Origin of the sequence: Streptomyces sp. NPDC057697 (assembly GCF_042799335.1) — a bacterium.
In the GTDB taxonomy this organism is placed as follows: Bacteria; Actinomycetota; Actinomycetes; order Streptomycetales; family Streptomycetaceae; genus Streptomyces.
This window is the reverse complement of sequence record NZ_JBHVJA010000019.1, coordinates 1-93,792: the sequence shown is the minus strand read 5'-3', so window position 1 is coordinate 93,792 and position 93,792 is coordinate 1. Positions and strand designations below refer to the sequence as shown.

Annotated in this window: 89 protein-coding genes; 39 read left to right on the top strand and 50 right to left on the bottom strand. The window is 71.2% G+C overall.

The window, feature by feature from the left end; all coding sequences use genetic code 11:
• Nucleotides 1–131: 131 nt before the first annotated feature.
• The 3 genes from ACFVFH_RS33235 to ACFVFH_RS33225 all read right to left on the bottom strand — a co-directional run bounded on the left by ACFVFH_RS33235 (nucleotide 132) and on the right by ACFVFH_RS33225 (nucleotide 3,152).
• Nucleotides 132–1,253 carry an LLM class flavin-dependent oxidoreductase gene (locus ACFVFH_RS33235; RefSeq protein ID WP_383775858.1) on the bottom strand — a complete coding sequence of 374 codons (1,122 nt, stop codon included), beginning with the start codon at nucleotides 1,251–1,253 and terminating at the stop codon, nucleotides 132–134.
• Nucleotides 1,254–1,376: 123 nt separating this feature from the next.
• Entirely contained in the window at nucleotides 1,377–2,174 is a 798-nt protein-coding gene (locus tag ACFVFH_RS33230) for an SDR family NAD(P)-dependent oxidoreductase (protein WP_383775856.1), read from the bottom strand.
• 33 nt (nucleotides 2,175–2,207) lie between these two features.
• Nucleotides 2,208–3,152: an LLM class F420-dependent oxidoreductase gene (locus ACFVFH_RS33225; protein WP_383775854.1), complete on the bottom strand. Its 945-nt coding sequence runs from the start codon at nucleotides 3,150–3,152 to the stop codon at nucleotides 2,208–2,210.
• A gap of 144 nt (nucleotides 3,153–3,296) precedes the next feature.
• On the opposite strand from ACFVFH_RS33225, the gene ACFVFH_RS33220 reads away from it, so the two are divergent.
• On the top strand, nucleotides 3,297–4,001 hold the full coding sequence (locus ACFVFH_RS33220; protein WP_383775852.1) for a VOC family protein: 705 nt from the start codon (nucleotides 3,297–3,299) through the stop codon (nucleotides 3,999–4,001).
• 197 nt (nucleotides 4,002–4,198) lie between these two features.
• On the opposite strand, the gene ACFVFH_RS33215 is transcribed toward ACFVFH_RS33220, so the two are convergent.
• Nucleotides 4,199–4,567, bottom strand: coding sequence for a VOC family protein (locus ACFVFH_RS33215; protein ID WP_383775849.1), 369 nt, complete (start codon nucleotides 4,565–4,567; stop codon nucleotides 4,199–4,201).
• Between the two features lie 257 nt (nucleotides 4,568–4,824).
• On the opposite strand from ACFVFH_RS33215, the gene ACFVFH_RS33210 reads away from it, so the two are divergent.
• Nucleotides 4,825–5,631 (top strand): hypothetical protein, encoded by an 807-nt coding sequence (locus ACFVFH_RS33210; protein WP_383775847.1) that lies wholly within the window; start codon nucleotides 4,825–4,827, stop codon nucleotides 5,629–5,631.
• A 523-nt stretch (nucleotides 5,632–6,154) separates the two neighbouring features.
• Here ACFVFH_RS33210 and ACFVFH_RS33205 read toward each other — a convergent pair.
• From ACFVFH_RS33205 to ACFVFH_RS33195, 3 genes are read right to left on the bottom strand one after another with little or no spacing between them, the layout of a single operon-like run.
• Nucleotides 6,155–7,006, bottom strand: a complete 852-nt coding sequence (locus ACFVFH_RS33205) for a helix-turn-helix domain-containing protein (protein ID WP_383775844.1) — start codon at nucleotides 7,004–7,006, stop codon at nucleotides 6,155–6,157.
• A 4-nt stretch (nucleotides 7,007–7,010) separates the two neighbouring features.
• Nucleotides 7,011–7,511, bottom strand: coding sequence for a DUF6879 family protein (locus tag ACFVFH_RS33200; protein ID WP_383775842.1), 501 nt, complete (start codon nucleotides 7,509–7,511; stop codon nucleotides 7,011–7,013).
• Nucleotides 7,465–7,728: a hypothetical protein gene (locus tag ACFVFH_RS33195; protein WP_383775840.1), complete on the bottom strand. Its 264-nt coding sequence runs from the start codon at nucleotides 7,726–7,728 to the stop codon at nucleotides 7,465–7,467. Before ACFVFH_RS33195 ends, ACFVFH_RS33200 begins: the two co-directional genes overlap by 47 nt.
• A gap of 241 nt (nucleotides 7,729–7,969) precedes the next feature.
• On the opposite strand from ACFVFH_RS33195, the gene ACFVFH_RS33190 reads away from it, so the two are divergent.
• Both ACFVFH_RS33190 and ACFVFH_RS33185 read left to right on the top strand, forming a co-directional pair.
• Entirely contained in the window at nucleotides 7,970–9,433 is a 1,464-nt protein-coding gene (locus ACFVFH_RS33190) for an ASCH domain-containing protein (protein ID WP_383775838.1), read from the top strand.
• On the top strand, nucleotides 9,426–9,845 hold the full coding sequence (locus tag ACFVFH_RS33185; protein WP_383775836.1) for a low molecular weight phosphatase family protein: 420 nt from the start codon (nucleotides 9,426–9,428) through the stop codon (nucleotides 9,843–9,845). Before ACFVFH_RS33190 ends, ACFVFH_RS33185 begins: the two co-directional genes overlap by 8 nt.
• 192 nt (nucleotides 9,846–10,037) lie before the next feature.
• On the opposite strand, the gene ACFVFH_RS33180 is transcribed toward ACFVFH_RS33185, so the two are convergent.
• From ACFVFH_RS33180 to ACFVFH_RS33165, 4 genes are all read right to left on the bottom strand, one after another.
• Nucleotides 10,038–10,481 (bottom strand): hypothetical protein, encoded by a 444-nt coding sequence (locus tag ACFVFH_RS33180; RefSeq protein ID WP_383775834.1) that lies wholly within the window; start codon nucleotides 10,479–10,481, stop codon nucleotides 10,038–10,040.
• Nucleotides 10,482–10,565: 84 nt separating this feature from the next.
• Nucleotides 10,566–11,435: an oxaloacetate decarboxylase gene (locus tag ACFVFH_RS33175; protein ID WP_383775831.1), complete on the bottom strand. Its 870-nt coding sequence runs from the start codon at nucleotides 11,433–11,435 to the stop codon at nucleotides 10,566–10,568.
• A 622-nt stretch (nucleotides 11,436–12,057) separates the two neighbouring features.
• Nucleotides 12,058–13,923 (bottom strand): AMP-dependent synthetase/ligase, encoded by a 1,866-nt coding sequence (locus tag ACFVFH_RS33170; RefSeq protein WP_383775913.1) that lies wholly within the window; start codon nucleotides 13,921–13,923, stop codon nucleotides 12,058–12,060.
• A 453-nt stretch (nucleotides 13,924–14,376) separates the two neighbouring features.
• The gene (locus ACFVFH_RS33165) at nucleotides 14,377–15,645 is read right to left on the bottom strand and encodes an acetyl-CoA C-acetyltransferase (protein WP_383775829.1); all 1,269 of its coding nucleotides are present in this window, start codon (nucleotides 15,643–15,645) and stop codon (nucleotides 14,377–14,379) included.
• Between the two features lie 71 nt (nucleotides 15,646–15,716).
• Here ACFVFH_RS33165 and ACFVFH_RS33160 point away from each other — a divergent pair, with 71 nt between their 5' ends.
• Both ACFVFH_RS33160 and ACFVFH_RS33155 read left to right on the top strand, forming a co-directional pair.
• On the top strand, nucleotides 15,717–17,036 hold the full coding sequence (locus ACFVFH_RS33160; RefSeq protein ID WP_383775825.1) for a 3-oxoacyl-ACP reductase: 1,320 nt from the start codon (nucleotides 15,717–15,719) through the stop codon (nucleotides 17,034–17,036).
• Nucleotides 17,037–17,041: 5 nt separating this feature from the next.
• Nucleotides 17,042–17,926 (top strand): MaoC family dehydratase, encoded by an 885-nt coding sequence (locus ACFVFH_RS33155; RefSeq protein ID WP_383775822.1) that lies wholly within the window; start codon nucleotides 17,042–17,044, stop codon nucleotides 17,924–17,926.
• Here ACFVFH_RS33155 and ACFVFH_RS33150 read toward each other — a convergent pair.
• The 6 genes from ACFVFH_RS33150 to ACFVFH_RS33125 all read right to left on the bottom strand — a co-directional run bounded on the left by ACFVFH_RS33150 (nucleotide 17,856) and on the right by ACFVFH_RS33125 (nucleotide 23,262).
• Nucleotides 17,856–18,509, bottom strand: a complete 654-nt coding sequence (locus ACFVFH_RS33150; protein ID WP_383775909.1) for a TetR/AcrR family transcriptional regulator — start codon at nucleotides 18,507–18,509, stop codon at nucleotides 17,856–17,858. The two genes, ACFVFH_RS33155 and ACFVFH_RS33150, sit on opposite strands and share 71 nt — an antisense overlap.
• A 169-nt stretch (nucleotides 18,510–18,678) precedes the next feature.
• The gene (locus ACFVFH_RS33145) at nucleotides 18,679–20,025 is read right to left on the bottom strand and encodes a dicarboxylate/amino acid:cation symporter (RefSeq protein WP_383775820.1); all 1,347 of its coding nucleotides are present in this window, start codon (nucleotides 20,023–20,025) and stop codon (nucleotides 18,679–18,681) included.
• 443 nt (nucleotides 20,026–20,468) lie between these two features.
• Complete coding sequence (locus tag ACFVFH_RS33140) at nucleotides 20,469–20,723, bottom strand: DUF4229 domain-containing protein (protein ID WP_383775906.1); 255 nt, start codon at nucleotides 20,721–20,723, stop codon at nucleotides 20,469–20,471.
• A 174-nt stretch (nucleotides 20,724–20,897) separates the two neighbouring features.
• Nucleotides 20,898–21,425 (bottom strand): GNAT family N-acetyltransferase, encoded by a 528-nt coding sequence (locus tag ACFVFH_RS33135; RefSeq protein WP_383775817.1) that lies wholly within the window; start codon nucleotides 21,423–21,425, stop codon nucleotides 20,898–20,900.
• Between the two features lie 113 nt (nucleotides 21,426–21,538).
• Nucleotides 21,539–22,702, bottom strand: coding sequence for an aminofutalosine synthase MqnE (gene mqnE / locus ACFVFH_RS33130; protein ID WP_383775814.1), 1,164 nt, complete (start codon nucleotides 22,700–22,702; stop codon nucleotides 21,539–21,541).
• 104 nt (nucleotides 22,703–22,806) lie between these two features.
• Nucleotides 22,807–23,262 carry an Lrp/AsnC family transcriptional regulator gene (locus ACFVFH_RS33125; protein WP_342282446.1) on the bottom strand — a complete coding sequence of 152 codons (456 nt, stop codon included), beginning with the start codon at nucleotides 23,260–23,262 and terminating at the stop codon, nucleotides 22,807–22,809.
• A gap of 132 nt (nucleotides 23,263–23,394) precedes the next feature.
• Between ACFVFH_RS33125 and ACFVFH_RS33120 the strand changes: the two genes are divergently transcribed.
• Nucleotides 23,395–23,529, top strand: a complete 135-nt coding sequence (locus ACFVFH_RS33120) for a hypothetical protein (RefSeq protein WP_358941099.1) — start codon at nucleotides 23,395–23,397, stop codon at nucleotides 23,527–23,529.
• A gap of 8 nt (nucleotides 23,530–23,537) precedes the next feature.
• Here ACFVFH_RS33120 and ACFVFH_RS33115 read toward each other — a convergent pair whose 3' ends face one another.
• Nucleotides 23,538–24,212, bottom strand: a complete 675-nt coding sequence (locus ACFVFH_RS33115; RefSeq protein ID WP_383775811.1) for a UbiX family flavin prenyltransferase — start codon at nucleotides 24,210–24,212, stop codon at nucleotides 23,538–23,540.
• Between the two features lie 138 nt (nucleotides 24,213–24,350).
• Between ACFVFH_RS33115 and ACFVFH_RS33110 the strand changes: the two genes are divergently transcribed.
• Nucleotides 24,351–24,974, top strand: coding sequence for a rhomboid family intramembrane serine protease (locus ACFVFH_RS33110; RefSeq protein WP_383775809.1), 624 nt, complete (start codon nucleotides 24,351–24,353; stop codon nucleotides 24,972–24,974).
• Between the two features lie 53 nt (nucleotides 24,975–25,027).
• On the opposite strand, the gene ACFVFH_RS33105 is transcribed toward ACFVFH_RS33110, so the two are convergent.
• The 3 genes from ACFVFH_RS33105 to ACFVFH_RS33095 all read right to left on the bottom strand — a co-directional run bounded on the left by ACFVFH_RS33105 (nucleotide 25,028) and on the right by ACFVFH_RS33095 (nucleotide 28,476).
• A complete protein-coding gene (locus ACFVFH_RS33105) occupies nucleotides 25,028–25,711 on the bottom strand; it encodes a DUF4232 domain-containing protein (protein WP_383775806.1) in 684 nt (227 codons plus the stop codon).
• A 393-nt stretch (nucleotides 25,712–26,104) separates the two neighbouring features.
• Nucleotides 26,105–27,022, bottom strand: coding sequence for a menaquinone biosynthesis prenyltransferase MqnP (mqnP, locus tag ACFVFH_RS33100; RefSeq protein WP_383775804.1), 918 nt, complete (start codon nucleotides 27,020–27,022; stop codon nucleotides 26,105–26,107).
• Nucleotides 27,019–28,476 (bottom strand): menaquinone biosynthesis decarboxylase, encoded by a 1,458-nt coding sequence (locus ACFVFH_RS33095; RefSeq protein ID WP_383775801.1) that lies wholly within the window; start codon nucleotides 28,474–28,476, stop codon nucleotides 27,019–27,021. The genes mqnP and ACFVFH_RS33095 overlap by 4 nt, the downstream gene beginning before the upstream one ends.
• Nucleotides 28,477–28,710: 234 nt before the next feature.
• Between ACFVFH_RS33095 and ACFVFH_RS33090 the strand changes: the two genes are divergently transcribed.
• The 4 genes from ACFVFH_RS33090 to ACFVFH_RS33075 all read left to right on the top strand — a co-directional run bounded on the left by ACFVFH_RS33090 (nucleotide 28,711) and on the right by ACFVFH_RS33075 (nucleotide 33,402).
• The gene (locus tag ACFVFH_RS33090; RefSeq protein ID WP_383775798.1) at nucleotides 28,711–29,106 is read left to right on the top strand and encodes a PLD nuclease N-terminal domain-containing protein; all 396 of its coding nucleotides are present in this window, start codon (nucleotides 28,711–28,713) and stop codon (nucleotides 29,104–29,106) included.
• Between the two features lie 22 nt (nucleotides 29,107–29,128).
• Nucleotides 29,129–29,572: a nucleoside deaminase gene (locus ACFVFH_RS33085; RefSeq protein WP_383775796.1), complete on the top strand. Its 444-nt coding sequence runs from the start codon at nucleotides 29,129–29,131 to the stop codon at nucleotides 29,570–29,572.
• Nucleotides 29,573–29,756: 184 nt separating this feature from the next.
• A complete protein-coding gene (locus ACFVFH_RS33080) occupies nucleotides 29,757–31,844 on the top strand; it encodes a hypothetical protein (RefSeq protein ID WP_383775794.1) in 2,088 nt (695 codons plus the stop codon).
• Nucleotides 31,837–33,402, top strand: a complete 1,566-nt coding sequence (locus ACFVFH_RS33075) for an ABC transporter substrate-binding protein (RefSeq protein WP_383775791.1) — start codon at nucleotides 31,837–31,839, stop codon at nucleotides 33,400–33,402. Before ACFVFH_RS33080 ends, ACFVFH_RS33075 begins: the two co-directional genes overlap by 8 nt.
• Nucleotides 33,403–33,412: 10 nt before the next feature.
• On the opposite strand, the gene ACFVFH_RS33070 is transcribed toward ACFVFH_RS33075, so the two are convergent.
• From ACFVFH_RS33070 to ACFVFH_RS33045, 6 genes are all read right to left on the bottom strand, one after another.
• On the bottom strand, nucleotides 33,413–33,940 hold the full coding sequence (locus ACFVFH_RS33070; protein WP_383775788.1) for a hypothetical protein: 528 nt from the start codon (nucleotides 33,938–33,940) through the stop codon (nucleotides 33,413–33,415).
• A gap of 50 nt (nucleotides 33,941–33,990) precedes the next feature.
• Nucleotides 33,991–35,079 (bottom strand): c-type cytochrome biogenesis protein CcsB, encoded by a 1,089-nt coding sequence (gene ccsB, locus ACFVFH_RS33065; RefSeq protein WP_383775785.1) that lies wholly within the window; start codon nucleotides 35,077–35,079, stop codon nucleotides 33,991–33,993.
• Nucleotides 35,076–36,884, bottom strand: a complete 1,809-nt coding sequence (locus ACFVFH_RS33060) for a cytochrome c biogenesis protein ResB (RefSeq protein ID WP_383775782.1) — start codon at nucleotides 36,882–36,884, stop codon at nucleotides 35,076–35,078. The genes ccsB and ACFVFH_RS33060 overlap by 4 nt, the downstream gene beginning before the upstream one ends.
• A 5-nt stretch (nucleotides 36,885–36,889) precedes the next feature.
• Nucleotides 36,890–37,654, bottom strand: a complete 765-nt coding sequence (locus ACFVFH_RS33055; protein WP_383775779.1) for a cytochrome c biogenesis CcdA family protein — start codon at nucleotides 37,652–37,654, stop codon at nucleotides 36,890–36,892.
• A gap of 4 nt (nucleotides 37,655–37,658) precedes the next feature.
• Nucleotides 37,659–38,270: a TlpA family protein disulfide reductase gene (locus ACFVFH_RS33050; RefSeq protein ID WP_383775776.1), complete on the bottom strand. Its 612-nt coding sequence runs from the start codon at nucleotides 38,268–38,270 to the stop codon at nucleotides 37,659–37,661.
• Nucleotides 38,271–38,337: 67 nt separating this feature from the next.
• Nucleotides 38,338–39,588 (bottom strand): hypothetical protein, encoded by a 1,251-nt coding sequence (locus ACFVFH_RS33045; RefSeq protein WP_383775774.1) that lies wholly within the window; start codon nucleotides 39,586–39,588, stop codon nucleotides 38,338–38,340.
• A gap of 245 nt (nucleotides 39,589–39,833) precedes the next feature.
• Here ACFVFH_RS33045 and ACFVFH_RS33040 point away from each other — a divergent pair, with 245 nt between their 5' ends.
• A complete protein-coding gene (locus ACFVFH_RS33040) occupies nucleotides 39,834–39,977 on the top strand; it encodes a hypothetical protein (RefSeq protein ID WP_383775772.1) in 144 nt (47 codons plus the stop codon).
• 280 nt (nucleotides 39,978–40,257) lie between these two features.
• On the opposite strand, the gene ACFVFH_RS33035 is transcribed toward ACFVFH_RS33040, so the two are convergent.
• Together ACFVFH_RS33035 and hemL are read right to left on the bottom strand one after the other, a co-directional pair.
• On the bottom strand, nucleotides 40,258–40,905 hold the full coding sequence (locus ACFVFH_RS33035; protein WP_383775903.1) for a histidine phosphatase family protein: 648 nt from the start codon (nucleotides 40,903–40,905) through the stop codon (nucleotides 40,258–40,260).
• 89 nt (nucleotides 40,906–40,994) lie between these two features.
• Nucleotides 40,995–42,311 carry a glutamate-1-semialdehyde 2,1-aminomutase gene (gene hemL, locus ACFVFH_RS33030; protein WP_383775769.1) on the bottom strand — a complete coding sequence of 439 codons (1,317 nt, stop codon included), beginning with the start codon at nucleotides 42,309–42,311 and terminating at the stop codon, nucleotides 40,995–40,997.
• Between the two features lie 129 nt (nucleotides 42,312–42,440).
• On the opposite strand from hemL, the gene ACFVFH_RS33025 reads away from it, so the two are divergent.
• Nucleotides 42,441–43,031 carry a hypothetical protein gene (locus ACFVFH_RS33025; RefSeq protein WP_383775766.1) on the top strand — a complete coding sequence of 197 codons (591 nt, stop codon included), beginning with the start codon at nucleotides 42,441–42,443 and terminating at the stop codon, nucleotides 43,029–43,031.
• A gap of 431 nt (nucleotides 43,032–43,462) precedes the next feature.
• Here ACFVFH_RS33025 and ACFVFH_RS33020 read toward each other — a convergent pair whose 3' ends face one another.
• Nucleotides 43,463–44,020, bottom strand: a complete 558-nt coding sequence (locus tag ACFVFH_RS33020; protein WP_383775764.1) for an NAD(P)H-dependent oxidoreductase — start codon at nucleotides 44,018–44,020, stop codon at nucleotides 43,463–43,465.
• Nucleotides 44,021–44,142: 122 nt separating this feature from the next.
• Between ACFVFH_RS33020 and ACFVFH_RS33015 the strand changes: the two genes are divergently transcribed.
• The 8 genes from ACFVFH_RS33015 (at nucleotide 44,143) to ACFVFH_RS32980 (ending at nucleotide 52,306) form a co-directional block, all read left to right on the top strand.
• Nucleotides 44,143–44,796 (top strand): TetR/AcrR family transcriptional regulator, encoded by a 654-nt coding sequence (locus ACFVFH_RS33015; RefSeq protein WP_383775761.1) that lies wholly within the window; start codon nucleotides 44,143–44,145, stop codon nucleotides 44,794–44,796.
• A gap of 344 nt (nucleotides 44,797–45,140) precedes the next feature.
• Nucleotides 45,141–46,214: an Acg family FMN-binding oxidoreductase gene (locus tag ACFVFH_RS33010; RefSeq protein WP_383775758.1), complete on the top strand. Its 1,074-nt coding sequence runs from the start codon at nucleotides 45,141–45,143 to the stop codon at nucleotides 46,212–46,214.
• A gap of 104 nt (nucleotides 46,215–46,318) precedes the next feature.
• Nucleotides 46,319–47,209: a universal stress protein gene (locus tag ACFVFH_RS33005; RefSeq protein ID WP_383775756.1), complete on the top strand. Its 891-nt coding sequence runs from the start codon at nucleotides 46,319–46,321 to the stop codon at nucleotides 47,207–47,209.
• Between the two features lie 141 nt (nucleotides 47,210–47,350).
• On the top strand, nucleotides 47,351–48,487 hold the full coding sequence (locus tag ACFVFH_RS33000) for a hypothetical protein (RefSeq protein ID WP_383775753.1): 1,137 nt from the start codon (nucleotides 47,351–47,353) through the stop codon (nucleotides 48,485–48,487).
• A 159-nt stretch (nucleotides 48,488–48,646) separates the two neighbouring features.
• Nucleotides 48,647–49,480: a DUF6597 domain-containing transcriptional factor gene (locus tag ACFVFH_RS32995; RefSeq protein ID WP_383775750.1), complete on the top strand. Its 834-nt coding sequence runs from the start codon at nucleotides 48,647–48,649 to the stop codon at nucleotides 49,478–49,480.
• A gap of 47 nt (nucleotides 49,481–49,527) precedes the next feature.
• Nucleotides 49,528–50,133: a GNAT family N-acetyltransferase gene (locus ACFVFH_RS32990; protein WP_383775747.1), complete on the top strand. Its 606-nt coding sequence runs from the start codon at nucleotides 49,528–49,530 to the stop codon at nucleotides 50,131–50,133.
• A gap of 462 nt (nucleotides 50,134–50,595) precedes the next feature.
• The gene (locus tag ACFVFH_RS32985; protein ID WP_383775744.1) at nucleotides 50,596–51,444 is read left to right on the top strand and encodes an NAD(P)H-binding protein; all 849 of its coding nucleotides are present in this window, start codon (nucleotides 50,596–50,598) and stop codon (nucleotides 51,442–51,444) included.
• A 79-nt stretch (nucleotides 51,445–51,523) separates the two neighbouring features.
• Nucleotides 51,524–52,306, top strand: a complete 783-nt coding sequence (locus ACFVFH_RS32980) for a Mut7-C RNAse domain-containing protein (RefSeq protein ID WP_383775741.1) — start codon at nucleotides 51,524–51,526, stop codon at nucleotides 52,304–52,306.
• Nucleotides 52,307–52,392: 86 nt separating this feature from the next.
• On the opposite strand, the gene ACFVFH_RS32975 is transcribed toward ACFVFH_RS32980, so the two are convergent.
• Nucleotides 52,393–52,896 (bottom strand): MarR family winged helix-turn-helix transcriptional regulator, encoded by a 504-nt coding sequence (locus ACFVFH_RS32975; protein WP_383775900.1) that lies wholly within the window; start codon nucleotides 52,894–52,896, stop codon nucleotides 52,393–52,395.
• 186 nt (nucleotides 52,897–53,082) lie between these two features.
• Complete coding sequence (locus ACFVFH_RS32970; RefSeq protein WP_383775739.1) at nucleotides 53,083–53,655, bottom strand: TetR family transcriptional regulator; 573 nt, start codon at nucleotides 53,653–53,655, stop codon at nucleotides 53,083–53,085.
• 215 nt (nucleotides 53,656–53,870) lie between these two features.
• On the opposite strand from ACFVFH_RS32970, the gene ACFVFH_RS32965 reads away from it, so the two are divergent.
• From ACFVFH_RS32965 to ACFVFH_RS32955, 3 genes are all read left to right on the top strand, one after another.
• Complete coding sequence (locus ACFVFH_RS32965; RefSeq protein WP_383775737.1) at nucleotides 53,871–55,334, top strand: FAD-dependent monooxygenase; 1,464 nt, start codon at nucleotides 53,871–53,873, stop codon at nucleotides 55,332–55,334.
• A gap of 182 nt (nucleotides 55,335–55,516) precedes the next feature.
• Nucleotides 55,517–55,852 (top strand): YnfA family protein, encoded by a 336-nt coding sequence (locus ACFVFH_RS32960; RefSeq protein WP_383775734.1) that lies wholly within the window; start codon nucleotides 55,517–55,519, stop codon nucleotides 55,850–55,852.
• A 54-nt stretch (nucleotides 55,853–55,906) separates the two neighbouring features.
• The gene (locus tag ACFVFH_RS32955) at nucleotides 55,907–56,665 is read left to right on the top strand and encodes an SDR family NAD(P)-dependent oxidoreductase (RefSeq protein WP_383775732.1); all 759 of its coding nucleotides are present in this window, start codon (nucleotides 55,907–55,909) and stop codon (nucleotides 56,663–56,665) included.
• Between the two features lie 259 nt (nucleotides 56,666–56,924).
• Here the strand turns inward: ACFVFH_RS32955 and ACFVFH_RS32950 are convergent, their stop codons facing one another.
• On the bottom strand, nucleotides 56,925–58,118 hold the full coding sequence (locus tag ACFVFH_RS32950; RefSeq protein WP_383775730.1) for an RtcB family protein: 1,194 nt from the start codon (nucleotides 58,116–58,118) through the stop codon (nucleotides 56,925–56,927).
• Between the two features lie 170 nt (nucleotides 58,119–58,288).
• On the opposite strand from ACFVFH_RS32950, the gene ACFVFH_RS32945 reads away from it, so the two are divergent.
• The 3 genes from ACFVFH_RS32945 (at nucleotide 58,289) to ACFVFH_RS32935 (ending at nucleotide 62,226) form a co-directional block, all read left to right on the top strand.
• A complete protein-coding gene (locus ACFVFH_RS32945; protein ID WP_383775728.1) occupies nucleotides 58,289–59,248 on the top strand; it encodes a DUF3558 domain-containing protein in 960 nt (319 codons plus the stop codon).
• 284 nt (nucleotides 59,249–59,532) lie between these two features.
• Nucleotides 59,533–60,468 carry a DUF3558 family protein gene (locus ACFVFH_RS32940; protein WP_383775725.1) on the top strand — a complete coding sequence of 312 codons (936 nt, stop codon included), beginning with the start codon at nucleotides 59,533–59,535 and terminating at the stop codon, nucleotides 60,466–60,468.
• A 288-nt stretch (nucleotides 60,469–60,756) separates the two neighbouring features.
• On the top strand, nucleotides 60,757–62,226 hold the full coding sequence (locus ACFVFH_RS32935) for a DUF2637 domain-containing protein (protein ID WP_383775722.1): 1,470 nt from the start codon (nucleotides 60,757–60,759) through the stop codon (nucleotides 62,224–62,226).
• Between the two features lie 226 nt (nucleotides 62,227–62,452).
• On the opposite strand, the gene lysS is transcribed toward ACFVFH_RS32935, so the two are convergent.
• Entirely contained in the window at nucleotides 62,453–64,219 is a 1,767-nt protein-coding gene (gene lysS / locus ACFVFH_RS32930; protein ID WP_383775719.1) for a lysine--tRNA ligase, read from the bottom strand.
• Nucleotides 64,220–64,378: 159 nt separating this feature from the next.
• Between lysS and argS the strand changes: the two genes are divergently transcribed.
• A complete protein-coding gene (gene argS, locus ACFVFH_RS32925) occupies nucleotides 64,379–66,151 on the top strand; it encodes an arginine--tRNA ligase (RefSeq protein ID WP_383775898.1) in 1,773 nt (590 codons plus the stop codon).
• A 91-nt stretch (nucleotides 66,152–66,242) separates the two neighbouring features.
• Here argS and ACFVFH_RS32920 read toward each other — a convergent pair whose 3' ends face one another.
• Nucleotides 66,243–67,772, bottom strand: coding sequence for a helix-turn-helix domain-containing protein (locus ACFVFH_RS32920; protein ID WP_383775717.1), 1,530 nt, complete (start codon nucleotides 67,770–67,772; stop codon nucleotides 66,243–66,245).
• 343 nt (nucleotides 67,773–68,115) lie between these two features.
• Between ACFVFH_RS32920 and ACFVFH_RS32915 the strand changes: the two genes are divergently transcribed.
• Nucleotides 68,116–68,844, top strand: a complete 729-nt coding sequence (locus tag ACFVFH_RS32915) for a DUF4232 domain-containing protein (RefSeq protein WP_383775714.1) — start codon at nucleotides 68,116–68,118, stop codon at nucleotides 68,842–68,844.
• Between the two features lie 85 nt (nucleotides 68,845–68,929).
• Here ACFVFH_RS32915 and ACFVFH_RS32910 read toward each other — a convergent pair whose 3' ends face one another.
• A complete protein-coding gene (locus tag ACFVFH_RS32910) occupies nucleotides 68,930–70,975 on the bottom strand; it encodes a DUF4157 domain-containing protein (RefSeq protein WP_383775712.1) in 2,046 nt (681 codons plus the stop codon).
• 876 nt (nucleotides 70,976–71,851) lie between these two features.
• On the opposite strand from ACFVFH_RS32910, the gene ACFVFH_RS32905 reads away from it, so the two are divergent.
• From ACFVFH_RS32905 to ACFVFH_RS32880, 6 genes are all read left to right on the top strand, one after another.
• Nucleotides 71,852–72,637, top strand: coding sequence for a Scr1 family TA system antitoxin-like transcriptional regulator (locus ACFVFH_RS32905; RefSeq protein ID WP_383775896.1), 786 nt, complete (start codon nucleotides 71,852–71,854; stop codon nucleotides 72,635–72,637).
• The gene (locus ACFVFH_RS32900) at nucleotides 72,634–72,945 is read left to right on the top strand and encodes a DUF397 domain-containing protein (protein WP_383775709.1); all 312 of its coding nucleotides are present in this window, start codon (nucleotides 72,634–72,636) and stop codon (nucleotides 72,943–72,945) included. The genes ACFVFH_RS32905 and ACFVFH_RS32900 overlap by 4 nt, the downstream gene beginning before the upstream one ends.
• A 29-nt stretch (nucleotides 72,946–72,974) precedes the next feature.
• The gene (locus ACFVFH_RS32895) at nucleotides 72,975–73,637 is read left to right on the top strand and encodes a 1,4-alpha-glucan branching protein (protein ID WP_383775706.1); all 663 of its coding nucleotides are present in this window, start codon (nucleotides 72,975–72,977) and stop codon (nucleotides 73,635–73,637) included.
• A 129-nt stretch (nucleotides 73,638–73,766) separates the two neighbouring features.
• Nucleotides 73,767–74,558: a DUF4253 domain-containing protein gene (locus ACFVFH_RS32890; protein WP_383775704.1), complete on the top strand. Its 792-nt coding sequence runs from the start codon at nucleotides 73,767–73,769 to the stop codon at nucleotides 74,556–74,558.
• Between the two features lie 159 nt (nucleotides 74,559–74,717).
• A complete protein-coding gene (locus ACFVFH_RS32885) occupies nucleotides 74,718–74,867 on the top strand; it encodes a hypothetical protein (RefSeq protein WP_383775702.1) in 150 nt (49 codons plus the stop codon).
• Between the two features lie 233 nt (nucleotides 74,868–75,100).
• The gene (locus ACFVFH_RS32880; protein WP_383775699.1) at nucleotides 75,101–76,378 is read left to right on the top strand and encodes a choice-of-anchor A family protein; all 1,278 of its coding nucleotides are present in this window, start codon (nucleotides 75,101–75,103) and stop codon (nucleotides 76,376–76,378) included.
• Between the two features lie 124 nt (nucleotides 76,379–76,502).
• Here the strand turns inward: ACFVFH_RS32880 and hemB are convergent, their stop codons facing one another.
• The 6 genes from hemB to ACFVFH_RS32850 all read right to left on the bottom strand — a co-directional run bounded on the left by hemB (nucleotide 76,503) and on the right by ACFVFH_RS32850 (nucleotide 83,099).
• On the bottom strand, nucleotides 76,503–77,501 hold the full coding sequence (gene hemB, locus ACFVFH_RS32875) for a porphobilinogen synthase (protein WP_383775696.1): 999 nt from the start codon (nucleotides 77,499–77,501) through the stop codon (nucleotides 76,503–76,505).
• Nucleotides 77,502–77,640: 139 nt separating this feature from the next.
• Nucleotides 77,641–79,311 carry a uroporphyrinogen-III synthase gene (locus ACFVFH_RS32870; RefSeq protein ID WP_383775693.1) on the bottom strand — a complete coding sequence of 557 codons (1,671 nt, stop codon included), beginning with the start codon at nucleotides 79,309–79,311 and terminating at the stop codon, nucleotides 77,641–77,643.
• The gene (hemC, locus tag ACFVFH_RS32865; RefSeq protein ID WP_383775690.1) at nucleotides 79,308–80,294 is read right to left on the bottom strand and encodes a hydroxymethylbilane synthase; all 987 of its coding nucleotides are present in this window, start codon (nucleotides 80,292–80,294) and stop codon (nucleotides 79,308–79,310) included. The genes ACFVFH_RS32870 and hemC overlap by 4 nt, the downstream gene beginning before the upstream one ends.
• Nucleotides 80,291–81,784, bottom strand: a complete 1,494-nt coding sequence (locus tag ACFVFH_RS32860) for a glutamyl-tRNA reductase (protein WP_383775687.1) — start codon at nucleotides 81,782–81,784, stop codon at nucleotides 80,291–80,293. The genes hemC and ACFVFH_RS32860 overlap by 4 nt, the downstream gene beginning before the upstream one ends.
• On the bottom strand, nucleotides 81,781–82,548 hold the full coding sequence (locus tag ACFVFH_RS32855) for a redox-sensing transcriptional repressor Rex (protein WP_383775684.1): 768 nt from the start codon (nucleotides 82,546–82,548) through the stop codon (nucleotides 81,781–81,783). Before ACFVFH_RS32855 ends, ACFVFH_RS32860 begins: the two co-directional genes overlap by 4 nt.
• 272 nt (nucleotides 82,549–82,820) lie before the next feature.
• Nucleotides 82,821–83,099 carry a glutaredoxin family protein gene (locus ACFVFH_RS32850; protein WP_383775681.1) on the bottom strand — a complete coding sequence of 93 codons (279 nt, stop codon included), beginning with the start codon at nucleotides 83,097–83,099 and terminating at the stop codon, nucleotides 82,821–82,823.
• A 146-nt stretch (nucleotides 83,100–83,245) separates the two neighbouring features.
• On the opposite strand from ACFVFH_RS32850, the gene ACFVFH_RS32845 reads away from it, so the two are divergent.
• The 3 genes from ACFVFH_RS32845 (at nucleotide 83,246) to ACFVFH_RS32835 (ending at nucleotide 86,728) form a co-directional block, all read left to right on the top strand.
• Nucleotides 83,246–84,199 carry an HAD family hydrolase gene (locus ACFVFH_RS32845; protein WP_383775678.1) on the top strand — a complete coding sequence of 318 codons (954 nt, stop codon included), beginning with the start codon at nucleotides 83,246–83,248 and terminating at the stop codon, nucleotides 84,197–84,199.
• 339 nt (nucleotides 84,200–84,538) lie between these two features.
• Nucleotides 84,539–85,315 (top strand): ECF subfamily RNA polymerase sigma factor, BldN family, encoded by a 777-nt coding sequence (locus ACFVFH_RS32840; protein WP_383775675.1) that lies wholly within the window; start codon nucleotides 84,539–84,541, stop codon nucleotides 85,313–85,315.
• A gap of 225 nt (nucleotides 85,316–85,540) precedes the next feature.
• On the top strand, nucleotides 85,541–86,728 hold the full coding sequence (locus ACFVFH_RS32835; RefSeq protein ID WP_383775672.1) for a DUF5667 domain-containing protein: 1,188 nt from the start codon (nucleotides 85,541–85,543) through the stop codon (nucleotides 86,726–86,728).
• Nucleotides 86,729–86,793: 65 nt separating this feature from the next.
• Here the strand turns inward: ACFVFH_RS32835 and ACFVFH_RS32830 are convergent, their stop codons facing one another.
• The 8 genes from ACFVFH_RS32830 to ACFVFH_RS32795 form a co-directional block, all read right to left on the bottom strand.
• Nucleotides 86,794–87,843 carry a lysophospholipid acyltransferase family protein gene (locus ACFVFH_RS32830; protein WP_383775669.1) on the bottom strand — a complete coding sequence of 350 codons (1,050 nt, stop codon included), beginning with the start codon at nucleotides 87,841–87,843 and terminating at the stop codon, nucleotides 86,794–86,796.
• Between the two features lie 15 nt (nucleotides 87,844–87,858).
• Entirely contained in the window at nucleotides 87,859–88,953 is a 1,095-nt protein-coding gene (locus ACFVFH_RS32825) for an NAD-dependent epimerase/dehydratase family protein (RefSeq protein ID WP_383775666.1), read from the bottom strand.
• 202 nt (nucleotides 88,954–89,155) lie between these two features.
• On the bottom strand, nucleotides 89,156–89,254 hold the full coding sequence (locus tag ACFVFH_RS32820; RefSeq protein WP_003948845.1) for a 30S ribosomal protein bS22: 99 nt from the start codon (nucleotides 89,252–89,254) through the stop codon (nucleotides 89,156–89,158).
• A 110-nt stretch (nucleotides 89,255–89,364) separates the two neighbouring features.
• On the bottom strand, nucleotides 89,365–89,577 hold the full coding sequence (locus ACFVFH_RS32815; RefSeq protein WP_014046653.1) for a helix-turn-helix domain-containing protein: 213 nt from the start codon (nucleotides 89,575–89,577) through the stop codon (nucleotides 89,365–89,367).
• A 128-nt stretch (nucleotides 89,578–89,705) separates the two neighbouring features.
• Nucleotides 89,706–90,521, bottom strand: coding sequence for a phosphatase (locus tag ACFVFH_RS32810; protein ID WP_383775663.1), 816 nt, complete (start codon nucleotides 90,519–90,521; stop codon nucleotides 89,706–89,708).
• Between the two features lie 122 nt (nucleotides 90,522–90,643).
• Nucleotides 90,644–91,816 (bottom strand): acetoin utilization protein AcuC, encoded by a 1,173-nt coding sequence (locus tag ACFVFH_RS32805; RefSeq protein WP_383775660.1) that lies wholly within the window; start codon nucleotides 91,814–91,816, stop codon nucleotides 90,644–90,646.
• Nucleotides 91,785–92,990 (bottom strand): MFS transporter, encoded by a 1,206-nt coding sequence (locus ACFVFH_RS32800; RefSeq protein ID WP_383775657.1) that lies wholly within the window; start codon nucleotides 92,988–92,990, stop codon nucleotides 91,785–91,787. Before ACFVFH_RS32800 ends, ACFVFH_RS32805 begins: the two co-directional genes overlap by 32 nt.
• 42 nt (nucleotides 92,991–93,032) lie before the next feature.
• The gene (locus ACFVFH_RS32795; RefSeq protein WP_383775654.1) at nucleotides 93,033–93,677 is read right to left on the bottom strand and encodes an HAD family hydrolase; all 645 of its coding nucleotides are present in this window, start codon (nucleotides 93,675–93,677) and stop codon (nucleotides 93,033–93,035) included.
• Nucleotides 93,678–93,792: the final 115 nt, after the last annotated feature.

The window sequence follows — 93,792 nt, the reverse complement described above, 5'->3', positions numbered from 1 at the left end:
ACGGAGGAGCAGGGCCCGGAGGAGCAGGGCCCGGAGGAGCAGGGCCCGGAGGAGCAGGGCCCGGAGGAGCAGGGCCCGGAGGAGCAGGGCCCGGAGGAGCAGGGCCCGGAGGGCAGAGCCCCCCGGGACCACTACGCGGCGTCGCGGAACCGTGAGGTCCGGTGGACCGGGTCCGTGTCGATCTCCGGGATCACGTGCTCACCGATCAGCTTGATCGAGTTCAGCGTGTCCTCCCGGCTGACGCCGATCGGCAGCCCGAAGCTCAGCTGGTCCGCGCCCGCCTGCTCCCACCGCTTGCACTGGCGCAGCACCTCGTCCGGGTCGCCGCAGATCATCAGCTCCTCGGCGATCAGCAGCTCGATGATCTCCTCGGTGTACTCCGGGAGCAGTTCGGGCCACTGCGGGATGCCCTCCGGCCGGGGGAAGGTGTCGTGGTAGCGGAAGAGCAGCGACTGGAGGTAGTTCAGCCCGCCGCCCACCGCGATCTCGACGGCCTTGGCGTGCGTCTCGGCGCAGATGGCCGTGGAGGTGACCATCACGTTGTCGTTGACGAAGTCCCCCACGGGCTCCGCCTCCTTGACGGCCGTCTTGTAGGACTCGACGACCCACTCCATGTCGGAGACCTTCTGCACGCTGAAGCCCAGCACGCCGAGCCCCTTCTTCCCCGCCATCGCGTACGAGGACGGCGACCCGGCCGCGTACCACATCGCCGGGTGCGACTTCCCGTACGGCTTGGGCAGGATCTTGCGCGGCGGCAGCGACCAGTGCTTGCCCTGGAAGCCGACGTACTCGTCCTGGAGCCACATCTTGGGGAACTCGGCGATGGTCTCTTCCCAGAGTTCCTTGGTGTGGTTCATGTCGGTGATGCCCGGCATGAACCCGAGGATCTCGTGGCTGCCGGCCCCGCGCCCCGAGCCGAACTCGAAGCGGCCCTCGGAGAGGTGGTCGAGCATGGCGACCTTCTCGGCCACCTTCACCGGGTGGTTGACCGGGGCGAGCGGGTTGAAGATGCCGGATCCGAGGTGGATGCGGTCGGTGGCGTGGGCGAGGTAGCCCAGGTACACGTCGTTGGCCGAGATGTGCGAGTACTCCTCCAGGAAGTGGTGCTCGGAGGCCCAGGCGTACTTGAAGCCGGACTTGTCCGCCTGGATGACGTACTCGGTCTCCTCGATCAGCGCCTTGTGCTCTGCCCCGGGGTCGGCCTTGGCCCGCGCGGCGGGCACGTACCCCTGTACAAAGAGCCCGAATTCCAAGGGGGTTCACCGTCCTCAATCGTTTCTGACACTCCGTCAGATCGTGATGCGTCCGACTGTTCCACCGGCATCCGCACCCGTCAATACCTGACACATCGTCAGGTCCGTTCGGGGCGGCCCGGCTCAGAACAGGCTGACGCCCGCCAGCCAGCCCCCGTCGATGACGAACGGCTGTCCGGTGATGTACGAGGAGTCCTCCGAGGTCAGGAAGAGCGCCAGCGCCGCCACCTCCTCCGGCTGCCCGATCCGGCCCAGCGGCACGAGCTTGCGGTACAGCTCGGCCACCGCCGCCTTGGACTCCTCCGGGTCCGCGGCCGGGTCCAGCGCCGCCGGATTGGTCATCGCGGTGTCCACGGCACCGGGGCAGACGGCGTTGACCCGGATCCCCTTCGCGGCCAGCTCCATCGCCGCCACCCGGGTCAGCCCCAGCACGGCGTGCTTGGTCGCGGCGTACGCGCCCACGAACGCCATGCCCGTGAGCCCCGTGTACGAGGCGGTGTTGACGATGGTCCCGCCGCCCGCGGCCTCGATCTCGGGCGCGACGCACTTGATCCCGAGGAACGCGCCCACCTGGTTGACCTGCACCACCTGCTGGAACTCCGCCAGCGGCGTGGACACCAGTTCGTTGAAGCGGAGGATGCCCGCGTTGTTGACCAGCCCGTCGATCGTCCCGAAGGCGTCCTTCGCGGCGGCCACCGCGGCCTGCCAGTCCTCCTCCCGGCTCACGTCCAGATGGACGAACCGGGCGGCGTCCTTGCCCAGTTCGCCCCGCAGCTCCTCGGCCAGCGCCTCGCCCGGCTCGTCGAGCACATCGGCGATCACCACCCGCGCGCCCTCCGCGGCGAAGAGCCGCGCCTCCTGCTCGCCCTGCCCGCGCGCCGCACCGCTGATGAGCACGGTCCGCCCGTCCAGCTTGCCCATGATCTGACTCCTGCCTGTCGAGATGGGATGCGACTACCTGTCGAGATAGGGGGCGACCTCCGCGGCGAACGCCGCCATCTGGTCGGTCAGTTCGCTACGGCTCCGGCTGCGGAACCGCACCTGGATCTGGTGGACGCCCATGGCCGCGTACGCGCGCAGCGACTCCGCGAGGGCCTCCGGCTTCCCGGCGAGGGTGCGCCGCCCCACGGACCAGTCCGGGTCGCCGACGTACAGCGGCTCGGTGATCGCGCCGATGACGATCGGGGCCTCGACCCCGGCCGCCTCCCGCAGCTCCCTCAGCCGGGCGATCTGCGCGGGCAGCCGCTCCCGGGGATCGCCCTGCGGCAGCCAGCCGTCCCCCCGCACGGCCGCCCGGCGCACGGCGGCCGGCGAGGAGCCGCCCACCCAGACCGGCACCCGCTCCTGGGCCGGGCGGGGCAGCTGCCCGAGACCGGAGAAGGAGAACCGCTCCCCCGCGAACTCGGGGTACTCCTCCGGGCCGAGCGCCGCCTTCAGCGCGTCGACGGTCTCGTCGAGCACCCCGCCCCGCCCGTCGAAGTCCACCCCGAGCGCCTCGAACTCCTCCGGCACGTGCCCGGCCCCGACCCCGAGGATCAGCCGGCCGCCGCAGAGGTGGTCGAGGGTGGCGTACTGCTTGGCGGTGACCAGCGGATGCCGCAGCCCGACGACGGCGACATGGCTCATCAACAGCACCCGCTCGGTGATCCCGGCGAGAAAGGCGAGGGTGGCGACCGGGTCGTACCAGACGGTGCTCATGACGTCGGCGAGCCTGCGCGGGATCGCGACGTGGTCGCAGCTCGCCAGATAGGCGAAGCCGGTGCGGTCGGCGGTCCGGGCGATCGCGGCGAGATCGGCCGCTCCGGCCGCCGCCTCCCACCCCTCGGCATAGATGGTGCTCTGCGACTGGATCGGCAGCTGCATCCCGTACGACAGCGGCCCGGCGGTCGATATCGGCACCGTACGGCCTCCTCCCGAGCTGATCTGACACACCGTCACATGACGGGCGCGGTGGCCATCGTCGTACCTGACGCTGCATCAGACAAGAGGCGGGGAGGGGCTGTCGGCGGCGGGGATGTCGGACCCGAGCGATACGTTGGGCGGATGACCGGTACAGAGAGCGGAGCGGCGCACATCAGACCGCAGCAGTTCCACGCGTCCACCGGTGTGGCGGACTGGCGTGTCGTGGGCGAGGGGGCGTGTGCGTACTTCCGCACCGGCTCGTTCGCGGCCGGCGCGCGGTTCGTGCAGGCGATCGGCGAGATGCCCGGGAGCGGGGACGGCCTCCCCCACCCGGACGTCGACGTGCGGCCGGAGGGCGTGACGGTACGGCTGATCGCGGTCACGGACGACTACTACGGGCTGGCCGAACTCCACGTCGACCTGGCCCGGCGGATCTCGGCCGTGGCCCGCGCGCTGGACATACCGGCCGACCCGTCCGCCGTCCAGACCGTACAGATCACCGTCGACGCCCTCGCCGGTCCTGCCGTGGTGGCGTTCTGGCGCGCCCTGCTCGGCTACCGGGACCGCGCGAACAGCGGCGAGGACCTGATCGACCCGCACCGCCGCGGGGCCCCCTTCTACTTCCAGCCCATGGACGAGCCGCGCCCGCAGCGCAACCGGCTCCACGTCGACGTGTGGGTGCCGTACGACGAGGCCGAGGCCCGGATAGCCGCGGCGCTCGCGGCCGGCGGCCGCCTGGTGAACGACGCCGACGCACCGTCGAACTGGGTCCTCGCCGACCCCGAGGGCAACGAGGCATGCGTCGGCGTGGCCGGCCCGCCCGAACCGGCCCCCGACCTCCCCTGACGACTCTTGACCTCTCTTGGCCGTTCGGGCGGCTCCCCGGCCGCGTGGGGGGATGTTCCGGCCCCCTGGGGCAGACGGTGGCCGCCGCTCCCTCCCCACCGGGAAACGTCCGGGACGTCCGGGACGTCCGGGACGTCTGCGCCGTCTGCGCCGTCCGCGCCGTCCGCGCCGTCCGCGCCGTCCGCGCCGTCCGATCCTCAGCCGTGGCTGGTGTCGATGACGCAGAAGCGGTTGCCCTCGGGGTCGGCGAGCACGACGAAGTCGGGGTCGTCCGGATACAGGTCCCAGTCGACGTGCCGGGCCCCCAGGGAAACCAGCCGCTCGACCTCGGCGGCCTGGTCGGCCGCGTCCGCGGCGTACAGGTCCAGATGGACGCGCGGTTGTTCCTGGACCGGTGAGTCGCTGAGCCCGAGGGCCACCTGCACCCCCGGTCCGTCCGCCGGGACCAGCACCACCCAGTCGTCCGCCGCCTCCTCGCGCGGGACGTACCCCAGCGCCTGCGACCAGAACGCCGCCGCACGCCGCACGTCCGAAACACCCAGCACCGCAGAGCCGACTCTCAGCATGTGCCGATTCTGCTGGATCGACGGCCGACCTCGCGGGAGCGATGCCGGTGCACCGCCGCACCCCGCGGTCCGGCCTGCCGGACCGGCAGGTGAAATGGGATGTCTGTCCAGGTCGTTAGGATTCCAGGGCCCGCACCTGCGGTCCGTGGAGCAAACACCTTCACGAGCAGTGGTGCGGGGCTGTGGATTCATACGCGAGAGCCCATAAGACGGTCCGCAGGTCGCGGGCCGTCCGTGACCAGTGGAGTTCGAACAGCATGAGACCTGGACGTCTGCGCCCCCACGTGTACATAGGAACCCTCCTCTCGGTCGGCCTCCTGGCCGGCTGCTCCTCGTCGGACGGCTCGGCCGAACCGACGCCTTCGAAGTCGTCTTCCGACCGGCCCGCGCAGGGGAGCGCCGACCCGAAGGAGTCGACCCCGGCCTTCGCCACCCCGGCCGAGTGCGACGGCCTCCAGCTCAAGGGCGGTACGACCCTCGCCGGCTCGGCCCTGTCGAAGTGCCTGGTGGCCGCCCTGAAGGCGTACGAATCGGGGACGGAGTCCGTGCAGTCGGGGGACGAGTCGGGGACCTCGCGGTTCCTCTTCGGGGACGAGTCCGCGCTGGCCGGCTCGATGACGGGCCCGGAGGGGGAGAAGGCGTACGTCTTCAAGGGCGAGGACGAGTGGATCAAGACACCGGGGCTCGGCAAGTGGGTCAAGGGGGACAAGAACAGCAGTGACCCGCAGGAGCAGATCGTGGCCGCCACGGGGAAGCTCTACCGCGCGCTCGCCGATCCGCAGGTGACGGCCCAGATGATCGCGTCGGCCCCGGAGTGGACCGTCGAGCAGGAGCGGCCCGTGATCTCCCTGGAGAACGGCGAGGACGTCACGGCGTGGCGGATCGTGAACAAGAAGCCGTACACGTTCCTGGGCGCGGCCGTGCGGGAGCACATTCTCTGGTTCGGGGACGACTTCACGCCCTACGGCGGTCAGGCCGAGTCCCAGGCGGGCGGTGCGATGAGCACGACCACGCAGCACTTCTACGACCTGGGCAAGCCGGTGAAGATCGAGGCACCCGAGTAGGCCCGCAGGTCCGCGAACCTGTCGCGCACCGCGTCCTGGGCCCCGGCGCCCGGGGCGCGGAGCGCTCCGCGCCGGCGCCCAGGACCAGCCCCGGCCCCGGCCGGGCCCTGCGCTCCACCACCACGGCGACGACCGGGGGCCCTGAACGTCCTGCCGTCCCCGTTCCACACGCTCCCGGCCGAGCGGGAGGCATACGGCACCGAGGGCCCCGAAGCACGTCACCGCGACGGCCGGACCCGAGCCCCCGAGCACACGCACACCACGGACCCGCGCCGAGGGTTCAGATGGCCGGGCGGCCGCCCGCGTCGTGGTCCGCGTCGCCCTCCGGGTCGTCACCGCCGGTCGCGGTGGAAGAGGCCCGACGCCGCCGCGAGGCAGACGGCCGACCTGTCGTCTTCCGCCTCCCGGTTGCCCTGCCTGTGCGGTCTGACTCCCCCTCGGCCGTCGAGAGGGAGTCTCGCCACGCTCGGGCGCAGGCGGCCATCAGCACCGACGAAGTCCGGCGTCGATCAGGTGCCGCTCATCAGGCACCTTGAAGGCGGCTGCGAGCCGCGTCGATCTCGTCCCGGGCGGCAGCGCCATATACGGCCTGGTCCCGCAGAGCGGCGAATACGCGGCCGAAGTACGAGATGTTCTCGGGCCTGGACGTCTGGAACGCCCCCGACCAAAACTCTTGCTTGAGCAAGCTCTCGTCGAAGAGGTAGAAGCCCTCCCCCGGGTAGAGCGAACGCGCCCGGCCTTCCGGGATGATCCCGATGGACACATACGGCAGCCGGGAGACATCCAGGAGGTGGTCGAGCTGCCCGTTCATCACCTCGGCGCCGCCCGTGTTGTTGGTCAGCGCCGAGGCTTCCAGGAGGAACGAGAAGATCGGCGCCCCGGTACCGAGAAACCTCTTCCGAGCCATGCGGTTCCGCGCCGCTTCCTCGACATCGTCCAATGGCAGGCCGTGAAGCCTGGCATGGATGGTGAACTGCGCCTCCGCGTACTCGACCGTCTGTAGAAAGCCGGGAACGAACAGCGACTCGTAGACGCGGAGAACCCTGGTCCTTGCATACAGGTCCATGGCTCGCAACTGGAGACGTTTCATCCCCGGTCGGTGCCACCGTTTGTAGTCGGTCCACATCAACTCGATCTCGCGACGCACCGCGACGAGTTCGGGAATCTTCCCTTCGGCGGCGCAAGCCGTTGCCCACCTTCGGATGTCGTCCTCGGTCGGGACCTGTGTCCCATGCTCGATCTTCGACACCTTGGTCTTGTGCCAACCGCAGCGCCGCGCGAGCTCGACGGCCGAAATATTGTTGTCCCGGCGTAGTTCCTTGAGCTCGGTGCCGAAAGCGCGTCGCGTGGACTCGGAGGGTTCTTGGTCCGACATGTCTCTAGGGCTTGTACTCACCGTTGGGAACACCGAGCGACCACGCCCGCTCGAATGCTTCGTTGCAGAATCCGACCACGTGCGGATCGGTCGGGAGCTGAATGTCCGTCTGTTGGTTGTCTCCCTCGATGGGATTGAACACCACCAGGTCATCACGGATCAGGCAGTCGTTACCCGGCAGGGGCAGCACCGATGCGAGAGGGCGGGGAAGCCACCGAAGACGCTCCGCCGGGTCAGCCGGCTCGACCGCCATCCACTGACATTCCGAGAGCGGTTCGGCGACAACCCTCACACGCCGGTAAGGAAATCCGGAATCGGCCTTCCTTGTCAGGAACTCACGATGCCCGAGCATCGCCTCCTCGACCATCTCGCGGTCGCCTGAACGCCATGCGTCGAACAGTGAACGGTCTACCTCGTAGAAGTCGCGCAGCTCAAGCTTTCGGATTTCCTGGGCAGGGTCACCGAACAGTAGCTCGATTCGACGCGATGCCGAGATCAATTCCATAGCGCTCCCTGACGTACTTCCGCACGAACACATCCATAGTCCGCCCGGACATCTCCCCGAATGTCTCGTCGTCGGCCAGCGCGACGAGCTGATCCCGAACCTTCGGCCCACGCTTCTTGAGCTGCACGATCCATGAATCACGGTCGGTCTCGTAGAACGTCTCGCACTCGATTCCGCCTTGCGATTCGGGATCTGTGCAGAAAAACGTAGCGGTCACATCGTCGTCACTTCAGCTGTGTTGCCGCATTTCTCTCCCCCATGCTCGGGCCAACGCCACCCGCCGACCCTCGCCCTGCGACCACCCCGAGGTCAAGCGCCCAGCAGCACGAAGTCTTCCTCCGGGCGAACTCCCAGCAACTATGAGCAACTTCGTTGAATGCCATCGGCCCATGCTCGTACGGTCCGTCCCACGCCCCAGCCGTCCTCGCGGCGGTCCGTGAGCAGAGCGGAGGTACGAATTGAACGCCGTCGACCTTCTCAGGTCACCGAACACCGTACTGGCCAACGCTGTTGACGATGCCCTGGACGTGCTTCGCCCGCGTCTCCTCGAGACCGGAGCGGAACGAATCGAATTCACCGTGGGGACGCAGCTCAACGGCCGCCCCCACATCGGCACCCACTTGGTGCAGTCCCTGTCGTTCCTGGTTGCCGAGCGGGCCAGGGACGAGTTCGGGGTCGAGACGGTCGTCGACTTCGTCGCGCTGGACAACGCCCCCGCCGAGACGATCACCCGAGACGGCCGAAAGCATCAGCTGTCCTATCACCACCAACGCGGCGCCCATGGCATCCGCGCCCTCGTCGCCGAGCACTACTTCCCACTCCTGAAGGCAATGACCCGCCGCACCGGCGTGGAGTACCGGGTCGGCACCTACACCGAGCAGCAGGCCGGTCCGGAGTTCCGGGCCGAGTTCCTGCGGACGCTGGAGCACTTGGACGAAATCCGGTTCTGGTTGGCCCCGGCCAGGGGAATCGCTCACATCCGGCTGCCGTGCCCGGTGTGCGGATGGGCGGAGAAGCACGCCGATCACACGCGGCTGCTGGAGTTGGACGGCTCGGGCGCCCTGTTCGAGGCGAGGTGCCACGCGCACGGCCGGTACGAGACGGACGTGACGCCCTTGGGCGGCGGCTACCTGGACCTGGCGACCCTGTGCCGCAATGTCGTCAAGGAACGGTCCTGCCGCCCTGAGGACGGCACGTTGCACGTCATGGTGAAGGGCGGTGACTGGGCGTTCGGCTGCCAGTTGGTGGACGGCGCACACGCGGCCATCGGCACGTCTGCTGCCCCGGTGCCGCTTCGGATCTTCACCCCTCAGATTCTCGGCAGCGACGGCGGGAAGCTCTCCAAGAGCCTCCTGAACACGACTGCCGACGCCGGAGACGTGTCGGGAGGCACCACCGCGGAGTGGCTGCTGAATCCGGCTGTGTGGCCCGGCACGCAAGCGGACTACGTGGAAGCGCTCACCGGTGTCGGGGAGCTGATGCTCAGCGATCCGAGGCACTTCTACCGGTCCTACACCACGACCGCATTGGAAACTCTGATGACCAGCCGCCGACCTGCCAGGAACCAGTCCCAGGCGCATGGCCGTCCCCGCAGCATCCAGATCTACAAGCAGTACTTCGACCTGATCGCCGACGGCTCCAAGACCGTCGAAGTCCGGGTGGCCTACGACTCGATGAAACGGATCAAGGCCGGAGACCTGCTCAACTTCACCTGTCGCGGTGAAGAGTGCCTGACCCGAGTCAAGCGCATCGGCCGGTACCGGACGTTCAAGGAGATGTTCGGCACCGAGGACGTGAAGGCAGTCAACCCGAACGCCACCGCGGCCGAACAGTTGCGGGCGATTCAGGCGATCTTCCCGCCTCACAAGGAAGCCCTCGGCGTCCTCACGTTCGAGATCGAGCGGGTGGACGCCGATGAATAGGCCCCGGCGGGTGCTGGTGGTCTGCAAGGGCAACCACTGCCGGTCCCCGATCGCGGCCGTGATCATCGCCGAGCGATCCGGGGGGACACTGGAGGTGCGCTCGGCCGGCACCCGCGACTGGCATGTCGGCGAGCCCGCCCATCCCCTGGCGGTGAAGGCCGCTGCCGCCTTCGGCTACGACCTCACCGAGCACCGGGGTCAACTCCTGGACGAGGAACTTCTCTCCTGGGCTGACGACCTGATGGCAGTGGACGACGAAACCGCCCTGGCCGTCGAAGCGCTGGCCGGTCCGGGCCGCCCGGTCTCCGTCCTCGGCGAAGGCATCACCGACCCCTGGGGAGGCGGCCCGGAGGACTTCGTCGGAACCGTCCTGAAGATCCAGGAAGTCACCGGGCGGCCCTCTACGGCCTGAACGCCACCCCAAGCACCCCGCCCGTCTCTTGTTCCTCGTGAAAAAGCGGTCCGCTGTTCCACCGTGAAAAAGCGGTCCGCGCCACGAGTCCTCAAAGAACACTGGTGTCCTGCTGGCACCGGGCTGGTTCACCTCAGCTACGAGACCATGCCGGTTGGAGACCGGCATGGCGGAGTTCGCTCCGGTGCGGGATCAAACGGCCGGGCGGCCGCCCGCGTCGTGATCCGCGTCGCCCTCCGGGTCGTCGCCGCCGGTCGCGGCGGACTCCGGGGGCGCGGGGGCGGGCGCCGCGTCCTCGTCCTCGTCGTTCTCGTCAGCCTGTTCGTCGGGGGCCGCCTGGACGCCCACGGCCTGCGAGGACGAGACGTTCTGGTCGATCGCGCCCCCGCCGCCGTCGTGGTCGCTGCCCGCGGTCCCCTTGCTGAGGGGGCCCAGCACGTTCAGCGTGCGGTCCACCTCCAGCCAGGAGTCGGCGTTGGAGTTGTCGATGGTGATCAGGGAGGGCCCGTGGTGGGTCTCCATGCCGCCGTCCGGGGCGTCGGCCCAGGCGGCGCCGGTGGTCAACTGGCCCTGGCAGAAGGCGCCGAGGGCGATCAGCAGGGCGGCCCGTGCCGTGGCCGGGATGGTGCGTGTCATGGGGTGTCCTTCCTTCTCCCGGCCGTACGACCCCCGCCCGATGCGCGGGACAGGGGCCGTACGGGTCCGGGTGGCGGGTACGCGTCAGACGGTCACGGTCACCGGCTCGGGGGCCGGGTGATGCCTGCTGATGTTCTTCTCCAGCAGCTCCGTCGAACGCTGCACCCCGATGCCCTCGGCCGGGACGAACTCGGGGAGCCGCCCGTCGGACTGCTTGAGGTCCGTCAGCGCGCTGTCGATCGCCGCGTGCGCCGCGAAGAGACAAGGGGTGCTGTAGATCGCCACCTGGCAGTCCAGATCGGTCAGTTCGGAGAGCGAGAGCCGGGGCGACTTGCCACCCGCGATCTGGTTGAAGAGCAGCGGCTTGTCACCGACCACCCTCCGGATGCGCTTGATCCACTCGACGCTGCGCACCCCGTCGACCAGGACGACATCGGCGTCCGTCTCGGCCAGCGCCTCCGCCCGGCGCAGGATGTCGGCCTCCTCCGTGGCGTCCGTACGGGCGACGACCACCAGGTCCTGCCTGCTCTCCAGCACCAGGTTGAGCTTCTCCAGGTACTCCTCCAGCGGCAGCACCTGCTTGCCGTCCGCGTGACCGCACCTGCGGGGTCGCTTCTGGTCCTCCAGGATGACGCCGGAGGCGCCGATCCGCTCCAGCCGCTGCACCACATGGCAGGCCACCTCGGGATCGACGTAGCCGTCGTCGATGTCGACCAGCAGGTGGTGCGTGGGGAAGGCCAGCCGCAGCCGCTCCACGAACGCCACCATGTCCGGCCAGGCGATGAACCCGATGTCGGGAAGCCCGTAGTGGGAGGCGGCGAAGCCGAATCCGGACACGAAGAATCCGTCGTAGTGGCGGGCCACGACGGAGGCCGAATACATGTCGTAGATACCGATGAGAGGGGTCGTTCCCGGGGACCGGACTTCTTCTCTCAGTGCAGTTCCGTAGCGCACAGCGTCTCTCCTTGACCAATGGATGAACGGGTGAACGGGTGAACGGGTGTCGAGCGATGTCGTCCCAGGCTCTGCGTGCTCGTCGGCGCCGGGGCCCGGAGCCAACGAAGGCACGGACACGGGAACACGACGCACAGCACTCGCCCGCGAAGGGGCGGTGGCGTTCCTGCCGCACGGGACGTGAAAACTGCCCTCTTGTGAAGACGCGTACATCTATACCGACGTGACCGTGTCTTTACCTAGGGACGCGCCGCTTTTTACCTTGTGTGCGAGGCTTTCCGGGAGTGCGCCGGGGGCCTGCCGGAGGCGCGAAGAATTCGGTGACTGTTGCCTTTCGGATCATCCTAAACAGCAACTCGGGAAGGCCCGAATGCCTTGCGCATGCACCGTGTTGACGATTTACGGGGTCGCCGAAGCGGCGGCGGCGAGGGGGCCGGGCCCGGGGCCGGACCGGCACGGACGCCGTTGTCCGTGCTTCCGTACGCACGGAATGCGTGCACATCTCACTCGCGATGCGCGGCGCCCCTTTCGATCATGCGTTCCCGCTCGACGGGAGGGCCGGGACGTACACATTCCCGGCCCGGGAGCTCCGCGCGAGCGCCCTCACGCGGAGCTCCCCCGCTCACCTCCGGTACAACGCCTCGATCTCCTCCGCGAAGTCCCGTGCGATCACGTCCCGCTTCAGCTTCAGCGAGGGCGTCAGATGGCCGCTCTCCTCGGTGAAGTCCACGGGCAGCACGGCGAATTCACGGATCGACTCCGCGCGGGAGACCAGCCGGTTGGCCTCGTCGACGGCGCGTCGCAGCGCCGTGCGCAATTCGTCGTCGTCGACGAGTTCCCGGATCGGCACATGCTGCTTCTTCTTCATCTGCCGCCAGTGGGCGAGCCCGTCCGGCTCCAGGGTGATCAGCGCGGTGACGAACGGGCGGTCGTCGCCGACCACCATGCACTGGCCGACCAGGGGGTGGGCGCGCAGCCAGTCCTCCAGCGGCGCCGGGGCGACGTTCTTGCCGCCGGAGGTGATGATGATGTCCTTCTTGCGGCCGGTGATCGTGAGGTAGCCGTCCTCGTCGAGCGCGCCCAGGTCTCCGGTGGCGAACCAGCCGCCCTCCTGCGCGGGTACGGCCCGGCCCTGTCCGGCGTCCCAGTACCCCTGGAACACCTGCCCGCCGCCGAGCAGCACCTCGCCGTCGTCCGCGATCCGTACGGCGGAGCCGGGCAGCGGCCAGCCGACGGTGCCCAGGCGCGGCTTGAGCGGCGGGGTGACGGTGGCGGCCGCGGTGGTCTCGGTGAGGCCGTACCCCTCGAAGATCTCGATGCCCGCGCCCGCGTAGAACGCCGCGAGCCGGTGGCCCAGCGGCGAGCCGCCGCAGATCGCGTACCGGACGTGTCCGCCGAGCGCGGCCCGGATGCGGCGGTAGACCAGCGGGTCGTACAGGGCGCGGGCCGCCCGCAGGCCCATCCCCGGGCCGGGGCCGGTGCCGTGCTCGGCGGCCTCCACGGCCTCCCCGTACCGCTGGGCGATCCGCGCGGCGCGGTCGAACGACGCGGCGCGGCCCATCTTCTCGGCGGTGGCGCGGCCGGTGTTGTACACCTTCTCCAGCACGTACGGGATGGCCAGCAGGAACGACGGCCGGAACCCGGCGAGATCGGCGAGCAGGTCGTCGGTCCGGATCGACGGGGCGTGGCCGAGGCGGACCCGGGCGCGCAGACAGCCGATCGCGACCATCCGCCCGAAGACGTGGGAGAGCGGGAGGAAGAGCAGGGTGGAGGCGGGGTACTTGCTGACCGACTTGAAGACCGGGTGCAACAGCTCGATCGCGTTGTCGACCTCGGCGAAGAAGTTGCCGTGGCTGAGCACACACCCCTTGGGGCGGCCGGTGGTGCCCGAGGTGTAGATGAGGGTGGCGGGGGTCTCCGGTTCCAGTGCGGCACGGCGGGCGGCGACGGTGTCGTCGGGGACGTCCCGGCCGAGGGTCTTCAGCCGGCCGAGCGCGCCTGTGTCGAACTGCCACAGATGGGCGAGGCCGCCGAGCTGCTTGCGCTCCTGGCTGATCAGCCGGCTCTGCTCCGCGCTCTCGACGGCGCACGCGACGGCGCCGGAGTCCTGGAGGATCCAGCGGGTCTGGAGGGCGGAGGAGGTGGGGTAGACGGGGACGGTCACCAGCCCGGCGGCCCAGGCCGCGAAGTCGAGCAGGGTCCACTCGTAGGAGGTCCGGGCCATGATCGCGATCCGGTCCCCAAGGCCGAGGCCCTCCGCGACGAGCCCCTTGGCGACGGCGAGCACCTCGTCGGCGAACTCCGCCGCTGTCACGTCCTGCCAGCTCCCGTCCGGCCGCTTGCGGCTGAGCACGGCGTCGGCGGGCGCCTCTCGGGCGTTGTCGAACGGGATCTCGGCGAGCGAGCCCCGGCGGACGGGCGGCGCGGCGGGCGGTACGGAGACCTGCCGCACCGAGCCGTCCTCGGCCCTGACCTTGGTCGGCTCCACGAGGACGGGGGCGGCGGGGGCAGTGGGGTCGGGGGCGGTGGAACCGGGGGTAGTGGAACTGGGGGCGGTGGAACCGGGGGTGGTGGATGGCGTGGACACGTGCGGCTCCTCAACAAGGGGTCGGGCGGTTGCGCCGGGTCCGTCCGGCGGTGTCCGGGGCGGTGCGTCGGGCCGGTGGTGCGGTGCGTCGGGCCGGTGGGTGCGGGGCGTCGGGCCGGTGGGTGTGGTGCGGGGGCGTGAGAGGTGCCCCGGGGCGCGGGGGCCCCGCAGCGCCGGAAGGGCACAGGGCCCTCAGGGATGCCAGGACCCTCAGGGACGCCGGCGACCTCGGAGGTGCCAGGGCCCTCAGGGACGCTGGGGACCTCGGAGGTGCCAGGGCCCTCAGGGACGCTGGGGACCTCGGAGGTGCCAGGGCCCTCAGGGACGCCGGGGATCTCACAAGTGCCAGGGGCCTCAGGGGCGTTCGAGGATGGCCGTGACGCCCTGGCCGCCCGCCGCGCAGATCGAGATCAGCCCCCGGGACGGCCCGTCCCGCTCCGCCAGGAGCTTGGCGAGGGTGGCGACGATCCGGGCCCCCGTCGCGGCGAACGGATGGCCCGTGGCGAGCGAGGAACCCGCGACGTTGAGCCTGTCCCGGTCCACGGGCGCGAGACCCTGCTTCTCCCAGGCCGCGAGGGTGGCCAGTACCTGGGAGGCGAAGGCCTCGTGGATCTCGAACAGGTCGAAGTCCTCGATGGTGAGCCCGGCGCGCTCCAGCATGCGCGGCACGGCGTACGCGGGCGCCATCAGGAGCCCGTCGTCGCCGTTCACGTAGTCCACGGCCGCCGTCTCGTACAGGGACAGGAAGGCGAGCGGCTCCAAGTCGTGCGCGCGGGCCCACTCCTCGCTCGCCAGCAGGACGGTCGCGGCGCCGTCGGTGAGCGGGGTGGAGTTGCCCGCGGTCATCGTCGCGTCGGGGTGGTCGGTGCCGAACACCGGCTTCAGCGTGGCGAGTTTGCCGACCGTGGAGCCGGGGCGGAGGTTCTGGTCGCGGGCCAGCCCCCGGAACGGGACGACGAGGTCGTCCAGGAAGCCCCGCTCGTACGCCGCCGCGAGGCGCTGGTGGCTGGTGGCCGCCAGCAGGTCCTGGGCCTCGCGGGTGATGCCCCAGCGGCGGGCGGTGACCGCGGCGTGCTCGCCCATCGAGAGACCGGTGCGGGGCTCCGCGTTGCGCGGGACGTCCGGGACGAGGTGCCGGGGGCGTACGCGGGCGAGCGCCTTGATCCTGGCGCCCGTCGACTTCGCCCGCCGGGCATCGAGCAGCAGCCTGCGCAGCTCGTCGTTGACGCCGAGGGGCGCGTCGCTCGTGGTGTCGGTGCCGCCCGCCACCGCCGAGTCGATCGCCCCGAGCATGATCTTGTTCGCCGCGGCGACCACGGCCTGGAGGCCGGTGCCGCAGGCCTGCTGGACGTCGTACGCCGGAGTGCGCGGGTCGAGCGCCGAGCCGAGCACGGTCTCGCGGGCCAGGTTGAAGTCGCGGCTGTGCTTGAGCACGGCGCCGGCCGCGAACTCGCCGATCCGCTCCCCCCGGAGCCCGAACCGCTCGACCAGGCCGTCCAGGGCGGCCGTGAGCAGCTGCTGGTTGGAGGCGTGCGCGTACGGGCCGTCGGAGCGCGCGAACGGGACGCGGCTGCCGCCGATGACCGCGACCCTGCGGGGCTGCGGGAGTGCGAGGGGGATCATCTCGACCAGCTCCTGACTCTTGAGTAACCTTACTCTGGAGTAAATCTACGACCGAGCAGGGAGTCTGGACAATGGCCGACCGCTATCTGCACTTCACCGGCACAGCACCCGGCCGCTTCCTGACCCGGCGGCTCGGCCTCCCGCAACCCGCCCGCCTGCGCCGCTGGTCGCCAGGGACCCCGACGCTGGACGGCCCCGTGCTCCACCTCACCGCCGGGGACTCCACCGTCACCGAGGAGCTCGCCGCCCTCCTGGCGGCCACCGGCCTCGACGTCACCGACCGCGCCGAGCGTCCGGCCGGGATCGTGCTCGACGCGACGGCCGTCGTCACCCCCGGCGGGCTCGCCGGTGTCCACGCGGCGCTGCACCCCGTGATCCGCTCCCTCGCCCCGGGCGGGCGCGTCGTGGTGCTCGGGGTGCGGCCCTCGGCCGACGACCACCACCAGGCCGCCGCCCAGCAGGCGTTGGAGGGGTTCGTGCGCTCCCTGGGCAAGGAGATCGGCGGGGGCGCCACCGTACAGCTGCTCCGCGTCGACCCGGAAGGCGTCGCCTCGGCCGAGTCCACCCTGCGCTTCCTGCTCTCGCCCCGCTCCGCGTACATCAGCGGCCAGGTGATCGGGCTGACCGCCGCCACGCCCGCCCCCGTGGCCGACTGGACGGTCCCGCTCGCCGGGCGCACCGCGCTGGTCACCGGCGCCGCGCGCGGCATCGGCGCCTCCGTCGCCTCGGTACTGGCCCGGGACGGCGCCCGGGTCCTCTGCCTGGACGTCCCGCAGGCGCGGGACGAGCTGGCCCGCACCGCCGGGGAACTGGGCGCCACCGCGCTGCCGCTGGACATCACCGCCCCCGACGCCGCGGAGCGGATCGCCGCCGCGCTCCCCGACGGCCTCGACGTCCTCGTCCACAACGCGGGCATCACCCGTGACCGCCGCCTCGCCAACATGCCCGCGGACCGCTGGGCCCCGGTCGTCGACGTGAACCTGGACAGCGTGCTGCGCACCACGGACGCCCTGCTGGCGGCGGGCACCCTCAACCGCGGCGGCCGGATCGTCGCCACCGCGTCCATCGCGGGCATCGCGGGCAACAACGGCCAGACGAACTACGCGGCCAGCAAGGCGGGCATCATCGGACTGGTCCGCGCCCTGGCCCCGCGCGCCGCCGCCGACCACGGCGTCACGGTCAACGCGGTGGCCCCCGGCTTCATCGAGACGAAGATGACCGCGGCCGTCCCCCTCCTCATCCGGGAGGCGGGCCGCCGGATGAACTCCCTCGGTCAGGGCGGCCTCCCGGTCGACGTCGCCGAGACGACCGCCTGGTTCGCCCAGCCCGCCTCGACGGCCGTCAACGGCCAGGTCGTACGCGTCTGCGGCCAGAGCCTGCTGGGAGCGTGACCCCCGTGCCGAACCTGAACGCGGCGCTCGTACGCGGCGCCGTCACCTCCCCGTTCAAACGCCCCGGCCGCCCCGGCGCCGTCCTGCCGGCCGGCCGGGCCGTGCGCCCGGCCGCCCCGGCCGCCACCGCCCCGCTCGCCGCGTACCGCCGCGTCTGCGGCTTCCCGGCCCCGGGCCCGGCCGACGTACCGGACGCGCTGCCGCTCACCTACCCGCATGTGCTGGGCTTCCCGCTCGCCATGCGGCTGATGACCGCCCGGGGGTTCCCACTGCCGGTCGTCGGCCTCGTCCACACCTGGATCGAGATCACCCGGCACCGGGTCCTGCGCCCCGCCGACCCGCTCGAACTCACGGTGTACGCCCAGGAGCTGGCACCGCACCGGCGCGGCACCGAGGTCACGGTGGTCACCGAGGCGCGGCTGGCGGGCGAGCCGGTCTGGGAGTCCCGCAGCGGCTATCTCTCCCGGCACCCGACGACCGCAGCCCCACCGGCCGAGCGCCCAGCCCCGGCCTCCGCCCCGGAGCTTCCCGCCGTCGCCGAGTGGCACCTCCCCGGCGATCTGGGGCGGCGCTACGGTGCCGCCTCGGGCGACCGGAACCCCATCCACCTGTACCCGCTCACCGCCCGGCTCTTCGGCTTCCCCCGGGCCATCGCCCACGGCATGTGGACGGTCGCCCGCTGCCTGGCCGAGGAACCGCGCCCCGACGGGATCAGCTGGGTGCGGGCCGACTTCAGGGCCCCCGTCCTGCTGCCCGCCACCGTCACCTACGCGGCGGACGCCACCGGCTTCCAGCTGCGCGGCGCCGGCCGCGTCCACCTCACCGGGCGGACCCGCCGCGCGCCCGGCCCCCGGACGGATCCGGCGGCTGCCAGGGACGGCCGTTCATAAGGCTCTCCAGGCCCGCCCAGGAGAAGTTCATCAGGGTGGCCGCGGCCTCCTTCGCCGAGACGCCCGGGGTCTCGTTCGCCCATCCGGCGAGCGACTCCGCGGCCCCCACGAGCGCCTGCGCCAGCCCCGCCACATCGCGGTCGGGCAGCGCCGGATCGTGGTGCGCCTCGCGGGCCGCGGCCCCGATCAGCTCCGTCACGAAGGCGACGATCTCGTCCCGCATCGCCGTCACCTCGTCGGCGAACGGCTCCCCGTGCGTACGCGCCTGGCGGTGCAGCACCGCCCACCCGTCCGGATGCTCCGCGGTGTGCGTGAAGAACGCCCGCAGCCCGGACCACAGTTGCCGGTCGGCCGGAAGCCCCGGCTCCGCCCCGGCCCGTACCGCTTCGACCAGCGCCTTCGCCTCGCGCCGGATACAGGCGGTGAAGAGCTCCTCCTTGGAGTTCAGATACAGATAGACGAGCGGCTTGGACACCCCCGCCAGCTCGGCGATCTCGTCCATCGACGCGGCCCGGTACCCGCGCTGCCCGAAGGTCCGCACCGCGGCGTCCATCATCTGCTGCTCGCGCACGGCCCGCGGCATCCGTCTGCTCTTCACCGCACCCACGTCGACTTCCTCCCGCCCCCGGTGTGCCCGCTCCCCCGGCAAGGGTACGGCGCGGGCCTCCGCCCCGCCGCGTACGACAGCGCCCCCGGTCCTGCCGCGGGGGCGGGGACCGGGGGCGCTGCCATGTGCCGTGCGTGCGCGGGGGTTACGCGGCGACCGGAACCCGCTCCGGCTCGGTGTCGCGCACCTCGTCGCCGTCGACCGGCGAGGAGGAGGCCGAGTTGTACGCGTCGTGGTCGAGGATCTTCTCGCGGGCCGAGACGATCACCGGGACCAGCGCCTGCCCGGCCACGTTGGTGGCCGTCCGCATCATGTCCAGGATCGGGTCGATGGCCATGAGCAGACCGACGCCCTCCAGCGGGAGGCCCAGCGTCGAGAGCGTGAGGGTCAGCATGACCGTCGCGCCGGTGAGACCGGCGGTGGCCGCCGAGCCGATCACCGAGACGAACGCGATCAGGATGTAGTCGCCGACGCCGAGCTGCACGTCGAAGATCTGCGCGATGAAGATCGCCGCCAGCGCCGGGTAGATCGCGGCGCAGCCGTCCATCTTGGTGGTGGCGCCGAACGGGACCGAGAAGGAGGCGTACTCCTTCGGGACGCCGAGGCGCTCGGTGACCTTCTGGGTGACCGGCATGGTGCCGACCGAGGAGCGGGAGACGAAGGCCAGCTGGATCGCCGGCCAGGCGCCCTTGAAGAACTGCACCGGGCTGAGCTTGGCGACGGTGGCGAGCAGCAGCGGGTACACCCCGAAGAGCACCAGGGCGCAGCCGATGTAGACGTCGGCGGTGAACGTCGCGTACTTGCCGATCAGGTCCCAGCCGTAGTCCGCGATCGCGTAGCCGATGAGGCCGACGGTGCCGAGGGGGGCGAGGCGGATGACCCACCACAGGGCCTTCTGGAGCAGCTCCAGGACGGACTCGCTGAGGGTGAGGATCGGCTGCGCCTTCTCACCGAGCTGGAGAGCGGCGATACCGGCGACGGCGGCCATGAAGACGATCTGGAGAACGTTCAGCTCGGTGAACGGCGTGATCACGTTGTCCGGGATGATGCCGGTCAGGAAGTCGAGCCAGGAGCCCGCGTGCTCCGGCAGCTTGCCGTCCTTCGGCGTGAGGCCGGTGCCGGAGCCGGGGTTGGTGATCAGGCCGATCGCGAGGCCGATGGCGACCGCGATCAGCGAGGTGATCATGAACCAGAGCAGGGTGCGGGTGGCCAGCCGGGCGGCGTTGTTGACCTTGCGCAGGTTGGTGATCGACACCAGGATCGCGAAGAAGACGAGGGGCGCGACGGCCAGCTTCAGCAGCTGGACGAAGATGTGGCCGACCTTGTCGAGCGTGGTGTAGAGCCAGCCGATGTCGTATGTGCGCGTGAGCCAGCCGAGCACGACACCGAGGACGAGACCGGCGACTATCTGGGCCCAGAACGGGACCTTGGGTATACGGAAACCGGAGCCGGACGGGCTGCCGGCAGCGGTGGACGCGGGGTTCGCGGACACGGACACACTCCAGATGTGACGCATCGGGACGCACGGGGACGACTGTGCGGGGGACGGGGGGTGCGGCGCCCGCGTCAGGGGCGGCGCCGCTGCATGGTGCCGTTCAGACGTTGCGGCAACAGACCGCGGACATACAGCGGCAGAGGTCGACGTGCAGGCGCTCCACGAGCGGGACGCTCGCGGCGAATCGATGGCGCACTGCTGTCTTCATGTCGAACACGTTAACACTTGAACTTTGAGAACCTCAAAGGTCTTCTTTGACCCGGCCGGGCCCGCACCGCACCCGCGCCCGCGCCCCCGGGCGCCCCGGACTCCCGCCGGAACGACAAAACCCCAGTACAGGAGCGGACGCTCCGGTGCTGGGGTTTCGAATGAAAAGGGCGCGGGTGTGAGGAAGCTTACGCAGTCCTTACGTGGCTCTCACTCCGTCGCGGGCGCCGCCGTCACGGGGTGACGTGGTCCTCGCGGGTCCGGTTGGCCTCCAGGCGCTCCTTGGCGCGGTCGACCGTGGAGACGATCTGCACGGACATCTCGTCGCGCTGCTTGCGCAGCAGTACGTAGCTGAGCGGCGCGGACAGGACCAGGGCGAGCAGAATCACCCAGACGAGATTGGAGCCGTTCGTCCCGGAGGGCAGCAGGCCGAAATGGACGGCCACGGCCGCGATGGCGAAGCAGCCGACGAAGATACTGAGGCGCATCGCGGTGTACCGGATGGTCGCGCTCGGCTTGGCAGCGGACACAGTTGGCCTCTCTCTCGGCGTATGACGGTCCTTCGTTCCTGCCCGACCAGTGAAGCATGCCCCGGAATCGATCAGTTCGGAGGGCTCCGCCAAAGGAGGTGGCGCGGCCGGGCGGGCCGGGGCGGGCGGGGCTCAGCGGCCGAGCGGCAGCAGCATGATGATGTCGTCGCGGTCGTCCCCGTCGGCGACCCGGATCGCGTCGGGCACCCGTCCGACCTCCTTGTACCCGCACGAGGCGTAGAACCGGTCGACGCCGGTCCCACCCCGGCAGGTGAGCCGGACGGCCTCGATCCCGTCGATGCCCCGGGCGGCCCGCGCCGCCGCGTCCATCAGATCGCGTCCGTACCCCTTGCCCTGGTGGCGGGGGTGGACCATCACCGTGTACAGCCAGAGCCAGTGGGCCATCAGCCGGTGGCTGTTGAGGGCGAGGAAGGCCGTGGCCGCGACGGCGCCGTCCTCGTCGCGGCCGACCAGCAGACGGGTGCGCCCCTCGGCCATCGCGACCAGGTGCCTGACCAGCTCGGGCCGGATGTCGTCGGTCGTGACGGGCGGTACGAAACCGACCGCGCCGCCCGCGTTGGAGACCTCGGTCCACAGCTCGGCGACACCGTCCCGCAGCGCGCGGTCGAACGGGGGGTCCAGCTCAAATGTAAGTGCCATAGATGCAGATTAACTATTACTTGCCGTGAGCCCCAAACCCGGTCCAGCACGCGAGAAAGCCCCGGCCGAAGGCCGGGGCTCCCGTGGTACCGAACCGCTGACGATCCCGCGGGTCAGACGCGCATCGGCTGCGGCGACTCGCGCCGTCCGGCGTCCGGGCCCGGGTACTCGCGGATGATCTCGTAGCGCGTGTTGCGCTCGACGGGCCGGAAGCCCGCGTCGCGGATCAGGTCCAGCAGGTCCTCGCGGCCGAGCTTGTTCGGCGTGCCGTAGTTGTCCGCGTCGTGCGTGATCTTGTACTCGACGACCGAGCCGTCCATGTCGTCGGCGCCGTGCTGGAGCGCGAGCTGGGCGGTCTGCACACCGTGCATCACCCAGAAGACCTTGACGTGCGGGACGTTGTCGAAGAGCAGCCGCGAGACCGCGAAGGTCTTCAGCGCCTCGGCGCCGGTCGCCATGGTCGTCCGCGCCTGGAGCTTGTTGCGGATCTTGCCGTCCTTCATGTCCACGAAGTCGTGCTGGTAGCGCAGCGGGATGAAGACCTGGAAGCCGCCGGTCTCGTCCTGGAGCTCGCGCAGCCGCAGCACGTGGTCGACGCGGTGCCGGGGCTCCTCGATGTGCCCGTACAGCATGGTCGCCGGGGTCTTGAGCCCCTTCTCGTGGGCCAGGCGGTGGATCCGCGACCAGTCCTCCCAGTGGGTGGCGTGGTCCACGATGTGCTGACGGACCTCCCAGTCGAAGATCTCCGCGCCGCCGCCGGTCAGCGACTCCAGACCGGCCTCGATCAGCTCGTCCAGGATCTCGGAGGCCGAGAGTCCGGAGATGGTCTCGAAGTGGTGGATCTCGGTGGCGGTGAACGCCTTCAGGGAGACCTGCGGCAGCGCTTCCTTGAGCGCGCTCAGCGAGCGCGGGTAGTAGCGCCACGGCAGCGTGGGGTGCAGCCCGTTGACGATGTGCAGCTCGGTGAGGTTCTCGCCCTCCATCGCCTTCGCGAGGCGGACGGCCTCCTCGATGCGCATGGTGTACGCGTCCTTCTCGCCCGGCTTGCGCTGGAACGAGCAGTAGGCGCACGACGCGGTGCACACATTGGTCATGTTGAGGTGCCGGTTGACGTTGAAGTGCACGACGTCGCCGTTCTTGCGCGTGCGCACCTCGTGGGCGAGGCCGCCGAGCCAGGCCAGGTCGTCCGACTCGTAGAGGGCGATACCGTCCTCACGGGTCAGCCGCTCCCCTGCGCGGACCTTCTCCTCCAGCTCGCGCTTGAGCCCGACATCCATGCGGCTGCCTCCCAGTTGTCGACGTACTGTGCGTTTCCCGGTGCCCGGTGATGGGCGATACCGGGGCGAACCCCCGGTCCCCCGGGGGCTCCACCACGTTACGCCTACGGCTCCTCGGGAAGTTCTCCGACCCGGTTCTCCCACTTGGTGGAGAGCACGATCGTGGTGCGGGTGCGCGAGACGCCCCGTGTGCCGCTGAGCCGGCGGATGGTCTTCTCCAGGCCGTCCACGTCACCGACGCGCACCTTGAGCATGTACGAGTCGTCGCCCGCGATGAACCAGGCGTCCTCGATCTCCGCGAGGTCCTTCAGCCGGCGCGCCACGTCCTCGTGGTCGGCGGCGTCGGAGAGCGAGATACCGATCAGGGCCGTGACCCCGAGCCCCAGGGACGCGGCGTCGACGGTGGCACGGTAGCCGGTGATGACACCGGCGGTTTCCAGCCGGTTGATGCGGTCGGTGACGCTGGGCCCGGAGAGCCCGACGAGCCGCCCCAGCTCGGCGTACGAGGCCCTGCCGTTCTCCCTGAGGGCCTGGATGAGCTGCCTGTCCACCGCGTCCATATGACTGAAACCTTCCATTGTTCAGCAGTATCGCGAGTCTACGTGTAGAATCTAAGGCATGCAGGCTTCATCGCCTGCAAATCTTTCCGAACATCCAAAAAATGCTTTCGAATCTTCAGGAGTGAGAACACCGTGTACTCGATCGAGATGGCCTACGCCCGGATGCGCGAGCTGCAGGACCTGGCCAACCGCTCGCGTGCCCACCAGCCCGCCGCCGCGCACCGGGTCGACCGGACCCGCAAGCCGCGCGCCATGAAGAAGCGCTGACCACACCCTCAGCCACGGGAGTCACGGGAGCCGCCACCCAGCTCCCCCTCCCACCGGCGGTACAGCTCGTGCGGCACGCCCGCCGCGTCCAGCACCCGCCCGGCGACGAAGTCCACCAGGTCCTGGATGTGCGTCGCCCCCGCGTAGAACGCCGGAGAGGCGGGCAGCACCACGGCTCCCGCCTCGTCCAGGCTCACCAGATGCTTCAGCGTCTGCCCGTTGAGCGGGGTCTCCCGCACGGCGACGACCAGCTTCCGCCGCTCCTTGAGCGTCACGCTCGCGGCCCGCTGGAGCAGATCCTTCGAGAGACCGAGCGCCACCCCCGCCACACAGGCCGTCGAGGCCGGGACGATCAGCATCCCCTTGGCCGGGTACGAGCCCGAGGACGGGCCCGCAGCGAGATCACCGGCCGCCCAGTGCCGTACGCCCGCCACGTCCACGTCGAAGGTGTGCGGCTTCCCGTCCGCCCCGCGCGCCAGCCAGCCGCGCAGGTCCTCCTGCCAGTGCGCGTCGCGGAAGGCGATCCCGGTCTCGTCCAGCAGCGTCAGCCGCGAGGCCCGGCTCACCACCAGATCGACGCTCTCCCCCGCGGCCAGCAGACCGCGCAGCACGGCGGCCGCGAAAGGGGTGCCCGAAGCGCCTGAAACCCCGACGATCCAAGGCTGTCGTCGTTGCTGACTCACTGAAGTCCCGGAATCCACACTCCTGAGCCTATCCGGCAGTACGGAACCGGAACCGAACAAGGTGCCCCGGGCGTTCCAGGGGTGGAACGGATACGGCAGGGGACGACAGGGACCGGCAGGGGCCGACAGGGGGGCACGATGGCCGCATCGTCACATCAGTCCGCGACGGCGTGGGACGCGGGCGGTCGCGCGAGGACCGCGGCCAAGGTGATGCTCGGCTGGGTGGCGTTCCTCTGGCTGCTCGAAGTCGTCGACGTCTCGACCGGCCATGCGCTGGACACATTCGGAATAGAGCCCCGCCGGGCCTCCGAGCTGCTGGACGTGGTGCCCGCGTCCTTCATCCACTTCGGCTTCGGCCATGTCGCCGCCAACAGCCTGCCACTGCTGGTCTTCGGCTTCCTGGCCGCGCTGAGCGGCATCCGCAGATTCGCCGCCGTGGCCGCGATGATCATCGTGGTCGACGGTCTCGGCGTCTGGCTGGTCTCGCCCGGCGGTTCCAACACGGCGGGCGCGTCCGGACTGGTCTTCGGCCTCTTCGGCTATCTGCTGGTCCGGGGGTTCGTCGACCGCAGACTGCTCGACATCGGCGCCGGTCTGCTGATCGGCGCGATATGGGGTTCGTCGATCCTGGTGGGGATCTCCCCCGCCAACACCTCGGTCAGCTGGCAGGGGCATCTGTTCGGGCTGGCGGCGGGCGTCGCGGCGGCGTTCGTCTTCCGCCGCCGCGGCACGCCGGTGTCCGCCCGGCCGCTCATACCGTAGGGCGCGGACGGAACCCGTGGCGCGGGGCGCGGACGGAACCCGTGGCGTCCGGGTCAGCCCTCGCCCTGACCGGCGCTGCCCATCGGGCCGACCTTCACCGCGGAGCCGGAACCGTCCGTGACGGGCAGCGTGGCGGCGCCCGGCCATTCGAGGGAGAACGACTTCGTCTCGTTCGGCGGGGTCACCACGAGGCCCGTGACGCGGACGCCGGAGCCGCCCGAGGTGTTGAGCGGGTAGTTGATGCCGAAGTACACCGACTTCCCGCTCTTGAGGGTCATCGGGGTGGACTTCTGACCGGTGCGCTCCGCGGAGATCGCCCCCTCGGCGGTCTTCAGGTCGATGCCCGCGTACCCGGAGAGCACACAGTCCGGGCCGCCGTTCTTGAACTCCACCGCGACGGTCCCCTCGCTGTCGCCGCCGATGGTGCTGTCCGTCGCGCTGATGTCCAGGTCGTCGGTACGGCACTTGCCCGCGCCGCCGCTCCCACCGGACCCGCTCCCGCCGGACGCGTTCCCGGCGGACCCGTTACCGCCAGACGTGTCCTGCCCGCCGGTCCCCTTTCCGGCCGAGTCCTTCCCGCCGTCCTGGTCCGCACCGCCCGAGCCCGCGCCACCGCTCGTGGAGGACGCGGACGGCGGGGCGGTCTGCCCCAGGTCGTCCTCGCCGTTCTGGCAGGCGGTGAGCGAGAGACCGGCGACAACGGCCAGGGCGGCGAAGGTGAGCTTCTGTACGCGCATGGTTTCTTCCTCGGTGTCGGTGGGGGGCCGGCTGCTCGTTCCGCGTCGGTACGAGCGGGCGTTCCTGATCACCAAGAGCCACCGGGCCCGGCGCACCGTTCCGCCCAACCGCCCGCTAATACACCCCTGTTACACGCGCCACCGGGCACGAAGCGCAGCACCGCCGGGCGGCTCCCACCCGCCCCGGACCCGCTCCAGCCGCCCTCCGGCAAGGAAAACGGGGGCCTGCGCGGCGCCCACCGCGCCGCCGCGAGGGCGGTTCCCACGCCCGTTCGGCACCCGTCGCGCACGCGGTCCCCTGGGACGGACCCGTGACGCGGCGGTCCTTGACGCACCACCCCGCCCGGCCCGCCCGCCCCGCCGACCCTGCACGCGGTCCGGCCCCGGCCGGGCTCAGACCGTCAGGCCCCGCACCAGCAGGTCCAGCAGCGCGCACGCGAAGAGCGCGATCCCGATGAATCCGTTGACCGAGAAGAACGCCCGGTTCAGCCGGGACAGGTCGTGCGGCCGCACCACCCGGTGCTCGTACACGAACGCGACGGCGACGATCACCATGCCGATCCAGTAGAACAGCCCGGCCTCCGTGGCCAGCCCGAACCAGACCAGCAGCCCGGTCGTCACCGCGTGGCAGACCCGCGCGCCCCACAGCGCGGCCGGGACACCGAACCGGGCCGGCACCGACAGCACCCCGTGCGCCCGGTCCGCCTGGACGTCCTGGCAGCCGAAGATCAGGTCGAAGCCGCCGATCCAGATCCCGACCGCGAGGCCGAGGATCACCGCGTCCCACGACCAGCTGCCGGTCACCGCCAGCCAGGCGCCGACCGGCCCCATCGCCTGCGCGAGACCGAGGATGGCGTGCGGGTAGTGGGTGAACCGCTTCCCGTACGGATAGACCACCATGGGGACGACGGCGACCGGCGCGAGGGCCAGGCAGAGCGGGTTCAGCAGCGCGGCCGCGCCGAGGAAGACCACGACGGCGACGAGCGCCCCCGTCCACGCCGACCTCACCGAGACCGCCCCGGTGACCAGCTCCCGGCTCGCGGTGCGCGGGTTACGGGCGTCGATCTCCCGGTCGATGATCCGGTTGCAGGCCATCGCGAAGGTCCGCAGCCCCACCATCGCGACGGTGACGAGCAGCAGGGTGACCCAGTCGATGGACCCGTCCGCCCGGAACATCGCGGTCAGGGTGGCGATGTACGCGAAGGGCAGCGCGAAGACCGAGTGCTCGATCATCACGAGCCGGAGGAACGCCTTGACCTTGCTGTTCGGTTGTACGGGCCCGGAGCCCAGTGCTGCTTCGGCGGCGCTCACAGTCCGTATTCCTTCCACCGGCGGTCGACCTTCGCCGCCGTCTCCGGGTCGGACTCGACCATGTCCGGCCAGCCCCCGTCCCGGGTGTAACCCTCCTCGGGCCACTTCTTCGTCGCGTCGATACCCGCCTTGCCGCCCCAGAACTGCTGGTAGGAGGCGTGGTCGAGATGGTCGACGGGCCCCTCGGTGACCGTCAGGTCCCGCGCGTAGTCCGTGTTGCCGAGCGCCCGCCAGGCGACCTCGTGCAGATCGTGGACGTCGCAGTCGGAGTCCACGACCACGATCAGCTTGGTCAGCGACATCATGTGCGCGCCCCAGATGGCGCTCATCACCTTCTGCGCGTGCTTCGGGTACTTCTTGTCGATCGAGACGATCGCGCAGTTGTGGAAGCCGCCCGCCTCCGGCAGGTGGTAGTCCACGATGTCCGGCACGATGATCTTGAGCAGCGGCAGGAAGAACCGCTCGGTGGCCCGCCCCAGCGGCCCGTCCTCGGTCGGCGGCCGGCCCACCACGATCGACTGGAGCAGCGGACGCTTCCGCATCGTCACGCAGTCGATGGTCAGTGCGGGGAACGGTTCCTGCGGGGTGTAGAAGCCGGTGTGGTCGCCGAACGGCCCCTCGGGGAGCATCTTCCCGGGCTCCAGCCAGCCCTCGATGACGACCTCGGCCTGCGCCGGGACCTGGAGCGGCACGGTCTTGCAGTCGACCATCTCGATCCGCTTGCCCTGGATGAACCCGGCGAAGAGGTACTCGTCGATGTCCCCCGGCAGCGGGGCGGTCGAGGCGTACGTCACGGCGGGCGGGGCGCCGAACGCGATGGCGACCGGCAGCCGCTCGCCGCGCTTGGCGGCGACCTGGTAGTGGTTGCGGCTGTCCTTGTGGATCTGCCAGTGCATCCCGATGGTGCGCCGGTCGTGGCGCTGGAGCCGGTACAGCCCCAGGTTGCGCACGCCGGTCTCCGGGTGCTTGGTGTGCGTGAGCCCCAGGTTGAAGAAGGAGCCGCCGTCCTCGGGCCAGGTGAAGAGCGCGGGCAGCCGGTCCAGGTCCACGTCGTCTCCGGTGAGCACGACCTCCTGCACCGGGGCGCTCTCCTGCTTCACCTTCTTCGGCGGCACGTGCACCATCGAGCCGAGCTTCCCGAAGGCCTCCCGCACCCCGACGAAGCCGTGCGGCAGCTCCGGCTTGAGCAGCCCGCCGATCTTGTCGCTGATGTCGTCGTAGGACTTCAGGCCGAGCGCCTTGAGAAGCCGCTTGTCGGTGCCGAAGACATTCATGGCCAGGGGCATCGAGGACCCCTTGACGTTCTCGAAGAGCAGCGCGGGGCCGCCCGCCTTGTTCACCCGGTCGACGATCTCGCCGACCTCCAGGTAGGGGTCGACCTCGGCCTTGATGCGCTTGAGCTCGCCCTCGCGCTCCAGGGCCCGGAGGAGGGAACGAAGATCGTCGTAAGCCATGCCGTCCAGTTTGTCATCACCGTCGACGATCACCCGGGGTGCCCCACCCCGGCGGCCCCGGCCCGGCGCCTCCGGCGCGACGCGGCCGCCCCCGCACACCTGGAATCCAGCGGCCCGGCCCGCTCGGCGCCGGTTCACCCGGCTCGCCGTGGTATGTCACGGACACCGGCTACGCTGGGCCCCAACCGGGGCGGGACAAGCCCCGCCAACTCTCCGCAGGGGGACTTTTCCACCATGTTCCGGGCCCTGATCTATCTCCTGCCTCTGGCGCTGACGATCTACGCGTTCATCGACTGCCTGAACACCCCCGAGGACGAGGCCAAGCACCTGCCGAAGATCGCCTGGGTCTTCATCATCCTGCTGTTCTGGATCGTCGGCCCGATCGTCTGGCTGGCCGCCGGCAAGATGCGCCACGCGCCCGCCGGAGGCCGTACGCCGTCCGAATGGCACCGCAACCACCGTGCGCGGTGGGTGGCGCCGGACGACAACCCCGAGTTCCTGAACGCGCTGAAGGAAGAGAACAAGAAGGACGAGTCGGTCCTCAAGGACTGGGAGGCCGATCTGCGCCGCCGCGAGGAGGAGCTGAAGCGCCGCGAGAACGGGGAGAGCCCGAGCCCCTCGGGCGAGTAGGCCCCCGGGCCGGGAGGACCCCATGCGCGACGCGGACATGCTCGCCACCGCTCTGGACGAGGCCCGCGCCGGTCTCGCCGAGGGCGGGGTGCCCATCGGCGCCGCCCTGTACGGACCGGACGGCGTCCTTCTCGGCCGGGGCCGCAACCGGCGTGTCCAGGACGGCGATCCCTCCCTGCACGCGGAGACCGCGGCCTTCCGGGCGGCCGGGCGGCAGCGCTCGTACCGGGGTACGACGATGGTGACGACGCTCTCCCCCTGCTGGTACTGCAGCGGCCTCGTGCGGCAGTTCGGGATCTCCCGGGTGGTGATCGGCGAGGCCCGGACGTTCCGCGGCGGGCACGACTGGCTGGCCCGGCACGGCGTGGAGATCGTGCTGCTCGACGACACCGCGTGCGAGGCGCTCATGCGGGGCTTCGTGCGGGACCACCCCGACCTCTGGAACGAGGACATCGGCGCCGGCTGATCCCGCCGCGCTCCACGCACCGCCGCGCCCTGCGCACCCCACGCACCGCCGTGCCCTGCGCACCCCGCGCGCACGCGCGCCCCGTCAGAACGTTCGAAAATCCTCTCCACTCCCCAACAGCCCGGCGATATCCTTGTGTTGACGCTGTGACAGATCGAATCAAGCGTCGACGCCGGGGGGTGCTGTGGAGAGAGAGCTGTACGGACGCGAGGCGATCTTCGACGACGACGGACTCGCCGCGCGCCTGACCGGCCTCACTCCGTACGGCTCCGCCCGGGTCGCCTACGAGCACCGCGACGATCCGCCGGTCGCCGTGCTGACCGGCGGGCGCGGCATGGGCAAGACGGCCGTCCTCAAGCAGCTGCGCCATCTGTACCGGGAGACCACCCCGGTCGCCCTGATCGACTGCGAGACCGTCGTGGCGCCCGAGGACGCGGGCCCCGGCTGGACCCCGGTCACCGGGGCGCTGCCGGAGTTCGCCACCCAGCTCACGGCGCGGGTGCGCGCCGCGCGTCCGGTGTCGTTCCCCCGGCTGAGCCTCGGGCTCGTGGCGGTCGCCTCCATCTCCTGGACCCGCGAGGACGAGACGCGGGCGCGCCGGGACCTCCAGTCGCTCGGCCCGATCCTGGCGACCGTCGACGGCCGCGGGGACGCCGCGACCGGCTGGGTCACCAAAGTGCTGACGAAACTGGCCGCCAACGCCTTCGACTCGATGGCCCCGATGGCCGGGATGATCGCGGAAGCCACCATCGAGACGGTCCTGGAGGAATCGTTCAGCCGCTTCCAGCGCCGTTCCGCGGACTGGTACGGGAGCTATCCGCACGCGGGCGGCAACGGCCGGATCGGGCTGCGCCAGCTGGCGGTCGACTTCGAGCGCGGCGGGGATCTGCGCCGCCGCGCCGAGGACCATCTGGTGCTCGCGCTGGCCGCGGACCTGGTCGGGGCGTACGGGGGGCTGTCCTGGGGCGCCCGGCGCGGCCGCCCGGTGCTGCTGATCGACAACGCGCACACACCGCTGGGCCGCCAACTCGTGGAACCGCTGCTACGGCAGCGGGCCGCCGGGGTCCGGGACCGGATCGCGGTGTTCGCCTCCTCCCGGGTCCGGGACCACGAGGGGCTGAGCCACGCGGTGCGCCGGCGGCTTCCGGAGGTGGCGCACGCCTCGCGCTGGTCCAGGGGGACGGGCGTGACCTCCGGGATCCTCGCCGTGGAGCTGACCCCGCTCGATCCGGAGCAGGTGCGCGCCGCGTTCGACCGGCACGACCGGGCGGGCCGCATCCCCGCCGGGCTGGCCCGTGGTGTGCACCGGCTGACGGGCGGGCGTCCGCTGGCGGTGGAGCTGCTGGCGCTGGCGGCGGGCGAGGCGGCGGAGCCCGCGTCGCTGGTGCCGGGTTCGCTGCTGGACCGCACGGTGGAGGTGCGCGAGGACCGGGCGCCCGCGCAGGTGGCGGACGAGCTGCTCGCGCGGCTGCTGCCGGAGGCCGGGCAGCGGCTGGACTTCCTCTCCGTGCTGGCCGCCGCGCACGGCGAGGACTCGGCGCGGCTGCTGGCGGGGAGCCGTCTCGGCCGGGGTTCGCCGGACGGGGACGTGGCGCTGCGGATGCGCGACGCGCTGCGGGCGGACGACTGGCCGGTCGGGCCCGGCCACTTCGTCGCCGATCCGCTGCTGCGGTCGCTGCTGCTGCACCGGCTGCGGTTCCAGGACGGCGACCATCCGTCCTACGCGGTGTGGCAGGCGGTGCACGTCTCGCTTCGCGGGGCGTACGCCCCCGGTGGCCGCCACCCCAGCGTCCCGCGTCTGCTCCACCAGAAGCTGGTGCTGGGCGACGCCGAGGCGTGCGTGAGCCATCTGCGGCTGCGGTTCGACGAACCGGACGTGTCGGCGTGGCTCGCGCTGCTGCGCTTCATCGCCTCGGCCCCGTACCCGCGCACCCGGGGGTCCGTCGGCCCCGACCCGCGGCGCGCGGTCGCGCTCGGCCGGGCGGACAACACCGCGCCGAGGGGGCTCGACCCCCCGGCGGCCGAGCTGCACGTACTGCTGCGCCGGCTGCTGCACGGCGTATGGCTGCTGTCCGATCCACTGGCCCTGCCGGACGAAGAGGTGATCGACAAGATGGCGCACGAACTGCGGCAACTGTCCGGCAGACATCCCACCGGCAACAGCGTGCTGTGGGACGCGGCCACGCACTGGCCCCGGGACGTACGGGCCTGGCGGCCGCTGTCCATGCCGCCGGGCGGGCAGCGGCCGGGGGACGGCGGGCCCGATGCGTAATCCACTGCGCTACCGCCTCTGGTACACCGCGCGGCAGAGGGTCGTCACCTCGGTGGTGCTCGCCGCCCTGGTGATCACGTCCGGCTGGTACGGCATCGGCCGCCTCACCGCCCCCGAGGACCGCTCCTGCGCCCCGGGCGTCGAGCGGCCGCAGGGCAGTGACGAGTGCGTCGGGGTCTCCGGCGACGGCTACGACTTCGGGCAGTCGGAGCTGGCCGGGGTCGCCGCGGCCATCGACCGGGAGAACGCCACTCTGAAGCCCGGCCGGTACGCGACGGTCGCGCTGCTGCTGCCGCTGACCTCGACGGACGCGGCGATGCGGACGAAGATGCAGCGCGAGTTGCAGGGCGCGTTCGCCGCGCAGTACCGGGCCAACCGCCTCTCCAACGACCAGGTGCCGAAGATCCGGCTGGTACTCGCCAACACCGGCAGGAACAACCTGCTGTGGCGGCCGACCGTGGACCGGCTGAAGGGCATGACCGGGGCCCCGGACCACCTGCGGGCCGTATCGGGGGTCGCCACCAGCAGTACGCAGGTCAAGTCGGCGGTCAAGGAGCTGACCGCCGCGCACATCGCGGTCGTCGGCACCACGATCACCGCCGACGACATCGCCAACGGCGCGAAGGGCGACCCGTTCCCCGGCCTGGCGCGGGTCTCGCCGACCAACCGCGACGAGGCGCGCGCCCTGGCCCACTTCGGGCGGGTGAAGGCGGACAAGGCGCTGCTGGTGCAGGACACCCGGACCGGGGACCACTACACGGACACCCTGCGGGCAGCCTTCACCTCGCTGGTCAAGGGCACCCGCTACCAGCCGGAGCTGTTCACCTCGCGCAGCGACCCCAACGACGAGGGCACCACGGCCAACACCTTCCAGCAGATCACCCATCTGATCTGCGACACGGACGCGGATACGGTGTTCTTCGCCGGCCGCCACGTCCAGCTGCGGCAGTTCATCAACGCGCTCGGGGCCCGGGGCTGCCAGAACCGCGCGTTCACGATCCTGACCGGTGACGAGGGCTCGTACCTCGGCAGCGACAAGAAGCTCGACCGGAGCGCGCTACGCCGGAAGGTGACCGTCCGCTATGCCTCGCTGGCGCACCCGGACGCCTGGGCCGCGGCCTCGGGGAAGGGCGGGACGACGACGGGCGGTTCCCCGGCGGACTACCGGGACTTCCTGGAGCTTCTGGCCACGGTGTCGAAGCCGCCCGCAGGCCCGATCGGCCCCACGGACCACCGGGCCCTGACCGACGGCCAGATCATCATCGCGCACGACGCGATGGCCCTGGCGGTGCACGCCATCCGGCAGGCGACCCCGGAGGGCCAACGGCTGCCGCAGCTCACGGACGTGGGCGAGCAGTGGCCCCGGGTGAAGGGCTCGCTGAAGGTGTCGGGGGCCAGTGGCTGGATCTGTCTGGACAACCACGGCAACCCGTACAACAAGGCGGTTCCGGTGGTGGAGCTGTCGCCCGAGGACGCCGGTCAGCGGTTCGTGGCGCTCGCCTGGCCGGAGCGCACCCCGCCGGACGCCACCTGTCTGCCGCCGTCATCGGCGCCCTGACCCCGGCCGGTCACCGCTCGGCCGCCACGTACTCCTCCCGCAGCGCGGCCCACCGGACCGGGGTCCACTTCGTCCAGTCGGCGGGGTATCCGCCGAGCGCGTCCACCAGGTGGAGGAAGTGGTCGTGCCAGCCCGCCAGGCAGTCGAGGCGCAGCTCGTCGTCGCCCCGGAGCTCGTTGGTGAACCGGAGCAGCACGTGGTCGCCGCGCGGGGGCTCCAGATGGAAGCGGACCCGGCCGTGGAGCCCGTCGAAGGTGTATTCGGCGATCCGTTCGATGTCCCAGGCGGTGACGGTGCCGGAGGCGACCGTGGCCCGCCCGTCCTGGCCGGTGTTGAGCCAGTGGAGTGTGATCGCTCCGCCCATGCGCGGCTCGAAGGGGTCGGCGGCGGCGAGCCAGCCGGGCAGCCCCCCGGAACTGGCGACGGCTGCCCACACCCGCGGGACGGGGTGGGGCAGCCGTAGCGTGAACCTCAGGGTGTGCAGGTCACCGTGGGTCTCGCTGGTGCCGGGCTCGATGACGGGGGTCGCATCGGTCATGGTTCCAGCGTGGCCCGGTGGTGCGGAATCCGCACCCTTGCGTGACGGGATCAGACGCCGGCGTAGGAGTGCTTGCCGGTGACGAAGATGTTCACGCCGTAGTAGTTGAAGAGCCAGCAGCCGAAGGCGATCAGCGCCAGATAGGCGGCCTTGCGGCCCTTCCAGCCCGCGGTGGCGCGTGCGTGCAGGTAGCAGGCGTACGCGACCCAGGTGATGAAGGACCAGACCTCCTTGGGGTCCCAGCCCCAGTAGCGGCCCCAGGCGTCGCCCGCCCAGATCGCGCCCGCGATGATCGTGAACGTCCACAGCGGGAAGACGGCGGCGTTGACGCGGTAGGAGAACTTGTCGAGCGTCGCGGCCGCGGGCAGCCGGGAGAGCACGGACTGGGCGAACGAGCCGGGCTGCCCGCCGTTGGCGATCTTGTTCTCGTAGCTGTCGCGGAAGAGGTACATCAGGGTGCCGGCCGCGCCGATGTAGAAGACGGCACCGCAGATGATGGCGGTGGAGACGTGGATCCACAGCCAGTACGAGTGCAGCGCGGGCACCAGCTGGTCGCTGGAGGTGTAGAGCACCGTGGTCGCGATGCCGAGGTCCAGCAGGACGGTGGTGACCAGGAGCAGCCCCATCCAGCGGACGTTCTTCTTCAGGGCGAGGAGGATCAGGTACGCGCCGACCGCCACCGTGGAGAAGGTGATCGAGAACTCGTACATGTTGCCCCAGGGGGCACGCTGCACGGACAGCGCGCGGGCGACCACCCCGGCGGCCTCGACGAGGAAGGCGAGCACGGTCATGGAGACCGCCATCCGCCCGTACAGATCGCCCTTGAACGTGCCGCCGGCCGCGCCGGGCCCGTCCGGCACGTCGCGGGAACCGGCCGCCGCACGCGTGATGATCTTCGGCCGGTCCAGTACGGCGGTGCCGCCGCCCTGCTGCGCGACCTGCACCTTCACCGAGCCGGCGGCGTCCGCGCCCTCGGCGCCGGTCAGCGCGGCGGCGGTGCGGCCGACCTTGCTGCGGCTGCCGAACACCCACTCCGCGATGTGCGCGAAGAAGGCCAGGGTGTAGACGGCCATCGACGAATAGATCAGCACATTGCTGGTGTGCGCCAGGTTCTCGTTGGTTGCGGCGGCGAGATTCACTTCTCAGCCCCTTCGGCAGGTTCTTCGGAGGATTCTTCGACGGAGTCGGACTCCGGTTCGGGGGAGGAACCGGGCTCGGTATCGGTGCCGGGCGCGGTGTCGGCCTCGGGCGCGGCGGGCGCCGAGGCGATGAGCGTGACCGCGAGGTCGGCCAGCTCCTCGGGGAGCTTCGCGGACTCGCTGCGGCCGAGACCCGCCATTTCGACGACCGTGACGCCGTCCGCGCCGGGGGCCACCCGCACCCAGACCCGGCGCCGCTGGATGAAGAGGGAGCCCGCGAGTCCGGCGATCGCGGCGACCGCTCCGGTGAGCGCCCAGCCGCTGGCGGGCTGCTTCGAGATCTGGAAGCTGGCCCACTCCTGGATGCCCTCGAAGGTGATGGAGCCCGCGCCGTCGGGCAGCTTCATCGTCTCACCGACCAGCAGACGCTGCTTGAGCTGCTTGCCGTCGGCGTCCTTGAACTCCTTCATCTTGGTCTTGTCCAGCTGGTACACGTTCTGCGCCAGCCCGGAGTCGGGGCCGAGGTAGCCGTAGTAGCCGTTGAGGGCCAGTACGGGCATGTCGGGGGCCGGGAACTGCGAGAACATCGTGCCCTTGCCGTTGCCCGCGAAGGTCGGCACGAAGAACGCCTGGAAGCCCAGCTGGGTCTTCTTGCCGTTCTTGTCGCGGTAGCCGTCGAAGACCTTGATGGCACCGGTCGAGGTGACGTTGTTGTCGATGGGCAGCAGCGGCACCGCGTTGCGGTAGACCTCCTTGCCCTTGCCGTCCTTGACCGAGACGACCGGCGCGTAGCCGTGCGCGTTGAGATAGACCTTGGTGCCGTCGACGACGAGGGGCTCGTTGACCCTGATGACGGTCTTCCGCGGCTTGCCGAAGGCGCCCTTCTCGTACGTCACATGGGCCTCGTAGGTCCTGGGCGTACCGATCTGGGGGCCGCTGCGCTCGTAGGTGCCGGTGAACTTGTCGAGCGTGAAGCTGAACGGGGCGAGCGAGTCGTCGTCGAAGAGCGAACCGGACTTGAAGTCGTCGTACTGGGTGATCGTGTTGGAGAAGCCGTCGCCCTCGACGATCAGCTTGCCGCCCTCGGACTTGAAGAGCTGCCCGTAGGCGAAGGACACCAGCATCACGATCAGGGCGACATGGAAGACCAGGTTCCCGGCCTCGCGCAGATAGCCCTTCTCCGCGGCGACCGCGTCGCCCACGGTGTGCGCGCGGTAGCGCCGCTTCCGCAGCACCGCGAGCGCGGCCTCGCGGACCTCCTCGGGCTCGGCCCCGGTGCGCCAGGTGGTGTACGCGGGCAGCCTGGTCAGGCGCTTGGGGGCGCCCGGCGGCCGGCTGCGCAGCTGGCCGATGAACTGGCCGGTGCGCGGCACGATGCAGCCGATGAGGGAGACGAACAGCAGGATGTAGATCGCGGAGAACCACACCGAGCTGTAGACGTCGAAGAACTGGAGCTTCTCGTAGAGCGGCGAGACGGTGGTGTGGGCCTTCTTGAAGGTCTCCACCTTCATCTCGTCCACGCTGTTCTGCGGGATCAGCGAGCCGGGGATGGCGCCGAGCGACAGCAGGAAGAGCAGGATCAGCGCGACCCGCATCGAGGTGAGCTGCCGCCAGAACCAGCGGATCCAGCCGATGACGCCCATGGCGGGCAGACCGGCCGCGCTCTCCTCGCGCGGGGCGGTGGAGAGCTGGGAGCCGGCCGCGCCCAGCTCGCGGGCGTTCTCCCGGTCCCGCTCGTCGCGCGCCTTCCGCTCGTCGGGGCGCGCGCGCTCCGGGGCGGGGGGGTTGGACTTGGTGTTGCTCATGGAACTCAGATCCCCACCGTGAAGCCGTTGGACCAGCTCTGCAATTGCTGCATCATCGTGCCCCACACACCGGTCAGCAGGAGGAGACCGGTCGCGATCATCATGACGCCGCCGATGCGCATGACCCAGGCGTAGTGCCGCTTGACCCAGCCGAACGCGCCGAGCGCCTTGCGGAAGGCGATGGCGGCGAGCACGAACGGGACGCCGAGGCCGAGGCAGTACGCGATGGTCAGTATCGCCCCGCGCCCGGCGGTGCCCTGGTCCATCGCGAGGATGCTCACGGAGCTGAGCGTCGGGCCGAGGCAGGGGGTCCAGCCGATCCCGAAGAGGGCGCCCAGCAGCGGTGCGCCCGCCAGCCCGGTCACCGGCCTCTTGTGGATACGGAATTCGCGCTGGGTCATCCAGGGCATCAGGCCCATGAAGAAGATCCCCATCAGGATCATCAGCACGCCGAGGATCTTGGTGAGGATCCCGCTCTGCTCCTGGAGGGTCTGGCCGAAGAAGCCGAAGAGGGCGCCGCCGGAGACGAACACGGCGGTGAAGCCGAGCACGAAGAGCGAGGCACCCGTGACCATCCGCCCCCGCCGGGCCTGCGCCAGGTCCGTGCCGCTGACCCCGGTGACGTAGCTGAGGTAGCCGGGGACGAGCGGCAGGACGCACGGCGAGAAGAACGAGACGAGCCCGGCGAGCACGGCAAGGGGCAGGGCGACGATCAGCGCCCCGTCCACGATCGTCGAGTTCTCGCCCTGGAGCGCGGCAAGGGTGTGCACGGAATCACTTCTCCGCGATCAGCGGGTCGATCATCTTGTGCAGCTTGTCGGAGTCGAGGGCGGCCAGGGAGCGGGCGGCGATCTTGCCGTCCCGGTCCAGGACCACGGTCGAAGGAATGGCCTGCGGACGCAGCGTGCCCTTGGGGAAGCGCAGAATGAGCTTGCCGACCGGGTCGTAGAGGCTGGGGTAGGGGACCCCGTAGTCCTTCTCGAAGCTGATCGCGGGGCCCTTCTCGGAGTCCCTGGTGTTGATCCCGACGAACTGGACGTCCTTGTCCTTCATCTCCTTCGCCACCCGGGAGAAGTACTGGGCCTCAAGGCGGCAGGGCCCGCACCACGAGCCCCACAGGTTCAGTACGACGACCTTGCCCTTGTAGTCGGCGACGTCGAGCTGCTTGCCGTCGAGGGTCTCGCCGTTCAGCTTCGGCGCGGCCTTGCGGTCGCCCTTGTCCACGGTCGAGATCCCGCCACTGCCAGTGACGAAGTTGGTGTTGCCACCGCCTCCGGCCTTGTTGCCGTCCCCGCCGCACGCGGTCAGCGTGAGGGCGAGTGCGGCGGCCGCGGCGGGGGCGGCGAGCAGGGTGAAGCGGCGTCGGGGTGCGCGGCCATAGCTCATGTGAAAAGTTTCGCATGGCGGTTTCGGCGATCTCTGGCACCCCCCTCGGTGCCCGTAAAGCCCGTTGTCAGGCTTGTTTAAAGAAGGCGTTCCAGCCGCCTTCGGGCGACTCCCCGACCCCCAGCGAGCGGAGCTTGTCGAGCACGGCCGGGGTCTGGACGTCGAGCCAGTCGACGAACTGCCGGAAGGAGACGAGGCGCACGTCCGGCTTGCCCGCGATTTTCTTGAGCACTTCCTCGACGGCGTCCATGTAGATACCGCCGTTCCACTCCTCGAAGTGGTTTCCGATGTAGAAGGGCGCGCGATTCGACGAGTACGCGCGGTTGAAACCGGCGAGGTACGACTGGGTGGCCTGCTCGCGCCATCCGGGATAACGCGAGGGCATGCCCTTGGTCGAATTCAGCGACTGGTTGGCGAGGATGTTGTAGTCCATCGAGAGGACTTCGAAGCTGTGCCCCGGGAACGGCATGGCCTGGAGCGGCAGGTCCCAGACGCCCTCCCGCTTCTTGGGCCAGACCTGCGTGCCACCGGGCGAGCTGGCGTCGTAGCGCCAGCCGAGCTTGCTCGCCGTGGGCAGCAGATTCTCCTGGCCGAGGAGACAGGGGGCGCGGCCGCCGATCAGTTCCTTGCGGTAGTCGAAAGGAAGTGGATCGAGGTCGGTCCAGCCGGTGTTCGTGCGCCATTCGGTGACGAAGGAGACCGCCTGGTCGATTTCGCTCCGCCACTGGGTGGAGGACCAGTTCGCGACCGATCCGGAACCGCTGCAGAAATGCCCGTTGAAGTGGGTTCCGATCTCGTGCCCGTCGTACCAGGCCTGCCGGACGTTCTTCAGCGTCTCCTTGATGTGGGCATCGGTGAGATATCCGATGTCGGAGGCGCCGACGGGGTTGTTGGGCGGGCGGTACATGGACTTCTTCGACTCGGGCAGCAGATAGAGCCCGGACAGGAAGAAGGTCATCGCCGCGTCGTGATCCTTGGCCAGTTTCAGAAAGCGCGGGAAGAGCCCGTTGCCGACCTCGCCCGCGCCGTCCCAGGAGAAGATCACGAACTGCGGGGGCGTCTGGCCGGGTTCCAGCGGCACCGGCTTGGCGGGCTGGTGGGGCTGCTTGCCGGTGTCCGCGGTGGAACCGTCCCCGATCTTCCGGGCGTCCTTCTTCGCGGATCCGGTCCCGCGCGTGTTTCCGTCGGACCCCTTCTCCCCCGTGGTCCCCGACCGGCCCGAATCGGAGGAGCCGAAGGCGCCGCAGCCCGCCACTCCGACTGCGGCTGCGGCTCCTAGCCCGGCTCCGAGCAGACCCCTTCGGCTGATGTCGCGCATGATTACCCCATCTGCGGTCGTTTTGCCTCAAGTCCATACAAACTGGCGAAGGCTTAGATGGAAGAATCAACACGGGGGTTCCGCGATCTAGCACATGATTCTTTGCGTTACCAGACCCCAGCCATGACCGAACGCATGACCTAGCAGGTGGCGTGGGGCAGGGGCGGCGCTTCAAACCACCGCTTCGGACGAACAATCACCGGACGGTCGGCCGACTGCCGGGCAGATGGCGTACTGCCGAGCGGATGACCGGTTCGCCGGGGGCGGATGACCGCCCCACCGAGCGGGCGACCGTCGGACGGGCGGTCGTCGGACGGCTGCTGGACGGCTGCTGGACGGCCGCTGGACGGACGACCGTCGGACCGGCGATCGATTCGCTGCGCGCTTGACCGGCCGCAGGGCAGACGGAGAACGCCGGACGGGCTCGTCGGAGCCCCGCCTGTCCGGCGATCGAGGACAGCGCGGCGGGTCGTGGAGAGCGTGGCGGTCACGGACAGCACGGGGGGCGTGGACAGCACGGGAGTCGTAGGCAGCACGGGGGTCACGGACAGCACGGGAGTCGTAGGCAGCACGGCGGTCACGGGCAGCGCGGCGGCCGAGGGCGAACGGCGTCGGCCGAGGGCGGGGCCCCCGCGCCCCCGCCCCGTCGGCCCGCGGCCCCCGGCCCGGCTACGCGCCGAACGCCTTCGACTTCCCCTTCACCGGCTTCGCCCCGGCCAGCAGATGCGCCGGCACCAGGTCCCGCGCCGGCTCGGTGTACCCGACCGACACGATCCTGTCGCCCTGGTACGTGAAGCTGGTCAGCGAGGCGAGGGTGCACTGCCGCTTGCGCGGGTCGTGCCAGAGCCGCCGCCGCTCGACGAAGCTCCGCACGATCCAGATCGGCAGCTGGTGGCTGACGCACACCGCCTCGTGGCCGCGTGCCGCGTCCCGCGCGGCATCCAGCGCGCCCATCATCCGGACGACCTGGTCGACGTACGGCTCGCCCCACGACGGCCGGAACGGGTTCGTCAGGTGCTTCCAGTTGTCCGGCTTGCGCAGCGCGCCGTCGCCGACGCCGAAGGTCTTGCCCTCGAAGACGTTGGCCGCCTCGATGAGCCGCCGGTCGGTGGCCAGCTCCAGGCCATGCGTCGTGGCGATCGGCGTGGCCGTCTCCTGGGCGCGCTCCAGCGGGGAGGCAACGACATGGGTGATGTCGCGCGCCGCCAGGTGCTCGGCGACCCGGTCGGCCATCTGACGGCCGAGCTCGGAGAGGTGGTAGCCGGGGCGGCGCCCGTAGAGCACGCCCTCCGGGTTGTGCACCTCGCCGTGCCGCATCAGATGGACGACGGTGATGTCCTTGTCCGCGCGGCCTCCGTCGTCCGCGCGGCTGCCGGTCCCGGTCTCCTCGCGGTTTCCGTTCTCGCTCATGCGGTGGCCTCCGAGGCGGCGCGGGCGGCGGCGGGCAGGGCGGCGGCGATGCGCTCGACGGCCCGGGTGTCGTGCGCGGTGGAGACGAACCACGACTCGAAGGCCGACGGCGGCAGATAGACGCCCTGCGACAGCAGCGAGTGGAAGAAGGCGGTGAAGCGGAAAGCTTCCTGCTTCTTCGCGTCCTCGTAGGTGCGCACCGGCCGGTCGGTGAAGAAGACGGAGAACATGTTGCTCGCCGCCTGCACCGTGTGTGCCACGCCCTCCTTGGCCAGCGCCTCGCTGACCAGGCCGCGGATCTCCGCGGAGACCGCGTCCACCTTGGCGTACGCCGCGTCGTCGAGCAGCCGCAGCTGGGCGAGACCGGCGGCAGTGGCGATCGGGTTCCCGGAGAGGGTGCCCGCCTGGTAGACCGGGCCGACCGGGGCGAGGTGCGCCATCACGTCCGCGCGCCCGCCGAAGGCCGCCGCCGGGAAGCCGCCGCCCATGACCTTGCCGAAGGTCATCAGGTCGGGCCGCACCCCGTCGACGCCGTACCAGCCGGCCTTCGAGGTACGGAACCCGGTCATGACCTCGTCGGAGATGTAGAGCGCGCCGCCCGCGGCGCAGAGCTCCTTGAGCCCCGCGTTGAAACCGTCCAGCGGCGGCACGACGCCCATGTTGCCCGGCGAGGCCTCGGTGATCACACAGGCGATCTCGCCGGGGTGCGCGGCGAACGCCTCGCGGACCGCGTCCAGGTCGTTGTAGGGCAGCACGATGGTGTCGCCGGCCTGGGCGCCGGTGACCCCCGGGGTGTCCGGCAGGCCGAAGGTCGCGACCCCGGAACCGGCGGCGGCGAGCAGCGCGTCGACATGGCCGTGGTAGCAGCCGGCGAACTTCACCACCTTGGCGCGGCCGGTGAATCCGCGGGCGAGACGGATCGCGGACATGGTCGCCTCGGTGCCGGACGACACCAGCCGCACCTGCTCCACGGGCTCGATCCGGGCCACGATCTCCTCGGCGAGCGCGACCTCGCCCTCACCGGGCGTACCGAACGAGGTGCCGCGGGCGACGGCCTCCTGGACTGCGGCGATGACCTCCGGGTGGGAGTGGCCGAGGATCATCGGCCCCCACGAGCACACGAGGTCGACGTACTCACGGCCGTCCGCGTCGGTGAGGTACGGACCGCTGCCGGACACCATGAAGCGGGGCGTACCGCCCACGGCCCGGAAGGCACGGACGGGAGAGTTCACGCCGCCGGGCGTCACGAGGGACGCGCGGTCGAAAAGCGTCTGCGAAACTGGGGCGTCATAGGGAAAGCTCACACAAGCCATGGTGTCAGAGCCACGGACGGTCTTGCGGACTGGTGTTTCACCGCACGCCCGTGGGGGAGGTCACTGACACGATGATCGGGTTGCGCGGCGGGGGCTGTGTCTCCTAAGTAGTAGTCGGGTGGATGAGATATGCATCGCGGTGGCGGAGTGGGCGAAGGGACCGACGACCTGGGGCCCGAGCCTGCCCGGCGGGGTCGGCACCGGCGTGAGGCGGAGCGCGAGCAGGGCATACGGGCCGCTGGTCCGCAGGGTGGCGAAGCCGGAAGCAGGAGTGGTGGCCGGGTGGGGGTGACCTACAAGTACTTCGGGGCCCCGGACGGGGCGACCGCGGCACGCGTGCCCATCTCGATGCGCCCCGAGGAGCTCGGCGGCGACGAGCTGGGCATGGGCGGCATGTTCACCAAGATCAAGCCGGAGACCGTGGCGGCGATGGTCCTCACCGGCATACAGGGCATACCTCTGCACAGGGTCCCGCCGCTCGAACTGGTGGTGCTGCACCCGGACTACGCGGTGGTCAAGCTTCCGATGACGGTCGTCGACCCGCTGCGCGGCGTCGGCGAGGAATCGGTGGGCGCCGCGGCGTTCATCTGGTCCACGGTGCCGGACCGCGGCGGCCCGAGCGACGCGTACAACGTCTACCAACTCCTGCACGAATGGCAGGATTTCAGCCATCGTCTGCACGATGCGGGACATCAGGCGTACTGCCTGGTGTGGCCCTGATCGGGGCCGTTCCAGGCGTGGCCGGGGTCAGGGGCCTTTCCGTACGTCGCGGGTGAGTGGTGCGGTCCGGTGCGGTGCGGTGCAGTCCGGCGCGGTGCGGTGCGGTGCAGTCCGGCGCGGTCCGGTGCCATGCGCCGCGGTGCGCCGTACGCCTTCGGTGCGTGGTGGCGTACGCCGCGCGGCGCGTGGTGTGTGGTGCGCGATGTGACGCGTAGTGCGCGATGCGTAAGCCGTGTGCCGCGCCGTGCTTGAGCGGTCCGGTGCGCGGATGCGTACGCCGTCCGGTACGCCGTCGCGCGCGGGCGGGCACCCTGACGCGGGGCGCGGGGCGCGGGCGGCTCCGGAATGCCGCGCGGCGCGGGCCGCCCGGCGGACGCGAAGCGGCGGCGGCGCGGCATCCTCGCCCGCACCGCCGCCCGCACACGTCAAGATCAGGCGGCCACCGCGGCGGCCGAGCTCACCTTCTCGATGACCTCGGTGAGCGCGGTGACGACCTCGGCGTCGTCGGCCGGGTGGGTGTCGGCGAAGCGCGTCACGGAGCCGGGGATCGACAGCTTGACGTCCTCCAGGACCACGCCACCGGCGACCCCGGCGGACTTGCGGGCGTCGTCCTGCGCCCAGACGCCGCCGTACTGGCCGAAGGCGGTACCGACCACGGCGACCGGCTTGCCGGAGATGGCGCCGGCGCCGAACGGGCGCGACAGCCAGTCGATGGCGTTCTTCAGGACGGCGGGCATGGTGCCGTTGTACTCGGGCGAGAACAGCAGGAACGCGTCGACGCCCGCGGCCACCTCACGCAGCCGGGCGGCAGCCGCCGGGACACTTCCCTCGACGTCGATGTCCTCGTTGTAGAAGGGCACGTCGGCCAGGCCCTCGAAGAGCTCGATCTCGGCACCCGCGGGGGCGTGCTTGGCGGCGGCCTCGGCGAGCTGACGGTTGTGCGAACCGGCGCGGAGGCTGCCGACGAGCGCGAGGATGCGTACGGACATGAGGTAACTCCCGGAAGGCGGAGAGGCGGATACGTCAACCAAACGGACCGTGGTCCGTTTAATGTTGTACCACCTAAACGGACCACGGTCCACTTATTCTTCCCGGGCGCTACGCTGGGTTCATGACCGGCCCCGACACCCACACCCCGAGGCTGCCCGAACCCGGAGAGGCGCGGACGAACCTCCCGCTCGCCCCGACCGACGAACCCCCTCAGCTGCGAGCGGACGCGGCACGCAACCGCACCCTCCTGCTGGACGCCGCCTCCCGGCTCCTGTCCGGATGCGGAGCGGCGGAGCTGACCATGGAGTCGGTGGCCGCCGCGGCGGGGGTGGGCAAGGGAACCGTCTTCCGGCGCTTCGGCGACCGGGCCGGACTGCTGCTCGCGCTCCTGGACCACCGGGAGAAGCAGCTCCAGGCCGCCTTCCTCTCCGGCCCGCCCCCGCTGGGCCCCGACGCCTCACCGGCGGAGCGGCTGCACGCCTTCGGACCCGCCGTCCTGCGCCACGAACGCGACCACCACCCGCTGATCCTGGCCAGCCGGACCGACGCGCTGCGCCACTACGGCGTCCCGGCGTTCCGGCTGCGCGTCAACCACCTCGCGATGCTGCTGCGCCAGGCGGGCGTGCCCGGCGACCCGGAACCGCTCGCACACACCCTGCTCGGCTCCATCGACACCGCCCTCGTCCACCACCTCACCGTCGAACGCGGCATACCGCCGGAGCGCTTGGAGGAGACCTGGCACCACCTGGTCAACCGGCTCGGCGCGACGGCATGACGGCGTGACCGCATGACGGCATGAGGGCGTAGGGGCGTGAGGGCGTGAGGGGCGACTGCGTGACGGCGTAACCGGGCAACGGCGTAACGGGGCAACGATGTGGTGGACGGCCGCGTAACCACCTGGCCACGCGACCACTGGCCACGCGACCGCAGGCGCCGGGCAGACCCCGTCCGCCGCCCCGTCAGCCCGCCCGGCCGCCCCGTCAGCCCGCCTGGCCGCCGCCTCGCCGCCCCGCCCCGCACACGGAAAATGCCCGCTTCAGGACGAAAGTCCCGTATCGCCTCGGCGGGACTTGATACATGCTGGAGAGACATCGACAGTTCCCGACCTCCGGGGGTCCGATGTCCACCCAGACGCTCAGCAACGCCGTGGTGACCGAGCTGGTCGCCGACGCCACCGCCGCACCGTCCATGCACAACGCCCAGCCCTGGCTCTTCCGCTACGGCCGGCACAGCCGCACCCTCGCCCTCCGGGCCGACTTCGAGCGCCGGATACCGGAGGCCGACCCCACCTGCCGCGCTCTCCACGTGGGCTGCGGCGCGGCCCTGCTGAATCTGCGGGTGTCCGCCGCCCACCACGGCCTGGGCGCGGCCACCACACTGCTGCCGGAACCCTCGGATCCGGCCTTCCTCGCCGCCGTACGCCTCTCCGCGGGTCCGGACGACGGCGCCGGCGCCTCCGGCGAGACGGAAGACGGAGCCGGTGTCCCCGGCGAGACGGAAGACGGCGCCGGTGTCTCCGGCGGAACGGACGACGAGGCGCTTCGCCCCCTCCACCCCGCGATCGCCGAGCGGCACACCAGCCGCTTCCCGTTCGACGAGCAGGCGATCCCCGACGACGTCCGCGCCCGCCTCGGCCACGCGGCCCGCGTCGAGGGCGCGAACCTGATGTTCCTGAGCGGGCCCCACCTGGACACCGTGCTCGATCTGATCCGGGACGCCGAGGGTTACGACCGCGGCGACCCGGCGCGGGAGGCCGAGCAGGAGCACTGGGCCCGGTACACGAAGACCGACGCGCCGGTCGACGGAATCCCCGACTACGCCTTCGGCCCCCGCGATGCCGCCGAGCGGGCGACCAACCGCGACTTCGCGGGCAGCGTCCCCGTCACCGGCCGGGCCCACGTCCCGTTCGAGCACCGGCCCCAGCTGGTCCTGCTGAGCACCGGGGGCGACCGCCCGGCGGACTGGCTGCGCGCCGGACAGGCCCTGGAACGCGTCCTGCTCACCGCCACGCTGGACGGGCTGTCCACCTCGTTCGCGACCCAGCCACTCGAATGGCCGGACCTGCGCTGGGTCGTGCGCGACCCGGTCCACGGCACCGGACACCCCCAGATGATCATCCGGCTGGGATACGGGCCCACCGGCCCCCGCACGCCGCGCCGTCCCCTGGACCGGGTGCTGACGATCGAACCGTAGGGACGCCGGGAAAGCGCCGACCACGCGCGCGGGCCCGGCCGGATCCGAGCAACCGGATCCGAGCAACCGGATCCGAGCTCCGAGCAGAGAGGGCGGTGGGAGCGATGCGGCTCCCCGTGGTCGTCGGAGTGGACGGATCGGAGAGCAGCCTGCGGGCGCTGGACTGGGCGGCGGCGGAGGCGGCGCGCTCCCGGCTCCCCCTGCGCATCGTGCACGCGTCGCTGTGGGAGCACTACGAGGGGCTGCGCCCGCCCGTCGACCCCGCGCACCCCGTCGAACAGGTCCTCGCCGAGCGTCTCGTCGACTCGGCCCGCAACCGCGTACGGGGGCTGCGGCCCGAGGTGGAGGTGGAGGCCGACGTGCAGCCGGAGGACCCGGTCGCCGCACTCGTACGGGAGAGCCACGAGGCGGCCGCGATCGTCCTGGGCTCCCGGGGCCGGGGCCGGATCGCCGGAATGCTCCTGGGGTCGGTCGGGCTGGCACTCGCCGGCCGGTCCCACTGCCCGGTCGTGGTGATCCCGGCGAGGCCGCCGCGCGCCACGGCGGAGCCCGGCCGCGTCGTCGTCGGGATCGGCGACGCCGCCGAACCCGCACCCGCCGCGTTCTTCGCGTTGACCCGGGCCGCGTCGCGCCACGGCGAGCTGATCGCCGTAAGGGCCTGGCGCGGCCCCGCGCACGCGCTCCTGAACCGTCAGCCTCTCCCGGGCTCCCCCGAACCCACACACCGCCGGAAGGCCGAGGAACACCTTGAAGCGGTCCTCGCCGCGCTGACCGCCCAGGACGGCTCCGGGACCCTCGTGCACCGGACGGTGACGCAGGGGCCCACGCACCAGGTCCTGATCGAAGCCGCCGAGGGCGCGGAACTGCTGGTCGTCGGCGCCCGGCGGAGCAGCGGATGGCACGGGCTCCAACTGGGCCCGGTCGACCACGCGGTACTGCACTACGCGCCCTGCCCGGTCGCCGTCGTCCCGGACACGTACGCGCACCGGAGCTGAGGCACACCGGAACCGGCGCACTCGGGAGCCGGGGCGGCGCGGGCGCGCGGCCACGGCCGTACCGTTCTCCTCGTACCGTTGCACTCACGTTCGATTCGATGCGAGTCGACGCGCCCACGCACGAGGGGGAGGGCCCGTCCCATGGCCGATGTCGCCGCAGCACACCTTGTCACCACGCTCACCGCACCGCTGGACCGTGCGCCGGGCACGGCCGACGCCCCGTGGCTCCTGCGGTGGCCCGCGCCCGGTGCCGGGCGGCCGACGGGCGGCCCACGGCTGCTCGTCCAGCGCGGCGACGACGAGCTGATCGCGCTCGACCCGGGCGCCCCGGACACGTCGGCGGTCCGCTTCCCCGCGCCCTGGCCCCGCCGTTTCGGCACCAGCACGGTGGCACCGGACCGGAGTCTCGCGGTCTTCGCCGGGGTCCACGCGGTGCGCGCGGTGGACCCGAGCGGCGCGGTCCGCTGGGAGATCGGGCACGGATGCTGGGAGGGCAGCTGCCACACCCTCCACACCACGTACGAGGAGTACGCGAGCGACCGCCGGCATCTCTACGCGGACAGCGGATCGGCCGTGTTCTCGGCGGACGGGACGCTCGTGTGGGCCCATATCCGCGGCCCTGTCGCCGCGTCCGGACCCGATCCGGAGGCGCTGGACGAGTGGCTGGTCATCGACGCCGCCGACGGGCGGGTCCTCGGCCGGGCGGACGCGGAGACGGCGGCGGTCGGCTCGCATCACGTCCCGCACCCCGACCCCGCCCGGATGGGGCTGTGCGTGGGCGAGGGGCAGGACGGGGTGCCGATGCTGTGGGGCAGCTGGGACGGCGGAAAGCTCACCGTCCAGCGGTTCTGCGACGACGAACGGATCCTGACGGACGTGAGCCCCTCGGGCGAGCGCTTCCTGACGGTGACTCACTACGAGGAGACGCTCGGCGTGCACCGGACCGACGACGGTTGCGTCCTGTCCGAACTCGACACCGAGCACGCCATTCCCCGCCACCCCGGGGCCGATCCCGACGACCAGGACGCCGACGAGACGCTCTGGGACTACACATGCGGCTTTCTCGACGAGGAGACCGTCGTCGCCGGTACGTCGCAGCGGGACGAGGAGTACGGCGAGCCGCGCCACTGGCTGGTGAGCACCGCCGGGGGGCCGATGCGGGTGTCGGCGCTGCTCGCGTACCCGTTCCCGGTGTCCGGCGCGCCCACGGCCCTGGGCGACGGCACCTGGTACACGACGTCGGAGACCGGCGACGCCCTGCATGTGTGGAGTCGATAGACCAGCGGGGGCGGGCTCGGAAGGAGGGACAGTCCTGGGACGTACGGCGCTGAGGAGGGACGGGCCTGGGGAGGGACGGCCCTGAGGAGGGACGCGCCTTGGGGAGGACGCCCCTGGGGCGCACTCACCATGGCAAGCACCCGCTTTAGGATCGCCGCCATGACAGGTCCTCGCCGCGACACCCGGGGCATCGTCGACGCCCCGGCGCTCTTCACCCAGGTACGGTTCCGCCGCCGCGAGCCCGCCGCCGAGCTGCGGCCGTACCTGGAACACTACTGGCTCATCGACTGGGACCTGCCCGAGCCGTACGCCTCCCACCTGGTGCCGCACCCCTCCGTGAACCTGGTCTTCCAGCAGTACGGGAGCGGCGCCGGACCGGGCCGCGCCGGGGACTCCAGCGACACCGGATTCGCGGAGGTCTCGGGCATCGGGCTGGAGCTCTTCACCCAGAAACTGGAGGGCCGGGGCCGGGTCTGCGGGGTGCAGTTCCGACCCGGCGGCTTCCGGCCGTTCGCGCCGGACCGGCCGGTCTCGGACTGGACGGGGCGGCGGCTGCCCGCCGACGAGGTGTTCACCCCGCCCGCCCCGCCGTCCGACGTCCTCGGCCCGGCGGACGAGGACGCGCGCGTGGCGGCGCTCGATGCGTACCTGCTGGCGCTCGACCCGGAACCGGACCCGCAGGCCGAACGCGCGATGGCCCTGGTCGACCTGGTGCGCACGGACCGCACGGTGCGCCGCGTCGACGAACTGGCCCGCGCCGAGGGGCTGTCGCCGCGCTCGCTCCAGCGGCTCTTCGCCGGGTACGTCGGCGTCGGCCCCAAGTGGGTCATCCTCCGCTACCGCATCCACGAGGCGCTGGAACGGGCCGAGTCGGACCGGCGGGTGGACTGGGCGGAGCTGGCGGCGGAGCTCGGCTACAGCGACCAGGCCCATCTGGTACGGGACTTCACGGCCACGGTCGGCGTGCCTCCGACGGCCTTCGCCCCGCACTGATTTCCGGCCGACCGGCCGTTGTCAGTGCCGCGTCCTACAGTTCCGGCATGGGACACACCACGTCATCACCCGTACGTATCGAGCCCTGGTCGGACACCGATCTGGAGCTGCTCCGCCGCGCCAACGCACCAGAGTTGATGGACCACTTGGGCGGCCCCGAGTCGGAGGAACAGCTCATTGCGCGCCACGGGCGCTACGTGCGGCTGAGCGCGGACCGCGCGGGCCGGGGCAGGATGTTCCGCATCGCCCTGACAGACGGTGCCGATGCCGTGGGCACGATCGGCTTCTGGGAGCGCACCTGGCAGGGCCAGGAAGTGTACGAGACGGGGTGGGCCGTTCTCCCCGAGTACCAGGGCCTGGGCATCGCGACGGCCGCGACGAGGGCCGTCGCCGAGCAGGCCCGATCCGCACGCAGACACCGTTTCCTGCACGCCTACCCGTCCGTGGACAACGGCGCGTCGAACGCGGTGTGCCGCAAGGCGGGATTCACCCTGATCGGCACGTGCGACTTCGAGTACCCGCCCGGCCACGCACTGCTGACGAACGACTGGCGGCTGGACCTGAAGCCGGAGTCGGAGTCGGAGTCGGAGTCGACACTGACATCGGAGGCCGACTCCCACTCGGGGGCGGACGTGAGCGCGAGCCGGGCATAAGCGCGATCCGGGCGTGAGCGCGCTGCGGACGCGAATACGCCCGGGGACGCGCCGGGGGGACGCGGACGCGCCCGGGGAGGCGTGGAGGCGGACGTTCCGGGGGGAAGCGGACGCGCCCGGCGGAGGGAGGGAGCGCGGAGGCGGACGTGCCGGGGACTGCGGACGCCCCGCCGGGCGGGACGTGCCGGGGGGGACGCGGACGCCCCGCTGGGCGCGGCCCGGGAGTACCGAGCCCGGCGTACGGCCCCCAGGAACCCGGCCCCGCGCCCGGCGGGCCGACCTCGCCGGGCCGCCCCCGCCCCCGCGCCCGCGCCCGGCGGGCTGACCTCGGCGGGCCACCCGCCCATCCACGGCGCTCGAAACCGTTTGACGGTCGGTCCGTCCTGCCGGATATTTATCTGCGCCACGCAGCTTATTCGCGTCGCAGTAATATTTTCCGTACTCAGAGGGGACACCTCCACCATGCACACGCTCGTCACCGGCTGCCGCGGCCGTATCGGCTCCACGCTCGTCTCCCTGCTGCGCGACGGCGGTCACACCGTCCGCGCGGCCTCGCGCACCCCCGGCGACCTCGACTCCGCCGCGCTCCCCGCCGACGTACCGGTCGTGGCCTGCGACCTCAGCGATCCGGCCACCTTCGGGGCCGCCCTCGACGGCGTCGACTCCGTCTTCCTCTACGCCGAGCCGTCCGGCATCGACGCCTTCCTCTCCGCGGCCCGGTCCGCCGGGGTCGGCCACATCGTGCTGCTCTCCTCCAGCTCGGTCCTCGCACCGGACGCCCAGGACAACGCGATCGCCGCCTCCCACCACGCGGTGGAGCAGGCCCTGACGGCCTCGCCCCTCACCACCACGCTGCTCCGCCCCGGCGCTTTCGCGAGCAACGCCTATCAGTGGGCGCCTTCGGTACGGGCCCACGGCTCGGTCGACCTCCCGTACCCCGACAGCCACACCAGCCCCATCGACACCACGGACATCGCCGAGGCCGCCTTCGCCGTGCTCACCGACCCCCGTCTGCGGGGCGCGGCGTACCATTTGACCGGCCCCGAATCGCTCACCGTCGCCGAGCAGATCGGCCTCCTGGCGAACGCGTCCGGGCGCCCCATCGCCATCAACACCGTGACCCCGGCGGCCTGGAAGGAGTCCGTGGCCGCCTTCGTGCCCGAGCGGATCGCCGATGCCCTGCTCGCCTACTCGGCCGCCACGGTCGACGTCCCGGCCGAGGTGACCGACAACATCGAGAAGCTGACCGGCCACCCGGCCCGCACCTTCGCCGCCTGGGCCGAGGAGCACGCCGCCGCCTTCCGCCCCTGAGCCCAAGCGCCGCGCCCGGCGCGCGCGGGCGGCCGAAACCCCCTGGCCGCCCCGCCGCGAGCGATGACATCCTGGCGGGGTGAACGGACCGGAGATCCACCTCGAAGTAGCCCCCGAGCTGCGGCTCTTCGTCGCGCACGACCGCCGCCGGGGACGCACGGCCGTCACCACCGACGGTTCCTCCACCCTCGGCCATGTCGTGGAGTCGCTCGGCATCCCGCTCACCGAGGCCGGACAGATCCTGGTCGACGGCCGGCCCACGCCCGTCTCGCACATCCCGAAGGCCGGTGAACTGGTCGAGGTACGGGCCGTGGACCGCCCCCAGCACGTCCCGGGCGCACCCCTGCGGTTCCTGCTCGACGTCCACCTCGGCACGCTGGCCAGGCGGCTGCGGCTGCTGGGCGTCGACGCGGCGTACGAGAGCGAGGACATCGGCGATCCGGCGCTGGCCGCCCGGTCGGCGGACGAGCGGCGCGTCCTGCTCTCGCGGGACCGGGGGCTGTTGCACCGGCGGGAGATCTGGGCCGGGGCGTACGTCTACAGCGACCGCCCGGAGGACCAACTCCGCGACGTGCTGGGACGGTTCGCCCCGCACCTCGCCCCCTGGACCCGGTGCACCGCCTGCAACGGCCCGCTGAAGGCGGCCGACAAGGACACGGTCAGCGAGCACCTGGAGCACGGCACCCGTAAGTCGTACGACGTCTTCGCGCAGTGCACGGAGTGCGACCGGGTCTACTGGCGGGGCGCCCACCACTCCCACCTGGAGGCGATCGTCACCAAGGCGCTCCACGAATTCGCGCCCTCGTCCGCCGGAGGACCCGCCGACGCACCCACGTCGGCGTCCGTGGACGGCGGCGCGTAGGTCCGGGGCGGCGCGGCGCGTAGGGCCGTGGACGGCGGCGGCGTCGCGTAGGTCCGTGGACGGCGGCACGTAGCCCGGGGGCGGCGTCAGCCCCGCCCGGAAGCACCGGTCGCGGTCGTGTCGCGGTCCTCCTTCAGGGCCTCGGCCTGGCGCGCGCTCAGTTCGACCGTGCGCCGCATGTGCGTGATGAGCAGGGCCACCTCGTCGTCGTCGTACGCCTCGAACATCGACGTCCACGCCCCGTTCAGCCGCTCCCACACCGCGCCGACCGCCGCCATCCGGCCCGGCACGGTCGTGACGAGCACCCGACGCCGGTCGACGGTGTCCCGCTCGCGCGTCACGTACCCGCCCCGTTCCAGCCGGTCGACCAGCCGGGTCGCCGAGCCCGTGGTCAGCCCGGTCAGCTCCGCGATGCGGCCCGTGGTGACCGGCGCCGCCTCCAGACCGAGCAGGTTGAGGCACTGGAGATCGGTCGGGTGGAGCCGCAGGTGGTCCGCGACGGCCTGGTTGAAGAGCGCGTACGCGGCCATGTAGCGGCGCGACTCGACGGTCAGCTCGGCCATCAGCGCGCTGCGGCGGGGCCGGGACATCTGCGACATGCAGAAAGTGTACGAAGCAGACGCCCTACGCTCCCCACGCTCCCGACACAGCCGCTCACCGCCCGCCACGCACCACGCACCACCCGCCGCTCACCACGCACCGCTCACCGCCCACCCGAACCGTCGGCTACCGCATCCCGGAGCGATCACTCCTCCGCGCGCACCGAGCGACCGCTCTCACGGCGTCTCGGCGGTCAGATAGCGCTGGACGGTGGGCGCGAGCCAGGCGATCACCTCGTCGCGCGACATCTCGACGGCCGGTCCGAACCGCAGCACGTAGCGCGTGAGCGCCATCCCGAGTATCTGCGAGGCGACGAGCGCCGCACGCTGCGGCGCTTCGGCCGGAACGGGGCAGACGCCGACCGTGACCGCACCGATCTGCTCGGCGAAGACCGCCCTCATCCGCTCCGCACCCGCTTCGTTGGTGACACCGACCCTGAGCATGGCCGTGAGCACGCCGTCACCCTCCCAGCGGTCCAGGAAATGCGCGACGAGGACCGCGCCGAGGTGCTTGCCCGGCATGCCGCCCAGTTCGGGCAGCCGCAGGTCGATCGCGGAGGCGGCGACGAACAGCCCCTCCTTGTTGCCGTAGTAGCGCATGACCATCGACGGGTCGATGTTCGCGTCACGGGCGATGGCCCTGATGGTCGCGCGCTCGTACCCGTCGGCGGCGAACCGCTCGCGCGCCGCGTCGAGAATCGCGGCCTTGGTGGCGTCCGAACGGCGGGGCGGGGCGGCGGGCTTCGTCATGCCAACAAATGTAGGCCAACAAGCGTTGACATGCCAGCCGTGCCGGGTCTACCGTTGCCAACAAGCGTTGACCAACGTGCGTTGGCACGAGTCGTCGCAAGGGTGACAGCAGCACCGCAGAGACCGCAGAGACCGCAGAGAACCGACAGCACGCACAGGCAGCAGGCGCAGACAGCAGACAGCAGACAGCAGATGAACGGGCCCAGGAGGCAGGCATGACCACCACCCCGAGCACCAGCACCGCACCCGAGACCGTCGACGTACTCGTCGTGGGCGCGGGCCCCACCGGCCTGCTGCTCGCGGGGGACCTCGCCGCACAGGGCGTCTCCGTCACGCTCGTGGAGCGCCGGCCGCACAGGACGAGCAACATGACGCGCGCCTTCGCCGTGCACGCCCGCACGCTCGAACTGCTCGACAGCCGGGGCCTGGCCGACGAATTGATCGCAACGGGCACCACGCTCACCTCCCTGCGCTTCTTCGGCGAGCTCTCGCTCGACCTCTCCCGGCTGCGCACCCGCTTCCCCTTCGTGCTGATCACCCCGCAGTACGAGGTGGAGCGCGTGCTGGAGCACCGGGCCCGCGCCGCCGGTGTCCACTTCCGGTACGACACGGAGCTGACCGGGCTCCGGCAGGACGCCACGCCGGAATCCGTCACGGCCGAACTGCGCGAGGAGGACGGCAGCCGGACCGACCTCGTCGCCCGCTATCTCGTCGGTGCCGATGGAATGCGCAGCTCCGTGCGGCACGCGCTGGGCCTCCCCTTCCCCGGAAAATCCGTGATCCGGTCGATGGCCCTGGCCGACGTACGGCTCGCCGAGGCCCCGCCCGACGTGCTGACGGTGGGCGGCGTCGGGGACGCCTTCGCCTTCGTCGCGCCCTTCGGTGACGGCTGGTACCGCGTGATGGGGTGGAGCCACGCCCACCAGGCCGCCGACAGCGATCCCGTCGACCTCGACGAGGTGCGCCAGATCACCCGCCGCGCCCTCGGCAGCGACTACGGCATGCACGACCCCCGCTGGATCTCCCGCTTCCACAGCGACGAACGCCAGGTGCCGTCCTACCGCACCGGCCGCGTCTTCCTCGCCGGGGACGCCGCCCATGTCCACTCACCGGCAGGCGGCCAGGGCATGAACACCGGCCTCCAGGACGCCGCCAACCTCTCCTGGAAGCTCGCCGTGGTGATACGGAACCAGTCGGCGGACCCGGAGGCGCTCCTCGACAGCTACCAGGCCGAACGCCACCCGGTCGGCGCGAGCGTGCTCCGCTCCAGCGGCGCGCTGGTCCGCCTCGCCATGGCCCGCACCCCGCTCCAGCGGTCGGTACGGAACGTCGCCGCCGGGGCACTGTCCACGCTCCGGCCCGTCTCCGACAAGGCCATCGGCATGGTCTCCGGCATCTCCATCGCCTACCGGGCCCCACGCGGTGCCCACCCCCTGACCGCGAAGCGCGCCCCGGACCTGAGCCTGCGGGAGGGCCGCCTGCACCAACTGCTGCGCGACGGGACATTCGTCCTCGTCACGCCCCCCGGCACCACCGCTCCGGCATCATCCACCCCGCTGGTGCACGCCCACTGGCGGAACGGCCGCACCACCAGCCTGCTCGTCCGCCCCGACGGCTACATCGCCTGGGCGAGCAACCACACCGACCCGGCGGCCCTGCGCGCCGCACTCGCCCTGTGAACCCGGCCCCCACCCACCACCGACCAGTCGCTCCCGTACATGCCGCTGCTGTACAAACCACTGCCGTACATGCCACAGCCGCACATGCCACAGCCGCACATGCCGCAGCCGTAGATGTCGCTGCCCTGTTCCGAAGACCCACCACGCCCGATGACGAAGATCCCGCGTGACACGCTGGGGCCATGTCCATCACTCGCTCCGTAGCCCTGTTCGTCGTCGCCGCACTCTTCGAGATCGGGGGCGCCTGGCTCGTCTGGCAGGGGGTGCGCGAGCACCGGGGCTGGATCTGGATCGGGGCGGGCGTCATCGCGCTGGGCGCCTACGGCTTCGTCGCCACGCTCCAGCCGGACGGCGAGTTCGGCCGCATCCTCGCCGCGTACGGCGGTGTCTTCGTGGCGGGCTCGATCGTCTGGGGCATGGTCGCCGACGGCTACCGCCCCGACCGCTGGGACGTGATCGGCGCGCTGATCTGCCTGGCGGGCATGGCCGTGATCATGTACGCCCCCCGCAACCACTGACCCCGCGCCTGCCTATCCTGGCCCCGTACCGATCAGCTGTCCGAGGAGTCCGCCATGGCCGCCACCCCGATCGCCGTCATCACCGGAGCGAGCAGCGGCATCGGCGCCGCGACCGCCCGGCAGCTGGCCGCAGCCGGCTACCGCGTCGTACTGACCGCCCGCCGCAAGGACCGCATCGAGGCGCTCGCCGCCGAGATCAACGAGGCGGGCCACCAGGCGACGGCGTACGCGCTGGATGTCACCGACCGCGCCGCGGTGGACGAGTTCGCCTCGGCGTTCCGCAGCCTCGCCGTCCTCGTCAACAACGCCGGCGGCGCACTCGGGGCCGACCCCGTAGCCACCGGCGACCCCGCCGACTGGCGCCAGATGTACGAGACGAACGTCATCGGCACGCTCCACGTCACCCAGGCGCTGCTCCCCGCCCTCACCGCGAGCGGCGACGGCACGGTCGTGATCCTCTCCTCCACCGCGGGCCTGTCCACCTACGAGGGCGGCGGTGGCTACGTGGCCGCCAAGCACGGCGAGCACGTCCTGGCCGAGACCCTCCGGCTGGAGATCGTCGGCACCCCGGTCCGCGTCATCGAGGTCGCCCCCGGCATGGTCAAGACGGAGGAGTTCGCCACCACCCGCTTCCGCGGCGACGCCGAGAAGGCGGCCAAGGTGTACGCGGGCGTCGACGCCCCGCTCACCGCCGACGACGTGGCCGACACCATCACCTGGGCCGTCACCCGCCCCAGCCACGTCAACATCGACCTCCTGGTGGTCCGCCCCCGCGCCCAGGCCTCCAACTCCAAGGTCCACCGCACCACCTGAGCGCGCCCCGCGCACGTCCCGCGCACACCCCGAGCACGCCCCGTGAGCGGATGGGGAGCGAAGGGAGAGTGGAGGGGGAGCTGCCCGAGGAGCGACAGGGGCGCGATCGGGTAACGACCGGAAGCGGATGGAAACGGACTGAAGGGTACGAAGGGATACGGAAGGTAACAGAAGCGGATGGAAGCGGGTGGACGGGAAGGGCTCCGGACACACCACCCGCGCCCGGAGCCCTTCCGTCCCGTTGTGCGCCGAGGGCCCCTCAGCCCTTCACGCACACGATCTGCTTGAGCTTGGCGACGACCTCCACCAGGTCCCGCTGCTGCTCGATGACCTGCTCGATCGGCTTGTACGCGGCCGGGATCTCGTCCACCACGCCGGAGTCCTTGCGGCACTCCACGCCCCGCGTCTGATCCTCCAGGTCACGCGTCGAGAAGCGCCGCTTCGCGGCGTTCCGGCTCATCTTCCGGCCGGCGCCGTGCGAGGCCGAGTTGAACGACTTCTCGTTCCCGAGGCCCTTCACGATGTACGAGCCGGTCCCCATCGAGCCGGGGATGATCCCGAAGTCCCCGGAACCCGCGCGGATCGCGCCCTTCCGCGTGACCAGCAGGTCCATGCCCTCGTACCGCTCCTCCGCCACATAGTTGTGGTGGCAGGAGATGACCGGGGCGAAGGTGACCTTGGCCTTCTTGAACTCCTTGCGGACCACGTTCTGGAAGAGCGCCATCATGATGGCGCGGTTGTGCTTCGCGTACTCCTGCGCCCAGAACAGGTCGTTCCGGTACGCCGCCATCTGCGGGGTACCGGCGATGAACACCGCCAGGTCGCGATCGATCAGGTCCTGGTTGTGCGGCAGCTTCTGCGCCTGCCCGATGTGGAAGTCGGCCAGCTCCTTGCCGATGTTCCGCGACCCGGAGTGCAGCATCAGCCAGACCGAACCCGACTCGTCGAGGCAGAACTCGATGAAGTGGTTACCCGATCCGAGCGTCCCCATCTGCTTCGTGGCACGTTCCTGACGGAACTTGACCGCATCGGCCACTCCGTCGAACCGCCCCCAGAAGTCGTCCCAGCCCGGCGCCCGGAGGCCGTAGAGATGGTCCGGCTCCACGGCCTCGTCGTGCATGCCCCGGCCCACCGGGATGGCCTGTTCGATCTTCGACCGGAGCCGGGACAGATCGCCCGGCAGGTCATTGGCCGTCAGGGAGGTCTTCACCGCGGACATGCCGCAGCCGATGTCCACGCCGACCGCCGCCGGACAGACCGCGCCGTGCATCGCGATCACCGAACCGACCGTCGCCCCCTTGCCGAAGTGGACGTCCGGCATGACGGCGAGACCCTTGATCCAGGGCAGCGTGGCCACATTGCGCAGCTGCTGCATCGCGACGTCCTCGACGGAGGCCGGGTCGGCCCACATACGGATGGGAACCTTCGCCCCCGGCACCTCTACGTAAGACATACTTCCTCGATTCCCCCGAAAAGCCTGAAAGCGCAAAACCGGTGCCAAGATCGGCAAATGAGTTGGCCGACCGGCATTCACAGCGGCGCGTGCGATACACATTGTGTCCACCGGTCGCCAATGAGCGGCAACCGTTTTTCGCACGAAGGGAGCCCAGGACCGTGCGACGAATGGCCTACGTAACCGGCACCGCGCTACTGGCAGCGCTCGTCGTCGGCTGCAGCGCCGACACCGGAACCGGTGGTTCCGCAGCAGACGGCAAACCCGGCGAGACAACCGTCGCCGCCGCGGCCCCCGGCAAGTACCGCACCCTTCCGGAGCCCTGCGGCGCCGTCGCGCTGTCCACGCTGAAGGATCTGCTCCCGGGCGCCGCCGAACTCTCCGAGGAGCAGCAGAAGAAGGTGTACGAGGGCACCGCCGCCGTCACCTACAACACCGACCGCCGGGTCGGCTGCAACTGGAAGTCCGAGGACCCCTCCTCCTCGCACACCCTGTCCATCGACTTCGAGCGCGTCGTCTCCTACGACCCCGCGGTGAGCGACGACGACCGGGCCCGCGAGGTGTACACGAAGAAGGAGACGTCCGCCGGTCTGTCCTCCCCGACCGCGAGCCCCGACAGCGCGGACGGCGGCACGGACACCGGCACGGGCGACGACAAGAGCGACGACAAGGGCGACAGCAGCAGCGGCAACAGTGGCAACAAGGGCGACAAGAAAGACAAGAAGGACAAGGACGACAGCGCGAAGGGGATGAAGTCCAACGCCTCGACCGATTCCGATGCCGCCTCGCACGCCCTGACCTCCCCCTCCTCCACCGCCTCCGAGAGCGGGAGCACCGACGCGACGGCCGACGAGAACACCGACGACGCCACCGACGACTCGCCGGACAGCCTCCAGCCGCGCACCCTCGACGACCTCGGCGACAGCGCGTTCCTGAACGATCTGCTCACCCGCGCGGGTTCCTCCGCACAGCACCGCACGGTGAGCGTGGTATTTCGCACATCGAACGTCATCGTGACCGTCGAGTACACCGAGCAGCCGACCGTCTCCACCGTGGTCCCCGACAGCAAGGAACTCCAGGAGAAGGCCCAGGCAGTGGCCCGGAACCTGGTCGACAAGTTCAGCGAATGACCCCGTCCCGGGCGCCCCTGGCCCCCGGCGCCGCGCGCCGCCGGGCCCCCGGTCGAGGCGGCGCCCGGCCGTGGTCCGTCGTACCGTGGCCCTCCGGAAAACCTCCGGAGCAGCTTCCGGGACACCCTCCCGAACACCGTCCGACCACCCGACCACCCGCCCGATCGGCAGACCGGCAGACCACGCCCCGCCGTCCGACCACCCGCCCGGCCGCCCGGCCATCCACCCGACCGTCCGCCCACCACCTGGCAGCCCGCCCGCCGCGCCACCCGAGTGAAGGAACCATGCACCGTTCAGCCCCGCGACTCTCCCGCATACTCGCCTGCGCCGCCGTTCCGGTGATGCTCGTCGTCGCCGGCTGCTCGTCGGACTCCGGCGACACGAAGGGATCGGACTCGTCCGAGTCGTCCCCCTCGTCGAGCGCGAGCAAGAAGGCGGAACCGACCGTCGAGCCCGCGAAGTTCGCCGCGTTGCCGGACCCGTGCAAGTCGCTCGCCAAGAAGACGGTGGCCTCGCTGGTTCCCTCGGCGAAGTCCAAGAACGGCACGGCCGCCGGTTCCAGCGACACCGCGTACCGCGCCGGCTGTTCCTGGAACGGCCTGGACGACAACGGGGTGAAGGGCTCCCAGTACCGCTGGCTCGACGTCGGCTTCACCCGCTTCGACTCGGACCAGGCCCTGGGCAGCGGCGCCAAGCGCGCACAGCAGGACTTCGACAAGCAGGTCGCCAAGGCCAAGGCGTCCGAGGGCGCCAAGAAGGTCGCCGAGGCCCCCGTCGCCGGCATCGGCGAGCAGGCCACCAAGGTCACCTACGACCTCTCCAAGACGGGCGAGGACTTCAAGTACGCGACGGTGGTGACCCGGACCGAGAACGTCGTCATCACCCTCACCTACAACGGCGCCGGCTACGCGGGCGCGAAGACCCCGTCCGCCGACGACATCCTGAAGGGCGCCGAGAAGGCGGCCAAGGAAGCCGTGGCCTCCGTCGTCGGCACGGGATCGACCAAGCCGTCGGACACGACCTCGCCGAGCGGGAAGACCTCGGACGACAAGTCGAGCGACGACAAGTCGACGGACAAGACGGACAAGAAGACGAACGACAAGTCGGACGACAAGGCGGACAACAAGAAGGACGACAAGGCCGACGACAAGAAGGACGACGGCAAGTCGACGGACAAGAAGACCTCCGCCCACACGTCGTCCGTCAAGAAGACGAGCTAGCAACGCCCCGTCCCGGAAGCAGCCTTACGGAAACGGCCTCCCGGAAACGGCCCCGCGGAATCGGTCTCCCGGAAGCGGTCCCACGAAGCCCGGTGCTCCCCCGAGCACCGGGCTTCGCCCCTCCCCGCGCAACACGCCGCGTTCCCATGTGCCAGGCTGTGCCCGCCAGAAGTCGCAGCAGGACGCCGGACAGGCCGTCGGAGCACGGCATCGGACAAGGCATCGGAACGAGGCTCCGGAACACGGCGCCGGATACGGGAAACGGAGAGGTGAACGCGGGTGGCCGCCATGCAGCTGACACGCACCCACCGGATACTCATCGGTCTCGTGGTCGCCGGTGCGGTGCTCATCGCCGCGATCGGGTTCGCGGGTTCGTACGCGGCGGTGCGCGAACTCGCCCTCCAGAAGGGTTTCGGGGACTTCTCGCTGGTCTTCCCGATCGGCATCGACGCGGGCATCTGCGTCCTGCTCGCTTTGGACCTGCTGCTGACCTGGCTGCGCATCCCGTTCCCGCTGCTGCGCCAGACGGCCTGGCTGCTGACCGCCGCGACGATCGCCTTCAACGGCGCCGCGGCCTGGCCCGACCCGCTCGGCGTCGGCATGCACGCGGTCATCCCGGTGCTGTTCGTGGTCTCCGTCGAGGCCGCCCGCCACGCGGTGGGCCGGATCGCCGACATCACGGCCGACAAGCACATGGAGGGCGTCCGCCTCACCCGCTGGCTGCTCTCCCCCATCCCGACGTTCAAGCTGTGGCGCCGGATGAAGCTCTGGGAACTCCGGTCGTACGAGCAGGTCATCAAGCTCGAACAGGACCGGCTGATCTATCAGGCCCGGCTCCAGGCCCGCTTCGGCCGCAACTGGCGCCGCAAGGCCCCCGTCGAGTCCCTGATGCCGCTGCGCCTGGCGAAGTACGGCGTCCCGCTGGCCGAGACCGCCCCGGCCGGCCTCGCCGCCGCGGGCATCGAACCCGCCCTGCTGCCCCCGGCCCCCGCCCTGGCCCAGGTCGAACCGGGCGAGTCCCAGCCCGAGTTGCCGTACGCCCCCGAGCCGCAGGACGCCCAGCAGCCCGAACACCTCCAGCACGACACCCTTCAGCACCAGCAGCAGCACGGGCCTCAGGAGCAGCAGCAGTACCAGCAGCACGGCCACCCCTCCGACCCGGCCGACGCCGGGGACTGGCCCCAGGAGGGCCCCGGCTCGCACGAGAGCCCGTGGTTCGCCTCGGCCCGGGTGCCGGACGACGCGTACGAGGGCGACTACGACCCGGCGTACGTCGAGGGCCGGGAGCCGGCCCCGGTGATGGTCCCGTCCGGCCCCGGCGGCCGCACCCGCCCGCTGGGCGACGTGGGCACGATCGGCGCCGTCCCGGCCTCCCGCACCCCGGAGCAGCACCAGCAGGAACAGCTCCAGCAGGAACAGCTCCAGGAACAACAGCCCCACCAGCCCCAGCAGTCCCAGCAGTCCCAGGAACAGCTCCAGGAACAGCTGCCGCTCCAGGAACCGCAGCAGGCGCCCGAGCCCGAGCCGGACCCGGCCGAGTGGGCCCAGGAGGACGCCGAGTTCGCCGAGATCGCGTACGACGTCTTCGCCGCGTTCGTGAACCAGCACCATGACTACCCGAGCGTCGACGCCCTGGACATACACGTCACGGACGGCCACAACGTCAGGCACCCGCGCAGCGCGGCCCTGATCCGCCGCCTGATGCCGGAGTTCAAGAACCGCTACCACGCCGAGCTCGAAGCCGACCACATCGCCTGAGCCCCACCCCCGCAGCACCACCCGCGCCAACGGCGGAGGGCCGTCACCCGATCCACCGGGTGACGGCCCTCCGCACAAACAACCTCCGTACAAGTGCAAACAGCCCCCGCACGGACAAGCTCCGCACGGACGAGTTCCGTGCGAACGAGCTCCGTGCGAACGAGCTCCGTGCGAACGAGCTCCGCACGGACGAGCTCCGTGCGGACGAGTTCCGTGCGGACGACGCCTACGCGCCCAGCAGCCTGCGCACCCGCTCGGCGCCCACGGCCAGCAGCAGCGTGGGCAGCCGCGGCCCCGTGTCACGGCTGACCAGCAGTCGGTACAGCAGCGCGAAGAACGACCGCTGCGCGACCTTCAGCTCGGGCGTCGGCTTGGCGTCCGGCTCCAGGCCCGCCAGGATCTTCGGCACGCCGTAGACGAGCGTGGTGAGCCCGTCCAGCGACCAGTGCGAGTCCAGCCCGTCCAGCAGCAGCCGCAGCGACTGGCGGCCCTCCTCGTCCAGCGAGCCGAGAAGCTCCTTGTCCGGCTCGTCGCGCACGATCGTGCGGGCCTCGGCCGGGACCTGGCTGGTGATCCAGTTCTCGGCGCGGTCGAGACGGGGCCGCGCCTCGTCCAGCGAGGCCAGCGGGTTCTCCGGGTCCAGCTCGCTCAGGATGCGGAGCGTCTGCTCGTCGTGCCCGGCCGTGATGTCGGCGACCGACGCGAGCGTGCGGTACGGCAGCGGGCGCGGCGTGCTCGGCAGCTCACCGGCGGCCGTGCCGATGGCCCGCGCGTACGCGGCGGCGTCGGCCGGCAGCACCGAGCCCTCGGCCACCTTGCGGCCCAGCGAGTCCCACTCGTCGTAGAGCCGCTGGATCTCCTGGTCGAAGGCGATCTTGAAGGACTGGTTGGGCCTGCGGCGCGCGTACAGCCAGCGCAGCAACGGCGCCTCCATGATCTTCAGCGCGTCGGCCGGGGTCGGCACCCCGCCCTTGCTGGAAGACATCTTCGCCATGCCCGAGATCCCGACGAAGGCGTACATCGGGCCGATCGGCTGCACGCCGTCGAAGATCTCGCGGACGATCTGGCCGCCGACCACGAACGAGGAGCCCGGCGAGGAGTGGTCCACACCGCTCGGCTCGAAGATCACGCCCTCGTACGACCAGCGCATCGGCCAGTCGACCTTCCAGACCAGCTTGCCGCGGTTGAACTCGTTCAGCCGCACGGTCTCGGCGAAGCCGCAGTTCGTGCAGGTGTAGTTCAGCTCGGTGCTGTCGTCGTCGTACGACGTGACGGTCGTGAAGTCCTTCTCGCAGTTGCCGCAGTAGGGCCTGTACGGGAAGTAGCCCGCCGAACCGCCGCTGCCGTCGTCCTCGCTCGCCGCACCGGAGCCCGCCTCGGCCTCCAGCTCGGCCTCGTCGACCTTCTTCTGCTGCTGCGGCTTCTTGCCGCCCTTGGCACCCGCCGCGGCCGGGTCCTTCTTCGTCCGGTACCGGTCGAGGACCGCGTCGATGTCGGCGCGGTGCCTCATCGCGTGGAGGATCTGCTCGCGGTAGGCGCCCGCCGTGTACTGCTCGGTCTGGCTGATGCCGTCGTACTCGACGCCCAGCTCGTCCAGCGCGGCCGTCATGGCGGCCTTGAAGTGCTCGGACCAGTTCGGATGGGCGGACCCGGCCGGGGCGGGCACCGAGGTCAGCGGCTTGCCGATGTGCTCGGCCCAGGACTCGTCGACGCCCGGGACGCCGTTGGGGACCTTGCGGTACCGGTCGTAGTCGTCCCACGAGATCAGGTGCCGGACGGTGTACCCCCGGCGGCGGATCTCGTCGGCGACCAGGTGCGGGGTCATGACCTCGCGGAGGTTGCCCAGGTGGATCGGGCCCGACGGGGAGAGGCCGGACGCGACGACGACCGGTTTGCCAGGCGCACGACGCTCCGATTCGGCGATGACATCGTCCGCGAAGCGGGAGACCCAGTCGGCCTCGGTGCTGCTCTGACTCTGAGCCACGGTCTGCACGTCCTTCTCTCTTGTAGGACTCGTAGGAAACACCCCGGTGGGACGCATAGGGGGCACCGCCCATTCTCCCAGGTCCCACCGGCAGCGCGAAAACGGCTTTACACCCCGTGGGATACTGGGCGTGATCCCTTGTACTCCTACGGAAACGGCAGCCAGCTCATGGCCTCGGTCAATTCCCTCGCTTCCACGCTCCAGCAGCAGCTCGCGGACGCCCTGACGGCAGCCCTGCCGGATGCCGGCACCGCGGACCCGCTGCTGCGCCGAAGCGACCGGGCCGACTTCCAGGCCAACGGCATCCTGGCCCTCGCCAAGAAGCTCAAGGGCAACCCGCGCGAGCTCGCCTCGCAGGTCACGGCCGCGATCCCGGCGGGCGACCTGATCAAGGAGATCGAGGTCTCCGGCCCCGGCTTCCTCAACATCACGCTCACCGACAAGGCGATCACCGAGACCCTCGCCGCCCGCGCCGCGGACGACGCGGGCCGGCTCGGTGTGCCGTACAACAGCGCCGCCGGCACGACCGTCATCGACTACGCCCAGCCGAATGTGGCCAAGGAGATGCACGTCGGCCACCTGCGTTCCGCGGTGATCGGTGACGCGATGGTGCAGATCCTGGAGTTCACGGGCGAGTCCGTGGTCCGCAGGCACCACATCGGCGACTGGGGCACCCAGTTCGGCATGCTCATCCAGTACCTGACCGAACACCCGGACGAGCTGACCCACGAGGGCGACGGCGGCGAGGCGGACGGCGAGGCCGCCATGTCCTCGCTCAACCGGCTCTACAAGGCCTCCCGCGCCCTCTTCGACTCCGACGAGGAGTTCAAGGCCCGCTCCCGGGACCGCGTCGTGGCGCTCCAGGCGGGCGACGCGGAGACGCTCGCCCTGTGGCAGCGCTTCGTCGACGAGTCGAAGATCTACTTCTACTCGGTCTTCAACAAGCTCGACATGGAGATCCGGGACGCCGACATCGTCGGCGAGTCCGGCTACAACGACATGCTGGAGGAGACCTGCCGCATCCTTGAGGAGTCGGGCGTCGCCGTCCGCTCCGAGGGTGCGCTCTGCGTCTTCTTCGACGATGTGAAGGGCCCGGACGGCAACCCGACGCCGCTGATCGTCAAGAAGTCGAACGGCGGCTACGGCTACGCGGCGACCGACCTCTCCGCGATCCGCGACCGGGTGCAGAACCTCAAGGCGAGCACCCTGCTGTACGTGGTGGACGCCCGGCAGGCCCTGCACTTCAAGATGGTCTTCGAGACAGCCCGCCGGGCCGGCTGGCTCAACGAGGACGTCAAGGCCGTGCAGCTCGCCTTCGGCACGGTGCTCGGCAAGGACGGCAAGCCGTTCAAGACCCGTGAGGGCGAGACGGTCCGGCTGGCCGACCTCCTGGACGAGGCGATCGACCGGGCCTCCACCGTCGTGCGCGAGAAGGCCAAGGACCTCACCGAGGACGAGATCACCGAGCGGGCCACTCAGGTCGGCATCGGCGCGGTGAAGTACGCCGACCTGTCCACGTCGGCCGCCCGCGACTACAAGTTCGACCTGGACCAGATGGTCTCGCTGACCGGCGACACCAGCGTGTACATCCAGTACGCGCACGCCCGGTCCCGCTCGATCAAGCGCAAGGCGGGCGAGCTGAAGTCCCAGCCCCACCCGGAGCTGGAGCTGGCCCCGGCCGAGCGCGCCCTGGCCCTGCACCTGGACCAGTTCGCCGAGATCGTGGCCGAGGTCGCCGCCGCGTACGAGCCGCACAAGCTGGCCTCGTACCTCTACCAGCTCTCCTCGCTCTTCACCACGTTCTACGACCAGTGCCCGGTGCTCAAGCCCGAGGTGCCGGGCGATGTGGCCGAGAACCGCCTCTTCCTCTCGGACCTCACCGCCCGCACCCTGCACCAGGGCATGGAGCTGCTCGGCATCCGGACCCCCGAGCGCCTCTGACCGACGCGGGGCGTTCGTACGCGCCGGCGCGTACGCACCCGCCCGTACGCGCCCGCCCGTACGCACCGGCCCGGTGCGGTGACCCCGGTTCCTACTCCTTGGTCACCCACTGGGCCGTGTCGTACCGGTACGTGTACTCCGGCCGGGCCTTGATGCTGCTGGTACGGAACGGCTTCCCGCCGTCGTCGATGCGCAGCGTCCCCTTGCGGCCGCCGCTGCTCCACTCCAGCTCCAGGTACCAGCTGACGTCGTGCCCCTCGACGTGGGCGTTCAGGTCGAGCACCTCCACATCGGTGGAGGAGACCCGGAACGGGAAGTTCTTCGGCGGCACCCGCTCGTCCTGCTGCTGACCCTCCACCGGGGTGAGAGTCGGCCGGCCGTCGTCGAGGTCGATGTCGAAGGACTGCGGGGTGATGCCGCTTCCGCAGCCCTCCCCCATCGAGTACGCCGACCAGGCCAGCGGCGCCTTCCGGGACAGCGTCCGCACATGCATTCCGTTCAGCACGACGGCCTGCCCCGACTTTCCCTGCACGGTGACCTCCAGCAGCATGTCGCCGCCGTCCACCCCGCCGAGCGCCCTGGCCCAGCCGCGCGTGTCCTGCGGCGGGGGCGGCGGCGGCACGTCGTTCGGCTTCTGGTCCAGCACGTAATACTTGCCGCAGGGCTCTTCCCAGTTGTACGAGCTGATGGTCGCGCTCAGCGGTACGCCCCCGCTCTGCCGCCCGCCGCCCGACCCGGCTCCCGTGTTGTCGCCGCCGGACGCGGCGGTTCCGCTGCCGGTCGCCGGGGACGAGGCCCCCGCCGTACCGGACAGGACCGGCTTGCCCGGCTTCTTCTCCTTGTCGGGTGACGCGGTGGGGCCCGCATCGAGGCGGGGCCGGACGGACGCGATCTCTTCCGGGTCCCGGCCGTCCACGGCGGGGACGTTGCTGAGGTCGGCGTCGTCCTTGCTCGACAGATTGCTGACGATGATCGAGGTGGGCACCGTCAACGCGACGACGGCGGCAGCCGCGAGCAGCACGCGCGTCCGGGCGGAGGGCAGGAACCGCCGGGACCGGCTCGCCCCACCGGTCACGACCTCGGACCCGGCCCCGGACTCGGACCCGGCCCCGGACTCGGGCTCGGACCCGGACCCCGAGCCCGACCCTGTTCCGGACGCGGACGCGGACGCGGACGCGCCGATGCCCTGGCCCGCGTCCGAAGCCGCGTCCGAGCCCTCTTCCGAAGCCGCTTCCGGAGCCGCTTCCTGAACGGGCTTCGCGGCTTCCTCGGGAACTCTGTCCGAAACCGCCCCCCGGTCCGGCTCCCCCGCCGACGCCGCAGCAGCCCCAGGAACGGACCCCACGACCGGCTCCGCGGCGGCGGCCGGGCGCCGCCGGGCCGCGTCCGCCACGATCCACCGCCGGTGCAGCTCCACCAGCTCGTCCGGGTTCGCCCCGCACAACCGCGCCAGCCGTTCCACCGGGGCGTACTCATTGGGCACCGCGTCACCGTTGCAGTAGCGGTGCAGCGTCGACGTGCTGACGTGCAGTCTTCCGGCGAGAACTCCGTAGCTGCGCCCCGAACGGTCCTTCAGTTCCTTCAGCAGAGCCGCGAATTCCCCGGCCTCCGGCGTCGCCATCGAGGCGTTCCCCCTCCTGGTCCGTCCCGGAATGCCGTTCCAGGGACGTGGAATCTGCCCAGGTCACAGTACGCGCAGCCATTCCAGCGTCCCCAATGGGCCGTTCGGCGTTGCGGACGGAATCCGCCGCCCCGCAATCTGTGGACACACCGCAGCGACCACCGGGACAACGCAGTGCGACTCCACTTCCGCATCGACCGCGTCGATGCCGTGGCCATCGGCGTGGTGATCCTTTCCACCGCGATCGTCATGGCCCTGATCTTCCACACCTGATCTTCCACACCTGATCCTCCGCACCTGACCGAACGACGCATCACCACCTGACACGGGGAGTTCCACCACCATGCGCAACCACATCCGCACCACCGCCCTCGCTGCCACCGCCCTCCTGGCCGCCTTCTCGCTCACCGCCTGCGGCGGCGACGACAGCGCGGACGCCGGCAAGGCGGCCCCGGCGGCCAACAGCACCGCCACCGCCGGCACGGGCAAGGACGCGAAGGACACCAAGGACACGAAGGACGCCACGGACACCGAGAAGTCCGGCAACGGCACGGCCGACGCCCCCGCCGAGAACGCCTCCGCCACGTCCAAGGGCTCCACCACCGGCGGCGGCCACGGCGGGAAGAGCGCCACCGGAAGCGGCAGCAAGTCGCCCGTCACCTGCACCGGATCGAACACCAAGGTCACCGTCAGCAAGGTCAGCCGCCCCATCAACCACCTGCTGCTCACCGCGACCAACACCGGCTCCGTGCCCTGCTACGCGTACCACGCGCCGGCGCTCCGCTTCGACGACGCCCAGGCCGTCTTCCCGGTCCTGCGCGACAGCATCCCGCAGGCCGTCGTCACCCTCGCGCCGGGACAGTCCGCCTACGCCTCCATCGGGCTGTCCGGCGAGCCCGACGGGCAGGAGCTGCACAAGAGCACCCACCTCGGCGTGTACTTCATGGGCAAGAGCAACCAGGGGTCCACGGGCGCCTCCGCCGAGCTGACGCTCCCCGCCGGCACCACCTGGGGCGACAACGGCTTCGTCACCTACTGGCAGAGCGAGATGGCCGACGCGCTCACCTACTGAGCCGACGCGCCCACCTGCTGAGCCGACACGCTCACGTACCGACCCGCCGCACCGGCGCTCCGCACCACCCCGACCACCCCCACCACTACTCCACGTACTCCTCGTCGCTCTCGTTGGAGAGCGTCCCGCTCAGGAGCGCCCCGGGGACCAGCTGCCATTCGCCGGTCCCCGGGGCGCGCTGGTATTCCTGGACCAGGTAGTCCAGCGTGGTCGGCACGTCCTCGAACCCGAACTGGTCGTCGCTGCCGGACAGCCGCACCTCGAACCGCAGGACCCTGCCTTCTTCGAGCACCCAGCGCTTGACGCGGCTCTCCACGTCCCGCTCGAACTGCTGGTTGAGGCTGTTGCTCATGGGGGCGAGGTTGCGCGGTTCGGCGGGGCCGTGCAGATGGTGGTTGAGGAGGTGCCCGCGAACGGCGCCGAGCCCCCAGGCACCGCCCTCCGGCTCGAAGCCCGCCTGCCCGGCCGGGGGCCGGAGGGTGAGCGGGGCGGCCACCATCGACGTGCCCATCGTGACGGCGACCTTGTCGCCTTCGTGGTCGACCTCGTAGAAGTCACCGGTCGTGAACGTGACCGAGGTCACCGGCAGCTGGTCCAGCGGCGCGGTGCCGGGGTGCTGGGCCCCGTACGCGCCGACCGCCCGGTACGCGGTCTCCAGGACCTCCGCGACCACCTCTCCGTACGCCCGGGTCCAGGGGAACCTCAGCCGGTTCCACAAGGCGGCCGCTTCGGAGTCTCCTCCGGCCTGCTCGACCCGGTCGAAGTCGAGCGTTTCCTTCGGGTCGGGGCCGCTCCCCGTGTGGTCGATCAGGTGATCCACCTTCCCTGCCTGGTCGATCACCACCTTCTGCTCGTACCCGTCGGCCATCACTGTGCCGTCGTCGTTGAGCTCGACGACATGGCAGGTGATCCCCTGCGGCAGGGGGTCCGTGGGCAGGCCGTGCACCACGACCTCGTAGCGGAAGGTGCCCCGGTCGTTGTAGACCATCTTCTTGAGGGGTTCCTCGACCAGCCTGCTGTGCTTGGCGTTGAGCGGCTTCCGGAATGGCGCGAGGTTCTCCGGGGTGGCCGGGCCGTGCAGATGAGCGTTGAGCAGGTGCCCCTCCACCGCTCCGCCGAGGTCGGCGTAGGTGCCGGTGGTCGCGTCGGAGCCGGCGGCGCCGCGCAGCGTCAGCGGATCCGCCAGCACGGACGTACCGCGCGGCACTCCCCCGGCGTCGATGACCGGTCCGAACCGGACGACGCTCGCGGGTACGTCGTTGTCCTCGCCGAACTTGTTGCCGAGGGCCTGCTGCACCTCGCCCATGCCGCTGTCCCAGCCGTTCGACAGCTTCTGGTAGGTCAGCAGGATCTGGTGGACGTCCACCGCGGTGGGAGCGGACGCGGAGGCCCGCAGGGTGGCCCAGTCACGCAGTGGCGTGGTGTCCCCGGGCGCCGGGTCGTGGCCCCGCAGCAGTTCTATGCCCGGACCGGGGGCCCGCTGCACGACCTCCCCGGCCCCCGCTCCGCCCGTCTCCTCGGGGCCGGGACCCGCCCGGTCGGGCACGGGACCGGACATGACCCGCCGGGCATTGGCCTCGGCCTCGCGCTCGAAGCGGTCGGCGGGGTCCGAGACGCGCAGCCCGGCGCCGTCGTCCTCGCCCGCGACGGGGCCCTGCCGCTGCTGGACGACATGGGTGAGCTCATGGGCGAGGGTGTGCCGGTCGCCACCGCCCTCACCGATGACGACATGGTCGCCGGAGGTGTACGCACGGGCGCCGACCTCGGCCGCCGACGCCCTGGCGGCGCCGCCGTCGTGGATGCGGACCTGGGAGAAGTCGGCGCCCAGCCGGGCCTCCATCTCGGTCCGGGTGGCCCGGTCGAGCGGGCGCCCGCCGCCGCGCAGGACGTCCTGGACGGCGGCGCCCCCTTCGGGCCGCCCCTCGTCCCCCAGCGCTCCGGACGCGCGCAGCATCTGTACGACGACATCGTTCCCGACGGCGGCCTGGAGGCCGAAGAGGCCCGGCTCGGGCGCCGGTCCCGCGTACGGGTCGTGGGCTGCGGCGACCGGAGGCGCCGCAGCCGCGCGGCGGTCGGTCCTGTCGTCGCTGTCGCGGTTCCGCGCGGGCACTTTTCCGGGTCGCTGGGCCATGCCTCCTGCATAGCGGCCAACGGCCTGCGGGGGCAGTCGCGTTCAGGACATCGGCGGGCGCTGCGACCGGACCCGGCCGGACAGCCGCCCACCCCCGCACCGGAGCTCGCCCAGCAGCCGCCCGCCCCGGCTCGGTCCGGACGGGAGGACCTGACATCGGCCCCATGGCGATGCTCGTGCGCCTGACACCCGCAACGAACGCGGCGCGCGTCCGCCGTGCGTGCACCTGACACCCCAGCGAACCCGCCGCGCGTCCGCCGTGCGTGCACCTGACACCCGCGGCGAACGCGGCGCGCGTCCGCCGTTCCGGCATACGGGCCGTCAGCCACGGCCGCGAGGCGTCACTGCCTCGGGGCCTCTCCTGCTTCCCCGTACTCCCCTCGTACACCCTCACGCACCAGTGGCTGCGCGAGCCGACGCGGCGCGGCGGGCCGCGTGGCCTCGTCGCCGTGCACCTCCGGCTACCGGACGACGAACCCGTCACCGTGGGCCAGTACCACCGCGGCCCCGCCGCCGTCACGGCCGCCGAGGCCGTACGCCGTATCGCCGCCCTGCCCGAGCAGCTCACCCGGGCACTCCACTGGTTCTCGCTGCGCCGACGCGGACCACCCGGCCCCGGAAGTCCGCCGGGCCCTCGTCCGGGCCGTCGCGGCGTGGCAGTCCCCCGCGGCCGCGGAACTCCTCAGCCGCCTCGCCGGGGCCCGGACCGAGGTGTCCGTGCAGCCGTCGAGTTCAACGCTCCCGCGCCCCCGTCCTGCCCCCCGCGCACACCCGTACAGATTTCTTGTACGGGTCGGGCACGCGTGACGCGGGCACCTGGGTGGAAGTTCGCCCGGTATGCACCCGAGGAAGAAGAAGCGCAAGAACGCATCGGCCATGAAACTCGTGGGGAGGCTGGTCGCCGTCTTCCGCATGGCCGCCCGCCTGACCCAGCAGCAACTCGCCGAACTGGCAGGCCATCAAGTGGAGACGATCGCCTCCATCGAGCAGGGCAGGCGCGCTCTGCTGCCTTCGCTGGCCCTGAAGCTCGACCAACTGCTGGACACCAAGGGCGCGTTGTCGGCGGCCATCGAGGAGATGCCCGAAGTCGACCTGATCCCGGCCTGGGCGGGCGAGTATCTGGAGCTCGAACTGGAGGCGCTCGCGCTCTCCTGGTACGACAACCAGGTCATGCCGGGGCTCCTCCAGACGGAGCGGTACGCGCAGGCGATGTTCCGCAACCGGATTCCGGCCTTCAGCGAGGAAGAGGTCGCGTTGCAGACGGAATCCCGTCTGAAACGTCAGGAGATCCTGCACCGGCCGTCGCCCCCGACCATCAGCTTCGTCGTCTGGGAACCGGTCCTGAGCCTCCAGCTCACCGACGACGAAGCGCACGCGGAACAGCTGCGGCACCTGCTGGAATGCGCCGCGCTCCCCGGCATCTGCCTCCAGGTCCTGCCCCTGAACCACCGCACTCACGCAGGCCTCGCTGGCCCCTTCATCCTGCTGGAAACACCGGAATACCAACGCGTCGCCTACTCCGAGACACAGCGCGGCAGTCTGCTGGTCTCCGACCCCGACGAGATCAGCATCCTCTCCCAGAAATATGCGATGCTGCGAGCCCAGGCCCTCAGTCCCGAAGAGACGATGGCCCTACTGAAACGTCTGCTGGGAGAGCAATGAGCACCGCACTTGAATGGTTCAAGTCCAGCTACAGCAGCGACGAAGGCGGCGCCTGCCTCGAAGTCGCTTACGAATGGCGCAAGTCGAGCTACAGCGCAGACGAGGGCGGGCAGTGCCTCGAAGTCGGCTACCACTGGCAGAAGTCGAGCCACAGCGCCAGCGAGGGCGGGCAGTGCCTCGAAGTCGCCGCGCACACCGCCGCCGTCCACGTCCGCGACTCCAAGAACCCCGGGGGCCCCGTCCTCACCGTCGCCCCCACCACCTGGACGGCGTTCGCCGGGTTCGCCGCCGAGAGGCACACCGGCTGAGACCGCCCCGAGGGAGGAACCGCACCACCATGGCCGTCATCCACCGCACCACCCTGTCACCCACCAAGCTGGAACTCCTCGCCGTCTGGCTGCCCGCACAGCCCTGGTACCGGGGCAAGGCGCACCGGCCCGAGCTGGCCAGGACCGGCGGATTCCGGCTGGACGACCCGGAGGGCGAGGTGGGCATCGAGTTCATGGCGGTCACCGACACCTCCGGCGCCCAACCGGTCACGTACCAGGTGCCGTTCAGCTACCGCGACGCACCGCTCCCCGGCGCCGAGGAAGCCCTCATCGGGACGTCCGAGCACGGGGTACTGGGACAGCGGTGGGTGTACGACGGAACGCGTGACCCGGTCCTGGCCGCCCAGCTGTTCGCCCTGCTGACCGGCGAGGCCGAACCGCAGATGCAGAGCACCAGCGACACCCCGGACCCGTCCGTCACCGCCGGGATCGACGCGTCGGAACGCGGCACGGAGATCGCCTCCTTCACCACCACCGACACCCCGGACGGCACGGACATCCTGGTGGCGACGGCACCCGCGGGACGCCTGCTGACCCTCCGCGTCAACCGCGTCCTGCGGCCCGGCCAGGACGCGGACGGCCGGGCGCTCGGCCAGGTCACCGCGCCCGCGCCACTGCCGGACGGCACCACGGCCCCCATGGCGTACGTCGTCGTCCACGCCCACCCGTAGCCCGTAGCCCGTAGCCCCACTCGTTGCCCCATCCGTAGCTCCATCCGTAGCCGCCCCGATCAGCTGTCGTTCCCGCACCGCAGCGGCCCCGCCCGGCCGTTGTCAGTGGCCGCGCCTAGAGTTCCGGTCATGGCGACGCTCCCGAATCCGCTCCCGTCCCTGGCCACGTCAGGGATCCAACTCCCGCCCGGCTCACTGGTGGACGCCACGATCGACGGCCCCTGGCACGAGCCGCTGCTCTGGTGTGCCGACGAGCCCGCGTCCCCCGGGACATGGGCCGCGCTGCGCGCCGCCGGGCGTCCGGTCGGCCTGCTTCCCGTGCTGGTGGACGGCGGCAGACGCGACCAGTGGCCCGCCGACTGGGACCTGACGCCGGACAGCACGTCGTACCCCGGCGACCACGACGCCGAGGAAGTGCTCACCGAATACTGGGAGGACTGCGCGCCCGAGGAGTTGGACGCCTCCGAGGGCGACTGGCCGGGCCTGGCCCCCGTCCCGGCCGCCGAGGGCCAGAGCACCCCGGACGACCTGGCGGCCGAGGTCGTCGACGAATACGTGGGGCCGGGCGACTGGTACCCCGGCGCGCGGATGGCGCTCGTCCCGGCCCGGCGCAGCGCGGACATACCGGCGGCGATCGGCTGGTCGGGACCGCTCAACTTCGAGGAGGACACGGCCCGTCTCTCCGCCGTGCTCCGCTCCTGGGAGGACCGCTTCGGCATACGGGTGGTGATGCTGGGCTTCGACACCCTGACCGTCTCGGTCGGACGGCCGCCCACCACCCTCGCCGAGGCCCGCGCGGTCGCCGCCGAGCACTTCGCGTTCTGCCCGGACAACATCGAGCAGAACCCGCCGTACAACCTCGACGCCTACGCCGAGAAGAGCGTGCTGAACCAGGAGACCTGGTCGTTCTGGTGGGACTGAACCACCGGTCGGGCACCCGCGCGGCCGGGCTCCGGCCCGGCAGGGGGAGCCCACGGCCATGACGCATCCGGACGCCTGTGGCCCCCGGCCGATCCCGGCCTGCGCCACCGAGCGGGCAGGGCCCTGCCGGCGGCGTTGAACGACCCCGAGGAGGATCTGGTGCGCCAGTACGCGGCGATGGCGCTCGGTCCCTGCGCCTCGGACGACCCGGCGGTCGCCGGGGCCCTGTTCGCCGCCTCGGGACCCGGGGAGGACCCCCTCGTCCAGGCGTGCGCGAGGTCCGCCCTGGAAGAGGCGGGCCTCGTCTGAACGTGCCCGGCGCGGAGCCGGGAGATGACTGCGGCACGGCCGGGAGCCGACTGCCGCACGGGCCGGAACTGACTGCGGCACCGCCCGGAGCCGACTGCGGCACGGCCCGGAACTGACAACTGGACAGAGCAGCACTCTGCGCATTGGTCTTGACCAATATCCTATTGTGTGAAGAACTTGGCCGAAGCCGCCACGGAATCTTTACAAGCACCTCCGCTGGAGAGACACGCCCCATGCGCATATCCGCAACCGCCGCCGCCGCGTCCGCAGTGCTCGGCGGAGCCCTCGTCCTCGGCCTCACGGCCGTCCCCGCCGCCCAGGCCACTCCCCGCGCCGACACGACGGGCTGCACCACCGACGCCTTCGGAATCGCCGGAAAGTACGGCGAGTTCGTCCTCGGTGACGACGTCCACTCCCCCGACGCGGAAGGCGCCGTCGCCGTCGGCGGCAACGCCGACTTCCGTGGCGGCTTCAGCGTCGCCAACGAACTGACGGCCGCGGAGGTCGACGCCCTGCCCGGCCGGGCCTCGCTCGTCGTCCGGGGCGACCTGCTCAACGGCAACTCGGTCACCGCGGTCATGAAGGGCAACGCGGCCGTCGGCGGCAAGGTCAGCGACCGCGCCCTCGAAATGCACTCCGGCACCTTCAGCCAGAACGCCGGGCTGATCGACTTCGACGCCGAGTTCGCCAAGCTCCGGAACTACTCCTCCGCCCTGGCGAAGGAACCGGCGACCACCGGCACCGACGTGCAGCTGTCCGGCAGCAGGCTGACCCTGACGGGCGAGAACAGCACCCGCAACATCTTCAAGGTGACGGCCGATCAGCTGGAGAAGGCCAAGGACATCTACCTCAAGGTGCCCGCGGGCGCCACCTCGGTCGTCGACGTGAGCGGCGAGAGCTACGACATGGCCAAGGCCGGCACCACCGGCTTCTTCCTCTCCGGCGGCCAGGACTACGTACTGGACGACAAGCTCCAGAGCGCCTCCGACGGCAAGGTCCGCGCCCGCCTGCTGTGGAACTTCCCCGAGGCCACCACGGTCACCAAGAGCAGCCAGGCCGCCTGGCCCGGCAGCGTGCTGGCCCCCAAGGCCCACCTGGAGCTGGGCACCGGCGCCCCGGTCAACGGCTCGGTGTGGGTCGCCTCGCTGCACGGCTCGGGCGGCGCGGAGACGCACCACTTCCCCTTCACCGGCTGCCTCCCGGAGCCCGGCAAGACCCCGCCGCCCACCACCCCGACCCCGGGCAACACCCCCGGCACCACCCCGCCGGTGACCGGCACGCCCTCGACCCCGGCGAGCACCCCGCCGGCGAGCGGCACCCCGTCCGACAGCCCGTCCGAGTCCGCGCCCGCCACCCCGGCCCCGTCGCAGAGCACCCCCGGCGGCAAGGACGGCGACCTGGCCTCCACCGGCAGCAGCGGCACCATCCCGCTGGTCATCGGCACCGCCGCGGTGCTCGCCGCGGGCACCGGCCTGGTCGTGATGGCCCGCCGCCGCTCCAAGCGAGCCTGACGAACCAGCCGATCAGGGCCTGTCCGCCCCCGGCCGGGGACGGACAGGCCCACCATGGCCATGCACCGCACGCGAAAGGGCCGGGAAGCTCCCGCTTCCCGGCCCCTCGCACACCTCACCCGCGTCAGGCGCGCCCCAGCCGCTGCGCGACCTCCGTCGCCCAGTACGTCAGAATCATCTGCGCCCCGGCCCTGCGGATCCCGGTCAGGCTCTCCAGAATGGCCGCCTCCCGGTCGATCCAGCCCTTCTCCGCGGCCGCCTCGATCATCGCGTACTCACCACTGATCTGGTACGCGGCGACCGGCACGTCCGTCGACTCGGCGACCTTCGCGAGGATGTCGAGATACGGCCCGGCCGGCTTGACCATGACCATGTCGGCGCCCTCCGCCAGGTCGAGCGCCAGCTCGCGCAGCGACTCACGGGCGTTCGCCGGGTCCTGCTGGTACGTCTTGCGGTCGCCGCTGAGCGAGGAGCCCACGGCCTCGCGGAACGGCCCGTAGAACGCCGAGGAGTACTTCACGGTGTACGCGAGGATCGAGACGTCCTCGTGCCCGGTCTGGTCCAGCGCGTCCCGGATCACGCCGACCTGGCCGTCCATCATGCCGCTCGGACCCACCACATGGGCGCCCGCGTCGGCCTGGACCTGCGCCATCTCGGCGTACCGCTCCAGCGTCGCGTCGTTGTCGATCCGGCCGTCCGGCGTCAGCACACCGCAGTGGCCGTGGTCGGTGTACTCGTCCAGGCACAGGTCCGACATGACGACGAGATCGTCACCGACCTCCGCGCGCACCGCCCGCAGCCCGGCCTGGAGGATGCCGTCGGGGTCGGTGCCCGCCGTGCCCCGGGCGTCCTTCTTCTCGTCCGCCGGGACGCCGAAGAGCATGATCCCGGAGACCCCGGCCGACACCGCCTCGACGGCGGCCTTCCGCAGGGTGTCCAGAGTGTGCTGCTGCACGCCGGGCATGGCCGAGATGGCGACCGGCGCCTCGATGCCCTCGCGCACGAACGCGGGCAGGATCAGATTCGCCGCATCGAGCCGTGTCTCGGCGACCATCCGCCGCATCGTCGGGGTCGTCCGCAGCCGCCGGGGGCGGGAGCCGGGGAAGTTTCCGTACACAGTCATCCTTCGAGATTAGACCCGTACACATCAGCGTCTTACCGACACCCGTGCCGGGAAAAGGCCGCGAAACGGGCAGCGGCCCGGCTGCCGAAGCAACCGGGCCCCTCGCACTCCTCGACCTCCGCGACCCTTCGGCCCGGACTCAGGTCGTCGTACGGCGCCGCCTCGCACCGGGACGCCGCTCGCTCGGCCGCGTCACCGGGTCACCGGCCTCCTTCGCCGCCTCCCGGCGCCGCGCACCGAACTCGGCCAGCGCCTCGGCCAGCTTGTGCACCGACGGTTCCGGGGAGAGGACGTCGACCCGGAGCCCGTGCTCCTCGGCGGTCTTCGCCGTCGCCGGGCCGATACACGCGATGACCGTCACGTTGTGCGGCTTGCCCGCGATGCCGACCAGGTTCCGCACGGTCGACGACGAGGTGAAGAGCACCGCGTCGAAGCCGCCGCCCTTGATGGCCTCACGCGTGTCGGCCGGCGGCGGCGAGGCGCGGACCGTGCGGTACGCGGTGACGTCGTCGACCTCCCAGCCCAGCTCGATCAGCCCGGCCACCAGCGTCTCGGTGGCGATGTCGGCACGCGGCAGGAACACCCGGTCGATCGGGTCGAAGACCGGGTCGTACGGCGGCCAGTCCTCCAGCAGCCCGGCGGCGGACTGCTCGCCCGACGGCACCAGGTCCGGCTTCACCCCGAAGTCGACCAGCGCGGCGGCGGTCTGCTCACCGACGGCCGCGACCTTGATCCCCGCGAAGGCACGGGCGTCGAGCCCGTACTCCTCGAACTTCTCCCGGACGGCCTTCACCGCGTTGACGCTGGTGAAGGCGATCCACTCGTAACGCCCCGTGACCAGCCCCTTGACCGCGCGCTCCATCTGCTGCGGCGTACGGGGCGGCTCGACGGCGATCGTCGGGACCTCGTGCGGCACGGCACCGTAGGAACGAAGCTGGTCGGAGAGCGAAGCGGACTGCTCCTTCGTACGCGGTACGAGCACCTTCCAGCCGAACAGCGGCTTGGACTCGAACCACGCGAGCCGGTCGCGCTGGGCGGCGGAGCTGCGCTCACCGACCACGGCTATGACGGGCCGGTGCCCCTCCGGCGACGGCAGCACCTTCGCCTGCTTCAGGACCTGGGCGATCGTCCCGAGGGTCGCCGTCCAGGTGCGCTGGCGGGTCGTCGTACCGGCGACCGTCACGGTCAGCGGGGTGTCGGGCTTGCGGCCCGCCGAGACCAGCTCCCCGGCGGCCGAGGCCACCGCGTCGAGCGTCGTCGAGATGACGGCCGTCGCGTCGCTGGCACCGACCTCGGTCCAGCAGCGGTCGGAAGCGGTGCGCGCGTCGACGAACCTGACGTCCGCGCCCTGCGCGTCCCGCAGCGGCACCCCGGCGTACGCGGGCACGCCCACGACGTTGGCGATGCCCGGCACGACCTCGAAGGGGATACCGGCGGCGGCGCAGGCGAGCATCTCGGCACCGGCGTCACCGTCCAGCCCCGGGTCGCCCGCGACGGCACGGACCACCCGCCTGCCGCCCCTCACTGCCTCCATGACAAGATTGGCCGCATCCCTGAGAACGGGAACACCGGCGGCTGCTGACTGCGCGTCAACAACCGTCAGCTCAGGTGTGCTTACGCTTGCCCGCGCATGGCAGCGAACAACGCCGAGAACGTCCGGCTCGGCGACAAGGACGTCCGCGCTCGCAAGCGCCTCGACGGCGCGCAGAGTCAGCAGTCCCGGATCGCCGGGACCGGCGCCGAGGAAGGTGACGTGCCCTTGTGCGGACAGGGCCGGAAAGTCGGATGCGGCGGGGCCGGTGGGGCTCAAAGTGCTCGCTCCCCCATAAGACCGGCCGCACCCTTGGCGAGCATCTCGGACGCGAGTTCGCGACCGAGGGCCGCCGCGTCGTCCTGCGACGTGGGAACGGGACCGGTGGTGGACAGCTGCACCAGCGAGGAACCGTCGGTGGTACCGACGACTCCGCGCAGGCGCAGTTCGTTGACAGCCTGTCCGTCGACCAGGAGGTCGGCCAGCGCACCCACAGGTGCGGAGCAACCGGCCTCCAGGGCGGCGAGCAGGGCACGTTCGGCGGTCACGGCGGCCCGGGTGACCGGGTCGTCGAGCTCCGCGAGCGCGGCGGCGAGGTCGGCGCTGCTCGCAGCGCACTCGATCGCCAGTGCTCCCTGGCCGGGAGCGGGCAGGACGGTGTCGACCGACAGGAAGTCGGTCACCTCACCGCTCCGGCCGAGACGGCTGAGCCCGGCCGCGGCGAGTACCACCGCGTCCAGCTCACCGCTTCGGACGAATCCGATACGCGTATCGACGTTCCCCCGGATCGGCACGGTCTCGATACCGAGGCCGTGAGCACGGGCGTACGCGTTGAGCTGCGCCATGCGGCGCGGCGAACCGGTCCCGACGCGGGCACCGGACGGCAGCTGCTCGAAGGTCAGCCCGTCCCGCGCCACCAGCACGTCGCGCGGGTCCTCGCGCACCGGCACCGCGGCCAGCACGAGGCCCTCGGGCTGCGCGGTCGGCAGGTCCTTGAGCGAGTGGACGGCGAAGTCCACCTCGCCGCGCAGCAGCGCGTCGCGCAGCGCGGCGACGAACACACCGGTGCCGCCGATCTGCGCGAGGTGCTCGCGCGAGGTGTCGCCGTACGTGGTGATCTCGACGAGCTCGACGGCGCGCCCGGTCACCTCGCTGACCGCCTCGGCGACGAGGCCGGACTGCGCCATGGCGAGCTTGCTGCGCCGGGTGCCCAGCCGCAGCGGCTTGTCGGCGCGCGTGCCCAGGGGTGAGTTGTCGGTCATGACCGCCCTCTATTCGGGTCGTTCAGGTCTGCCCGGGAGACGGCGGCCACCGTCTGCGGGTCGAGGTCGAAGAGTTCCCGCAGCGCATCGGCGTACCCGGCGCCGCCGGGCTCGCTGGCGAGCTGCTTGACCCGCACGGTGGGCGCGTGCAGGAGCTTGTCGACGACGCGGCGCACGGTCTGCGAGATCTCCGCGCGCTGCTTCTCGTCCAGGTCGGGGAGGCGCCCGTCGAGCCGCGCGATCTCGCCCGCGACCACTCCGGCGGCCATCGTGCGCAGCGCGACGACGGTCGGGGTGATGTGGGCGGCGCGCTGGGCGGCACCGAAGGCGGCGACCTCGTCGGAGACGATGGCGCGCACCTGGTCCACGTCGGCGGCCATCGGGGCGTCCGCGGACGCCTCCGCGAGCGACTCGATGTCGACGAGGCGCACCCCGCCGAGCCGGGCCGCCGCGCCGTCGATGTCGCGCGGCATGGCGAGGTCGAGCAGGGCCAGGCGTACGGGCCCGGCGCCCCGCGCGGGCGCGGTGACCGGGCGGACGGCCTGGCGGACCGTACCGGCGCTGCCGTTCTCCACCCACGCGGCGTGCCGGTCGGCGTCGGCGGGGGCGGGGAGCACGGGCGCGGCGGGCGGCTCGGCGGCGACGTCGAAGGTCAGGCCGAGCGCCCCGGCGACCGCCTCGGCGGTCAGCACCAGACCGGTCGCGCCGGTGCACGAGACGACGACGTCGGCACGTGTCAGTTCGTCGCGGACGGCGGCCATCTCCGCGGCGCGGGCGGCCACACCCGTGCCTCCGGGCTGGGCCAGGATCTCGACGAGCCGGTCGGCGCGGGCCCGGGTCCGGTTGGCGACGACGATCTCCGCGACCCCGGCGCGGGCCAGGGTGGCGGCGGCGAGCGAGGACATCGAGCCCGCGCCGATCACCAGGGCGCGCTTGCCGCGGGCCCAGTCGGTGACGTCCGCACCGGCCGCGAGCTGTTCCAGGCCGAAGGTGACGAGCGACTGCCCGGCCCGGTCGATCCCGGTCTCGCTGTGGGCCCGCTTGCCGACCCGCAGGGCCTGCTGGAAGAGGTCGTTCAGCAGCCGGCCCGCGGTGTGGAGCTCCTGCCCCAGCGCCAGCGCGTCCTTGATCTGGCCGAGGATCTGGCCCTCGCCCACGACCATCGAGTCCAGCCCGCACGCCACCGAGAAGAGGTGGTGGACGGCCCGGTCCTCGTAGTGCACATAGAGATACGGAGTGAGCTCGTCCAGCCCGACGCCGCTGTGCTGGGCGAGGAGCGTGGACAGCTCGGCGACGCCCGCGTGGAACTTGTCCACGTCGGCGTACAGCTCGATGCGGTTGCAGGTGGCCAGCACGGCGGCCTCGACCGCGGGCTCCGCGGCGAGGGTGTCCTGGAGGAGCTTGGCCTGGGTGTCGGCGGCCAGCGAGGCCCGCTCCAGCACGGAGACCGGGGCGCTGCGGTGGCTCAGCCCTACGACGAGAAGGCTCATGCGGGCATCACGGCGGGCATGTCCCCGTCAGGTCCCTTCCGTCCGGCGGAGGCCGGGCGCACCGGGGGCGCGGACGCGTCCGGGGTGCTTCCGGCGGTCTCCTCGCCGGCCTTGCGCTGCTCGTGGAAGGCCAGGATCTGGAGCTCGATGGAGAGGTCGACCTTGCGGACGTCGACGCCGTCGGGCACGGCGAGCACGGTCGGCGCGAAGTTCAGGATGGAGGTGACGCCGGCGGCCACGAGCCGGTCGCAGACCTGCTGCGCGGCACCGGCCGGGGTCGAGATGACACCGATCGACACCCCGTTGTCGCCGACGATCCGCTCCAGCTCGTCGGCGTGCTGCACGGGGATCCCGGCGACCGGCGTGCCGGCCATCGCGGGGTCGGCGTCGATCAGCGCGGCGACCCGGAAACCGCGGGAGGCGAAGCCGCCGTAGTTGGCGAGCGCGGCACCGAGGTTGCCGATGCCGACGATCACGACCGGCCAGTCCTGGGTGAGCCCGAGTTCGCGGGAGATCTGGTACACGAGATACTCGACGTCGTAGCCGACGCCGCGCGTCCCGTACGAACCGAGGTAGCTGAAGTCCTTGCGCAGCTTGGCGGAATTGACCCCCGCCGCCGCGGCGAGCTCCTCGGACGAGACCGTGGGTACCGAGCGCTCGGAGAGCGCGGTCAGTGCGCGCAGGTACAGCGGAAGTCGGGCGACGGTGGCCTCGGGAATTCCTCGGCTACGGGTCGCCGGTCGGTGAGTTCGGCCAGTTGCCACGGTGCTCCTGCGGGATGAGCGGGGCTGCAGGCGGCCGTATTTCCCAAGACCGCCCCGTCGAATGCAGGCTATGTCTTTGTGAACGCGTGCACAAAGATAGTGTCCGTTTTGTCCGGTCAAAGTGACCGGGGTCACGCACATTCCTCGCGCGATCCAGGAACCAGGGATCGCATCAGCCCGTTGCAGGCCCGAAGGGGGCAAAGCGGCACACACTCCTCACAACCACTCCCCCGAGAGCACTCAAAACGCCCATGATGGTAACCGGCTTTCGCTCACGCCCGCAGTGCCCCGCGCAGCCTCGCCGGATCCACCCGCCAGAACGTGTGCTGCTCGTCGTCGATCAGCACCACCGGGATCTGCTCCCAGTACTCCCGGTACAGCTCCTCGTCCCGGGTGATGTCCTTCTCCTCCCAGGACGCACCGGTCTCCTCGCACACCTCCCGCACCACCTGCCTCGCGTCGTCGCAGAGGTGACATCCGGGCTTCCCGATCAGGGTCACCACACGTTCCTCGGGCGTCTTCTTCGTACGTCGAAACAAGGCAGCACTCATGCCTTCATTCTGCGCCGGACGGAACCGGTTCCTCCCCCGGGGCGCCGCGCCCGCGGCCACCCGTTCGACAGACCGGCAGCCGAGAGTTCACGCCGCGTCATCCCGGCAGGTCGGGAACGGCCGAACCGACTGGTTATGCTCACCGCATGGCCGCTCTTGGATGGCTCACCCCCCGTAGGCGCCCCGCGACAGCACGGAGTGTGCTGGCAGGCGAGGCGGCAGCTGAGGCAGCGCGGAAGTCCACCCTCCCCGACGATCAGCCGCCCGGCACCGCGCAGGACACCACCACGAAGGCGAAGACCGAGGAAGCACCCTTCCCCGTGGTCGGCGACGACCGGGCCGCCGCCTTCTTCGACCTGGACAACACCGTCATGCAGGGCGCGGCGATCTTCCACTTCGGCCGCGGCCTGTACAAGCGGAAGTTCTTCCAGCGCCGCGAGCTGACCCGGTTCGCCTGGCAGCAGGCCTGGTTCCGGCTGGCGGGCGTCGAGGACCCGGAACACATGCAGGACGCCCGCGACAGCGCCCTGTCCATCGTCAAGGGCCACCGCGTCTCGGAGCTGATGTCCATCGGCGAGGAGATCTACGACGAGTACATGGCCGACCGGATCTGGCCCGGCACCCGCGCCCTCGCCCAGGCCCACCTCGACGCCGGGCAGCGCGTCTGGCTGGTGACCGCGGCCCCGGTGGAGACCGCCACGATCATCGCCCGCCGGCTCGGCCTGACCGGAGCGCTCGGCACGGTCGCCGAATCCGTCGGCGGCGTCTACACCGGCCGCCTGGTCGGCGAGCCGCTGCACGGCCCCGCGAAGGCCGAGGCGGTCCGCGCCCTGGCCGCCGCCGAAGGGCTGGACCTGGACCGCTGCGCGGCGTACAGCGATTCGCACAACGACATCCCGATGCTCTCCCTGGTCGGACACCCGTACGCCATCAACCCCGACGCCAAGCTCCGCAAGCACGCCCGCGCGCTCGACTGGCGGCTGCGGGACTACCGGACGGGCCGCAAGGCCGCCAGGGTCGGCATTCCGGCCGCGGCCGGCGTCGGCGCGATCGCGGGCGGCACCGCGGCCGCCGTCGCCCTGCACCGCCGCCGCCGCTGACACCCCCGGTCCGGGCGGGCCACGCCCGGACCGGCGCGGCCGATCGGAACCCCTTACCCACCGACGCCTCCGGCCAGTCGCCCTGCGTGCAGACGGCCACAACCCGTCGCCCCGGAAGACAGATCACGAAGTAATTCGATCAATAAGTGATCACGATGTGCTACTTGATGTGTCGTTTAATCGCTCCAGAAACGACGTAATCGGTGATTTGAGCAACTGGGTGTAGCACTGCCTGTACGAAGCGTTATTCTCCTCAGACGCATTCCGGAACCCACCACTCACTACGACGAGTGACGGTTTCACACTGAACGTGATGGAAGCTCTGCCTCTGGGAGTCCCGTGTACCCACACGTCGGGGTTGACGCCTCGGGCCTGGCTACGCTGCGCGCATCGGTCGCCGACCGCTTGCGCGGCTTCGTCCCCACCGCGTACGCCGTACCCGCATTTGCCACCCCTGCACCTGCCGGCCCCTGCTACGCCCTGGCCGAACGCAGTGCGGCGGTCGGAAGACGCGGCAACCGCGGCGCAACGACCACCTCCGCCGTCCGCCGTCCCACCGCCGACAGCGACAGCGCGCGCATGATGGAGCTCGTCGAGCGCGCCCAGGCCGGCGAGGCCGACGCCTTCGGCCGCCTCTACGACCAGTACAGCGACACCGTCTACCGCTACATCTACTACCGCGTGGGCGGCAAGGCCACGGCGGAGGATCTCACGAGCGAGACCTTCCTGCGCGCCCTGCGCCGCATCTCCACCTTCACCTGGCAGGGCCGCGACTTCGGCGCCTGGCTGGTCACCATCGCCCGCAACCTGGTCGCCGACCACTTCAAGTCCAGCCGCTTCCGGCTGGAAGTGACCACCGGCGAGATGCTCGACGCCAACGAGGTCGAACGCAGCCCCGAGGACTCCGTCCTGGAGTCCCTCTCCAACGCCGCGCTCCTCCAGGCCGTGCGCCGGCTCAATCCCCAGCAGCAGGAGTGCGTGACCCTGCGCTTCCTGCAAGGGCTCTCGGTCGCCGAGACCGCCCGCGTCATGGGCAAGAACGAGGGGGCGATCAAGACCCTCCAGTACCGAGCCGTCCGCACGCTGGCCCGGCTCCTCCCGGACGATGCCCGCTGATCCCACCCCCGGCCGAATCACTCTCGGCGACACGACGCTCACGCACTGGTCCGATCATCCTTCGTGCGTAACCCAAGTGCCGAGCCCCTCGTTGTGCCGGTTGCAGGCCCCCTGTCGTCGCCCCATGTCCGCCGACACTCACTCATTCGTGTGGAAGCGCTCAAGGTGTGCAACCTTCCGGACCCCCAGGGGAGTCGACCGTCATGACGAGAGGAGGTGCCGCCAGTGATCGCAAACGTCTCGGCACACCGGCGGGCGAACGCCTTCGCCCAGGCCCTGGAGGAGCAGTCGCTCCGCGGTGCGGCGGCCGAACAGCCCGAGGACCCGGCCGAACCGGCCGACCACGGACCGCTGTTGGCCCTGGCGAACGGCCTCGGCGAGGTACCGCGGCCGGAGTTGGATCCCGAGGTCAAAGTGGTGCAGCGAGCCCAGCTCGTCGCCGCCATGGAGGCCATGCTCACCGAGGGCGGCGCGTCCGCGGGCCCTACGGTGCCCGAACAGCGCACCAAGGGAGCCCACCGGGCCTCCCCGCTCCGGAAATTGCGTCCGCGTTCGCGCTGGACGAAGGGGCTCGCGGCCGGCGGGCTCACCGTCGGTGTGGCCGCCGGCGCCTTCGGCGGAGTGGCCGCCGCCAGCTCCGACGCCCTCCCCGGTGATTCGCTGTACGGGCTCAAGCGCGGCATGGAGGACATCCACCTCGGCATGGCCAGCGGCGACACCGGCCGCGGCGAGGCCTACCTCGACCAGGCGTCCACCCGGCTCAGCGAGGCCCGCAGGCTGATGGAGCGCGCCCGCTCCGGCGCCCTGGACCACGAACAGCTCGGCGAAGTCAGGCGCACGCTCAACGGCATGACGCACGACGCCAGCGAGGGCCACCGCCTGCTCCACTCCGCCTACCAGCAGAACGGCTCCATCGGCCCCATCCAGACCCTGGACTCCTTCTCCCGCTCGCACCGCGAGACCTGGAGCAGCCTCCGCGACCGGCTCCCCGTCCAGCTGACGGACATCGGCAACCAGGTCAGCTCGGTCTTCGACGCCATAGACGAAGAGGTCCAGCCCCTTCAGTCGCTGCTCCCCCGCACCCCCGGCAGCGGCGGCGCCCAGCAGTCGGACACCGCGCGACAGGGCACCGAGCCGTCCCACAGGACCCCCTCGGCCCCCACCTCGCCGCAGGCCCCGCACCGTCATACGGGCGACAGCGCCTCGCCGCACCCGTCGGGATCGGACAGCACCCCGGCCGAGGGCCTGATCGGCGGCGGCACCGACGGCCTCCTCGGCACCCCGCCTTCCGGCACCGACCCGTCCACCGACGGCCGGGCCACCACCCCGCCCGCCCCGGACGTCACCCTCCCGCCGCTCCTCCCCGGCCTGCTCCCGGGCCTGGGAATCCACGGCGAGGACGTGAACGACTAGGACGTCCTCTACGCGGAGGGGGGCGGGCTCCACGAGCCCGCCCCCCTCCGCGTACCGCCACACCCTCAGAAGAACACCGACCTCCGCTGCACCAGCAGCCGGTACAGCGTGTGCTGGATCTGCTCCCGCACCTGGTCCGTCAGGTTGAACATCAGCATCGGGTCCTCCGCCGCCTCCACCGGATACCCGCTCGTGGAGATCGGCTCCCCGAACTGGATCGTCCACTTCGTCGGCAGCGGCACCGCCCCGAGCGGCCCCAGCCAGGGAAACGTCGGCGTGATCGGGAAGTACGGAAACCCCAGCAGCCGCGCCAGCGTCTTCGAGTTACCGATCATCGGGTAGATCTCCTCCGCCCCCACGATCGAGCACGGAATGATCGGCACCCCGGCCCGCAGCGCCGTGGACACGAAGCCGCCCCGCCCGAAGCGCTGCAACTTGTACCGCTCCCCGAACGGCTTCCCGATCCCCTTGAACCCCTCCGGCATCACCCCCACGACCTCGCCCCGCCGGAGCAGCCGCTCGGCGTCCTCCGCACAGGCCAGCGTGTGCCCGGCCTTGCGGGCCAGCTCGTTCACCACCGGCAGCATGAAGACGAGATCGGCGGCGAGCAACCGCAGATGTCGGCCCGCCGGATGGTTGTCGTGCACCGCGACCTGGAGCATCAGCCCGTCGAGCGGCAGCGTCCCCGAATGGTTGGACACGATCAGCGCCCCGCCCTCGGAGGGGATGTTCTCGATGCCCTTCACCTCGACCCGGAAGTACTTCTCGTACACCGGCCGCAGCATCGACATCAGGACCTGATCGGTCAGCTCCTCGTCGTACCCGAACTCGTCGACGTCGTACTCGCCCGTGACCCGCCGACGCAGGAACGCCAGCCCGCCCGCGATCCGCCGGTCCCAGCCGCCGGACCCGTCCCGCCCCACGGGCCGCTCGGGCTCCTCCTGCGGCTTCGAGGCGTCCTGCTGCCCCGGAAGCGCGCTCACGGCCGCGGTCCCCACCGGGGAGGCCACCGAGGGCCCCCGGCCGCTCCCCGCGGGCCGGCGCCGTGCGGGACGCGACGAACCGCCCGCCCGCGAACGGTCGTCGTCGAACGGAATGACCTTGGCATCCGCCATCCTCGATGCGCTCCTCTACCTGGCGCTGGGGGCCGGCTCGGTGTCGCCGGCCCCGGTGGTCCCCGGAACATCGCCGCCCGCCCCGGCGAACGGCACGGCGGCCAGTCTCTCGACCGCCCTGCCCACCGCCTCGGGCGGCAGCAGTCCGGGCCCCTGACTGCGCGCGAACTCCGCGAACGTCTCCGCGGTACCGAACCGGGGGTGGAAGCCGAGGGTCTCGCGCATCTGCACGGTGGAGACCACCCGGCCATGGGTGAGCAACCGGATCTGCTCCGGCGAGAAGTCCGTCATGCCGACCGTGCGCAGCGCCTGGCCGACCCAGGTGACCGCGGGCAGCAGCAACGGCACCGTCGGCCGCCCCAGCCGCCGCGAGCACTGCGAGAGCAGCAGCACCCCGTCCCCGGCGATATTGAACGTGCCGCTGTTCAGCGTCCCGCGCCGCGGCTCCCCCGACGCGACACCCAGTACGTCGACGACATCGTCCTCGTGCACGAACTGGAGCCTCGGGTCGTACCCGAACACCGTGGGCAGCACGGGCAGCGACAGATAGTCGGCGAGCGGCGAATCGGCCCGCGGCCCCAGGATGTTCGCGAACCTCAGCACGCACACGGCCACATCCGGACGGCGGCGAGCGAAGCCCCGTACGTACCCCTCGACCTCCACCACGTCCTTGGCGAAGCCGCCGCTGGGCAGGGACTTGGGCGGGGTCGTCTCGGTGAAGACCGCCGGATCGCGGGGCGCCGAGCCGTACACGTTCGTACTGGACTTGACCACCAGCCGCCGCACGCTGGGCGCCTTCTGGCAGGCCCCGAGCAGCTGCATGGTGCCGATGACGTTGGTCTCCTTGACCGTCGTCCGGCCCCCCGTGCCGACCGCCTTGGCCGAGACGTCCAGGTGCACCACCGTGTCGACGGAGTGCTCGGCGAGGACCCTGGCGATCGCCGGCTGCCGGATGTCCGCCCGCACGAAGTCGGCGCCGTCCAGGCTGTGCCCCGGAGCGACCGCGTCGACGGCGATCACCCGGTCCACGCCCGGATCACGCCGGATGCGCCGCACGAAACGGCCCCCCAGCTGCCGGGCCGCTCCCGTGACCAGCACGACCTTCCCCAAGACCCGCGCCCTCCGTCGAAAGGTTTCCCCTGGCCGTCACCGTAGCGGGTGGATGTTGCCCTGTGACGACCGCGCGGCGCCCTTCTCCCGAGACTTTGGCCCGAATGCCCTCCGGTACGCGGACCGGCGACCGCCCCCACGACGCGCCGCAGCCCTCCCACCGGACCGGCGGGAGGGCTGCGGATTCACGAACTGCGTTCGCCTACTTCTTGTTGCGACGCTGAACGCGCGTGCGCTTGAGCAGCTTGCGGTGCTTCTTCTTGGCCATCCGCTTGCGCCGCTTCTTGATAACAGAGCCCACGACTACCCTCGCTCACTTCTTCTTCACTGGTGCGGGGCGTCTGGGCCCACACGACCTACGTCGGCCTAGCCTACCCGCCAGCGCGTGAGGGGCGTAATCCGAGGTGAACCTCAGGCGGACTCCACCCCCACGAAGGACTCGCGGAGATACTCGTGAACCGCTTGCTCCGGTACCCGGAAGGACCTGCCCACCCGGATCGCCGGCAGATGACCGCTGTGCACCAAGCGGTACACGGTCATCTTCGACACTCTCATGACCGAGGCGACTTCCGCCACGGTCAGAAACTTGACCTCGTTGAGAGGCCTCTCGCTGCCAGCAGCCATGACCCACCTGTACCTTCCGCACGAGACGCGCACCGGCTTCCCCTCCGGTGACTCTTCGTCGTTGTGCGCTCACTGCCCAGGTTAGGGGCGGGTGATGCGAGTGGGGAAGAGGGGAGACGATCGCCCGCCTACCGTGACAGAAACGCCCGATTGAGTACATAGCGAGTGAGCGGACGATAGTAGGCGGACGGCACGGCGTCATCGAGCGGCACGGCCACCGCCACCCGCCCCTCGGCCTCCCCGACGAACAGCGCGGGATCGTCCGTATCGGCGAGACCGATCGCCTCGATGCCCAGCTGACCTGCCCCGCAGACCCATCCGTGATCCCCGACGACCAGCTCCGGCAATCGCCCCCGCCCCTCCGCGGCCGCCTCCAGGGCGACCCTGACCGGCAGCGGGGAATGGGTATGTGCGCCGGTGTCACCACCGGCGGCCCGCACGCCGGGTTCACGCACCATCGCGACTCCCCGTACGTAATCGAGGCTGCACGTGCGTACGCCGAACCGGGTCGTTATGTCGATACATCTCCCCTGCGCGGGGGTGAGTACACAGCACCCCGCCGCCGACATGGCGTCTGCCAGCGCTGCGTAGAAACCGAGCAGCCGGTGAGGATGACCGGTGCCGAACAACACCGGCGCCCGGCGGACCGCCGCATGCGCCAGCCGCTCCGCGAAAGCGTCCAGACCTGCCAGGGTCCGCTCCGGATCGATCACATCCGGCCCCGAGACATGGGCGGGATCGTCCGAGACCCCGCACCGGTCGGCCATCAGCCGCAGCAGATCACGTTCCTCCCAGCCCCGCCCGGGGTCGAGGCCGAGCGTCACCCGGGGGTCCCTGGCCGCGAAGAGCCGGTAGCTCCGCAGACTCGTCTCCCGCGAGGTCGCCACGGGTCCGGCCAGCCGGGCCGCCAGCAGATGCGCGCGCAGCGCTCCGGTGCTCAACACTCCACCGATGCTCCCGCAGCCGCCCGCACGGGGGGCCGGAAGCCTGATTACGCCCCACAGTTGGCGCAACCATTACGCGCCACCGCACGGAAACGTCCACGCCATGACCACCCCCGCCCGGCTCAGGTCAGCAGCCCCCGCAAGGGGAACACCGCCCGCCGGGTCGCCAGCACCGCCTGGTCCAGCCGGTCCGCGGGGTCGTACCCCTCCTCCCACGGCTTCCAGGAAGGAGTACGGCCGTCCGTCATCCGGGCCGGTCCCAGCTGCCGGGTCCGGGCGTAGACCTCGTCCCGCCACGACGCCGGAATCACCGACTCCGGGTCCACCGGGGCATGGGCGGCGATCCCCACCAGATGCGTCCAGGACCGCGGCACCACATCGACCACCGCGTAACCGCCCCCGCCGAGGGCCAGCCAGCGCCCGCCCTCCGCATGCTCATGGGCGAGGTCGTGACAGGCCGCCATCACCGCGCGCTGCGCGTCCAGCGACACCGCGAGATGGGCGAGCGGATCCTCGAAGTGCGTATCGGCCCCGTGCTGACTCACCAGCACCTGCGGCCGGAAGTCCGCGAGCAGCTCCGGCACCACCGCGTGGAAGGCCCGCAGCCACCCCGCGTCCCCCGTACCGGCGGGCAGTGCCAGATTCACCGCACTGCCCTCGCCCGCCCCGGAACCGGTCTCCTCCGGCCAGCCGGTCTGCGGGAAGAGCGTCCGCGGGTGTTCGTGCAGCGAGATGGTCAGCACCCGGGGGTCCTCCCAGAACGCCGCCTGCACCCCGTCGCCGTGGTGCACGTCCACATCGACGTACGCGATCCGCTCGGCGCCCAGTTCCAGCATCCGCGCGATGGCCAGGGCCGGGTCGTTGTAGACGCAGAACCCCGCCGCACCGCCCGGCATGGCGTGGTGCAGCCCGCCCGTGAAGTTCACGGCGTGCGTGGTGTCCCCGCGCCACACGGCCTCGGCCGCCGCCACCGACTGCCCGGCGATCAGCGCCGACGCCTCGTGCATCCCGGCGAACGCGGGGTCGTCCACCGTCCCGAGGCCGTAGCGCTGGTCGGCCCGCTTCGGATCCGCCGAGGCGGCGCGCACCGCGGCCACGTAGTCCTCGCGGTGCACCAGCCGCAGCGTGGAGTCCCCGGCGGGCCTGGCCGCCACCACGTCCACCGCGCCGTCGAGCCCGAACGCCCGGACCAGCCCCATCGTCAGGGCGAGCCTGACGGGGTCCATCGGGTGGCTCTCCCCGAAGTCGTATCCCGTTACTGCGTCATCCCACATCAACTGTGCGCGGCCGCTCATGCCCGCCACCGTATCCGGCGTTCTCCGCCCCGAACGACTTGGCGTACACCAGCGTCGCGAGCACCAGCACCATCGGTACGAGCATCGCCCCGCGGTAGCTCCAGGCGTCCCCGAGCGCCCCCACCAACGGCGATCCCACCAGGAATCCCACGTAGTTGAAGACGTTCAGCCGCGCGATGGCCGTGTCGCTGGCCCCGGGGAACATCCGCCCGGCGGCGGCGAAGGTCTGCGGCACGATCACGCAGAGCCCGAGCCCCAGCATGGTGAACCCGAGCATCCCGGTCCACGCCCCACCGGCCAGCGCCACCACACCGAACCCGGCGGCGGCCAGCACGCTCCCGCTCCGCACCACGGCCACCGCCCCGAACCGCCGCACCCCGAAGTCCCCGACGGCCCGCCCCAGCAGCGTCGTCACCATGTACACGTTGTACGGAACGGTCGACAGCTGCTCCGAGCTCCCCAGCACGTCCTGCAGGTACTTCGCGCTCCAGTTGGAGACCGTCGAGTCCCCGATGTACGCGAAGCTCATCACCAGGCAGAGGGGCATCAGCAGACGGAAGGAGACCCAGGTCGCCCCCCTGCTGGGCGTCTCCTCGGCGCCGTCGCTCTCCGACGCGCCCTCGGTGTACCACCGGCTCCCGATGAACGCGACGGGCAGCAGCACGACGACCGCCGGCAGATAGGAGACCAGCAGCGAGAGGTCCCAGTGCGCCCCGGCCCAGGCCATGGAGGCCCCGGCGATCCCGCCCAGGCTGTACGCGGCGTGGAAGCCGAGCATGATGGAACGCCCGTAGGCCCGCTGGAGGCTGACCCCCATCATGTTCATGGAGGCGTCGAGCGCCCCGACGGACAGCCCGAACACGCCCAGCGCCAGGGCCGCCTCCCAGACCGCGTTCCCGGCCCCGGCGCCGAGCAGCGCGAGCATCACGACGGGCTGGGCCCAGCGCAGCACGATCCTCGGCCGCACCCGCACGACCACCTTCTCGGTGACCACGCTGCCCGCCCCGGCCAGGATGGGCACCGCCGCCAGGAAGACGGGCAGCAGCCCGTCGGATATCCCGTACTGGTCCTGGATGGCGGGAATCCGCGTCACCAGCAGAGCGAAGGTGACTCCCTGGACGAAGAAACTCAGCGTGAGGGAGGCCCTGCCGTGCCGCAAACGAGCATCTGTCATGGCCGCGAGCGTAAGGCCAGTCTCTACCGGTGGGTAGATGGATCAGGCGAGCAATTCCCGGAGTTGGCTCATGTCGGAGAAGTGCCCGGTCACCCCGGGGAGACGGTCCGCCGGCATCATCGACGTAAACCCGTACACATCCATCCCCGCGGCCCTGGCCGCCTCCACTCCGAGCGGGCTGTCCTCGATGACGACGCAGCGCTCGGGGGCGACCCCCATCCGCTCGGCGGCGAGCAGGAACAGGTCGGGGGCCGGCTTGCCCCGCTCGACGTCGTCCGCGCTGAAGATCCACTCTTCCTCGAACCACTGGTCGAGCCCGGTCCTGCGATGCCCGACGCGGATCCGCTCGTGGCTTCCGGAGGACGCGACGCAGTACGGGACTCCGTCGGCGACGAGCTTCCCCAGCACGTCCTCGACCCCTGGCACGGGCTCCAGCTCCCGCTCGAACCCGGCGAAGATCCGCGCGTGCAGGGTCGCGTCGAAGTCCGCCGGCAGCTTCTCCCCGGTCCTCGCCTCAACGAGATCGTGCACCCGGTGCACGGCGGCCCCCATGTAGTCCCGAAGACTCTCCTGGTACGAGGTGGGGTGACCGAGCTCCGTGAGGTACCCGGCCAGGATGGTGTTGGAGATCGGCTCGCTGTCCACGAGCACACCGTCGTTGTCGAAGATGACCAGTTCGTAGCGCATGGTTCGAGACTAGACGCTCGGAACGCAGAAAAGCCCCGTGCCACAAGGGCACGGGGCTTTTCAACAAAAGGAGTTCGGCGGCGTCCTACTCTCCCACAGGGTCCCCCCTGCAGTA

Bases quoted from the DNA above. Each gene is read 5' to 3' on its own strand.
- ACFVFH_RS33230 (WP_383775856.1), bottom strand. From the start codon at position 2,174: ATGGGCAAGCTGGACGGGCGGACCGTGCTCATCAGCGGTGCGGCGCGC.
- ACFVFH_RS33220 (WP_383775852.1), top strand. From the start codon at position 3,297: ATGACCGGTACAGAGAGCGGAGCGGCGCACATCAGACCGCAGCAGTTC.
- ACFVFH_RS33215 (WP_383775849.1), bottom strand. From the start codon at position 4,567: ATGCTGAGAGTCGGCTCTGCGGTGCTGGGTGTTTCGGACGTGCGGCGT.
- ACFVFH_RS33210 (WP_383775847.1), top strand. From the start codon at position 4,825: ATGAGACCTGGACGTCTGCGCCCCCACGTGTACATAGGAACCCTCCTC.
- ACFVFH_RS33205 (WP_383775844.1), bottom strand. From the start codon at position 7,006: ATGTCGGACCAAGAACCCTCCGAGTCCACGCGACGCGCTTTCGGCACC.
- ACFVFH_RS33200 (WP_383775842.1), bottom strand. From the start codon at position 7,511: ATGGAATTGATCTCGGCATCGCGTCGAATCGAGCTACTGTTCGGTGAC.
- ACFVFH_RS33185 (WP_383775836.1), top strand. From the start codon at position 9,426: ATGAATAGGCCCCGGCGGGTGCTGGTGGTCTGCAAGGGCAACCACTGC.
- ACFVFH_RS33180 (WP_383775834.1), bottom strand. From the start codon at position 10,481: ATGACACGCACCATCCCGGCCACGGCACGGGCCGCCCTGCTGATCGCC.
- ACFVFH_RS33165 (WP_383775829.1), bottom strand. From the start codon at position 15,645: ATGATCCCCCTCGCACTCCCGCAGCCCCGCAGGGTCGCGGTCATCGGC.
- ACFVFH_RS33160 (WP_383775825.1), top strand. From the start codon at position 15,717: ATGGCCGACCGCTATCTGCACTTCACCGGCACAGCACCCGGCCGCTTC.
- ACFVFH_RS33150 (WP_383775909.1), bottom strand. From the start codon at position 18,509: ATGCCGCGGGCCGTGCGCGAGCAGCAGATGATGGACGCCGCGGTGCGG.
- ACFVFH_RS33140 (WP_383775906.1), bottom strand. From the start codon at position 20,723: ATGCGCCTCAGTATCTTCGTCGGCTGCTTCGCCATCGCGGCCGTGGCC.
- ACFVFH_RS33135 (WP_383775817.1), bottom strand. From the start codon at position 21,425: ATGGCACTTACATTTGAGCTGGACCCCCCGTTCGACCGCGCGCTGCGG.
- mqnE (WP_383775814.1), bottom strand. From the start codon at position 22,702: ATGGATGTCGGGCTCAAGCGCGAGCTGGAGGAGAAGGTCCGCGCAGGG.
- ACFVFH_RS33125 (WP_342282446.1), bottom strand. From the start codon at position 23,262: ATGGACGCGGTGGACAGGCAGCTCATCCAGGCCCTCAGGGAGAACGGC.
- ACFVFH_RS33110 (WP_383775809.1), top strand. From the start codon at position 24,351: ATGGCCGCATCGTCACATCAGTCCGCGACGGCGTGGGACGCGGGCGGT.
- ACFVFH_RS33105 (WP_383775806.1), bottom strand. From the start codon at position 25,711: ATGCGCGTACAGAAGCTCACCTTCGCCGCCCTGGCCGTTGTCGCCGGT.
- ACFVFH_RS33095 (WP_383775801.1), bottom strand. From the start codon at position 28,476: ATGGCTTACGACGATCTTCGTTCCCTCCTCCGGGCCCTGGAGCGCGAG.
- ACFVFH_RS33090 (WP_383775798.1), top strand. From the start codon at position 28,711: ATGTTCCGGGCCCTGATCTATCTCCTGCCTCTGGCGCTGACGATCTAC.
- ACFVFH_RS33085 (WP_383775796.1), top strand. From the start codon at position 29,129: ATGCGCGACGCGGACATGCTCGCCACCGCTCTGGACGAGGCCCGCGCC.
- ACFVFH_RS33075 (WP_383775791.1), top strand. From the start codon at position 31,837: ATGCGTAATCCACTGCGCTACCGCCTCTGGTACACCGCGCGGCAGAGG.
- ACFVFH_RS33070 (WP_383775788.1), bottom strand. From the start codon at position 33,940: ATGACCGATGCGACCCCCGTCATCGAGCCCGGCACCAGCGAGACCCAC.
- ACFVFH_RS33060 (WP_383775782.1), bottom strand. From the start codon at position 36,884: ATGAGCAACACCAAGTCCAACCCCCCCGCCCCGGAGCGCGCGCGCCCC.
- ACFVFH_RS33050 (WP_383775776.1), bottom strand. From the start codon at position 38,270: ATGAGCTATGGCCGCGCACCCCGACGCCGCTTCACCCTGCTCGCCGCC.
- ACFVFH_RS33045 (WP_383775774.1), bottom strand. From the start codon at position 39,588: ATGCGCGACATCAGCCGAAGGGGTCTGCTCGGAGCCGGGCTAGGAGCC.
- ACFVFH_RS33040 (WP_383775772.1), top strand. From the start codon at position 39,834: ATGACCGGTTCGCCGGGGGCGGATGACCGCCCCACCGAGCGGGCGACC.
- ACFVFH_RS33035 (WP_383775903.1), bottom strand. From the start codon at position 40,905: ATGCGGCACGGCGAGGTGCACAACCCGGAGGGCGTGCTCTACGGGCGC.
- hemL (WP_383775769.1), bottom strand. From the start codon at position 42,311: ATGGCTTGTGTGAGCTTTCCCTATGACGCCCCAGTTTCGCAGACGCTT.
- ACFVFH_RS33025 (WP_383775766.1), top strand. From the start codon at position 42,441: ATGCATCGCGGTGGCGGAGTGGGCGAAGGGACCGACGACCTGGGGCCC.
- ACFVFH_RS33020 (WP_383775764.1), bottom strand. From the start codon at position 44,020: ATGTCCGTACGCATCCTCGCGCTCGTCGGCAGCCTCCGCGCCGGTTCG.
- ACFVFH_RS33015 (WP_383775761.1), top strand. From the start codon at position 44,143: ATGACCGGCCCCGACACCCACACCCCGAGGCTGCCCGAACCCGGAGAG.
- ACFVFH_RS33010 (WP_383775758.1), top strand. From the start codon at position 45,141: ATGTCCACCCAGACGCTCAGCAACGCCGTGGTGACCGAGCTGGTCGCC.
- ACFVFH_RS33005 (WP_383775756.1), top strand. From the start codon at position 46,319: ATGCGGCTCCCCGTGGTCGTCGGAGTGGACGGATCGGAGAGCAGCCTG.
- ACFVFH_RS33000 (WP_383775753.1), top strand. From the start codon at position 47,351: ATGGCCGATGTCGCCGCAGCACACCTTGTCACCACGCTCACCGCACCG.
- ACFVFH_RS32995 (WP_383775750.1), top strand. From the start codon at position 48,647: ATGACAGGTCCTCGCCGCGACACCCGGGGCATCGTCGACGCCCCGGCG.
- ACFVFH_RS32990 (WP_383775747.1), top strand. From the start codon at position 49,528: ATGGGACACACCACGTCATCACCCGTACGTATCGAGCCCTGGTCGGAC.
- ACFVFH_RS32985 (WP_383775744.1), top strand. From the start codon at position 50,596: ATGCACACGCTCGTCACCGGCTGCCGCGGCCGTATCGGCTCCACGCTC.
- ACFVFH_RS32975 (WP_383775900.1), bottom strand. From the start codon at position 52,896: ATGTCCCGGCCCCGCCGCAGCGCGCTGATGGCCGAGCTGACCGTCGAG.
- ACFVFH_RS32970 (WP_383775739.1), bottom strand. From the start codon at position 53,655: ATGACGAAGCCCGCCGCCCCGCCCCGCCGTTCGGACGCCACCAAGGCC.
- ACFVFH_RS32965 (WP_383775737.1), top strand. From the start codon at position 53,871: ATGACCACCACCCCGAGCACCAGCACCGCACCCGAGACCGTCGACGTA.
- ACFVFH_RS32960 (WP_383775734.1), top strand. From the start codon at position 55,517: ATGTCCATCACTCGCTCCGTAGCCCTGTTCGTCGTCGCCGCACTCTTC.
- ACFVFH_RS32955 (WP_383775732.1), top strand. From the start codon at position 55,907: ATGGCCGCCACCCCGATCGCCGTCATCACCGGAGCGAGCAGCGGCATC.
- ACFVFH_RS32950 (WP_383775730.1), bottom strand. From the start codon at position 58,118: ATGTCTTACGTAGAGGTGCCGGGGGCGAAGGTTCCCATCCGTATGTGG.
- ACFVFH_RS32945 (WP_383775728.1), top strand. From the start codon at position 58,289: ATGGCCTACGTAACCGGCACCGCGCTACTGGCAGCGCTCGTCGTCGGC.
- ACFVFH_RS32940 (WP_383775725.1), top strand. From the start codon at position 59,533: ATGCACCGTTCAGCCCCGCGACTCTCCCGCATACTCGCCTGCGCCGCC.
- ACFVFH_RS32935 (WP_383775722.1), top strand. From the start codon at position 60,757: ATGCAGCTGACACGCACCCACCGGATACTCATCGGTCTCGTGGTCGCC.
- argS (WP_383775898.1), top strand. From the start codon at position 64,379: ATGGCCTCGGTCAATTCCCTCGCTTCCACGCTCCAGCAGCAGCTCGCG.
- ACFVFH_RS32920 (WP_383775717.1), bottom strand. From the start codon at position 67,772: ATGGCGACGCCGGAGGCCGGGGAATTCGCGGCTCTGCTGAAGGAACTG.
- ACFVFH_RS32915 (WP_383775714.1), top strand. From the start codon at position 68,116: ATGCGCAACCACATCCGCACCACCGCCCTCGCTGCCACCGCCCTCCTG.
- ACFVFH_RS32910 (WP_383775712.1), bottom strand. From the start codon at position 70,975: ATGGCCCAGCGACCCGGAAAAGTGCCCGCGCGGAACCGCGACAGCGAC.
- ACFVFH_RS32905 (WP_383775896.1), top strand. From the start codon at position 71,852: ATGAAACTCGTGGGGAGGCTGGTCGCCGTCTTCCGCATGGCCGCCCGC.
- ACFVFH_RS32900 (WP_383775709.1), top strand. From the start codon at position 72,634: ATGAGCACCGCACTTGAATGGTTCAAGTCCAGCTACAGCAGCGACGAA.
- ACFVFH_RS32895 (WP_383775706.1), top strand. From the start codon at position 72,975: ATGGCCGTCATCCACCGCACCACCCTGTCACCCACCAAGCTGGAACTC.
- ACFVFH_RS32890 (WP_383775704.1), top strand. From the start codon at position 73,767: ATGGCGACGCTCCCGAATCCGCTCCCGTCCCTGGCCACGTCAGGGATC.
- ACFVFH_RS32880 (WP_383775699.1), top strand. From the start codon at position 75,101: ATGCGCATATCCGCAACCGCCGCCGCCGCGTCCGCAGTGCTCGGCGGA.
- hemB (WP_383775696.1), bottom strand. From the start codon at position 77,501: ATGACTGTGTACGGAAACTTCCCCGGCTCCCGCCCCCGGCGGCTGCGG.
- hemC (WP_383775690.1), bottom strand. From the start codon at position 80,294: ATGACCGACAACTCACCCCTGGGCACGCGCGCCGACAAGCCGCTGCGG.
- ACFVFH_RS32860 (WP_383775687.1), bottom strand. From the start codon at position 81,784: ATGAGCCTTCTCGTCGTAGGGCTGAGCCACCGCAGCGCCCCGGTCTCC.
- ACFVFH_RS32850 (WP_383775681.1), bottom strand. From the start codon at position 83,099: ATGAGTGCTGCCTTGTTTCGACGTACGAAGAAGACGCCCGAGGAACGT.
- ACFVFH_RS32845 (WP_383775678.1), top strand. From the start codon at position 83,246: ATGGCCGCTCTTGGATGGCTCACCCCCCGTAGGCGCCCCGCGACAGCA.
- ACFVFH_RS32830 (WP_383775669.1), bottom strand. From the start codon at position 87,843: ATGGCGGATGCCAAGGTCATTCCGTTCGACGACGACCGTTCGCGGGCG.
- ACFVFH_RS32815 (WP_014046653.1), bottom strand. From the start codon at position 89,577: ATGGCTGCTGGCAGCGAGAGGCCTCTCAACGAGGTCAAGTTTCTGACC.
- ACFVFH_RS32805 (WP_383775660.1), bottom strand. From the start codon at position 91,816: ATGAGCGGCCGCGCACAGTTGATGTGGGATGACGCAGTAACGGGATAC.
- ACFVFH_RS32800 (WP_383775657.1), bottom strand. From the start codon at position 92,990: ATGACAGATGCTCGTTTGCGGCACGGCAGGGCCTCCCTCACGCTGAGT.
- ACFVFH_RS32795 (WP_383775654.1), bottom strand. From the start codon at position 93,677: ATGCGCTACGAACTGGTCATCTTCGACAACGACGGTGTGCTCGTGGAC.